Origin of the sequence: Streptomyces sp. NPDC096339 (genome assembly GCF_044762985.1) — a bacterium.
Lineage (GTDB): Bacteria > Actinomycetota > Actinomycetes > Streptomycetales > Streptomycetaceae > Streptomyces.
Map to the genome: position 1 here is coordinate 1 of NZ_JBIWFI010000029.1, position 110,737 is coordinate 110,737.

106 protein-coding genes (1 of these 106 cut by a window edge) are annotated in these 110,737 nt (G+C 72.3%); 66 read left to right on the plus strand and 40 right to left on the minus strand.

What is annotated here, in order from left to right:
- Positions 1–244 precede the first annotated feature (244 nt).
- From ACIQ5Y_RS28835 to ACIQ5Y_RS28870, 8 genes are all read left to right on the plus strand, one after another.
- Positions 245–898 carry an HAD family hydrolase gene (locus ACIQ5Y_RS28835; RefSeq protein WP_403886636.1) on the plus strand — a complete coding sequence of 218 codons (654 nt, stop codon included), beginning with the start codon at positions 245–247 and terminating at the stop codon, positions 896–898.
- 43 nt (positions 899–941) lie between these two features.
- Positions 942–2,177: an MFS transporter gene (locus tag ACIQ5Y_RS28840; RefSeq protein WP_403886639.1), complete on the plus strand. Its 1,236-nt coding sequence runs from the start codon at positions 942–944 to the stop codon at positions 2,175–2,177.
- Positions 2,149–3,297, plus strand: coding sequence for an acetoin utilization protein AcuC (locus ACIQ5Y_RS28845; protein ID WP_403886910.1), 1,149 nt, complete (start codon positions 2,149–2,151; stop codon positions 3,295–3,297). The genes ACIQ5Y_RS28840 and ACIQ5Y_RS28845 overlap by 29 nt, the downstream gene beginning before the upstream one ends.
- Before the next feature lie 97 nt (positions 3,298–3,394).
- Positions 3,395–4,225: a phosphatase gene (locus tag ACIQ5Y_RS28850; protein ID WP_403886642.1), complete on the plus strand. Its 831-nt coding sequence runs from the start codon at positions 3,395–3,397 to the stop codon at positions 4,223–4,225.
- A gap of 114 nt (positions 4,226–4,339) precedes the next feature.
- On the plus strand, positions 4,340–4,549 hold the full coding sequence (locus tag ACIQ5Y_RS28855) for a helix-turn-helix domain-containing protein (RefSeq protein ID WP_008738568.1): 210 nt from the start codon (positions 4,340–4,342) through the stop codon (positions 4,547–4,549).
- A gap of 143 nt (positions 4,550–4,692) precedes the next feature.
- Positions 4,693–4,791 (plus strand): 30S ribosomal protein bS22, encoded by a 99-nt coding sequence (locus ACIQ5Y_RS28860; RefSeq protein WP_003948845.1) that lies wholly within the window; start codon positions 4,693–4,695, stop codon positions 4,789–4,791.
- A gap of 101 nt (positions 4,792–4,892) precedes the next feature.
- On the plus strand, positions 4,893–5,954 hold the full coding sequence (locus ACIQ5Y_RS28865) for an NAD-dependent epimerase/dehydratase family protein (protein ID WP_403886645.1): 1,062 nt from the start codon (positions 4,893–4,895) through the stop codon (positions 5,952–5,954).
- Positions 5,954–6,943: a lysophospholipid acyltransferase family protein gene (locus ACIQ5Y_RS28870; RefSeq protein ID WP_403886648.1), complete on the plus strand. Its 990-nt coding sequence runs from the start codon at positions 5,954–5,956 to the stop codon at positions 6,941–6,943. Before ACIQ5Y_RS28865 ends, ACIQ5Y_RS28870 begins: the two co-directional genes overlap by 1 nt.
- A 96-nt stretch (positions 6,944–7,039) precedes the next feature.
- On the opposite strand, the gene ACIQ5Y_RS28875 is transcribed toward ACIQ5Y_RS28870, so the two are convergent.
- The 3 genes from ACIQ5Y_RS28875 to ACIQ5Y_RS28885 form a co-directional block, all read right to left on the minus strand.
- On the minus strand, positions 7,040–8,236 hold the full coding sequence (locus tag ACIQ5Y_RS28875) for a DUF5667 domain-containing protein (protein WP_403886651.1): 1,197 nt from the start codon (positions 8,234–8,236) through the stop codon (positions 7,040–7,042).
- A gap of 228 nt (positions 8,237–8,464) precedes the next feature.
- Positions 8,465–9,286: an ECF subfamily RNA polymerase sigma factor, BldN family gene (locus ACIQ5Y_RS28880; RefSeq protein WP_403886653.1), complete on the minus strand. Its 822-nt coding sequence runs from the start codon at positions 9,284–9,286 to the stop codon at positions 8,465–8,467.
- 416 nt (positions 9,287–9,702) lie between these two features.
- The gene (locus ACIQ5Y_RS28885; RefSeq protein ID WP_403886656.1) at positions 9,703–10,674 is read right to left on the minus strand and encodes an HAD family hydrolase; all 972 of its coding nucleotides are present in this window, start codon (positions 10,672–10,674) and stop codon (positions 9,703–9,705) included.
- Positions 10,675–10,777: 103 nt separating this feature from the next.
- Here ACIQ5Y_RS28885 and ACIQ5Y_RS28890 point away from each other — a divergent pair, with 103 nt between their 5' ends.
- The 7 genes from ACIQ5Y_RS28890 to ACIQ5Y_RS28920 all read left to right on the plus strand — a co-directional run bounded on the left by ACIQ5Y_RS28890 (position 10,778) and on the right by ACIQ5Y_RS28920 (position 19,066).
- Entirely contained in the window at positions 10,778–11,056 is a 279-nt protein-coding gene (locus ACIQ5Y_RS28890; RefSeq protein WP_385395983.1) for a glutaredoxin family protein, read from the plus strand.
- Between the two features lie 272 nt (positions 11,057–11,328).
- Positions 11,329–12,153, plus strand: a complete 825-nt coding sequence (locus ACIQ5Y_RS28895; protein ID WP_403886660.1) for a redox-sensing transcriptional repressor Rex — start codon at positions 11,329–11,331, stop codon at positions 12,151–12,153.
- Positions 12,150–13,970 carry a glutamyl-tRNA reductase gene (locus tag ACIQ5Y_RS28900; RefSeq protein WP_403886663.1) on the plus strand — a complete coding sequence of 607 codons (1,821 nt, stop codon included), beginning with the start codon at positions 12,150–12,152 and terminating at the stop codon, positions 13,968–13,970. The genes ACIQ5Y_RS28895 and ACIQ5Y_RS28900 overlap by 4 nt, the downstream gene beginning before the upstream one ends.
- Entirely contained in the window at positions 13,967–14,932 is a 966-nt protein-coding gene (gene hemC, locus ACIQ5Y_RS28905) for a hydroxymethylbilane synthase (protein WP_403886666.1), read from the plus strand. Before ACIQ5Y_RS28900 ends, hemC begins: the two co-directional genes overlap by 4 nt.
- Complete coding sequence (locus ACIQ5Y_RS28910) at positions 14,929–16,596, plus strand: uroporphyrinogen-III synthase (RefSeq protein WP_403886669.1); 1,668 nt, start codon at positions 14,929–14,931, stop codon at positions 16,594–16,596. The genes hemC and ACIQ5Y_RS28910 overlap by 4 nt, the downstream gene beginning before the upstream one ends.
- Positions 16,597–16,747: 151 nt before the next feature.
- Positions 16,748–18,061, plus strand: coding sequence for an ankyrin repeat domain-containing protein (locus tag ACIQ5Y_RS28915; protein ID WP_403886672.1), 1,314 nt, complete (start codon positions 16,748–16,750; stop codon positions 18,059–18,061).
- A 60-nt stretch (positions 18,062–18,121) separates the two neighbouring features.
- Positions 18,122–19,066 (plus strand): alpha/beta fold hydrolase, encoded by a 945-nt coding sequence (locus ACIQ5Y_RS28920; RefSeq protein ID WP_403886675.1) that lies wholly within the window; start codon positions 18,122–18,124, stop codon positions 19,064–19,066.
- A 1-nt stretch (position 19,067) separates the two neighbouring features.
- Here the strand turns inward: ACIQ5Y_RS28920 and ACIQ5Y_RS28925 are convergent, their stop codons facing one another.
- On the minus strand, positions 19,068–19,598 hold the full coding sequence (locus ACIQ5Y_RS28925; protein WP_403886677.1) for a hypothetical protein: 531 nt from the start codon (positions 19,596–19,598) through the stop codon (positions 19,068–19,070).
- A 108-nt stretch (positions 19,599–19,706) separates the two neighbouring features.
- Between ACIQ5Y_RS28925 and ACIQ5Y_RS28930 the strand changes: the two genes are divergently transcribed.
- Positions 19,707–20,072, plus strand: a complete 366-nt coding sequence (locus tag ACIQ5Y_RS28930; protein ID WP_403886680.1) for a hypothetical protein — start codon at positions 19,707–19,709, stop codon at positions 20,070–20,072.
- Between the two features lie 10 nt (positions 20,073–20,082).
- Here the strand turns inward: ACIQ5Y_RS28930 and ACIQ5Y_RS28935 are convergent, their stop codons facing one another.
- Genes ACIQ5Y_RS28935 through ACIQ5Y_RS28945 form a run of 3 tightly spaced genes read right to left on the minus strand, consistent with a single transcriptional unit; the run spans position 20,083 to position 21,658 of the window.
- Positions 20,083–20,592, minus strand: a complete 510-nt coding sequence (locus ACIQ5Y_RS28935) for an SMI1/KNR4 family protein (protein WP_403886683.1) — start codon at positions 20,590–20,592, stop codon at positions 20,083–20,085.
- Positions 20,593–20,594: 2 nt separating this feature from the next.
- A complete protein-coding gene (locus ACIQ5Y_RS28940; RefSeq protein ID WP_403886685.1) occupies positions 20,595–20,837 on the minus strand; it encodes a DUF397 domain-containing protein in 243 nt (80 codons plus the stop codon).
- Positions 20,834–21,658 carry a Scr1 family TA system antitoxin-like transcriptional regulator gene (locus tag ACIQ5Y_RS28945; protein WP_403886688.1) on the minus strand — a complete coding sequence of 275 codons (825 nt, stop codon included), beginning with the start codon at positions 21,656–21,658 and terminating at the stop codon, positions 20,834–20,836. Before ACIQ5Y_RS28945 ends, ACIQ5Y_RS28940 begins: the two co-directional genes overlap by 4 nt.
- A gap of 23 nt (positions 21,659–21,681) precedes the next feature.
- On the opposite strand from ACIQ5Y_RS28945, the gene ACIQ5Y_RS28950 reads away from it, so the two are divergent.
- Positions 21,682–22,191 carry an ATP-binding protein gene (locus ACIQ5Y_RS28950; RefSeq protein WP_403886690.1) on the plus strand — a complete coding sequence of 170 codons (510 nt, stop codon included), beginning with the start codon at positions 21,682–21,684 and terminating at the stop codon, positions 22,189–22,191.
- Positions 22,192–22,233: 42 nt separating this feature from the next.
- Positions 22,234–23,235 (plus strand): porphobilinogen synthase, encoded by a 1,002-nt coding sequence (gene hemB, locus ACIQ5Y_RS28955; protein ID WP_384750706.1) that lies wholly within the window; start codon positions 22,234–22,236, stop codon positions 23,233–23,235.
- A 31-nt stretch (positions 23,236–23,266) separates the two neighbouring features.
- On the opposite strand, the gene ACIQ5Y_RS28960 is transcribed toward hemB, so the two are convergent.
- The gene (locus ACIQ5Y_RS28960; RefSeq protein WP_403886693.1) at positions 23,267–24,097 is read right to left on the minus strand and encodes a sporulation protein; all 831 of its coding nucleotides are present in this window, start codon (positions 24,095–24,097) and stop codon (positions 23,267–23,269) included.
- Between the two features lie 99 nt (positions 24,098–24,196).
- On the opposite strand from ACIQ5Y_RS28960, the gene ACIQ5Y_RS28965 reads away from it, so the two are divergent.
- Complete coding sequence (locus tag ACIQ5Y_RS28965; RefSeq protein ID WP_403886696.1) at positions 24,197–25,033, plus strand: sporulation protein; 837 nt, start codon at positions 24,197–24,199, stop codon at positions 25,031–25,033.
- Positions 25,034–25,083: 50 nt separating this feature from the next.
- Here ACIQ5Y_RS28965 and ACIQ5Y_RS28970 read toward each other — a convergent pair whose 3' ends face one another.
- From ACIQ5Y_RS28970 to ACIQ5Y_RS28980, 3 genes are all read right to left on the minus strand, one after another.
- Positions 25,084–25,734 carry a hypothetical protein gene (locus ACIQ5Y_RS28970; protein WP_403886698.1) on the minus strand — a complete coding sequence of 217 codons (651 nt, stop codon included), beginning with the start codon at positions 25,732–25,734 and terminating at the stop codon, positions 25,084–25,086.
- 58 nt (positions 25,735–25,792) lie between these two features.
- Positions 25,793–25,960, minus strand: coding sequence for a hypothetical protein (locus ACIQ5Y_RS28975; RefSeq protein WP_403886701.1), 168 nt, complete (start codon positions 25,958–25,960; stop codon positions 25,793–25,795).
- 212 nt (positions 25,961–26,172) lie between these two features.
- Entirely contained in the window at positions 26,173–27,840 is a 1,668-nt protein-coding gene (locus ACIQ5Y_RS28980) for an alpha/beta fold hydrolase (RefSeq protein WP_403886704.1), read from the minus strand.
- 318 nt (positions 27,841–28,158) lie between these two features.
- Here ACIQ5Y_RS28980 and ACIQ5Y_RS28985 point away from each other — a divergent pair, with 318 nt between their 5' ends.
- The 7 genes from ACIQ5Y_RS28985 to ACIQ5Y_RS29015 all read left to right on the plus strand — a co-directional run bounded on the left by ACIQ5Y_RS28985 (position 28,159) and on the right by ACIQ5Y_RS29015 (position 37,479).
- Positions 28,159–28,959 (plus strand): TIGR03084 family metal-binding protein, encoded by an 801-nt coding sequence (locus ACIQ5Y_RS28985; protein ID WP_403886707.1) that lies wholly within the window; start codon positions 28,159–28,161, stop codon positions 28,957–28,959.
- A 101-nt stretch (positions 28,960–29,060) separates the two neighbouring features.
- A complete protein-coding gene (locus ACIQ5Y_RS28990) occupies positions 29,061–30,956 on the plus strand; it encodes an acyclic terpene utilization AtuA family protein (protein ID WP_403886912.1) in 1,896 nt (631 codons plus the stop codon).
- Positions 30,953–32,551: an acyl-CoA carboxylase subunit beta gene (locus ACIQ5Y_RS28995; RefSeq protein WP_403886710.1), complete on the plus strand. Its 1,599-nt coding sequence runs from the start codon at positions 30,953–30,955 to the stop codon at positions 32,549–32,551. The genes ACIQ5Y_RS28990 and ACIQ5Y_RS28995 overlap by 4 nt, the downstream gene beginning before the upstream one ends.
- An 8-nt stretch (positions 32,552–32,559) precedes the next feature.
- Positions 32,560–34,506: a biotin carboxylase N-terminal domain-containing protein gene (locus tag ACIQ5Y_RS29000; protein WP_403886713.1), complete on the plus strand. Its 1,947-nt coding sequence runs from the start codon at positions 32,560–32,562 to the stop codon at positions 34,504–34,506.
- Entirely contained in the window at positions 34,503–35,663 is a 1,161-nt protein-coding gene (locus ACIQ5Y_RS29005) for an acyl-CoA dehydrogenase family protein (RefSeq protein WP_403886716.1), read from the plus strand. Before ACIQ5Y_RS29000 ends, ACIQ5Y_RS29005 begins: the two co-directional genes overlap by 4 nt.
- A gap of 461 nt (positions 35,664–36,124) precedes the next feature.
- Positions 36,125–36,862 carry an enoyl-CoA hydratase family protein gene (locus ACIQ5Y_RS29010; RefSeq protein ID WP_403886719.1) on the plus strand — a complete coding sequence of 246 codons (738 nt, stop codon included), beginning with the start codon at positions 36,125–36,127 and terminating at the stop codon, positions 36,860–36,862.
- Positions 36,850–37,479, plus strand: coding sequence for a TetR/AcrR family transcriptional regulator (locus tag ACIQ5Y_RS29015; protein WP_403886722.1), 630 nt, complete (start codon positions 36,850–36,852; stop codon positions 37,477–37,479). Before ACIQ5Y_RS29010 ends, ACIQ5Y_RS29015 begins: the two co-directional genes overlap by 13 nt.
- Positions 37,480–37,545: 66 nt before the next feature.
- Here the strand turns inward: ACIQ5Y_RS29015 and ACIQ5Y_RS29020 are convergent, their stop codons facing one another.
- A complete protein-coding gene (locus ACIQ5Y_RS29020; RefSeq protein ID WP_376660498.1) occupies positions 37,546–38,652 on the minus strand; it encodes a citrate synthase 2 in 1,107 nt (368 codons plus the stop codon).
- Between the two features lie 237 nt (positions 38,653–38,889).
- On the opposite strand from ACIQ5Y_RS29020, the gene pdxH reads away from it, so the two are divergent.
- Positions 38,890–39,513, plus strand: a complete 624-nt coding sequence (gene pdxH / locus ACIQ5Y_RS29025; RefSeq protein ID WP_403886915.1) for a pyridoxamine 5'-phosphate oxidase — start codon at positions 38,890–38,892, stop codon at positions 39,511–39,513.
- A gap of 967 nt (positions 39,514–40,480) precedes the next feature.
- On the plus strand, positions 40,481–41,797 hold the full coding sequence (locus ACIQ5Y_RS29030) for a PAS domain-containing protein (protein WP_403886725.1): 1,317 nt from the start codon (positions 40,481–40,483) through the stop codon (positions 41,795–41,797).
- A 245-nt stretch (positions 41,798–42,042) separates the two neighbouring features.
- Here ACIQ5Y_RS29030 and ACIQ5Y_RS29035 read toward each other — a convergent pair whose 3' ends face one another.
- Positions 42,043–42,798, minus strand: a complete 756-nt coding sequence (locus tag ACIQ5Y_RS29035) for an SIS domain-containing protein (RefSeq protein WP_403886728.1) — start codon at positions 42,796–42,798, stop codon at positions 42,043–42,045.
- Positions 42,799–43,018: 220 nt separating this feature from the next.
- Here ACIQ5Y_RS29035 and ACIQ5Y_RS29040 point away from each other — a divergent pair, with 220 nt between their 5' ends.
- The gene (locus tag ACIQ5Y_RS29040; protein WP_385128706.1) at positions 43,019–43,711 is read left to right on the plus strand and encodes a metal-dependent transcriptional regulator; all 693 of its coding nucleotides are present in this window, start codon (positions 43,019–43,021) and stop codon (positions 43,709–43,711) included.
- Between the two features lie 328 nt (positions 43,712–44,039).
- The gene (locus ACIQ5Y_RS29045) at positions 44,040–44,900 is read left to right on the plus strand and encodes an alpha/beta fold hydrolase (protein ID WP_403886732.1); all 861 of its coding nucleotides are present in this window, start codon (positions 44,040–44,042) and stop codon (positions 44,898–44,900) included.
- Between the two features lie 157 nt (positions 44,901–45,057).
- Here ACIQ5Y_RS29045 and ACIQ5Y_RS29050 read toward each other — a convergent pair whose 3' ends face one another.
- Positions 45,058–46,053: a LuxR C-terminal-related transcriptional regulator gene (locus ACIQ5Y_RS29050; RefSeq protein ID WP_403886735.1), complete on the minus strand. Its 996-nt coding sequence runs from the start codon at positions 46,051–46,053 to the stop codon at positions 45,058–45,060.
- 160 nt (positions 46,054–46,213) lie between these two features.
- On the opposite strand from ACIQ5Y_RS29050, the gene ACIQ5Y_RS29055 reads away from it, so the two are divergent.
- The 5 genes from ACIQ5Y_RS29055 (at position 46,214) to ACIQ5Y_RS29075 (ending at position 50,437) form a co-directional block, all read left to right on the plus strand.
- Positions 46,214–46,621, plus strand: coding sequence for a hypothetical protein (locus ACIQ5Y_RS29055; protein ID WP_403886738.1), 408 nt, complete (start codon positions 46,214–46,216; stop codon positions 46,619–46,621).
- A gap of 125 nt (positions 46,622–46,746) precedes the next feature.
- Positions 46,747–46,962, plus strand: a complete 216-nt coding sequence (locus tag ACIQ5Y_RS29060) for a hypothetical protein (RefSeq protein ID WP_403886741.1) — start codon at positions 46,747–46,749, stop codon at positions 46,960–46,962.
- A 234-nt stretch (positions 46,963–47,196) separates the two neighbouring features.
- A complete protein-coding gene (locus ACIQ5Y_RS29065) occupies positions 47,197–48,822 on the plus strand; it encodes a CHAP domain-containing protein (protein ID WP_403886744.1) in 1,626 nt (541 codons plus the stop codon).
- A 188-nt stretch (positions 48,823–49,010) separates the two neighbouring features.
- Positions 49,011–50,267 carry a transglycosylase family protein gene (locus ACIQ5Y_RS29070; protein WP_403886747.1) on the plus strand — a complete coding sequence of 419 codons (1,257 nt, stop codon included), beginning with the start codon at positions 49,011–49,013 and terminating at the stop codon, positions 50,265–50,267.
- Between the two features lie 26 nt (positions 50,268–50,293).
- On the plus strand, positions 50,294–50,437 hold the full coding sequence (locus ACIQ5Y_RS29075) for a hypothetical protein (protein WP_403886750.1): 144 nt from the start codon (positions 50,294–50,296) through the stop codon (positions 50,435–50,437).
- Between the two features lie 155 nt (positions 50,438–50,592).
- On the opposite strand, the gene ACIQ5Y_RS29080 is transcribed toward ACIQ5Y_RS29075, so the two are convergent.
- The 3 genes from ACIQ5Y_RS29080 to ACIQ5Y_RS29090 form a co-directional block, all read right to left on the minus strand.
- Positions 50,593–52,260, minus strand: coding sequence for a transporter (locus ACIQ5Y_RS29080; RefSeq protein ID WP_403886753.1), 1,668 nt, complete (start codon positions 52,258–52,260; stop codon positions 50,593–50,595).
- Positions 52,257–53,171, minus strand: coding sequence for an ABC transporter ATP-binding protein (locus tag ACIQ5Y_RS29085; RefSeq protein ID WP_403886756.1), 915 nt, complete (start codon positions 53,169–53,171; stop codon positions 52,257–52,259). Before ACIQ5Y_RS29085 ends, ACIQ5Y_RS29080 begins: the two co-directional genes overlap by 4 nt.
- A 152-nt stretch (positions 53,172–53,323) precedes the next feature.
- Entirely contained in the window at positions 53,324–54,010 is a 687-nt protein-coding gene (locus tag ACIQ5Y_RS29090; protein WP_403886758.1) for a bifunctional DNA primase/polymerase, read from the minus strand.
- Positions 54,011–54,224: 214 nt separating this feature from the next.
- Here ACIQ5Y_RS29090 and ACIQ5Y_RS29095 point away from each other — a divergent pair, with 214 nt between their 5' ends.
- Together ACIQ5Y_RS29095 and ACIQ5Y_RS29100 are read left to right on the plus strand one after the other, a co-directional pair.
- On the plus strand, positions 54,225–55,613 hold the full coding sequence (locus ACIQ5Y_RS29095; protein ID WP_403886761.1) for a transcriptional regulator: 1,389 nt from the start codon (positions 54,225–54,227) through the stop codon (positions 55,611–55,613).
- 213 nt (positions 55,614–55,826) lie between these two features.
- A complete protein-coding gene (locus ACIQ5Y_RS29100; RefSeq protein WP_403886764.1) occupies positions 55,827–56,363 on the plus strand; it encodes an NUDIX hydrolase family protein in 537 nt (178 codons plus the stop codon).
- 55 nt (positions 56,364–56,418) lie between these two features.
- Here the strand turns inward: ACIQ5Y_RS29100 and ACIQ5Y_RS29105 are convergent, their stop codons facing one another.
- Positions 56,419–57,477, minus strand: a complete 1,059-nt coding sequence (locus tag ACIQ5Y_RS29105; RefSeq protein WP_403886767.1) for a Kelch repeat-containing protein — start codon at positions 57,475–57,477, stop codon at positions 56,419–56,421.
- A 377-nt stretch (positions 57,478–57,854) separates the two neighbouring features.
- Between ACIQ5Y_RS29105 and ACIQ5Y_RS29110 the strand changes: the two genes are divergently transcribed.
- A complete protein-coding gene (locus ACIQ5Y_RS29110) occupies positions 57,855–59,354 on the plus strand; it encodes a hypothetical protein (protein WP_403886770.1) in 1,500 nt (499 codons plus the stop codon).
- 27 nt (positions 59,355–59,381) lie between these two features.
- Here the strand turns inward: ACIQ5Y_RS29110 and ACIQ5Y_RS29115 are convergent, their stop codons facing one another.
- Positions 59,382–60,677: an ABC transporter substrate-binding protein gene (locus tag ACIQ5Y_RS29115; RefSeq protein WP_403886773.1), complete on the minus strand. Its 1,296-nt coding sequence runs from the start codon at positions 60,675–60,677 to the stop codon at positions 59,382–59,384.
- 196 nt (positions 60,678–60,873) lie between these two features.
- Here ACIQ5Y_RS29115 and ACIQ5Y_RS29120 point away from each other — a divergent pair, with 196 nt between their 5' ends.
- Both ACIQ5Y_RS29120 and purU read left to right on the plus strand, forming a co-directional pair.
- Positions 60,874–61,320, plus strand: coding sequence for a hypothetical protein (locus ACIQ5Y_RS29120; RefSeq protein WP_403886918.1), 447 nt, complete (start codon positions 60,874–60,876; stop codon positions 61,318–61,320).
- Positions 61,321–61,396: 76 nt separating this feature from the next.
- Positions 61,397–62,293, plus strand: coding sequence for a formyltetrahydrofolate deformylase (purU, locus tag ACIQ5Y_RS29125; protein WP_403886776.1), 897 nt, complete (start codon positions 61,397–61,399; stop codon positions 62,291–62,293).
- A 321-nt stretch (positions 62,294–62,614) separates the two neighbouring features.
- Here the strand turns inward: purU and ACIQ5Y_RS29130 are convergent, their stop codons facing one another.
- Positions 62,615–63,133 (minus strand): EF-hand domain-containing protein, encoded by a 519-nt coding sequence (locus tag ACIQ5Y_RS29130; protein WP_403886779.1) that lies wholly within the window; start codon positions 63,131–63,133, stop codon positions 62,615–62,617.
- 387 nt (positions 63,134–63,520) lie between these two features.
- On the opposite strand from ACIQ5Y_RS29130, the gene ACIQ5Y_RS29135 reads away from it, so the two are divergent.
- Together ACIQ5Y_RS29135 and ACIQ5Y_RS29140 are read left to right on the plus strand one after the other, a co-directional pair.
- A complete protein-coding gene (locus tag ACIQ5Y_RS29135; protein ID WP_376662395.1) occupies positions 63,521–64,102 on the plus strand; it encodes a sigma-70 family RNA polymerase sigma factor in 582 nt (193 codons plus the stop codon).
- The gene (locus tag ACIQ5Y_RS29140) at positions 64,099–65,385 is read left to right on the plus strand and encodes a maleylpyruvate isomerase N-terminal domain-containing protein (RefSeq protein ID WP_403886783.1); all 1,287 of its coding nucleotides are present in this window, start codon (positions 64,099–64,101) and stop codon (positions 65,383–65,385) included. The genes ACIQ5Y_RS29135 and ACIQ5Y_RS29140 overlap by 4 nt, the downstream gene beginning before the upstream one ends.
- Before the next feature lie 1,470 nt (positions 65,386–66,855).
- Here ACIQ5Y_RS29140 and ACIQ5Y_RS29145 read toward each other — a convergent pair.
- Positions 66,856–68,520, minus strand: a complete 1,665-nt coding sequence (locus tag ACIQ5Y_RS29145; protein ID WP_403886786.1) for a class I adenylate-forming enzyme family protein — start codon at positions 68,518–68,520, stop codon at positions 66,856–66,858.
- A gap of 148 nt (positions 68,521–68,668) precedes the next feature.
- Here ACIQ5Y_RS29145 and ACIQ5Y_RS29150 point away from each other — a divergent pair, with 148 nt between their 5' ends.
- The 7 genes from ACIQ5Y_RS29150 to ACIQ5Y_RS29180 all read left to right on the plus strand — a co-directional run bounded on the left by ACIQ5Y_RS29150 (position 68,669) and on the right by ACIQ5Y_RS29180 (position 74,311).
- Positions 68,669–69,877, plus strand: coding sequence for an amidohydrolase family protein (locus ACIQ5Y_RS29150; RefSeq protein ID WP_403886789.1), 1,209 nt, complete (start codon positions 68,669–68,671; stop codon positions 69,875–69,877).
- Positions 69,877–71,031, plus strand: a complete 1,155-nt coding sequence (locus tag ACIQ5Y_RS29155; protein WP_403886792.1) for an acyl-CoA dehydrogenase — start codon at positions 69,877–69,879, stop codon at positions 71,029–71,031. The genes ACIQ5Y_RS29150 and ACIQ5Y_RS29155 overlap by 1 nt, the downstream gene beginning before the upstream one ends.
- Before the next feature lie 5 nt (positions 71,032–71,036).
- Positions 71,037–71,951 (plus strand): acyl-CoA dehydrogenase family protein, encoded by a 915-nt coding sequence (locus ACIQ5Y_RS29160; RefSeq protein WP_403886795.1) that lies wholly within the window; start codon positions 71,037–71,039, stop codon positions 71,949–71,951.
- 319 nt (positions 71,952–72,270) lie between these two features.
- On the plus strand, positions 72,271–72,735 hold the full coding sequence (locus ACIQ5Y_RS29165; protein WP_403886798.1) for an ATP-binding protein: 465 nt from the start codon (positions 72,271–72,273) through the stop codon (positions 72,733–72,735).
- 350 nt (positions 72,736–73,085) lie between these two features.
- On the plus strand, positions 73,086–73,493 hold the full coding sequence (locus ACIQ5Y_RS29170) for a VOC family protein (RefSeq protein WP_403886801.1): 408 nt from the start codon (positions 73,086–73,088) through the stop codon (positions 73,491–73,493).
- A 65-nt stretch (positions 73,494–73,558) separates the two neighbouring features.
- Entirely contained in the window at positions 73,559–73,981 is a 423-nt protein-coding gene (locus ACIQ5Y_RS29175) for a hypothetical protein (RefSeq protein WP_403886804.1), read from the plus strand.
- Between the two features lie 15 nt (positions 73,982–73,996).
- Positions 73,997–74,311, plus strand: a complete 315-nt coding sequence (locus tag ACIQ5Y_RS29180) for a hypothetical protein (RefSeq protein ID WP_403886807.1) — start codon at positions 73,997–73,999, stop codon at positions 74,309–74,311.
- A gap of 45 nt (positions 74,312–74,356) precedes the next feature.
- Here the strand turns inward: ACIQ5Y_RS29180 and ACIQ5Y_RS29185 are convergent, their stop codons facing one another.
- Together ACIQ5Y_RS29185 and ACIQ5Y_RS29190 are read right to left on the minus strand one after the other, a co-directional pair.
- On the minus strand, positions 74,357–75,880 hold the full coding sequence (locus tag ACIQ5Y_RS29185) for a S1 RNA-binding domain-containing protein (protein ID WP_403886810.1): 1,524 nt from the start codon (positions 75,878–75,880) through the stop codon (positions 74,357–74,359).
- Between the two features lie 18 nt (positions 75,881–75,898).
- Positions 75,899–76,606: a hypothetical protein gene (locus ACIQ5Y_RS29190; protein ID WP_403886812.1), complete on the minus strand. Its 708-nt coding sequence runs from the start codon at positions 76,604–76,606 to the stop codon at positions 75,899–75,901.
- A gap of 297 nt (positions 76,607–76,903) precedes the next feature.
- On the opposite strand from ACIQ5Y_RS29190, the gene ACIQ5Y_RS29195 reads away from it, so the two are divergent.
- Positions 76,904–77,254, plus strand: coding sequence for a hypothetical protein (locus ACIQ5Y_RS29195; RefSeq protein ID WP_403886815.1), 351 nt, complete (start codon positions 76,904–76,906; stop codon positions 77,252–77,254).
- A gap of 20 nt (positions 77,255–77,274) precedes the next feature.
- Here the strand turns inward: ACIQ5Y_RS29195 and ACIQ5Y_RS29200 are convergent, their stop codons facing one another.
- Positions 77,275–78,201: a cyclase family protein gene (locus tag ACIQ5Y_RS29200; protein WP_403886818.1), complete on the minus strand. Its 927-nt coding sequence runs from the start codon at positions 78,199–78,201 to the stop codon at positions 77,275–77,277.
- A gap of 107 nt (positions 78,202–78,308) precedes the next feature.
- Between ACIQ5Y_RS29200 and ACIQ5Y_RS29205 the strand changes: the two genes are divergently transcribed.
- Genes ACIQ5Y_RS29205 through ACIQ5Y_RS29215 form a run of 3 tightly spaced genes read left to right on the plus strand, consistent with a single transcriptional unit; the run spans position 78,309 to position 81,515 of the window.
- The gene (locus ACIQ5Y_RS29205; protein WP_403886821.1) at positions 78,309–79,220 is read left to right on the plus strand and encodes an SDR family oxidoreductase; all 912 of its coding nucleotides are present in this window, start codon (positions 78,309–78,311) and stop codon (positions 79,218–79,220) included.
- Positions 79,221–79,233: 13 nt separating this feature from the next.
- Positions 79,234–80,451, plus strand: a complete 1,218-nt coding sequence (locus ACIQ5Y_RS29210; RefSeq protein WP_403886824.1) for an acyl-CoA dehydrogenase family protein — start codon at positions 79,234–79,236, stop codon at positions 80,449–80,451.
- Entirely contained in the window at positions 80,448–81,515 is a 1,068-nt protein-coding gene (locus ACIQ5Y_RS29215) for a Zn-dependent alcohol dehydrogenase (protein ID WP_403886827.1), read from the plus strand. The genes ACIQ5Y_RS29210 and ACIQ5Y_RS29215 overlap by 4 nt, the downstream gene beginning before the upstream one ends.
- Before the next feature lie 135 nt (positions 81,516–81,650).
- Here ACIQ5Y_RS29215 and ACIQ5Y_RS29220 read toward each other — a convergent pair whose 3' ends face one another.
- Positions 81,651–82,586 carry a D-alanyl-D-alanine carboxypeptidase family protein gene (locus tag ACIQ5Y_RS29220; protein WP_403886921.1) on the minus strand — a complete coding sequence of 312 codons (936 nt, stop codon included), beginning with the start codon at positions 82,584–82,586 and terminating at the stop codon, positions 81,651–81,653.
- A gap of 123 nt (positions 82,587–82,709) precedes the next feature.
- On the minus strand, positions 82,710–83,336 hold the full coding sequence (locus ACIQ5Y_RS29225) for a flavin reductase family protein (RefSeq protein ID WP_403886830.1): 627 nt from the start codon (positions 83,334–83,336) through the stop codon (positions 82,710–82,712).
- Between the two features lie 196 nt (positions 83,337–83,532).
- Here ACIQ5Y_RS29225 and ACIQ5Y_RS29230 point away from each other — a divergent pair, with 196 nt between their 5' ends.
- From ACIQ5Y_RS29230 to ACIQ5Y_RS29240, 3 genes are all read left to right on the plus strand, one after another.
- Positions 83,533–84,372 (plus strand): hypothetical protein, encoded by an 840-nt coding sequence (locus ACIQ5Y_RS29230; RefSeq protein WP_403886832.1) that lies wholly within the window; start codon positions 83,533–83,535, stop codon positions 84,370–84,372.
- A 46-nt stretch (positions 84,373–84,418) separates the two neighbouring features.
- Positions 84,419–85,186 carry a hypothetical protein gene (locus tag ACIQ5Y_RS29235; protein WP_403886835.1) on the plus strand — a complete coding sequence of 256 codons (768 nt, stop codon included), beginning with the start codon at positions 84,419–84,421 and terminating at the stop codon, positions 85,184–85,186.
- 98 nt (positions 85,187–85,284) lie between these two features.
- Positions 85,285–86,079: a VOC family protein gene (locus ACIQ5Y_RS29240; protein ID WP_403886838.1), complete on the plus strand. Its 795-nt coding sequence runs from the start codon at positions 85,285–85,287 to the stop codon at positions 86,077–86,079.
- Positions 86,080–86,099: 20 nt separating this feature from the next.
- On the opposite strand, the gene ACIQ5Y_RS29245 is transcribed toward ACIQ5Y_RS29240, so the two are convergent.
- The 3 genes from ACIQ5Y_RS29245 to ACIQ5Y_RS29255 all read right to left on the minus strand — a co-directional run bounded on the left by ACIQ5Y_RS29245 (position 86,100) and on the right by ACIQ5Y_RS29255 (position 90,828).
- A complete protein-coding gene (locus ACIQ5Y_RS29245) occupies positions 86,100–86,906 on the minus strand; it encodes an enoyl-CoA hydratase/isomerase family protein (protein ID WP_403886841.1) in 807 nt (268 codons plus the stop codon).
- A 312-nt stretch (positions 86,907–87,218) separates the two neighbouring features.
- Positions 87,219–89,453: an acetate--CoA ligase family protein gene (locus tag ACIQ5Y_RS29250; RefSeq protein ID WP_403886844.1), complete on the minus strand. Its 2,235-nt coding sequence runs from the start codon at positions 89,451–89,453 to the stop codon at positions 87,219–87,221.
- Between the two features lie 190 nt (positions 89,454–89,643).
- Positions 89,644–90,828 (minus strand): flavin-containing monooxygenase, encoded by a 1,185-nt coding sequence (locus tag ACIQ5Y_RS29255; protein ID WP_403886847.1) that lies wholly within the window; start codon positions 90,826–90,828, stop codon positions 89,644–89,646.
- Positions 90,829–91,161: 333 nt separating this feature from the next.
- Here ACIQ5Y_RS29255 and ACIQ5Y_RS29260 point away from each other — a divergent pair, with 333 nt between their 5' ends.
- Both ACIQ5Y_RS29260 and ACIQ5Y_RS29265 read left to right on the plus strand, forming a co-directional pair.
- Positions 91,162–91,614: a DoxX family membrane protein gene (locus ACIQ5Y_RS29260; RefSeq protein ID WP_403886850.1), complete on the plus strand. Its 453-nt coding sequence runs from the start codon at positions 91,162–91,164 to the stop codon at positions 91,612–91,614.
- Complete coding sequence (locus ACIQ5Y_RS29265; protein ID WP_403886853.1) at positions 91,611–92,027, plus strand: Zn-ribbon domain-containing OB-fold protein; 417 nt, start codon at positions 91,611–91,613, stop codon at positions 92,025–92,027. Before ACIQ5Y_RS29260 ends, ACIQ5Y_RS29265 begins: the two co-directional genes overlap by 4 nt.
- Positions 92,028–92,057: 30 nt before the next feature.
- On the opposite strand, the gene ACIQ5Y_RS29270 is transcribed toward ACIQ5Y_RS29265, so the two are convergent.
- The 3 genes from ACIQ5Y_RS29270 to ACIQ5Y_RS29280 all read right to left on the minus strand — a co-directional run bounded on the left by ACIQ5Y_RS29270 (position 92,058) and on the right by ACIQ5Y_RS29280 (position 95,806).
- A complete protein-coding gene (locus ACIQ5Y_RS29270) occupies positions 92,058–92,573 on the minus strand; it encodes a hypothetical protein (RefSeq protein ID WP_403886856.1) in 516 nt (171 codons plus the stop codon).
- Positions 92,574–92,582: 9 nt separating this feature from the next.
- Positions 92,583–93,287, minus strand: coding sequence for a pyridoxal 5'-phosphate synthase (locus ACIQ5Y_RS29275; RefSeq protein WP_403886859.1), 705 nt, complete (start codon positions 93,285–93,287; stop codon positions 92,583–92,585).
- 1,313 nt (positions 93,288–94,600) lie between these two features.
- Positions 94,601–95,806: an acetyl-CoA acetyltransferase gene (locus ACIQ5Y_RS29280; protein WP_403886862.1), complete on the minus strand. Its 1,206-nt coding sequence runs from the start codon at positions 95,804–95,806 to the stop codon at positions 94,601–94,603.
- Positions 95,807–95,968: 162 nt separating this feature from the next.
- On the opposite strand from ACIQ5Y_RS29280, the gene ACIQ5Y_RS29285 reads away from it, so the two are divergent.
- Positions 95,969–97,186, plus strand: a complete 1,218-nt coding sequence (locus ACIQ5Y_RS29285; RefSeq protein ID WP_403886865.1) for an acyl-CoA dehydrogenase family protein — start codon at positions 95,969–95,971, stop codon at positions 97,184–97,186.
- Positions 97,186–97,671, plus strand: a complete 486-nt coding sequence (locus tag ACIQ5Y_RS29290) for a nitroreductase family deazaflavin-dependent oxidoreductase (protein ID WP_403886868.1) — start codon at positions 97,186–97,188, stop codon at positions 97,669–97,671. The genes ACIQ5Y_RS29285 and ACIQ5Y_RS29290 overlap by 1 nt, the downstream gene beginning before the upstream one ends.
- A gap of 63 nt (positions 97,672–97,734) precedes the next feature.
- On the opposite strand, the gene ACIQ5Y_RS29295 is transcribed toward ACIQ5Y_RS29290, so the two are convergent.
- A complete protein-coding gene (locus tag ACIQ5Y_RS29295; RefSeq protein WP_376660656.1) occupies positions 97,735–98,382 on the minus strand; it encodes a TetR family transcriptional regulator in 648 nt (215 codons plus the stop codon).
- A 480-nt stretch (positions 98,383–98,862) separates the two neighbouring features.
- Between ACIQ5Y_RS29295 and ACIQ5Y_RS29300 the strand changes: the two genes are divergently transcribed.
- From ACIQ5Y_RS29300 to ACIQ5Y_RS29310, 3 genes are all read left to right on the plus strand, one after another.
- The gene (locus tag ACIQ5Y_RS29300) at positions 98,863–99,663 is read left to right on the plus strand and encodes a VOC family protein (RefSeq protein WP_403886871.1); all 801 of its coding nucleotides are present in this window, start codon (positions 98,863–98,865) and stop codon (positions 99,661–99,663) included.
- A gap of 180 nt (positions 99,664–99,843) precedes the next feature.
- Positions 99,844–102,285: a PQQ-binding-like beta-propeller repeat protein gene (locus ACIQ5Y_RS29305; RefSeq protein WP_403886874.1), complete on the plus strand. Its 2,442-nt coding sequence runs from the start codon at positions 99,844–99,846 to the stop codon at positions 102,283–102,285.
- Positions 102,286–102,341: 56 nt separating this feature from the next.
- A complete protein-coding gene (locus tag ACIQ5Y_RS29310; protein ID WP_403886877.1) occupies positions 102,342–102,836 on the plus strand; it encodes a peptidylprolyl isomerase in 495 nt (164 codons plus the stop codon).
- Positions 102,837–102,950: 114 nt separating this feature from the next.
- Here ACIQ5Y_RS29310 and ACIQ5Y_RS29315 read toward each other — a convergent pair whose 3' ends face one another.
- Positions 102,951–103,805, minus strand: coding sequence for a helix-turn-helix transcriptional regulator (locus ACIQ5Y_RS29315; protein WP_403886880.1), 855 nt, complete (start codon positions 103,803–103,805; stop codon positions 102,951–102,953).
- A gap of 154 nt (positions 103,806–103,959) precedes the next feature.
- Here ACIQ5Y_RS29315 and ACIQ5Y_RS29320 point away from each other — a divergent pair, with 154 nt between their 5' ends.
- A complete protein-coding gene (locus tag ACIQ5Y_RS29320; RefSeq protein ID WP_403886882.1) occupies positions 103,960–104,751 on the plus strand; it encodes an alpha/beta fold hydrolase in 792 nt (263 codons plus the stop codon).
- Here the strand turns inward: ACIQ5Y_RS29320 and ACIQ5Y_RS29325 are convergent.
- The 3 genes from ACIQ5Y_RS29325 to ACIQ5Y_RS29335 are packed head-to-tail and all read right to left on the minus strand — an operon-like array spanning position 104,741 to position 105,922.
- Positions 104,741–105,007, minus strand: coding sequence for a hypothetical protein (locus tag ACIQ5Y_RS29325; protein WP_403886885.1), 267 nt, complete (start codon positions 105,005–105,007; stop codon positions 104,741–104,743). The genes ACIQ5Y_RS29320 and ACIQ5Y_RS29325 overlap by 11 nt on opposite strands.
- Positions 105,008–105,023: 16 nt before the next feature.
- Complete coding sequence (locus ACIQ5Y_RS29330) at positions 105,024–105,350, minus strand: putative quinol monooxygenase (protein ID WP_403886888.1); 327 nt, start codon at positions 105,348–105,350, stop codon at positions 105,024–105,026.
- A complete protein-coding gene (locus ACIQ5Y_RS29335) occupies positions 105,347–105,922 on the minus strand; it encodes an NADPH-dependent FMN reductase (RefSeq protein WP_403886891.1) in 576 nt (191 codons plus the stop codon). Before ACIQ5Y_RS29335 ends, ACIQ5Y_RS29330 begins: the two co-directional genes overlap by 4 nt.
- Before the next feature lie 165 nt (positions 105,923–106,087).
- On the opposite strand from ACIQ5Y_RS29335, the gene ACIQ5Y_RS29340 reads away from it, so the two are divergent.
- Positions 106,088–106,714, plus strand: a complete 627-nt coding sequence (locus ACIQ5Y_RS29340) for a hypothetical protein (RefSeq protein ID WP_403886894.1) — start codon at positions 106,088–106,090, stop codon at positions 106,712–106,714.
- A 13-nt stretch (positions 106,715–106,727) separates the two neighbouring features.
- Here the strand turns inward: ACIQ5Y_RS29340 and ACIQ5Y_RS29345 are convergent, their stop codons facing one another.
- From ACIQ5Y_RS29345 to ACIQ5Y_RS29355, 3 genes are read right to left on the minus strand one after another with little or no spacing between them, the layout of a single operon-like run.
- The gene (locus ACIQ5Y_RS29345; protein WP_403886897.1) at positions 106,728–107,504 is read right to left on the minus strand and encodes an enoyl-CoA hydratase/isomerase family protein; all 777 of its coding nucleotides are present in this window, start codon (positions 107,502–107,504) and stop codon (positions 106,728–106,730) included.
- Entirely contained in the window at positions 107,501–107,980 is a 480-nt protein-coding gene (locus ACIQ5Y_RS29350) for a Zn-ribbon domain-containing OB-fold protein (protein ID WP_403886899.1), read from the minus strand. The genes ACIQ5Y_RS29345 and ACIQ5Y_RS29350 overlap by 4 nt, the downstream gene beginning before the upstream one ends.
- A 7-nt stretch (positions 107,981–107,987) precedes the next feature.
- Positions 107,988–109,139: a lipid-transfer protein gene (locus ACIQ5Y_RS29355; protein ID WP_403886902.1), complete on the minus strand. Its 1,152-nt coding sequence runs from the start codon at positions 109,137–109,139 to the stop codon at positions 107,988–107,990.
- A gap of 105 nt (positions 109,140–109,244) precedes the next feature.
- Here ACIQ5Y_RS29355 and ACIQ5Y_RS29360 point away from each other — a divergent pair, with 105 nt between their 5' ends.
- Positions 109,245–110,737, plus strand: partial view of a FadD3 family acyl-CoA ligase gene (locus ACIQ5Y_RS29360; protein WP_403886905.1) — the 5' portion only. The gene runs 178 nt beyond the window's last position; only the first 1,493 of its 1,671 coding nucleotides appear in the window; it begins with the start codon at positions 109,245–109,247; its stop codon lies beyond the right edge, outside the window.

The window sequence follows — 110,737 nt, forward strand, 5'->3', positions numbered from 1 at the left end:
GAGTAGGACGCCGCCGAACAATCATTGTGGGAAAGCCCCGCACCAGCCCTTCAGGGTTCGGTGCGGGGCTTTTCTGCGTTTACGGGTCGGATGCCGGGGCCGGCGGACTCCGACGCCAGGGGGGCGGCGTGGGTGTGTTCGATCTGGACCGCTGAACCCGGCGGGCTGAGGATTTTCCGATGTTCGTCCGTTCACCAGCATCCGGTTGCCGTGGAGCCGAGCTGACGGCTCGTAGGGTGGGGGTATGGGCTACGACCTCGTCATCTTCGACAACGACGGCGTGCTGGTGGACAGTGAGCCGCTCGCCAACAGTGTTCTCGCCGAGTACCTCACCGAGCTGGGGCACCCGACCACGTACGAGGACTCGCTCCGCGACTACATGGGCGCCGCCGTGCACCGGATCCACGATCTCGTCCAGGAGCGGACCGGGGAGCGGCTGCCCGAGGACTTCGACCGGACGCTGGCCGCGCGGACCGCGGCCGCCTTCGAGCGGGAGCTGAAGCCGGTCGCCGGCATCGAGGACGTCCTCGGGGCGCTGACCGCGAGCGGGGTCGGGTACTGCCTGGCGTCGTCCGGCAGTCACGACCGGATCCGGGTCGGGCACCTGGCGGCCGGGCTCGACGGGTGGTTCGAAGAAGAGTGGATCTTCAGCTCGGATGACGTGGGACAGGGGAAGCCGTCTCCGGAGCTGTTCCTGCACGCGGCCCGGCAGATGGGGGTGGAGCCCTCTCGGTGCGTGGTCATCGAGGACAGTCCGCGCGGGATCGAGGCCGCCCGCGCGGCGGGGATGGACGTGTACGCGTACACCGCCATGCTCCCCGCCGATCAGCTGCCGGGGGCGACCGGGTACTTCGGGGACATGATGCAGCTCCCGCTGCTCCTCCAACTGCCTGTGTGATCTCTCTACCCACGAGTAGCCGCGGGGCCTACGCTGTGCCGCCATGACGGCAACGGCAGATGTGCGGCTGCGGCGTGGGCGCGGCGCGCTGGGGTTCGGATTCTTCGCGCAGGGGGTCACCTTCGCGCTGCTCGTGACCCGGATCCCGGCCATCCAGGACCAGTACGGGATATCCGACGGGCTGCTGCCCGCGTTCCTGGCCGCCGTGCCGATCCTGGCGGGCGCGGCGAGCGTCGCCACCGAGCACCTCGTGAAGCGGGTCGCGCCCAGTGTGGTGCTGCGGTGGGCGCAGCCGCTGGTGCTGTTGGCGCTGCTGGGGGTCGGGGCCGGCAGCGAGATGTGGCACGTGGCGGTGGCGCTGGGGGTGTTCGGGCTGTCGGTGGGTGCGCTGGACGCCTCCATGAACATGCTCGGCGTGAGCCTCCAGCGGGAGTACAGGCGCAGCATCATGCTCGGCTTCCACGCCGCCTACAGCCTCGGCGGGATCATCGGGGCGTCGGCCGCCTGGGCGGGGGCGCACTGGCACCTGGGGCTGTTCGTCAGCTATCTGCCGGCCGTGGTCGTGCTCGTGCCGCTCACGGTGGTCGGGAGCCGGTTCTACGTCGACCAGAACGGCGACGGGGTGGCGGCCGAGAAGGGGCCGGCCGGCGGCGGGGGGTTCAAGCTGCTGCTGCCGCTGTGCCTGGTGATGGCGTGCGCGTACATCGGGGACTCGACGGTCGCGAACTGGAGTGCCAAGTACCTCCAGGACGTACTGGGGAGCTCGGAGCAGCTGGCCACCGTCCCCTACAACGTCTACATGGTGACCACGCTCCTCGGGCGGGCCGTCGGGGACCTGGGGGTGCGCAGGTTCGGGGCCGTGGCCGTCGTGCGGTGCGGGACGGTGGTGGCAGCCGGCGGGTTCGCGGTCGTGGCGGCCGCGCCGGGGGCGTGGGTGGGGATGCTCGGCTTCACCCTCCTGGGAATCGGGCTGTGCGTGATCGTGCCGCAGACCTTCGCCGCGGCGGGGAGGCTGTTCCCCGGTGCGGCTTCCGACACGGCGATCGCCCGGCTCAACATCTTCAACTACGTGGGTTTCCTGATCGGGTCGCCGCTCGTCGGCGGGATCGGGGACGCCTGGAGCTACCGGGGCGCCATGCTCGTGCCGATGGTGTTGGTCCTGATCACGCTGTTCCAAGCCCGCTCGTTCGGATCGGTGGAGGCCCGATACCGTGTCGGGCATGAGCGGCGAGCCGGTGACTGGGCTGTTGATGTGGGACGAGGCGGTAACGAAGTATGACTTCGGGCCCGGCCATCCGATGGATCCGGTGCGCCTGGCCCTGACCATGGGGCTGGTGCGCGCCTTCGGGCTGGACCGTGCGATGGAGGTACGGGCGGCCCGCGCGGCCGGCGACTCGACGCTGCGGCTGGTCCACCGGGAGGACTACGTCGCCGCCGTGCGCGAGGTGTCCGCGGACCCCGGGGTCGCGGACGGCTCGTACGGGCTGGGGACCATGGACGACCCCGCCTTCCACGGGATGCACGAGGCGTCCGCGCTGATCGCCGGGCAGTCCGTGGCGGGCGCGGAGGCGATCTGGCGGGGCGAGACCGAGCACGCCGTGAACTTCGCGGGCGGGCTGCACCACGCCATGCCGGGCGGCGCGGCCGGTTTCTGCGTCTACAACGACGCGGCGCTGGCCATCGCGCGGCTGCTGGAGCTGGGGGCCGAGCGGGTCGCGTACGTGGACGTCGACGTCCACCACGGGGACGGCGTGCAGGCGGCCTTCTGGGACGACCCGCGCGTGCTGACCATCTCGATGCACGAGCACCCGCGGACCCTGTTCCCGCAGACCGGCTGGCCGGAGGAGACGGGCGGCGACCGGGCGGAGGGGAGCGCGGTGAACATCGCGCTGCCCGCGGGAACCGGCGACGAGGGGTGGCTGCGGGCCTTCCACGCGGTCGTGCCCGAGCTGTTGGCGGACTTCCGGCCCCAGGTGCTCGTGACGCAGCACGGGGCCGATACGCACTTCGAGGACCCGCTCGCGCACCTCGCGGTGTCGCTGGACGCCCAGCGGGCCGTGCAGGAGGCGTGCCACGCTCTGGCGCACGAGTACGCGGACGGGCGGTGGCTGGCCCTGGGCGGCGGCGGGTACGCCGTGGTGGACGTCGTACCGCGGTCGTGGACGCACCTGGTGGGGATCGCCGCGCACCGGCCGGTGGATCCGGAGGCGGCGGTGCCGGCGTTCTGGCGGGACGAGGCGTACGCGCGGACGCGGCAGTTGGCGCCGGCCCGGATGACCGACGGCCGGGTGCCCGAGTGGCGTGAATGGGATGCCGGTTACGACCCGGCGGACCGTACGGATCAGGCCGTTCTCGCCACCCGGCGGGCGGTGTTCCCGCTGCGCGGGATGTTGACCTGAAGGGGGTTGGCGTACAGGTGATGCATCGTTACGCCAACTGTGGGGCCATTGCACGGAATTGATGACCCGGCAGGTGTGCGCGGGGCAGCATCGAAGGGTGTTGAGCACCGGCGCGCTGCGTGCGCATCTGCTGGCCGCCCGGTTGGCCGGGCCCGTCGCCACCTCCCGGGAGGAGAGCCTGCGCAGCTACCGGCTGTTCGCGGCGCGTGATCCGCGGGTGCTGCTGGGGCTGGATCCGGAGTGGGGTTGGGGCGAGGGCGATCTGCTGCGGCTGATGGCGGACAAGTGCGGGGTCTCCGCGGACCCGGCGCACGTCAGCGGCCCGGACGTGATCGATCCGGAGTGCACGCTGGCCGCGCTGGACGCCTTCGCGGAGCGGTTGCGGGCGGTGGCCGGGCCGGGGGCACCCGTGTTGTTCGGGACGGGTCACCCGCACCGCCTCCTGGGGTTCTACGCCTGTTTGGCCGAGGCGATGTCGGCGGCGGGATGCATTGTCCTCACCCCGGCGCAGGGGGCGGATGTCGACGTGAAGTCCCGGTTCGGCGTACGCACGTACCGCCTCGATTACGTACGGGGGGTCGCACTGGTGCGGGAACCCGGCGTGCGGTCGCCGGGGAGTGCGACCGGCGCGCACACGCATTCACCGTTGCCGGTTCGGATCGCGCTGGGGGCCCTGGCGGAGGCCGGCGGGCCGCTGCCGGAGCTGGTGGTCGGTGATCACGGGTGGGTCTGCGGCGCAGGTCAGCTCGGTGTGGAGGCGATCGGGCTGGCGGATACGGATGATCCCGCGTTGTTCGTGGGGGAAGCCGAGGGGCGGGTGTCGGTGGCCGTTCCACTTGATGACGCGGTGCGTGCGGACTACTACCGACCGCTTACTCGCTATGTGCTCAATCGGGCGGGTCTGCCGGTTTGGCAGGAGTGGCCGTAGCTCCTCTTCCCCACTCGTCACGCCCGCCCCTACTCTGGGGAGTGAGCGTGCGACGACGAGGAGTAACCGGAGGGGAAGCCGGTGCCCGTCATGCGCGGAAGGTCAAGGTGTGTCATGGCTGCTGGCGAGAGGCCTCTCAGTGAGGTTCAGTTCCTGACCGTGGCGGAGGTCGCCTCGGTGATGCGAGTGTCGAAGATGACCGTGTACCGGCTGGTGCACAACGGTCATCTGCCCGCGATCCGGGTGGGCCGGTCCTTCCGGGTCCCCGAGAACGCGGTTCACGAGTACCTCCGAGAGTCCTATGTGGGGGTGGAGTCGGCCTGAGACTTAACGCCGCGGATGCCCTCGTAACTCCTGGGATGCACTCGGATTACAGGCTCAGAGCTCGGGCGGGTAGGCTAGGCCGACGTAGGTCGTGTGGGCCCAGACGCCCCGCACCAGTGAAGAAGAAGTGAGCGAGGGTAGTCGTGGGCTCTGTTATCAAGAAGCGGCGCAAGCGGATGGCGAAGAAGAAGCACCGCAAGCTGCTCAAGCGCACCCGCGTCCAGCGCCGTAACAAGAAGTAAACGGCAGCTGTACGTGTTCTCCGCAGCCCCTCCACCATTCTGGTGGGGGGGCTGCGGTGCAGCCGGGGACGGGTGTTCCGATCTAGGGAGGCGCTGAGCTCGTGGGGAAGGTCGTGCTCGTCACCGGGGCTGCCCGGCAGCTGGGGGGCCGCTTCGTGCGCCGCATCCAGCGTGACCCGGAGGTCGAGCGGGTGATCGCCGTGGACGCGGTGGCGCCGCCGCACCGGCTGGGATCGGCCGAGTTCGTCCGTACGGACATCAGACAGTCGGCGATCGCCCGCGTGCTGGCCGAGCACGCCGTGGACACCGTGGTGCACCTCGCGGTCACCGGGGGCGCCGGGGGCAGCGGCGGCGGGCACAGCGCCGTCAAGGAAACGAACGTCATCGGGACGATGCAGCTCCTCGGGGCCTGCCAGAAGTCCCCGACGGTGCGGCGGCTCGTCGTGAAGTCCAGTACGAGCGTCTACGGGGGCACCTCCCGCGATCCGGCCGTCTTCACCGAGACCACGCAGCCCAAGTCGCTGCCGGCGGGCGGTTTCGCCAAGGACGCCACCGAGGTCGAGGGATACGTACGGGGCTTCGCGCGCAGGCGGCCGGACGTCGCGGTGTGCGTGCTGCGGTTCGCGAACATCCTGGGGCCGTTCGCGGACTCGGCGCTCGCCGAATACTTCTCGATGCCGGTGATGCCGACCGTGCTGGGCTACGACCCGCGGCTGCAGTTCGTCCACGAGGACGACGTGCTCGACGTGCTGCGGCTGGCCGCGCAGGAGCCGCGGCGCGGGACGCTGAACAGCGGGACCTTCAACATCGCGGGAGACGGCGTACTGCTGCTGTCGCAGTGCTCGCGGCGGCTGGGGCGGCCGACCGTGCCGCTGCTGCTGCCCGCGGTGACGTGGGCCGGGCAGGCGCTGCGGGCGGTCGGGGTCACCGACTTCTCGCCGGAGCAGATCAGGCTCCTCACCCACGGCCGGGTCGTGGAGACCGCGCAGATGCGGGAGGTGCTCGGCTTCGAGCCGATGTACACGACCGCCGAGACCTTCGCGGACTTCGCGCGCAGCCGGGGCAGGGGGCTGCTGCCGCCGGAGCGGGTCGGCCGCGCCGTGGACCGGGTGGCGGCCATGCTGGATGCAGACCTCGAAGCGGTTGAAGGAGCGAAGCGATAGTGGCTGACGCCAAGGTCATCCCGTTCGACGAGGACCGGCCGCGCCGGCGGGTCCCGGGCCGGCGGGTCCGGGCGGTGCCCGAGCCCGCGCACGAGCCCGAGGCGGTCCCCGTGACCGAGCCCGTCGATTCCGTGCGGGCCCCGGCGGGGGACGGCTGGGACAAGAGGATCGCCGGGGGGCTGGCGTTCCTGCGGCGCCGGATCACCGGGGACTACGAGGTCGACGAGTTCGGCTACGACAAGGAGCTGACGGACCAGGTCCTGATGTCCCTGCTCCGGCCGCTGTACGACAAGTACTTCCGGGTCGAGGTCAAGGGCGTCGAGAACATCCCGAAGGAGGGTGGTGCGCTGATCGTGGCGAACCACTCGGGGACGCTGCCGCTGGACGGGCTGATGATGCAGGTGGCGGTCCACGACCACCACCCGGCGCAGCGGCACCTGCGGCTGCTGGCGGCGGACCTGGTGTTCATGCTGCCGGTCGTGAACGAGCTGGCGCGGAAGGCCGGGCACACCCTGGCGTGCGCGGAGGACGCGCAGCGGCTGCTGGAGGCCGGGGAACTGGTCGGGGTCATGCCGGAGGGCTTCAAGGGGATAGGGAAGCCGTTCGGGGACCGGTACAAGCTCCAGCGGTTCGGGCGCGGCGGGTTCGTGTCGACGGCGCTGCGCGCGGGCACGCCGATCGTGCCGTGCTCGATCGTGGGCGCGGAGGAGATCTACCCGATGGTCGGCAACGCGAAGACGCTGGCGCGGCTGCTGGGGATCCCGTACTTCCCGATCACTCCCACGTTCCCGTGGCTGGGGCCGCTGGGGGCGGTGCCGTTGCCGACGAAGTGGACGATCCAGTTCGGCGAGCCGATCGCCACCGCGGGGTATGCGGCGGAGGCTGCGGATGATCCGATGCTGATGTTCAACCTGACGGATCAGGTGCGGGAGCAGATTCAGCACACGCTGTACAAGCTGCTGGTGCAGCGACGGTCGGTCTTCTTCTGACCGCCCAGTGCCGGGGCTCTGCCCCGGACCCCGCTCCTCAAACGCCGGAGGGGCTGGAAGTGCCTGCGGCACCCCCAGCCCCTGTACGGGTTTCTGCTACCCCGCGTCCTCCCCGCTGATCCCCAGGCCCGGGAGGATGCCCGGGAGGAGGGGCGGGAGGGTGATGTCCGGCTTCGTCTCGGACGGGGCGCCCGAGGCGGGGGGCGTGGACTGCCCCTGCGGCGGGTTCAGCAGGTTGCCCGTACCGCCCAGGAGGCCGCCGGCCGGGGGCGTGGTGCTGCCCGACGGGGACGGCGCGGGGCTGCCCGAGGGCGTGCCCGGTGCGGGGGCGGACTGCTGCTTGCCGCTGGGGGTGCCCGGTTTGGCGGGGGAACCGGACGGACCGGTGCCGCGCGTCTGCTCCGGGGGCTTGGGGAGCAGGCCCTGGAACGGCGCCACGTCTTCGTCTATGGCCTGGAAGACCGACTCGACGTCGCTGCCCACGTCGCCCAGCTGCGGCGGGAGCTTCTCCCGCAGCTTGCCCCACGCGTCGCGGTGGGCACGGGAGAAGGACGACAGCGCCTGGATCGGGCCGAGCGAGCCGTCCCGGTCGTGGGCGGCCTGGAGGAGCCGGTGGCCCTCCTCCGCGTCGTGCTTCATGCCCGCGAGGGCCCGGCGGATCGCGCCCAGGGACTCGTGGTCCAAGGCGCCCGTCCGGCCGCGCTCCATCAGCCTGCGGGCTTCCGACAGGCGGTTCGAGGCCTGGTCGAGATAGAGCTCGCCCCGGTCCGAATCGTCGTCGGCCATCCCCAGCTTCAGGTCCTCCATGCCCCGTTTCACGGGGTACAGGTGGTCACCGGGCAGGGCGTCGGAACTGGCAGCGGCCACTCCGCTGAAGGCCCCCGCGGCCACACCCACGGTGAGGCCGCCCGCTGCGATGCCCTTGGACCAGCGGGAGCGGGGCCGCAATTTCCGGAGCGGGGTCGCCCGGTGGGCGCCGCGGCCGGTCCGCTGTTCGGGCAGTTGAGGGTCGGCGGCACCGCCTCCGGCCCTCTCCTCCAGCACCATGGCCTCCATGGCTGCAATGAGCTGGGCTCGCTGCACCACTTTGACCTCGGGGTCCAGCACCGGGCGCGGCATTCGTTCGCCGAGCACGCTCGCCAGGGCCAACAACCGGTCGTGGTCGGCAGGTTCGGCAGGTGCCTCGGACTGCTCGGCCGCCGGGTCCGGTTCCGAAAGGTCGGACGGGGTCCGCTCCTCAAGGGCCTGGGCGAAGGCGTTCGCCCGCCGGTGCGGAGTGACGTTCGCGATCACTGGCGGCACCTCCTCTCGTCATGACGATCGACTCCCCAAGGTGTCCGGAAGGTTGCCTTCCTTGAGCACATCCACACTTTCGAGTGAGCGGCTTCGGGCAGGGCGTGTCCACAGGGAGCCTGCATTCCGCACAACGAGCGTCGCGGCACTTGGGTTACGGACGAAGGATGATCGGACCACAGCGTCATCGAGGGGTCACCGAATGTGTTGTCAGTAAGAGTGTGAGAGTCAGCGGGCGTCGTCCGGGAGGAGGCGGGCCAGGGTGCGGACCGCCCGGTACTGGAGCGTCTTGATGGCGCCCTCGTTCTTCCCCATCACCCGGGCCGTCTCGGCGACCGAGAGGCCCTGCAGGAAGCGCAGTGTCACGCATTCCTGCTGCTGCGGATTGAGTTTCCGTACGGCCTCCAGCAGGGCCGCGTTGGAGAGGGACTCCAGGACGGAGTCCTCGGGACTGCGCTCGACCTCGTTCGCGTCGAGCATCTCGCCGGTGGTGACCTCCAGCCGGAACCGGCTGGACTTGAAGTGGTCCGCCACCAGGTTGCGCGCGATCGTCACGAGCCACGCACCGAAGTCGCGGCCCTGCCAGGTGAAGGTGGAGATGCGGCGCAGCGCTCGCAGGAAGGTCTCGCTGGTGAGATCCTCCGCGGTCGCCTTGCCGCCGACGCGGTAGTAGATGTAGCGGTACACCGTGTCGCTGTACTGGTCGTACAGGCGGCCGAAGGCCTCGGCCTCGCCCGCCTGGGCGCGCTCGACCAGGTCCATCATGCGGGCCTGGTCGCTGTCCGCGGTGGGGCGGCGGGGTGTGGGGGTGGTCTGGGTGCTCGTACCGGCGGAGCCGCTCGACCCTCCGGCGGCGCGGCCGCGTCTGCCCACCGTCGCTCCGCCGTCGGTCAGGGCGTAGCAAGGTCCGGCCGGGCCGAAGCCGGCAGGGACCGCGGCGGCGAAGGCGGGGACGGCGTACGCGGTGGGGACGAAGCCGCGCAGGTGGTCGAGGACCGTTGCGCGCAGCGTAGCCAGGCCCGAGGCGTCAACCCCGACAGGTGGGTACACGGGACTCCCAGAGGCAGAGCTTCCATCACGTGCAGTGCGGGACCGTTCACCCGTCGTGGCGACAGATGGGCGGTGGCATGCGTTTGAGGAGAATAACGCTTCGTACAGGCAGCGCTACACCCAGTTGCTCAAATCATCGATTCCGACACTTCCGTTGCGTGTCGAGGGCATATTCAGGCGCAGTTGGTGATCGATTCTTGATCACTTGGATGCGCGGAATGGGCGCTTCCAGGGGGTCCGCGACCGAGTCGGGCAGGCCGGAGTGGCCCGCCGGAGCCGGGGGTAGGGCTGGGGGAATGCCCCGGGTCCGCGGGCCCGAAACGCGACGGGAGCCGCCCCGCGGCGGGCGGGACGGCTCCGGTGCTGGTGGCGGCCGGTGTCGGGCCGCCGGGGCGGTGGTGCGGGGGGTGCCGGGGCTACTTGCGGCGGCGGTGCAGGGCGATGGCGGCGGCCGCGCCACCGGCGATCGCACCGACTCCGGCGGCTGCCGGGACGCCGACCTTCACGGCCTTGCGGCCGGTCCGATAGTCGCGCAGTCGCCAGTCGTTGGTCCGGGCATGCTTGCGCAGTTTTGTGTCGGGATTGATCGCGTACGGATGCCCGACCAGTGACAGCATCGGGATGTCGTTGTGCGAATCGCTGTACGCGGCGCAGCGCGCGAGGTCCAGCCCCTCGGCGGCGGCCAGCGCGCGGACCGCCTCCGCCTTGGCGGGGCCGTGCAGGGGTTCGCCGACCAGGCGGCCGGTGTAGACGCCGTCGACGGACTCGGCGACGGTGCCCAGTGCCCCGGTCAGGCCGAGGCGGCGGGCGATGATCGTGGCCGTCTCCACGGGGGCGGCGGTGACCAGCCAGACCTTCTGGCCGGCGTCGAGGTGGGCCTGGGCGAGGGCGCGGGTGCCGGGCCAGATCCGCTCGGCCATGTACTCGTCGTAGATCTCCTCGCCGATGGACATCAGCTCGGAGACCTTGTGGCCCTTGACGATGGACAGGGCGCTGTCGCGGGCGTCCTGCATGTGCTCGGGGTCCTCGACGCCGGCGAGCCGGAACCAGGCCTGCTGCCAGGCGAAGCGGGCGAGCTCGCGGCGGCGGAAGAACTCGCGCTTGTAGAGGCCGCGGCCGAAGTGGAAGATCGCGGCGCCCTGCATGACGGTGTTGTCGAGGTCGAAGAAGGCTGCGGCGAGGTCGTCGCCGGCGACGGGGAACTCCGCCTCTTCCTCTTCTTCCTCAAGGGCTTCGAGGTCGGTGTCGAGATCGAGGTCGGATTCCGTGAGGTGCGGGGATTCGCCGAGTGCGGACTTGCGGGCGGCCTCGGCCGAGGCCTCGCCTGCCAGCACGCTCCGCGCTGTCGCGGAGCGTCTACGGGGTGTGAGCCATCCGAGAGCGGCCATGTGGCGAGCATAGCCACTGTGTTCGGGGGTTCCCGAACCGATGGGAAACGGAGGCGTTAACAGTTCGGTACTCCGCCCCCGCCGCCGACCCCAGAATGGGGGCATGAGCCCTTTGTTGCGACGTAAAGAGAAGAAGCGTCCCGGGGAGCGGATGGTGACGCTCATCGGGAAGCCGGGGTGCCACCTGTGCGACGACGCCGAGGAGGTCGTGGCGAAGGTCTGCGCCGAGACGGGCGCACAGTGGGAGAAGAAGGACATCTCGCAGGACGAGGAGCTCTACCGGCTGCACTGGGAGCAGATTCCGGTGGTGTTGGTGGACGGCGAGCAGCACACCTTCTGGCGGGTGAACCCGGACCGGCTGCGGCGGGCGTTGGAGGGCTGAGCCCTTTCCCGGCTACCATCATGGGCGATTTGTGGTGTCTGGGGGCGTCTGCGTGAGGAGTGTGCACGGCTTTGCCCCCTTTTGGATTTGAACGGGTTCGGCATGCCATTGACGCCGCTTCCGCGCCCCGCGGTTGCGTGACCCCGGTCACTTTGGTCGGACAAAATGGACACAATCTTTGTGCACGCGTTCACAAAGGCATAGCCTGCTGTCGACGGGGCGGTCCTGGGACAAGTGACCGCCTGCAGCCCCGCTCATCCCGCAGGAGCATCGTGGCAACTGGCCGAACTCACCGACCGGCGACCCGCAGCCGAGGTATTCCCGAGGCCACTGTCGCCCGGCTTCCGCTGTACTTGCGTGCCCTCACCGCGCTCTCCGAGCGATCGGTGCCCACGGTGTCCTCCGAAGAGCTTGCGGCAGCGGCCGGAGTCAACTCCGCCAAGCTGCGCAAGGACTTCTCCTACCTGGGTTCCTACGGCACCCGCGGCGTCGGCTACGACGTCGAGTACCTCGTCTACCAGATCTCCCGCGAACTGGGCCTGACCCAGGACTGGCCGGTCGTCATCGTCGGCATCGGCAACCTCGGCGCCGCGCTCGCCAACTACGGCGGTTTCGCGTCGCGCGGGTTCCGCGTGGCCGCGCTCATCGACGCCGACCCGGCGATGGCCGGAAAGCCGGTCGCCGGGATGCCCGTCCAGCACACCGACGACCTCGAGAAGATCATCGAGGAGAACGGCGTCTCGATCGGTGTCATCGCCACGCCGGCCGGTGCCGCCCAGCAGGTCAGCGAGCGGCTCATCGCCGCCGGAGTGACCTCCATCCTGAACTTCGCGCCCACCGTCCTGCAGGTGCCGGACGGTGTGGACGTGCGCAAGGTCGACCTGTCCATCGAGCTCCAGATCCTGGCGTTCCACGAGCAGCGCAAGGCCGGAGAGGAAGCGGCGGCCGCCGCGTCCACCGGCGGCTCCTCCGTGGGCGGCGCCGGTGGAGGCGGCGCGGCCCCCGCCGCGGCCGTGGTGCCGCCGGCCGGCCGGGCCGCCGCCGAGGCGCGCAAGGGCGGACCCGAGGGCGACGTCCCGGCGGTGATGCCGGCATGAGTCTGCTCGTCGTAGGGCTGAGCCACCGCAGCGCGCCCGTGAGCGTGCTGGAACGCGCCTCCCTGTCCGCCGATGCCAAGGTCAAGCTGCTGCACGACACCCTCGCCGCGGAGCCGGCGGCGGAGGCGACGGTGCTCGCCACGTGCAACCGCATCGAGCTGTACGCCGACGTGGACAAGTTCCACGCCGGTGTCGCCGAGCTGTCCACGCTGCTGGCGCAGCACAGCGGTGTCGCGCTGGAGGAGCTCACTCCCTACCTCTACGTGCACTACGAGGACCGGGCCGTCCACCACCTCTTCTCGGTGGCGTGCGGGCTGGACTCGATGGTGGTCGGCGAGGGCCAGATCCTCGGCCAGATCAAGGACGCGCTGGCGCTGGGGCAGGAGCAGCACACCGCCGGGCGGCTGATCAACGACCTCTTCCAGCAGGCGCTGCGGGTCGGCAAGCGGGCGCACTCGGAGACCGGGATCGACCGGGCCGGGCAGTCGCTGGTCACCTTCGGACTGGAGCAGCTCGCGGTGCACGTCCCCGTGGGGGAGTGGGCCGCGGGCAAGCGGGCGCTGGTGATCGGCGCCGGGTCGATGTCCTCGCTGGCGGCGGCGACGCTGGCCCGGGTGGGCATCGCCGAGGTCGTGGTGGCGAACCGGACCGCGGAGCGGGCGGAGCGGCTGGCGGAGATTCTGGTTGCCTCGGGCACCGGGGTCGCTGCGCGGGCCATCCCGATGCGTGCGGTCGCCGATGAGCTGGCGCGGGTCGACGTCGTGGTGTCCTGCACCGGGGCCACGGGTCTCGTGCTGACCGCCGATGACGTGCTGGCCGCCGTGTCCCGTGCGGGGCTGGACGTGGCCGAGGCCGGTGCCGCCGGTCCGGTGCGGGTCACCGAACGGGGCTCCGCCGATGGGCTCGCGCCGGCCGGGGTGGATTCGGCTGACGCCGCCGGTTCGGGGACGGTCACAGAACGGGGCTCCGCCCCGGACCCCGCTCCTCAAACGCCGGAGGGGCTGGAATTGCCCGCCGGTCCGGACCGTGAAGTCGTGGCCAGGCTCGTGGCTGCCGCCGAGGCCGGAGGCCGGATCGCCGATGCGGGGGCCGCGCGGACCATTTCGGCCGCCGCCGCGCCGGAGGGCGACGGGTGTCCCGTCGATCCCGTGCGTACCGCCGGTGGGCGAGTGGCGCTGACCGGGGTCGACGCCAACTCCCTCGAACTGCACGGGACCTGGGCCGATCAGGGTGAGGCCGCCGCGCAGCGGCAGCCGCGCAAGAGCGCGCGGAGCCAGGCCGACGGGGCGGCGGTGCCCGTACGGCTCGCGCTGCTCGACCTCGCCATGCCCCGCGACATCGACGCGGCCGTGCACCGGATCCCCGGCGTGCGCCTCGTCGACATCGAGAGCCTCGCCGAGGCCTCCGCCGACGCGCCCATGGCCGCCGACGTCGACGCCGTGCGCGGCATCGTCGCCGAGGAGGTCGCCGCCTTCGGCGCGGCGCAGCGGGCCGCGCACATCACGCCCACCGTCGTCGCCCTGCGCGCCATGGCGGCCGAGGTCGTGGCCATGGAAGTGGCACGGCTCGACGGGCGGCTCCCCGATCTCGACGAGCGGCAGCGGGCCGAGGTCACCCAGACCGTGCGCCGCGTAGTCGACAAGCTCCTGCACGCGCCGACCGTGCGCGTCAAGCAGCTCGCGAGCGAACCCGGCGGCGCCGGGTACGCCGACGCGCTGCGCGAACTCTTCGACCTCGACCCTCAGACGGTGGCATCCGTCAGCCGGGCGGACGCGGCCGATCCGAAGAACGACGACGACCCAGGACGGGCATCATGAACACAAGTCCCGACCAGCCGCTGCGGCTCGGTACGCGGCGGAGCAAGCTGGCCATGTCGCAGTCGGGCCACGTCGCCGACGCGGTACGGGCGATCACCGGCCGTCCCGTGGAGCTCGTGGAGATCACGACGTACGGTGACGTGTCGCGCGAGCACCTCGCCCAGATCGGCGGGACCGGCGTGTTCGTCACCGCGCTGCGCGACGCGCTGCTGCGCGGCGAGGTCGACTTCGCCGTGCACTCGCTGAAGGACCTGCCGACCGCCCAGCCCGACGACCTCGTGATCGCGGCCATGCCGCCGCGCGAGGACGCGCGGGACGCGCTCGTCGCCCGCGACGGTCTGACCTTCGAGCAGCTGCCCGACGGGGCCCGCATCGGTACCGGTTCGCCGCGCCGCACGGCGCAGCTGAACCACCTGGCGCTGTCCCTGGGCAAGCGGATCGAGACGGTGCCGATCCGCGGCAACGTCGACACCCGCATCGGCTTCGTGCAGGCCGGCGAGCTCGACGCCGTCGTGCTGGCCGCCGCCGGACTGAACCGGATCGGGCGCGGTGACGAGGCGACCGACCTGCTGTCCGTCGACAACATCCTGCCCGCCCCCGGCCAGGGAGCCCTGGCCGTGGAGTGCCCCGCGTCCTCCACGGACCTCATCGCCGCGCTCGGCAAGCTCGACGACCCCCACACCCGGGCCGCCGTCACCGCCGAGCGTTCCCTGCTCGCCGCCCTGGAGGCCGGCTGCAGCGCGCCCGTGGGCGCGTACGCCGATCTGCTGGCCGACGGCCGGAATGTCAATGAAATGCGCCTGCGCGGCGTCGTCGGCACCCTCGACGGCTCGACGCTGGTGCAGCTGTCCACCACCGGTCCCGTGCCCCAGTCGTACGACGAGGCCATGGCGCTCGGCCGCGAACTCGCGGACGAGATGCTGGCCAAGGGCGCGGCCGGTCTGATGGGGGAGCGAGCGTGAGCCCCACAAGTCCGAACACCTCCGCCTATCCGGCCTTCGCCGCACACGGGCACGTCACCTTCCTCGGTGCCGGCCCCGGCGACCCGGGTCTGCTGACGCTGCGCGCCGTGGAGGCGCTCGCGGCAGCCGACGTACTGATCGCGGAACCAGAGGTGCTCGACGTCGTACGGACGCATGCGCGCGCGGGTGTCGACACGCCGCAGCTGACGGTCGCTGACGAGGCGTCAGCAGCCGCCGGGCTCCCGGTGATCCGCGATGCCGCCAATCTTGTCATGGAGGCCGCGCGCTCCGGCAGGCGGGTCGTCCGTGCCGTCACCGGCGACCCCGGGCTCGACGGGAGCGCGGCCGAGGAGATGCTCGTCTGTGCCACCGAGGGCATCCCCTTCGAGGTGGTCCCGGGCGTCGCGACCGCGGTCGGCGTGCCCGCCTACGCGGGTGTGCCGCTGAGCGACAAGCAGGGAGCGGACGTCCGGTTCGTCGACGCCCGCAACGCCTCGGCGCGCTGCTGGAGCGAGGCCGGCGCGAGCGACGGCATCCTCGTCGTCTCCGCGACCCTGGAGACGGTCTCGGCCGCCGCCGCGGAGCTGGTGAGCGCCGGGCGCAAGCCCGACACCCCGCTGACCGTGACCGTCGCCGGTACGACCACGCGCCAGCGCACCTGGCGCGCGACGCTCGGCACGATCGCCCAGGTGTTCAAGCAGGGCAAGATCCTCCCCTCGCCCGAGGGCGCCCGGCCCGTCATAGCCGTGGTCGGTGAGCACGGCGCCGCCGCGCGCCGCGAGGAGCTGGCCTGGTTCGAGTCGAAGCCGCTGTTCGGCTGGCGGGTACTCGTACCGCGTACCAAGGAGCAGGCCGCCTCGCTCTCCGACCAGTTGCGTTCGTACGGCGCGGTGCCGCACGAGGTGCCGACCATCGCCGTGGAGCCGCCGCGCACCCCGCAGCAGATGGAGCGGGCGGTCAAGGGCCTGGTGACGGGCCGCTACGAGTGGATCGCCTTCACCTCGGTCAACGCCGTCAAGGCCGTCCGGGAGAAGTTCGAGGAGTACGGGCTCGACGCGCGTGCCTTCGCGGGCATCAAGGTCGCCGCGGTGGGCGAGCAGACCGCTGCCGCGCTCGTGGAGTTCGGCGTGAAGCCGGACCTGGTGCCGAGCGGCGAGCAGTCCGCGGCCGGGCTGCTGGAGGACTGGCCGCCGTACGACCCGGTCTTCGACCCGATCGACCGTGTCTTCCTGCCGCGCGCCGACATCGCCACGGAGACGCTGGTCGCCGGGCTGATCGAGCTGGGCTGGGAGGTCGACGACGTCACCGCCTACCGGACCGTGCGCGCGTCGCCGCCGCCGGCGGACACGCGCGAGGCGATCAAGGGCGGCGGTTTCGACGCCGTTCTCTTCACGTCGTCCTCGACCGTGCGCAACCTCGTCGGCATCGCCGGCAAGCCGCACAACGTGACCGTGATCGCGTGTATCGGGCCGGCGACGGCCAAGACCGCCGAGGAGCACGGGCTCCGGGTGGACGTGCTGTCGCCGGAGCCGAGCGTGAGCAAGCTCGCCGAGGCCCTCGCCGAGTACGGCGCGGCCCGCCGAGAGGCGGCCAAGGAGGCCGGCGAGACGGTCTTCCGGCCGAGCGAGCGGCGACCGGGCGCGCGGCGTCGTCGTACGACGTGAGTCGGTTAGACGGGGTCCGCCCGTTACGGGACACGGGGAAGGGGCCCGGGTGCACATCGCACCCGGGCCCCTTCCGCGTCCCCGGCCCCCGAATCCGGTTGTCCCGGACGCCCCGACGCGGCGAGGATCACGGCCGGACGAGGGGGAACGGATGACGGAGCCGGAGGCCCGGCTGGTGGGCGCGGTGGCGGCGGGGGACGCGCAGGCGGTCCTGGACCTGCCGGCGGCGGGCGCGGACCCGGACGCGGCCGGCGGGGACGGCCTGCCGGTGCTGTGCGCGGCGGTGGCGGCGTACGCGGCGGAGGCGGCACGGGCGCTGGTCGAGGGCGGCGCCGATCCGGACCGTGTGCTGCCCGACGGGACGACGCCGCTGCTGCGGGCCGTGGAGGGCGGCTCCCCGGCGGTGGTGTCGGCACTGCTCGGCGACGCCCGCCCCCGGCTGCCGGAAGCGGAGCAGGGCCGGCTGCTCGCGGCGGCCCGACAGTGGTACGAGGAGGGTGCGGAGGCGCGGCTGCGGCGGCTGACGGGGGCGGCGGGCCCGGCGGACACCGGGTGGGCGCGGGACGCGGAGTACGAGGGCGTTGCGGAGGTCGCCCTGGCCGGGCGGACCGTACGGGCCGGGCACGGCGCGGTCCTGACCCTGCTGGAGCGGGAGTTCGGTGTCCTGCCCCCGGTGGAGGAACTGGTGGCCCGCGGGGTACGGCACGAAGCCGAGGACCACGTCGACCGGTCGGCGGCCGTGTGGGTCCTTCTGCTGCGGGAGAGCGCCGAGACCTGGCGGCAGGTGGTGGGGTTCCACCGGCACCCCTCGGCCGCGCACCGGGGGTTCGTCGCGGACTTCCTGAGCTGCGGCGCCCGGATGTCGACGGTCCTCGCGTACCCCCGCTGGTACGCGGAGCAGCGGACGGAACTGCTCTCCTCGTGGGCGGACGCCGAACCGGACGCCGGGGTCCTCGCACTCGTGCTCGGGCTGCTCGCCGAAGAGGCCCACCCGCGGGCGCGGGACTTCGGGCTGCGGCACGCCCGGCATCCGGACCCCCGGGTGCGGCGCCGGGTCCCGCCGCTGTTCGACCGGCCGCTGGACGCGGAAACGGCGCGCGCGGTGCGGGAACTGGGCCGGGACGCCGACGCCGGGGTACGGGCCGAGGCGCCGTTGTCGCAGGAGGACCGCGAGGCCCTGATCGTCCTGCTCCGGGACGAGGACCCGGAGGTCCGGGCCAGGGCCGTGTACACCGCCGGCCACGCGGCGGACCGTACGCCGCGGCTCACCGAGGCACTGATGGAGCTCCTCGACTCCGACGAGCAGGAGACCAGGCTCGCCGTCGCCTTCGCCGTGGCCTGCCGGGACGACCCGCGCACGCCGGAGGCGTACGCCCGCGTGGGGCCGCTCGGCCCGGAGCTCGCGGGCGACCACCGGGCGGACGGCCTGTGGCGGTGGAGGCACAGGAACCGCCCCGGGCCTTGAAGAACGTCCACAGCCGGGCAGCGAAGGGGTGTGGACGGAGGTCCGGCGGATACTGGAGCCATGCGCATCGCACGGCGCTCCCGGGCCCGGCGGAGGGCGGCTCTGGCCGCCGCCCTGGCCGTCGTGGCCGTCGGCTGTGCCGCCCCCGGGGCGTCGGCGGACGGCTCCGGGGACATCGACCGTACGGTCACCCTCCCGGGAGGGCGTGGCGTCCACGTGGAATGCCGCGGGACAGGCTCCCCGACGGTGGTGCTGGTGTCCGGCACGGGGGGCGCGGCGGACGAGTGGACGCACGTGGCCGCTCCCGGCGGCCCGGCGGGCGCCCTGGAGCCCAGCGCGTCGGCGGTGCTGCCGAGGCTCGCCTCGTACACGCGGGTCTGCGCCTACGACCGGCCCGGCACCCTTCTGGCCGATGACACGCCGACCACCTCGACCCCGGTGCCGCAGCCGACCTCGGCGCGGGACGGCGCGGACGACCTGCGGGCGGTGATGGCCGCGGCCGGTGAGGAGGGGCCGTACGTACTGGTCGGCGCCTCCTGGGGAGCGATGATCACCGGCCTGTACGCGCGTACCCACCCCGCGCAGGCCGCCGGCCTGGTCACCGTCGACGGCGCTTCGCCGCACCTGCACGACACCCTGACCCCCGAGCAGTGGTCGGACTGGACGCGCGCGGTCCGGGCGATGCCGAAGGCGAAGGGGCGGGAGGTACCCGACTACCCGACGAGCATCGCCGAGCTGCGCGCCGCGCCCGCGCTGCCGCACCCGGTACCGGCGGTGGTGCTGACCTCCGACCACCCGTGGGACCTGAAGGTCGGAACGACCGGCTCGACCTGGCCGGCCTGGCTGGCCGCGCAGCGGCGACTGGCCGACGAACTCCACGCCCGGCACGTCACCCGCACCGACAGCGGGCACGGGATCGCCGTAGAGCAGCCCCGGCTGGTCGCGGACGCGATCCGCGAGGTCGTGGACCGGGCCCGGGCCGAGGCCCAGGCCCATGCCCGATAGCTCACCCGATCACGACGTCGTCGCAGGGCGGGGGCGGGGGTGCGACCGCGCGTCGTGCCTCCCGCCAGTGCGCGGCCTCACCGTCCACGCCGCGCCTGGCGGGTACGACGTACCCGGCCCAGGGGCCCCGGCCGTCGTCGTCCATGGTGGAGATGCCCACCACGTACGCACGGCCCGGTTCGAGCACGGCGTAGAAGGGATCGTCGTCGACGTACCGTCCGGCGGCGGTTCCCCCCTTGGTGACGCCTTGGGTGAGCGTGAGGAGCTCGGGCAGCGTGCCGTGCAGCGTCCTGAGTACGCGCACCCGGCTGGACAGGTACGAGCTGCCGCCCTCGTCGTCCCGGGCGCGGGTGTTCTCCAGGGTCTCGACCACGGCCATGGCCGGGAACCTGTCGGCGACGACGGGATCCTTGCTCAGGTCGGCGCCGCAGACCGCGAGGGTGGTGCTCGCCGGTTCGGCCGCCACGTACCAACCGGCCCCGACCAGCAGCAGGGCGGCGGCGGCCGATAGAGCCGTGAGGGGCTTGTTCACTCCGTTCACGGTAGGGCCCCGCCGGGTGAGGCCAATCGTTTCCGCACTCACGGGAGATGAGTATCCGCGCGGATTCCCCGGTTGGGGTGGGCGGGGTTGAGTGTCCTCATGACCGATCACGACCTCGCCCGCGAACTCGACCTCGACCGGGACCGCCGGGCCTTCATCGCCCCGCTGGTCTCCACCCTGCTGACGCTGCCGCTGGGACTGGTGACGCTGTTCTTCGCGGGCCTCTCGCCGATGGCGTGCGACTCCTGCAACGGGGAGACCGCCCGCGCCTTCGACGCGAGCTTCCGGATCGCCTGGCCGCTGTTCATGGCGGGGCTGGTGGTCGTGGCGGGGCTGCTGGTGTGGTGCTGGGCCCTGCCGTGGCGGAAGGCCAACGCCGACCGGCGCTTCGGCATCGCGATCGCCGCGCCGGCGGTGGTGGTGGCGAACGTGGTGCTGTTCTTCGTGCTGCTGGACACGCCGTAGGGCGCCGGTTTTAGGGCAGGAACTCCCAGTAGGGGCCGTCGGGCGCCCGGTTGCGGGAGCAGAGGGTCACGTCCCGGCCCTTGAGGTAGGCCAGCAGCCAGTCGCCGAACGTCATCTCGTACAGGGTCCAGGCAGGGCTGTCGAACTCCTGCACCAGGACCCGCCAGGGGTCGGCGGGGCCGTCGGGCACGCGGAGGAAGATCGCCTCGCCGGTGGTGGCCGACGCGACGGGGATCAGCTCCCCGGGGTTCGTGCCGGCCGGACTCGGCAGGTACTCCGCCATGTCCTCCTCGCGCCAGAGGTCGAGGTCGAGCTTCAGGTCCTTCCCCAGGTTGTGGAGGAGGTGGGGGGCGGGGTGGTTCAGGTACAGCTGGTTGTTGACCAGGACCGACCCGTAGGCGTCGACGATCTCGCGGAAGTCGGCGGGGAACCCGACGCCGAGTTCTTCCCAGGGGGTCGGGTCCGACCAGTTGAACTCCGGCTCGCCGAGCAGGGCCGTTATCTCCGGGAGCGTCGCCATTGTTACTGGGCGACCCAGGCGGTGAGGCCGGTCCAGGCGGCGGGGGCGAGGGTGAGGGCCGGGCCGTCGGTGACCTTGGAGTCCCGGACGTGGACCTGGTCGGCGGGGCAGGTGGCGACCTCGACGCAGGCGCCGCCTTCGCTGCCGCTGTAGGAGGACTTCCGCCAGGTGAAGGCGGCCTCCAGGCACTGGCCGCCCTCGCTGCCGCTGTAGCTGGACTTGAACCACTTCAGTGGGGTGCTCATGACTCTCCTAGCAGCTGGTTCAACAGGTCCTTCGTCTCTGCGAAGTTGAGGGCCTGTGACCGCAGCATCGCATACTTCTGGGAGAGGATGCTGACCTCGTTCGGGTCCCTGACGAGGAAGCTGCCGCGCTGGGTTTCCGAGTAGGCGAGACGCTGGAATTCCGGTGTTTCCAGGAGGATGAAGGAGCCGTCGAGACCTGCGTGGGAAGTGACGCCGAGGGGCAGAACCTGGAGGGACAGGCCCGGGCGGTCGGCGCAGGCGCGCAGGTGGCGCAGCTGCTCCTGATGGACCTCGTCGCCGCCGATCCGGTCGCGCAGGGCGGGCTCCCAGACGATGAAGCTGAGGGTCGGGGGGACGGCCCGGGTCAGGATGTCCTGGCGCTTCATGCGGTGGGCGGTCTGGAGCTCTATCTTCGCCTCCCCGACGAAGGGGACGCGGCAGCCGAGGACCGCGCGGGCGTAGGCCGGGGTCTGGAGCAGGCCCGGGACGGTGAGCGTGTCGTACCAGGACAGGGCGAGGGCCTCCGCCTCCCGCTCCATGTACTCCTCCGCCCAGGCCGGGATCATGTCGACCTCCGGCATCTTGTTCGCGGCGACCGTCAGGAGTCCCGGGATGTCCAGGGCATGGTCGAGCTTCTCGGCGAGGTGCGGCATGAGGACGCGCCGGCCCTGTTCGATCGAGGCCAGGGTTTCGACGTCCACGTGCAGCTCTTCGGCGAGCCCGCGTTGTGTCAGTCCTTTGGCGACGCGGGCGGCGGCGACCAGGGCGCCGATCATCTTCATCGCCGTCGAGTTGGGCCGAGCCCTTTTGCGTGGTGGCATACGTGTGAACTCCCCGTCGGTGCATGCCGAGATACCCGTGCCAACCCGTACTCATCAAGGAGTACGGGTCGTTCGTCTCCTCCACGCTAGTCACGCACCGCGACGATTTCCTCGTGAACGTGGAAATCCAACCGGCCCTGCTGCGCGAGCGTTTCTACCCCCGCAGCCGCCAAAGCGTCGCCTCTGCCAGGGAGTTCGCGAGCGTGACACTTCACGCGTGGGGTGTCACACCCCGCCGCGACGACCTGTTGCTCTGCGTGAGCGAGCTGGCGACCAACGCCCTGCTGCACGGCGTCCCGCCCGGCCGGGGGTACCGGCTGCGGATGCTGCGGTTCGGCGAGACCGTGCGCGTCGAGGTGCACGACAGCGGGGGCGGGCGGCCCCGGATCGAGGACCGGGACCCGGGGGCCGAGGGCGGGCGGGGGTTGCTGCTGGTCGCGGCGGTCGCGGACCGGTGGGGGGTCGGGCTCCGGGTGCCCGGGAAGGTGGTGTGGTGCGAGTTCGCCGTCACCGCGGACCGGGACGGGCTCTAGGCTTGGTGCGACTGCTGTCCAGGCTCGAAGAGGCGACTGAAGATGAGCGCGTACGGATCCTTCCCCGGCTCGCGGCCCCGCCGGCTGCGTACGACCCCTGCCATGCGGCGCATGGTCGCGGAGTACCGGCTGCACCCCTCCGACCTGATCCTCCCCGCGTTCGTACGGGAGGGCATCAGCGAGCCCCTGCCGATCTCGGCGATGCCGGGCGTCGTCCAGCACACGCGGGACACGCTGCGGAAGGCGGCCGTGGAGGCGGTCGAGGCGGGCGTCGCGGGGATCATGCTCTTCGGTGTCCCGGCGGACGAGAACAAGGACGCGCTCGGCACGGCGGGCACCGAGCCGGACGGGATCCTCCAGGTCGCCATCCGCGATGTGAAGGCCGAGGTGGGCGACGATCTGGTGATCATGTCGGACCTCTGCCTGGACGAGTACACCGACCACGGTCACTGCGGGGTCCTCGACGAGAACGGCCGTGTCGACAACGACGCGACGCTGGAGCGGTACGCGGAGATGGCGCAAGTCCAGGCCGACGCGGGCGTCCACGTGGTGGGTCCGAGCGGAATGATGGACGGCCAGGTCGGCGTGATCCGCGACGCGCTCGACGAGACCGGGCACGAGGACGTCTCGATCCTCGCCTACACGGCGAAGTACTCCTCCGCCTTCTACGGCCCCTTCCGCGAGGCCGTCGCGTCGAGCCTCCAGGGTGACCGCAAGACCTACCAGCAGGACCCGGCGAACGCCCGCGAGTCCCTGCGGGAGCTGGCCCTCGACCTGGAGGAGGGCGCCGACATGGTGATGGTCAAGCCGGCCGGTCCCTACCTCGACATCCTCTACCGGGTCGCGGAATCCGTGGACGTGCCGGTGGCGGCGTACCAGATCAGCGGCGAGTTCGCGATGATCGAGGCGGCAGCGGAGAAGGGCTGGATCGAGCGGGACCGCGCGATCATGGAGACCCTCCTCGGCATCAAGCGGGCCGGCGCGGACACGATCCTCACCTACTGGGCGACCGAGGTCGCCCAGTGGCTGCGCGCGGAGCGCTGACGACGGTCGACGGCCCGAACGCGGGATCCGGTCAGCGCGGGTGGGCCTTCTTGGGGTGGCGGCGGTAGAGGTCCGCCAGCTCATCGAGGGCCTTCGCCGCGCGGGCCGTCACGTCCGCCCGGCCCACCTCGTGGTGGGCGACCGGGAACCAGACCGTGCCGGGCTTGCGCTCCCACTCGAAGACGTGCGGCGCGGCGGTGCGGACGTGACAGATCGTGCCCACCGGGTTGGTGTCGAAGGCGAGTTCGAGCTCGGGGAAGTCCGTCCGGCCGCCGGTCGGGTCGCTGACGAAGATCGGCTGGTACGCCTCCGCGTACGACTCCGAGTGCTTGATCCGGTCCTTGACCAGGTGGGAGTGCCGCTCCAGATAGCCGAGTTCGCCGAAGGCGTCGAGCGCCGCCGCCACGGCGGGCAGCGGGTCGACGTGGAGGAAGTCGGTGTCGGTGAGGACGGTTCCGGCGGCGTCCTTCAGGGCGATGCGCGTGCGCAGCGCGAAGTCCACGCCGAGGGCCCGGCCGTCGAAGTCGGTGAACGGCGAGTACCAGGGGAGCCGCCCGTCGAACGGGATCTGCCGCTCCGTGCCGGCCGGGATCTCGAAGCGGACGCCCCCGGTGTGGAAGAACGCCAGGTGGTCCGTGACGGTCGCGCCGCTCCGCCGGTACATCGGTGCGACCGGCTGGAGGATGATGTCCTCGGTCCGCAGGTCGGCTCCCCCGGCGCGGATCACCAGCCGGCCACTGACCTCCGCGCCGGGGCGGAGCGTGCGGGTACTGATCCTGGTGTCGATCTCGGGCCCGTCGGCGCCCGCCGCGCCCTCTCCGGCCGTTTCCTCGTCCGACTCGAACAGCTTGCGGAACGCCACTGTCCGACCCCCTCCCCGTACGCCTTGGGCACGAGCCTAGCCGGAGGCCGGTTCCGTGCCGCGGGTTAGGCTTTCGGGGGCTCGACGGGGGAGGAAGCGGTGGGGCTGCTCAGGCTGTTGGGGTTCGGGCGTGGGGGCGGGGACGACAGCGGTGCGCGCGGGGCCGCCGCCGCTCAGGACGACGCGCCGCCCGAGATCGACACCGTCATCGGCACCGTCGACGCGCGGCCCGGCGAGTGGCTCAAGGGCGAGGTCGTGTTCCGGGGCGGAGGTACGGGGCTGAAGGTCGACCGCTACGACCTGCGGGTCATGGCCAAGGCCCTGACCACGTACGGTGCCACGCGCGAGATGGAGGTGGCCCGGCTCGAGCCCGCCGGCTGGGAGGACTCCGCCGAGGTGGCGCCCGGCGCGGAGCACCGGATCCGGTTCAGCGGGCGGCTGCCCTGGGAGTGCCCGGTCACCGAGCTCGGAGGCCGGTCCATGGGCATCGACCTGTCGGTGGTCACGACAATCAGAGTCGCCGAGACCGACGTGGTGAAGGACATCGACTTCCTGCACGTGGCGGCGCCGCCGCTGCACGAGGCGGTGATGGACGCGTTCTTCGCCGAGGGGTACAGCCGCGTCGAGGCCCGGCTGACGGACGAGGGCGCCCCGCACGTCGAGCAGCGCAGCTCCTGGCTCCAGAACTACTACCTGGAGGACCCGGGCCGGGGGGCCGACGACTTCGCGGAGATCGAGGTGACCCTCGTCAACAGCCAGGTCGGCGCCCTCGTCTTCGTACGCCGTGCGGACCGGGACAGGATCGGCTGGCAGCAGAAACCGCCCGCGCTGTCGTTCCCCGTCGCACATCACGAGGTCGGCGAGGTCGGCCTCGACGCCCGCGTCCGCGAGGCGCTGGCCGACCTCCCGGGCCTGGACCGCCTCGGGAGGCGGTGAGCCCGCCTCGCGCGGTGGGCGTCAGGGGGCGTCCGGCCACGATCCGCAGGTCACCCCTGGTCGAAGAGGTCGAGTTCGTGGAACTCCAGCCCGTCCGGGCCGAGTCCGGTGTTCTCCGCGTGCTCGGCCATCCGCGCCGCGTACTCGGGATGCGCGGCCAGCGAGGTGTAGGTGTCGAAGTCCAGGTCCAGGACTTCGGCGAGGTCCGCGAGGTACACGTCGAGACCGGGGTACATCACGCCCACGTACGGCAGGTCGTCGATGTCGGTCACCAGCACCGGGTATTCGCCCGTGGAGTCCGGCGAGCCCAGGTAGAGCAGGCGGCGCGAGTCGCAGCCGCCGACGAGCGGCAGGCACACGGCGGGCAGGAGTTCCTCGAAGTCGCCGAGCATCGCGACCAGGCCGTCGCCCGAGCCGTACATCCACTCGGCCGTCGCGCCCAGCCCCCGGTCGCCGAGGACGGGCTCGGCCGGGTCCTCGTACCAGCCGACGCCGGCGAGCCAGGAGCCGTCGAAGGCAAGCCAGCGGCGCAGGCTGGGCGGCAGCGGCCGGTCGCCGGGCAGCCTCAGCCGGTCGAGCACCTCGGGCGCGAGCGGCACCGGTTCGTCGAGGTCGGGGGCGTCGCAGGTGGGCCAGCCCCGCTCCCGGACCCGTTCGATCACCCGGTCGATCAGCGCGGGTCCGTGCATGTCCTCGTTCATGCGGTGCACTGTGCCACGGGCCACCGACAACGCGGGACGACCTCGGGCGCTCCGCGCCTCAGAGCCGTGCCGCCGCGGGGTAGTCCGGCCCCCAGCCCGAGGCGGAGGACTTCGCCGGGGCGGATTCGCCGTCGGGGAAGTCCTGGCCCCAGCCGCTCGCCACGGCGAGGACCGCTGCCAGCGCGAGGGCGCTGAGGGCGGCGAGGAGCATGCTCTTCGTCTTCATGGCGGGGAGCATCTCAGGCTCCTCCCGGCGGACGGAAGGGTTCACGCGCAGCGGGTCGGGTCCGGGGTGGGAACGGGCCGCTCGGCGCGCGATGGAATTCGTGAGTCGATCTTGAAACCGAAGCGACTCCGCAGGCGTCCCTGGATCCGTATGCCCGTCCGGCCGGTTACGGGGGTCCGGCCGGACGGGCGTACACGGTTCTCCTCTCAGCCCTAGCCGAGCGGCAGGTCCAGGTACGACGGGGTCGCCTCGGGTGAGGTGAACGCGAGGGTCGCGCGCGGCAGGTTGGCGTCGCCGTAGAAGCGGTCGCGGGCGTCGATCACCAGCAGCAGGCGGTGGTCGCGCGGTACGTCGTACGCCGTCGCCTGGAGGTCGATGTCCGCGCTGACCAGGCTGTCGGGCGCCGAGCCGAGGTCGGTGTACGGGGCGTGCGTGACGATGTGCGCCGTGCCGTCGGGGGCCGTGTCGAGCAGGTACGCGATGAAGGTGGAGCCCGGGTTCGGGGCGCGGTAGGTCACGCGCAGGCGCGGGGTGCCGCGCAGTCGGGTGGTCTCGCGGGCGGGTTCCGAGGCCCAGACGGCCGCGACGGAACGGTCGATGGTCCCGGTCGGGTAGACCTTCGGGCGCCCCGCGATCTCCGCGTATCCGGACTCGACGACCTTGTCGGCGACGGTGGCGGGGGTGTCGACCCCGCACAGCACGGTCGCCGTCCAGCCGGCCTCCGGCTCCTCGGCGAGTTCCCCGCTGCCCGCCAGGTGCAGCCGGTGTACCCGCTCGGTGAGGGAGTGCCAGGTGGGGCGGGGTTCGAGGGTCTTGCTCCACATCACCTCGCTGATCACCTGGCCCTCGTCGGCGATGCCGTTGTCGATGTCCCTGAGGTGGTGGTCGAACCAGCGGTGGGCGTCCGTCCAGATCCGGTTGGGCAGGCCGAGCATGCCCGTCATCTCGGGCCCGGAATGATCGCCGATGGACAGGACGAGGCGTTTGGGGCCGGTGAGTTCGTTGAACGTCTTCAGCGTCTGGTTGGTGGGGAAGAGCGTCTCGTGCCAGGCGTGCGCGAAGAGGACGGGGACCTGGCGGCGGTTGAGCTCCTTGATGTGGGTGAGGGGTGAGCGCTGCTCGGCCCAGCGCAGGGTGCCCTCGATGTCGCGGTTGGCGAGGACGTTGGCGAAGACGCTCTGCGTCTGCGGGCTCAGCCGTGCCTTCGCGGCCGCGCCGAGCAGGGCCCGTACGGCGGCGACGTGGCGGGTGGAGTTCTCGTAGAACGCCTCGCCGAGATCGCCCCAGGTGCTGAGCGCGACGACGGCGCTGACGCGGGTGTCGTGGGCGGCGACGAGCTGGCTGATGCCGGAGCCGTACGAGTCCCCGAGGAAGCCGATCTTGGCCACGGGGCCGGTGGTGCGCTCGATGAGGTGGTCCAGGGCGCGGCTGGCGTCGGCGACGTCGAGCGGGCCCGCGACCTCGACGCGGCCTTCGGAGGCGGCGAAGCCGCGGGTGGTGTAGGCGAGGACGTTGTAGCCGCGGGTCGCGAAGAGGGTGGCCTGGACGGCGTAGAGGATCCAGCCGTGACTCGTCCAGGGGGACGGCATCACGATCAGGGGGCGCGGCAGGCTGCCGGTGTGCCGCCACAGCCCGGCGTCGAGCAGGTCGCCGTCGGCGCCGGTCACCTTGGTGCGGGTGAAGACGGAGACGGAGCGGGCCTCGGCGACCTCGGCGGCGCGGGCGGGGGGAAGGCCGGTGACGTCGCCGCTCTCCAGGGCGGCGACGAAGGCGCCGAGGGCGGTGGCGTCGAGTTCCGGGTAGAGGGAGCCGGGGGTGTCGGGGAAGCCGAGGGAGCCGGGGGTGTCGGGTAAGTCGGGGGATTGGGCGGGTGGGGTCACGGCGATACGTCCTTCTTCGTCGGAGTGTTCGGCGAGTGAGATGAACGTGGTGCGTGGATCGCCCGGGCCCGGAGCGGAACGTCCAGTATCGACGGGACATCCGGTGACGTTTCGCGAGTTTCCGGATTCCGGCCTGAAGCATCCCCTCGCGTTCCGATGGGCGACTCCTGCGTGCCCGGTGGGGCAACCGGCCCTGCGGTGCGCGGCGTTGGGGCGGCCGGCGGGAAGCCGTCGACTCGTCCGGAAAACATGCAAGCATGCTTGATTGTTTTGGCGAAGGCTGCCAGTCTTCCCCTCACGCCGAGAGGGGAGCACATCGTGCCCGATCCGTCCGTCGCCGCCGTTTACGCCGATCTGCGCGAGGAGGGCCGTGAACTCGACTCTTTGGTAGGCGGGTTGAGTCCGCAGGAGTGGGCCCGGCCCACTCCCGCGCCCGGCTGGAGCATCGGCCACCAGATCGCCCACCTGCACTGGACCGACCGGGCCGCGCTGCTCTCCCTCACCGACGCCACCGCCTTCGCCCGCATGGTCGAGGAGGCCCTGAAGGCCCCCGACTCCTTCGTCGACGAGGGAGCGGAGGAGGGCGCGAAGCTACCGCCCGGCGAGCTGCTCGCCCACTGGCGGGCCACTCGTACGGCCCTCGACGAGGCGCTCGCCGCCGCCTCCCCGGACACCCGTTTCCCCTGGTACGGGCCGCCGATGAAGGCCGCCTCCATGGCGAGCGCGCGGCTGATGGAGACCTGGGCGCACGGCCAGGACGTCGCGGACGCGCTCGGCGTGCGCCGCGCCCCGACCGCGCGGCTGCGGCACGTGGCGCGGATCGGGGTACGGGCCCGCGACTACGCCTACGCCGTACGCGGACTGCCCGCGCCCGCCCAGGAGTTCCGGGTCGAGCTGGAGGCCCCGGACGGATCCGGGGTGTGGTCCTTCGGGCCCGCGGACGCCGAGCAGCGGATCACCGGCCCGGCGCTCGACTTCTGCCTGCTGGTGACCCAGCGGGCGCACCGCGCCGACCTCGCCCTGACGGCGACCGGCCCCGACGCGGACCGCTGGCTGGACATCGCCCAGGCCTTCGCGGGGCCGGCGGGGGCGGGGCGCGAGCCGGGGGCCGCCCGATGACCGGCCGGTCCGGGCCCGGACCGGCCGTGCCTGGGGCTGCCGGGCCCGGGGCTGCCGGGCCTGGGGCTGCCGGGCCTGGGGCTGTCGTGCCCGGGGCTGTAATGCGGCGGCCGCTGCGGATCGGGAACGCCTCCGGTTTCTACGGCGACCGCTTCGACGCGCTGCGCGAGATGCTGACGGGCGGCCCGCTGGACGTACTGACCGGGGACTACCTGGCCGAGCTGACCATGCTGATCCTCGGCCGGGACCGACTGAAGAACCCAGACCACGGCTACGCCAAGACCTTCCTGCGCCAGCTGGAGGAGGGGCTCGGACTCGCGCACGAGCGGGGCGTACGGATCGTCGCGAACGCGGGTGGGCTCAATCCGGCCGGACTCGCTGACGCGGTACGGGCGTTGGCGGCCAAGGTGGGAGTGCCGGTGGCCGTGGCCCACGTGGAGGGCGACGACCTGATGCCGTACGCCGAGGGCGCGCTGACGGCCAACGCCTACCTCGGCGGCGGCGGGATCACGGCCTGCCTGCGGGCCGGCGCGGACGTGGTCGTCACCGGCCGGGTCACGGACGCGGCGCTGGTCAGCGGCCCGGCGGCCTGGTGGTTCGACTGGGCCCCGGACGACTACGACCGGCTGGCGGGGGCGGTGGTCGCGGGCCATGTCCTGGAGTGCGGGACGCAGGCCACCGGCGGCAACTACTCCTTCTTCACCGCGCACGACGTCCGCCGCCCCGGGTTCCCGCTGGCGGAGATCGCCGAGGACGGTTCGTCGGTGATCACCAAGCACCCGGGCACGGGCGGGGTCGTCTCGGTCGGGACGGTCACGGCGCAACTCCTCTACGAGACCCAGGGCGTGCGGTACCTGGGCCCGGACGTCACGGCCCGCCTGGACACGGTCCGGCTGGGCGGGGACGGCGACGACCGGGTGCGGATCTCGGGGGTGCGGGGGGAGGCGCCACCGGACTCGCTGAAGGTGGGCGTGACCCGGATCGGGGGCTGGCGCAACGAGGTGGTCTTCGTACTGACCGGCCTGGACATCGAGGCGAAGGCGGCGCTGGTACGGGCGCAGCTGTCCGAGGCGCTGGACGGGGTGGCCGAGGTGGCCTGGACCCTGTCCCGCACGGACCACGAGGACGCGGGGACGGAGGAGACCGCGAGCGCGTTGCTGAGGCTGGTGGTGCGGGATCCTTCGGCGGACCGGGTGGGGCGGGCGTTGACCTCGGCGGCGGTGGAGCTGGCGCTCGGCAGCTACCCCGGGTTCCATGTCACGGCTCCGCCGGGGGCTGCGCAGCCGTACGGGGTGTTCGCCTCGTCGCTGGTCGCGGCCGCCGGGGTGCCGCACGTGGCGGCGCTGGCGGACGGCACGCGGGTGGCGGTGCCGGTGCCGGTGCCGGGTGCGGGGGCCGCTGCGCGGGGCCTTTCCCCCACCCCGCGCCTTCCCGAAACCGGGGTTTGCGACCCCGGTCGCCGCTCCCGGGGCTCCGCCCCGGACCCGGCGGGGGCTCCGCCCCCGGACCCCCGCTCCTCAAACGCCGGAGGGGCTGAAGGGACAGCCCCGCCGGCGTTTGAGGCGCCGGGTCTGGGGCGGAGCCCCGGTTCGGGAAGGGGCGGGGTGGGGGAGAGCCCCGCAGGGACAGGCGCCCCGGCAGGGGCGACCGCCCGCGCCCCCCTGGGGACCGTGGCCGGGGCCCGGAGCGGGGACAAGGGTGGGGACGCCAATGTCGGGGTGTGGGTCGAGACCGACGCCGCCTGGGAGTGGCTCGAGCGGACCCTCACCGTCGAGCTGTTCCAGGAGCTGCTCCCCGAAGCCCGGGAGCTGCCCGTCATCCGGCACGCCCTCCCGAACCTGCGCGCGCTGAACTTCGAAATCCCCCGCATCCTCGGCGACGGCGTCGCCGCCGGGCACCGTTTCGACCCCCAGGCCAAGGCCCTCGGCGAATGGCTCAGGGCCCGGCACCTCGACATCCCGAACCACCTGCTGACCCCGGAGGGGACCGGCTCATGACCCGTCTCGGCACCACCGTCGACCCCCACGCCCCCGAGCACGCGCAGGCCCGTACCGCCGCCCTCGAACGGCTGGCCGCGCTCGACGCCGAGCACGCCAAGGCGCTCGCCGGCGGCGGCGAGAAGTACACCGCCCGCCACAAGGACCGCGGCAAGCTGCTCGCGCGCGAGCGCATCGAGCTGCTCCTCGACCCGGACACGCCGTTCCTGGAGCTGAGCCCGCTCGCCGCGTGGGGCAGCGACTACCCCGTCGGCGCCTCCATGGTGACCGGCATCGGCACGGTCGAGGGCGTCGAATGCCTGGTCACGGCCAACGACCCGACCGTCCGCGGCGGGGCCAGCAACCCCTGGACGCTGAAGAAGGCGCTGCGGGCCAACGAGATCGCCCTGCAGAACCGGCTGCCCGTCATCAGCCTCGTCGAGTCAGGCGGCGCCGATCTCCCCTCCCAGAAGGAGATCTTCATCCCGGGCGGCGCGATCTTCCGCGACCTGACCCGGCTCTCGGCCGCCGGGATCCCCACCGTCGCCGTGGTGTTCGGGAATTCGACCGCCGGAGGCGCGTACATCCCCGGCATGTCCGACCACACCGTCATGATCAAGGACCGCTCGAAGGTGTTCCTCGGCGGGCCGCCGCTGGTGAAGATGGCCACCGGCGAGGAGAGCGACGACGAGTCGCTCGGCGGCGCCGACATGCACGCGCGCACCTCCGGCCTCGCCGACTACTACGCCCTCGACGAGCAGGACGCGATCCGCCAGGCCCGCCGTGTCGTCGCCCGGCTCAACCACCGCAAGGCACACCCCGAGCCGGCCCCGGCGGCCGAGCCGCTGTACGACCCGGAGGAGCTCCTCGGGATCGTCCCGGCGGACCTCAAGACGCCCTTCGATCCGCGCGAGGTCATCGCGCGCATCGTCGACGGCTCCGACTTCGACGAGTTCAAGCCGCTGTACGGGCCGAGCCTGGTCACCGGCTGGGCCACCCTGCACGGCTATCCGGTCGGCGTCCTCGCCAACGCGCAAGGGGTGCTGTTCAGCGCCGAGTCCCAGAAGGCCGCCCAGTTCATCCAGCTGGCCAACCAGCGCGACATCCCCCTGCTCTTCCTCCACAACACCACCGGCTACATGGTCGGCAAGGAGTACGAGCAGGGCGGCATCATCAAGCACGGCTCGATGATGATCAACGCGGTGTCCAACTCCCGTGTGCCGCACCTGTCCGTGCTCGTGGGAGCTTCCTACGGCGCCGGGCACTACGGCATGTGCGGGCGGGCCTACGAGCCCCGTTTCCTCTTCGCCTGGCCGAGCGCCAAGTCCGCCGTCATGGGGCCCCAGCAGCTCGCCGGCGTGCTGTCCATCGTGTCCCGGCAGTCCGCCGCCGCGAAGGGCCTGCCCTACGACGAGGAGGCGGACGCGGGGATGCGCTCCTTCGTGGAGGCGCAGATCGAGTCCGAGTCCCTTCCGATGTTCCTGTCCGGGCGGCTGTACGACGACGGGGTCATCGACCCGCGCGACACCCGTACCGTCCTCGGCCTGTGCCTGTCCGCCGTGCACAACGCCCCCGTCGAGGGCGCCCGCGGCGGCTTCGGCGTCTTCCGGATGTGAGCCCGCAGATGACCAACGCCAACGCCACCACTCCCAACGCCACCACGCCCATCACCTCCCTCCTGGTCGCCAACCGGGGGGAGATCGCCGTACGGATCTTCCGCACCGCCCGTGCCCTGGGCCTGGAGACCGTCGCCGTCCACTCCGACCCGGACGCCGACGCCCTGCACGTACGCGGCGCCGACAGCGCCGTACGCCTGCCGGGCGCGGCCCCCGCCGACACCTACCTGCGCGGCGACCTCGTCATCAAGGCCGCTCTCGCCGCAGGCGCCGATGCCGTCCACCCCGGCTACGGCTTCCTCTCCGAGAACGCCGATTTCGCCCGCGAGGTCCAGGCCGCCGGTCTCCTCTGGATCGGCCCGCCCCCCGAGGCCATCGAGGCCATGGCCTCCAAGACCCGGGCCAAGGAACTCATGCGAGCCGCCGGGGTCCCGCTCCTCGACCCCGTCGATCCGGCCGCCGCCACCCACGCCGACCTGCCGCTGCTGCTCAAGGCCGCGGCGGGCGGCGGCGGGCGCGGGATGCGCCTGGTCCGGGACCTGGACCAGCTCAAGGCCGAGCTGGACGCGGCGTCCGCCGAGGCCCGTTCCGCCTTCGGGGACGGCGAGGTCTTCGCCGAGCCGTACGTGGAGCGCGGCCGCCACGTGGAGGTACAGATCCTCGCCGACGCCCACGGCACCGTCTGGCCGCTCGGCACCCGCGACTGCTCCCTCCAGCGGCGCCACCAGAAGGTCATCGAGGAGGCCCCCGCGCCCGGCCTGCCCGAAGCGCTGCGGGCCGGCCTCCACCAGGCCGCCGTGGCCGCCGCCCGAGCCGTCTCCTACCGGGGGGCCGGCACGGTCGAGTTCCTGGTCACGGCCGACGGCCGCCCGTACTTCCTGGAGATGAACACCCGCCTCCAGGTGGAACACCCCGTCACCGAAGCCGTGTTCGGCATCGATCTGGTGGCGCTGCAACTGCGCGTCGCGGAAGGGGCGGCCCTGCCGCTGAAACCCCCGGAGGCCGCCGGGCACGCCGTCGAGGCCCGCCTGTACGCGGAGGACCCCGCCCGGGACTGGCGCCCGCAGACCGGCGTCCTGCACACCCTCGCCGTGCCGGGGGAGGTCCGCGTGGACACCGGATTCGCCGACGGGGACACGGTCGGCATCCACTACGACCCCATGCTCGCCAAGGTCGTCGCCCACGCTCCCACCCGAGCCGAGGCGGTCCGCGTCCTCGCCCACTCCCTGTCCCGGGCCCGGATCCACGGGCTCACCACCAACCGGGAGCTCCTCGTACGGTCCCTGCGCCACCCGGAGTTCACCGCCGGACGGCTCGACACCGGCTTCTACGACCGCAACCTCGCCGCCCTCACCGAAGGCGCCCCCGACGCCACCCTGGCCGCCCTCGCCGCCGCCCTCGCCGAGGCGGCCCCCGCCCCGGGCGCCTCCCTCGCCGCGCGCCTGGGCGGCTGGCGCAACGTCCGCTCGCAGCCGGCGACCCGCCGCTACACCGCGGCCGGCGCCGAGTACGAGGTCGCCCACCACCCGGTGGACCACCCCGGGGTGCGGGTCCTGTCCGCCACCCCGGAGCTCGTCACGCTCGAAGTCGACGGGATCCGCCGCCTGTTCCACGTGAAACAAAATTCGAACAAGCCCGAGGTCTACGTCGATTCGGCCCTCACCGGCGCCCACACCCTGACCCCCGTCCCCCGGTTCGCCGATCCCCAGGACCGCACCGAGCCGGGCTCCCTGCTCGCCCCCATGCCCGGCACCGTCGTCCGCGTCGCCGAGGGCCTGGCCCCCGGCCGGGCCGTCACCGCCGGGCAGCCCCTGCTCTGGCTGGAGGCCATGAAGATGGAACACCGCATCCTCGCCCCCGCCTCCGGCACGCTCACCGCGCTCCACGCCGCCACCGGCCAACAGGTCGAGTTCGGCGCCCTGCTCGCCGTAGTCCAGGAGGAACCGCAGTCATGAGCCACACCATCGAGTCCGAGGAGCACAAGGCCCTGCGCACGGCGGTCGCCGCGCTGGGGCAGAAGTACGGGCGCGAGTACCTGGCCCGCGTCGCCCGCGAAGGCGGCCACCCCGACGAGCTGTGGGCCGACGCCGCCAAGCTCGGCTACCTCGGGGTGAACCTCCCCGAGGCGTACGGCGGCGGAGGGGGCGGCATCGCCGAGCTCTCCATCGTCCTCGAAGAACTCGGGGCCGCCGGCTGTCCGCTGCTGATGATGGTCGTCTCGCCCGCCATCTGCGGCACGGTCATCTCCCGCTTCGGCACCGAGGAGCAGAAGCGGGCCTGGCTCCCGGGTCTCGCCGACGGCAGCCGCACCATGGCCTTCGGCATCACCGAACCGGACGCCGGCTCCAACTCCCACCGCATCACCACCACGGCTCGGCGCGACGGCGACGACTGGATCCTCACCGGACGCAAGGTCTTCATCTCCGGCGTGGACATCGCCGACGCCACGCTCATCGTCGGCCGCACCGAGGACGCCCGGACCGGGCGGCTCAAGCCCTGCCTGTTCATCGTGCCCCGCGACGCCCCCGGCTTCTCCCGCTCCGTCATCGAGATGGAACTGCAGGCGGCGGAGAAGCAGTTCGAGCTCGTCCTGGACGAGGTGCGCCTGCCGTCCTCCGCGCTGGTCGGAGACGAGGACGCGGGCCTCCTCCAGCTCTTCGCCGGGCTCAACCCGGAGCGCATCATGACGGCTGCCTTCGCGATCGGCATGGGGCGTTACGCGCTGGCCAAGGCCCTGGAATACGCGAAGACCCGCCAGGTGTGGAAGGAGCCGATCGGCGCCCACCAGGCCGTGTCCCACCCGCTGGCGGCGGCCCACATCGAGCTGGAACTGGCCCGCCTGATGATGCAGAAGGCCGCTGCGCTGTACGACGCGGGGGACGACATGGGGGCGGGGGAGGCGGCGAACATGGCGAAGTACGCCGCCGGCGAGGCGTGTGTCCGCGCCGTGGACCAGGCGGTCCACACCCTCGGGGGCAACGGCCTCACCCGTGAGTACGGGCTGGCGTCGCTGGTCACGGCGGCGCGGGTGGCGCGGATCGCGCCGGTCAGCCGCGAGATGATCCTGAACTTCGTCTCCCACCAGACCCTTGGCCTGCCGAAGTCGTACTAGCCGGGGTGCGGGTGCGGGTGCGGGTCCGGGTGCCGCTGCGCGGAGCCTCTCCCCGCCCCGCCCTTCCACCGTTCCCCGGGCTCTGCCCGGACCCGGTCCTCAAACGCCGGACGGGCTGAAAGACCCGGCTCTGCCCGGACCCGGTCCTCAAACGCCGGACGGGCTGAGGAGACCCGGGGCTCGAACGCCGGTGGGGCTGGATGGTGACCGGTCGGGACTGCCAGGTCGGGGACGGGGTGGGGTGTTGTCCGGGACGTATAACGTGATTTGTGGCGCGACCGCTGCTCGTACAGGCTTGTGCCGCCAGGGCGCCATAAATCATGAGTCCCGGACAACACCCCACCCCGGCACCGGCCCCCACACAGCCCCGCCAGGGGAACACCGCCCAGCCCCCCCCGCAGGGGACACCGCCCCGGCGCAGCCGGCCGCCGCCCCCCGTAACCCACCACTCCGGAGGAGACATGCCACCCGTTCACGCCGCGCGAGCGACCGGCGTTGCCACGCTCACCCTCGACTCCCCGGCCAACCGCAACGCGCTCTCCGCCGACCTCGTCGCCGCCCTCCGCGCCGCGCTCGCCGACGCCGGAGGCGACCCCGCGGTACGGGCCGTCGTGCTGACGCACACCGGGACCACCTTCTGCGCCGGCGCCGACCTCAAGTCGCCCTGCGACCCCGCCGACTTCCTCGCCCTGCTCCGCGAGATCGCCGAACTCCCCAAGCCCGTCGTCGCCCGCGTCACCGGACACGTCCGCGCCGGAGGCCTCGGGCTGCTCGGGGTCTGCGACATCGCCGCCGCCGGGCCGCAGTCCTCGTACGCCTTCACCGAGACCCACCTCGGCCTCGCCCCCGCCGTGATCTCCATCCCGCTGCTGCCGCGCCTCGACCCCCGCGCCGCCGCCCGCTACTTCCTCACCGCCGAGGCCTTCGACGCCGCCGAGGCGACCAGGATCGGGTTGCTGACACTTCACTCCGAGGGGGATGTCGACGACGTGCTCGCACCGGTCCTCGCAGGCCTGCGCAAGGCCTCCCCGCAGGGCCTGGCCGCCACCAAGTCGCTGACCGCCGCCGCCGTGCGCGAGGCCGTCGCCCGTGACGGCGCCCGCCTGACCGAGCTGTCCGCCGGACTCTTCGCCTCCGACGAGGCCCGCGAAGGCATCACCGCCCGCTTCGAACGCCGGAACCCGTCGTGGGCCCTGTGACCGACACCCGGATCCCGCAGGACGCCCGACAGGGCCCCAAGCAGGCCCGCAGCCGCGTCACCCGCCGCCACCTCCTGGAGGCGGCCGTCTCGTGCCTCGCGGAACACGGCTGGGCCGGCTCCACCGTCGCCGTCGTCGCCGAGCGCGCCGGGGTCTCGCGGGGCGCCGCCCAGCACCACTTCCCGACCCGCGAGGACCTGTTCACCGCCGCGGTCGAGTACGTCGCCGAGGAACGCTCCACCGCCCTGCGCGAGCTCTTCCAGACCGGCCCCGTCGTCCGCCCGGCGGCCGTCGAAGCCATCGTGGACCTGTACACCGGCACGCTCTTCCGGGCCGCCCTCCAGCTGTGGGTCGCCGCCTCCAACGAGGAGCAGCTGCGTCCCCGGGTCACCGAGCTGGAGGCCCGCGTGGGCCGCGAGACCCACCGCATCGCGGTCGGGCTGCTCGGCGCCGACGAGTCCGTCCCCGGCGTACGGGAGACCGTGCAGGGCCTCCTCGACATGGCCCGCGGCCTCGGCCTGGCCAACGTACTCACCGACGACACGGCCCGCCGCGCCCGGGTGGTGGCCCAGTGGTCCCGCATCATCGAGGCCGCGCTGATGACGGAAGCGGGATGAGAAGCGTCAGGGCGCCGCACCCCGTTGCGGGGGGTGCGGCGCCCTGACGGCGACGGGGTGGGTGGGTCAGGCCGTCTCGGCCATGTCCGCGTACCCCGAGATCTCGCGCGGGTCGCGCCGGCTCGGGCCCGTGTAGCGGGCCGACGGGCGGACCAGGCGGCCCGTGCGCTTCTGCTCCAGGATGTGCGCCGACCAGCCGGCGGTACGGGCGCACGTGAACATCGAGGTGAACATGTGCGCCGGGACCTCCGCGAAGTCCAGCATGATCGCGGCCCAGAACTCCACGTTGGTGGCGAGCACCCGGTCGGGACGGCGCGCGTGCAGCTCCTCCAGCGCGGCCTTCTCCAGCGCGGCGGCGATCTCGTAGCGCGGGGCGTCCAGCTCCTTGGCCGTACGGCGCAGCACGCGGGCGCGCGGGTCCTCGGCGCGGTAGACGCGGTGCCCGAAGCCCATCAGGCGCTCGCCCTTGTCCAGGGCCTTCTTCACGTACGCCACGGCGTCGCCGGTGCGCTCGATCTCCTCGATCATGCCGAGGACGCGGGACGGCGCACCGCCGTGCAGCGGCCCGGACATGGCGCCGACGGCACCCGACAGGGCGGCGGCGACGTCGGCACCGGTCGAGGCGATCACGCGGGCGGTGAACGTGGAGGCGTTCATGCCGTGCTCGGCGGCGGAGGTCCAGTACGCGTCGACGGCCTTGACGTGCTTCGGGTCGGGCTCGCCCCGCCAGCGGATCATGAACCGCTCGACGACGGACTCGGCCTTGTCGATCTCCTTCTGCGGCACCATCGGCAGGCCCTGACCGCGTGCCGACTGGGCGACGTACGACAGGGCCATGACGGCGGCGCGCGCGAGGTCGTCGCGGGCGGTCTGCTCGTCGATGTCCAGCAGCGGTTTCAGACCCCACACCGGGGCGAGCATGGCGAGCGCGGACTGCACGTCGACCCGGATGTCACCGGAGTGGACCGGGATGGGGAAGGGCTCGGCGGCGGGCAGTCCGGGGTTGAACGCACCGTCGACCAGCAGGCCCCAGACGTTCCCGAAGGAAACGTGGCCCACGAGGTCTTCGATGTCGACACCGCGGTAACGGAGCGCACCGCCCTCCTTGTCGGGTTCGGCGATCTCCGTTTCGAACGCGATGACTCCCTCGAGACCGGGTACGAAGTCGGACATCAGGCGGCTCCTCAGATAGTGCGAACACGCGCGGCTCCCGGCGTGATTCGCGGTCCGGCGCGGTCATCCCCGTTGATGCCCGGGTCGGCCGATGGTCACCCGTGTGGGACCGTCGGACCGGCCCCAAGATTTTGTCGGCTCTCGATGCGGTGCGGAAGCGTGACATACGGCACACCGGTGACGGTCGTACTGCGGCAGGATGGCCGGGTGACCGACCAGGACCTTGATCCCGCCACCATGCGCAAGCAGTACCGCTCGGAGATCGTCGAGGAGGAGAGCCTCGCCGAGGACCCGATGCGGCAGTTCGCCCGGTGGTTCCAGCAGGCCGCCGACGCCCACGTCTTCGAACCGAACGCGATGATCGTTTCGACGGCGACGGCCGACGGCCGCCCCAGCTCCCGCACGGTGCTGCTGAAGCAGTTCGACGACCGGGGCTTCGTCTTCTTCACCAATTACGACTCCCGCAAGGGCCGGGAGATCGCCGAGAACCCACGCGTGGCGCTGCTCTTCCCCTGGCACCCCATCGCCCGCCAGGTCGTCGTCACCGGCACGGCGGCCCGTATCGGCCGCGACGAGACGGCGGCGTACTTCCGCTCGCGCCCGCACGGCTCGCAGCTGGGCGCCTGGGCGAGCGAGCAGTCCAGCGTGATCGGCTCCCGCGCGGAACTGGACCGCCGCTACGCGGAGCTCGCCGACCGCTACCCGGAGGGCGAGCAGGTCCCGGTCCCGCCGCAGTGGGGCGGCATCCGGGTGGTCCCGGACGAGGTGGAGTTCTGGCAGGGCCACGAGAACCGCCTGCACGACCGGCTGCGGTACGTCCTGGACGCGGAGAAGTGGCGCGTGGAGCGGCTCTGTCCCTAGGGGCCCCCGGAGGCCCGTGGGGCGCCGAAAAAACAGGCGACCCGCGGGCTCGGGTCTCTCCCCTGCAGTGGGAGAAGCCGGCCGGACGTACCGGCGAGCCCGCGGGTCGGGTGACTGCTGTGGATTGGCGCTCGGCGATCCCGCCGGGCACCGCACTGGGTGCGTGCGACGACGGGCGCTTAGCCCGCAGCCACCTCACGCGTCCGGATTTCATACATTTCCGGGATCACCTCCTTTCAGCGTGCGACCACTCTAGGCAGGTCCGAGCTCCCGGCTCAATCGAATTTCGTCTGTGATTCCGTAGGCATAACCATCGGCCCTCTGGAGTAGCCGCAAATTCCGGTGGGAGACGTCAAACCGGCTGGTCAGCGTCGCGATCCGATGCTGACCACTGCTCCGGACCGCGATGCGTCCCACCCAGCGGCCGACCCACTTCCCATGGGGGACGACGGCCGAGACCAGGTCCCCGGTTGTGTGGCCGTGGTGGAGCTTGCCACGAGGCCGCTGCAAGCGGGGGAAACCGAAGCGGTCCGGGGTGGTCCTGGCATACGAACCGCGACCCGTTGACGTCACCACGAGGATCTGGGCCGGAACGCGGACGACGGCATCGCCTTGTTCATGGTGGATGATCCCGGAGGCCAGGGCATCGAGTGTGTGGCTCTTCGGTAACCCCATCGCGCATCGGTTCCAGAGGGTGCGACCGCCCGACCACGTGAGCACGGGAACACCCAGGGTTCTCATGACGCTACGCACCGTGGATCACGAGGTGCGGACAGATCGAGAGAGGTCACTCGAACGTGTGGTCGCCCTCGGTGTGGGCGGCACGCCGCGCTGTTCGCCTCGGCCGGCCCTGGAAGCCCTGACCGGGTTTCCCGTACCCAATCCGCGGAAAGCAGTGTGTGCTGCGTCACGTTCGCGTTCAATGATCTGACGTGCCGCACACGCGAACACCTGCAGGGGGTGCCAGGTGAGTGCTTCCGGGCGTAACGAGACCGCCGACGATCTGCTCGCAGCGCTGCTCGACGGGATGGACGCCGCCTTGTGCGCGTTCGACTCCGACGGCGTGATCACCCACTGGAACCGCGAGGCCGAGCGGATCCTGGGCTGGTCGGCGGCCGAGGCCGTGGGGCGCAAGGGGTTCGAGGGGTGGGCGGTACGGCCCGCCGACGCCCAGGACGTACACGACAGACTCATGGCCGCCCAGGACACGCCCGGGCGGCAGGTCCACGAGTTCGCCCTGCTGACCAAGGACGGCGGGCGGGTCCTCGTACGGACCCAGTCCGCCGGGGTGCCGGGCGCGGACGGGAAGCCCGCCGGGGTGTACTGCGCGTTCAGCGAGGTGCACGCGCAGATCGACCTGGAGCGGTCCATCGCGCTCAGCGAGGCCCTGATGGAGGACGCCTCCTGGGGCGTCGTCCTCGTCGACGTCGACCTGCGGCCCGCCGTGGTCAACGCGCACGCCGCGCGCGCCTTCGGCACCGGCCGCACCGTGCTGCTCGGCAGGCCCCTCGGGGAGCTGCTGACCCAGGGCGTGGAGGAGCTGGAGGGCGCCCTCCAGCACGTGCTCGCCGAGGGGGCGCCGCCGGCCCCCGTGGAGCTGTGGGTCTCGCTGCGCACGCCCGAGGGGGTGCGGCGGCGGTGCTGGCGGTGCGGGTTCCTGCGGCTGGCCTCGCCGCTCGCCGAGGAGCCGGTGCCGCTGGGGGTCGGCTGGCTGTTCCAGGACGTCACCGAGGCCCGGCAGGCGCAGCTGGACACCGCGCAGCTGCGCTTCCGCGCCCACCAGCTGCACCGGGCGGGGCGGGCCGCAGCCGAGTGCGAGGACCCGGCGGAGGCGGCGGCCGTACGTCTGGACTTCGCCCTCGCGGGCTTCGCCGAGCACGCGCTGCTGGACGTACTGGACCCTTCGGCCGGCCTGGAACGGCGAAGGCTCGTACGGTCGGCGGCCTCGCCGCCCGAGCTGCCGGGGCCCGGATCGATCCCCGTACGGTACGAGGCCGGTCACCCGGCGTTGCAGGCGCTGGACCGGATCGGTTCGGTGCGCGCCGGCTCCCCCCGCGGGGAGGCGGACCCGGAGTGGGCGCGGGCCCGCCAGTGGCCGCAGGGCGCGGCGCACGGGCTGTGCACGGTGCTGCGCAGCCGGGGGCGGACCCTGGGGGTGCTGACCTTCCTGCGCGGGCCCTCGCGGCCGGCGTTCGAGCGCGAGGACGCGTCGTACGCGGAGGAGGTGGCGGCCCGGGTCGCGGCGGACCTGGACCTGGCGAACCCCAGCCTCGCCGGCGCTTGAGGCGCGGGGTCCGGGGCGGAGCCCCGGGAAGCCGGACCGCAGTCGAGGACCCGGGCCGCACCCCTTGCCGACCGCCGGAGGCCAGCCCGTCTCTTTCGGATCTTGCCTGACCCGCGCCGCCTGGCACCGCACCTCGCTGCGTTGTCGGGGCGCCCAAGTCCGTCCAGTACTCGGGCGCCCCTCCGCCTTGCGATGCACGGTGCCAGACGACGCGGGCTTAACCGGCAAGATCCGAAAGAGACGGCCTAGTGCCGGAAGAAGATCCGGTCCCCGTACTCCTGCATGACGCGGCCGTTCCATTCGTGGCCGCCGTCCACGTTGCCCGAGCGCAGCAGCGGCGGTTCCATGCCGCGGGCGACGAGCTCGCCGGCCGCGGCGGCCATGACCGCCTGCATGATCGCGCTGGTGACGACCGTGGAGGCGGGGGCGAAGGGGGCGTCGATGCCGTCGAGGCTCAGCTCGGCGTCGCCGACCGCGATCTTGCTGTCGAGGACGACGTCGCAGTGGTCCTTCAGGAAGGTGCCGGAGACGTGCCGCGACTTGGTCCCCGTCGCGTACGCCACCGAGGTCACGCCGACGACCTTGAGGCCGAGGGCGCGGGCGTTCATGGCCATCTCGACGGGCAGGGCGTTGCGGCCGGAGAGGGAGATGATCACGAGGACGTCGCCCTCGGAGGCGGGGCTGCTGTCCAGGACGGCGCCGGCCAGGCCGTCGACACGCTCCAGGGCGCTGCCGAGCGTGGCGGGCATGACGTCGACGCCCGCCGTGCCCGGGACGGCGAGGAAGTTCATCAGGGCCAGGCCGCCGGCCCGGTAGACCACGTCCTGGGCGGGCAGGGAGGAGTGCCCGGCGCCGAAGGCGAAGAGCCGGTTGCCGGCGGCGACGGCGTCGGCGACGAGTGCGCCGGCCTCGGCGATGCGCGCTCCCTCCTCGTCCCGCACCCGCTCCAGCAGGCCGATGGCGGCGTCGAAGAACTGACCGGCCAGCTTGCTCTCGCTCATACGCCGATGGCCCTTCCGAAAGGTGGGGGGTGGGGTGCGTGCGTGTTCGCCGCTCACCGTGCGGTCTGGACCAAGGGCGTGTCAATACGAACGTCAATCCCGTGGCTCGACATGTCGGGGACATGTCCGAGACCGGCCTTGACGCTCGACACGGGACGGTTGTCGGCCCGATGCGTCAGAATTGGGGGCAGGGCCAGCGCACGCAATCCGAGGGGCACGAATGTCCGGACTGATCGACACCACGGAGATGTATCTCCGCACCATCCTTGAGCTGGAAGAGGAAGGTGTGGTCCCCATGCGCGCCCGGATCGCCGAGCGGCTCGACCAGAGCGGCCCGACGGTCAGCCAGACGGTGGCGCGCATGGAGCGCGACGGCCTGGTGGCCGTGGCCAGCGACCGGCACCTGGAGCTGACCGACGAGGGTCGGCGGCTGGCGACGCGCGTGATGCGCAAGCACCGGCTCGCCGAGTGCCTGCTCGTCGACGTCATCGGCCTGGAGTGGGAGCAGGTGCACGCCGAGGCCTGCCGCTGGGAGCACGTGATGAGCGAGGCGGTGGAGCGGCGGGTGCTGGAGCTGCTGCGCCACCCGACCGAGTCGCCGTACGGGAACCCGATCCCGGGGCTGGAGGAGCTCGGGGAGAAGGCCGAGGCGGACCCGTTCCTGGAGGACGGCATGGTCAGCCTGTCGGAGCTCGACCCGGGCGCCGAGGGCAAGACCGTGGTCGTGCGCCGGATCGGGGAGCCGATCCAGACGGACGCCCAGTTGATGTACACGCTGCGGCGGGCGGGCGTGCAGCCCGGCTCGGTGGTCAGCGTGACGGAGTCCCCGGGCGGGGTGCTGGTCGGCAGCGGAGGCGAGGCCGCGGAGCTGGAGGCGGACGTCGCCTCGCACGTGTTCGTGGCGAAGCGCTGACCCGAGCCGGTGCACTGACGCCGAACCGCTGACGCCGGAGGCTCCGGCATGGTGTGGTGTTGTTCTGGGTCGTGGTGTGTGGACGGTCCCGGCGCCTCGCGGCGCCGGGACCGATCCTCCCCTGGTGACCTGGAGCCCCGAGCTCTCAAGGTCTTCCCCTTCGGACCGTCTTCCCCGAGCGGCCCGCCTCCCTGTTGAAAGGATCTCCATCGGCAGCGGCGGCCAATCCTTGAGCAAGGTCACTCGAAAGAGCGGTGTTGTCGGCGAGAAGTCCGTTTTCGAATGCGGGTTCGATAGTCTGGCCGGGAGCGAAGGGGGTGCATCTGCGGTGGTACAGCGCATCGATGTGACAGGGGCCGATGGTGTGCGCCTGGCCGCCTGGGAGTTCCGCGAACCGGCCGCCGAGGCGGACCCCCGGCCGGGCGTGCTGTTACTGCACGGCCTGATGGGCCGCGCCTTCCACTGGTCCTCCACCGCCCGCTGGCTCGGCGAGCACCGCCGCGTCGTGGCCCTGGACCAGCGGGGGCACGGCCAGAGCGACCGCCCGCGCAGCGGCCCGTACACGCGCGAGGCCTTCGTGGCCGACGCCGAGGCCGCCGTCGAGCAGCTCGGCCTCGCCCCCGTCACCCTGATCGGCCACTCCATGGGCGCCCTCACCGCCTGGCAGCTCGCCGCCCGCCGCCCGGACCTGGTCGAAGCCCTGGTCATCTGCGACATGCGCGCCTCGGCCCTCGGCGAAGCATCCCAGCGGGAGTGGGAGGACTGGTTCACCCGCTGGCCCCTGCCCTTCCCCACGCAGGACGCGGCCCGCCGCTGGTTCGGCGAGGACGACCCCCGCGTGGAACGCCCCGACCCCGGCCGAGGAGCCTTCTTCGCCGAGGTGATGCACGAGGCCCCGGACGGCTGGCGCCCCCTGTTCTCCCGCCGGCAGATGCTGACGGCCCGTGAGACCTGGGTCCACGACGCGCACTGGGAGGAGCTCGCCCAGGTCGGCTGCCCGACCCTGGTGGTCCGCGGCCTCGACGGCGAGCTCGGCCGCGCCGAGGCCCAGGAGATGGTCCGCGTCCTCCCGGCCGGCCAGTACGCGGAAATCCCCGATGCGGGCCACTACCTCCACTACGACCAACCGGGCGCCTGGCGCGCGGCCTTGGAGCCCTTCCTGGAGGGCATCAGGGCCGACGCCCCCTGACGGCGCCGAGGACGGGCGTGAGGGGCGGTACGGAGGCGGGTGCCCTGGGCGAGCCACCGGTGGATGGCCTGCTCATGGCGGGTGACGACCTCCTGGGCGGCGCGTTGGACGGCTTCCTCCCAGCGGCCCTCGTGCGGCCCGAGCCCCACCAGGGCTGCTACATCGAGTGCGGGAGCCAGCCGCGCTGCACCGAGCGGACGCCGAACTCGAAGCGGCTCGCCGCGCCGAGGCGTTCCATCAGGCCGTTGGCCAGGCGGCGGGCCGTGCGGGGCGAGACCGCCAGCCGCTTGGCGATCGCCTCGTCGGTCAGGCCCTGCGCCAACAGCCGGATCACCGTGGTCTCCTGCGGGCTGAGCCCGCCTTCGGTCTTTTCCTCCGAGGTGCCCAGCGGCTGCGCGGAGGACCAGACGTTCTCGAAGAGGGCGCACAGCGCCGTCAGGGTGCCCTGGCCGGTGAGGAGCACGGCGCCCGCGGAGCTGTCGTCGCTGCTGACCGGGATCACGGCGGTGGACCGGTCGAAGATCATGAGCCGGGTCGGCAGGTCCGGAGCGGTCCGCACCTCTCCGCCGAGCTCGCTCAGCCATAACGCGTAGGCCACGGTGGTCTGGCTGTTGCGCACGCTGTCCTGGAACAGCGAACGCATCCGTACGCCGCGGTTCAACAACACCAAGTCGCTGGTCTTCGCGGCTTCCACGCTGTCCGCGCGGTGGCCCCCGCCGGGCGCGAACGTCATGAGGTCGGTCCGTGCCCCGTGCGCCAGGCCGGTGATCCGGGCGCGGATCTCGTCGAGGCCGACCAACTGCTCGACCCCCGGGCTGGGCGCGGCCGGGCTCAGGTCGGCGAACTCCGCGATGAGCTGGGCGGCGGCCGCGCGCGAGGCTTCGATGCGCAGCTGCTGGGCTGCGAGCTCCGCCTGCTGACGAGCCATCAGGATTTCCATGCCGACCTCGGGCGGCACGGCCCGCAGCTCGCCCGCGCGCTCGTAGGACGGACGGATCAGGGCCAGCTCGCTGAGCAGGTCAAGGCTCTGCCGGACGTCGGCCTCACCGATCCCGAGCCGGTCGGCAAGGGCGAGCACTCCGTCGCTTGGGTGCGCCAGCATGGCGCGGTATACGGCCTCTGCGGTCGCGTCGAGGCCAAGTGTTGCCAGCACAGCGGTTCCCCCCGTGTACACCTCGTCTATCAAGGTGTTCAGATCATCGCACGTCATGATTCCGCGGGAGCCATAGGAAACGTGGACGGTTCCGGCCAAGGCCCCTATCGTCCAGCTTCGGTTCTTTTGTCCGAAGGGAAGGTTGGGGAGGGTTGTGGGCATGTACCTCGTCCACGTCGCATTCCTCGCCCCTGCCGAAGGTGTCCAACTCCCGTCGCACATAGGTGAGCTCGTCCTTCGGGTCGCCGACGCCGCCGGCGCCGATGGCCCCGACGGCACCAGCGGCCCGGTGGAGCACGTTTCCGTGCATCCGCACGCGCTCCCGGGCCCGGTCCTCGGCGTCTACCTGATCGCGGACAGCCTCGGTGAGGCGGAACGGCGTACCGAGGAGCTATGCCGCCGCGCCCTCGACGATGTGCCGGCGCTGAGCGGCTGGACGCTCGGGCGGGTCGGCGTACCTCTCGTCACGCCGTACTACGAGCAGTTGCTGAAGGCCGCCTCCGGCCGGCCTGGACGGAACGGTCCAGGTCCGTTTCCGTCCAGCCGGAATCACTTCCACCGGGCCTGAGCTGCGACGAAAGTAGTGATCGCCGGAAGGGAACACCGCCCCGAAGGCACACCGGACGAAGCGTCACCGCGGGACGCGAGACCGGATCAGTCACTCGATTCCAGCTCTGCAAAGGACCGACTCCCATGTCTCGCTCCCGTATCGCCAAGGCCGCCGCGGTCGCTTTCCTCGCCTTCTCCCTCACCGCGATCGTCCCGGCCCTCGCCGACCAGGCCTCCGGCCACGGCAACGCCGACACCCACGTCACCGCCACCACCATCTGGCAGACGACGCCGGTCGGCAAGGACACCACCATCTGGGAGACGGCGCCGGTCGGCAAGGACACCACCATCTGGGAGTAGTCGCCTCCGCCACCTCCGCAGTGGCCCCGGAACTTCCGCAACACCGCAACACCGCAACACGCGTCACCGCGAAACCGCATCACCGCGCGCCATGTCCGCCGGCCTGACAGCTGCTCCTGCAGGGCAGCCGTCCACCCGCCACGACGCGCCCACGAACTTCGGCCTTCGAAAGGCCCGCCTGCGCAGCCCGCAGTGCCACCACACACCTCACTTCATGCCATCAGGAGCTTCGCCATGTCCCGAAACATCAAGACCGTCGCCATCCGCCTCACCTCCGCGTCGGCCCTGACCGTCTCCGTGCTTGCCACGGCCCTCGTCAACCCGGCCAGCGCCTCGCCGCTCACCGACGGGATCTCGGCCACGGCCCGCGCCGAAAACGGCAACGGGGCCTGCGCCCACGGTGGTTACGTCGGCGGCCCCAATCAGAACAACAGCTGTAGCGGCGGAGTCACGGACCACGCCTGGTGTGCGGACTTCGCCGGCTGGGTCTGGGCACGCAACGGAGTCACGGGCCTGGCCACCCTGGACGACCGAGCGGCCAGCTTCATGGACTACGGCAAGAAGTACGGGACGCTGTCCAGCACGCCGCACGTCGGTGACGCGGTCGTCTACAACTACAACGGCGGCAGCTACGCCGACCACGTGGCCCTCGTGACCGGGATATCCGGGAACACGGTCACCATCACCGGCGGCAACCAGGGTGGTCGCCCGGGCCACGTCAGCACCTACTCCACCACCAGCTGGCACGTCGGCGACAGCCCCTGGGGCCAGAGGATCAGCGGTTACATCTCGCCCAACGGCTCCCAGGCCCCGTCGTACCCGAACCCCGCCTCGCTGGCCAACGGCACACTGGTGAAGTCGCCGAACGGTCCCGCGGTGAAGGTGATGATCGCCGGAGCCGGCATCCCGGTGGCGGCCTCCGACGTCACCCCGGACCACTACGACCTCAGCAAGATCGTGCTCATCGACGACTCCGCCTTCCGGTCCCTGGGAAGTGCCCCGGGGTCCGGCACCGTGGTCCATGACCAGGCCGGCGGTGCCGAGCGCTACGTGGTCGTCGACGGCGCCGCGCTGAAGATCGGCGCCGCGGACTGGACCGCCGCCGGCTACAACACCCTCCCGGACTACGGCGTTCCGTCCGCCTGGCTGAAGGACGCCATCCAGCGCAACGTGTCGGCCGGCATCGTCGTGATGGACCAGACCGGCAAGGACCCGAACCGCTACGAGATGGTGAACGGTACGGCGCTGCACATCTCGGCCTCCGAGTGGGTCGACGACGAGTTCAACCAGCGGATGCTGATGGGCGTTCCGGCCGAGTGGCTGAAGAGCGCCGTGGCCAAGCCCCTGCAGACGGGCACGGTCATCATGGACGGGGCGGGCACCGACCCGAACCGCTACGTCATGGTGGAGGGCGCCGCGGTGCACATCTCGGCCGCCGAGTGGACCGCCACGTACGGGTCCCAGGTCCTGATGGGCGTTCCGGGTGAGTGGCTCTCCACCGTCGTGGGCAAGCAGATCGGCAACGGCGCGATCGTCAAGGGCGCGACGAGCGGCGACCCGACGGTGTACGTGATGGCGGGTGGCGTCGCCGCTCCGCTGACGTACGACGAGTTCATCGCCTTCGGCTACGACAAGCGCCCGCTGATCGGTACGCCGGACGAGTACCTGAAGGCTGCTGCCGCGAAGGCCGCGCCGGTCGACGGCACGATGCTGGTGGCGCCGGAGAGCCCGACCGTGTGGCAGGTCGTGGGTGGCAAGAAGCGGGCGATGACCGCCGACGAGTTCGGCGACGGGAAGCTCAGCTGGGACGCCGTGATCCGGGTCCCGAACGCCCTGGTGGCCAAGCTGCCGACCGTCTGAGCACTACCCGCCGCCTGAGCCGCCCGGCCTTCACAAGCCGGGCGGCTCAGGCCGGCCCGGGGCTTCGCCCCGCCGCTCTCGCCCCGCCGCTCTCGCCCCGCCGCTCTCGCCCCGCCGCTCTCGCCCCGCCGCTCTCGCTCCGCAGCGCTGTCGCCCCGCCTGCGCCCTGAACCCCGAGGAACCCTCCCATGCGCTTCGCCGCCCGCAAGCAGTCCGCCGTCGCCGTTACCGCCACCGCCCTGATCGCCCTCGCCGTCCCGCTCCTGGCGACCACCGGAGCGTCCGCCGCTTCCATATCGACCTGGGACAAGGTCGCCCAGTGCGAGGCAAGCGGCAACTGGTCGATCAACACCGGCAACGGCTACTACGGCGGCCTCCAGATCTCGATGTCGACCTGGCGCGCCTACGGCGGAACGCAGTACGCGGCCCGCCCCGACCAGGCCACGAAGCAGCAGCAGATCCTGACCGGCGAGAAGATCCTCGCGGGGCAGGGCCAGGGCGCCTGGCCGAGCTGCGGCCCGGCCGCTGGCCTGGGCGCCGACCACGCGGACCCGTACCCGACGGCCCCCACCTACCCGAACCCGGCCTCGCTGGCCAACGGCACGCTGGTGAAGTCGCCGAACGGTCCCGCGGTGAAGGTGATGATCGCCGGGGCGGGTGTCGCGGTAGCCGCTTCCGATGTCACCCCGGACCACTACGACCTCAGCAAGATCGTGCTCATCGGCGACTCCGCGTTCAACGGTCTGCCGGGCGCCCCGGGGGCCGGCACCGTGGTCCACGACCAGGCCGGTGGCGCCGAGCGCTACGTGGTCGTCGACGGCGCCGCGCTGAAGATCTCTGCGGCGGACTGGACGAAGGACGGCTACAACACCCTTCCGGACTACGGCGTTCCGTCCGCCTGGCTGAAGGACGCCGCACAGCGCGACCTGCCGAGCGGCCGCGTGGTGATGGATCAGACCGGCAACGACCCGGCCCGCTACGTGATGGTGAACGGTACGGCGCTGCACATCTCGGCCTCCGAGTGGACCGCCGACGGGTACAACAACGAGATCCTGATGGGCGTTCCGACCGACTGGCTGGCCTCCGCGGTGGCAAAGCAGCTGGCCAACGGCACGATCGTCAAGGCCTCCTCGGGTGCCGACCCGACGGTGTACGTGATGGCGGGTGGCGTCGCCGCTCCGCTGACGTACGACGAGTTCATCGCCTTCGGCTACGACAAGCGCCCGCTGATGGGCGCCCCCGGGGAGTACCTGAAGGCTGCCGCCGCGAAGGCGGCTCCGGCAGACGGCACGATGCTGGTGGCGCCGGAGGGCCCGACCGTGTGGCAGGTCGTGGGTGGGAAGAAGCGGGCGATGACCGCCGACGAGTTCGGTGCCGGGAAGCTCAGCTGGGACGCCGTGATCCGCGTCCCGAACGCCCTGGTGGCCAAGCTGCCGACCGTCTGAGGACAGCCCGCCGCACCGCCCGGCCGTTGACTCCGATCACCGTAACCACCGACAACCGGATCCCGCACGCGATCCGTCACCTCAACGGAGCCTGGCAGGGTGCGGTGGCGATGGACCTGACCGGTATCAACGGCAGACACCACACCGCCGGCATCACCGGCACCCACTGATCCCCTCTCGTTCGACCCGACGCCGACGGCCTCCGCTCCCCACCGGGAACGGAGGCCGTCGGCCTTGTAGACGCCGAGTTCGAGCAGGTCACCGTCCTGCTGAGCGGCGGGCGTGGCCACGCGAGCTGTCTGGCCCTGCCGGCCACGCCCGCCGCTCAGCCCTTGCTGACCGCCAGCAGGATCTCCGGCAGCTTCCGCGCCACCGTCGGGGCCGCCAGGCGCAGGCCCGCCCACGTGGCGAGGGCGCCCCAGGCGACTCCCACGGGGAGCAGGAGCCAGCCGAGGGACTGCCGGTCCGTCACGACGGCCCAGATCGTCAGGGCGATCACCGGGGAGCTGATCAGCGCCGAGGCGACCAGTCCGCCGAAGATGCCGCTCCAGGCGAGTCCCGCCTGCCCCGGGGCGACGTTCTTGAAGGCGCCGTCCGAGGGGATGGAGTACGGGAACCGGGCCGAGGCCAGGGCGCCCGTGCAGATCATCGAGCCCAGCAGGCCGAGGGCCAGGCCCAGGGCGGCCGGGAAGCCGGCCCAGTCGCCGACCAGAGCGGCCGTGATCGCCGTGACCAGCACCGTGTACGGGACGGTGACGAGCGCCAGCGCACCGGCGCGGGCGCGCAGCTCCACGTACGCGTCGCGCGGGGTGGAGATGGTCTGGGCGACCATCCAGAAGGCGGAGGTGTCCTGCCCGAACTGGTTGTACATCTGCACGCCCAGCATGCCCGCGCCGAAGCAGGACAGGTAGACGGAGCCGGTGCCCTGGAGGGCGTTGAAGACCGGGATGATCAGGCCGATCGCCAGCGCCGTCACCCACGCCGACTTCGTCTTCGGGTCGCGCACGACGTAACGCAGCGTGCGCTGCATGGCCGCGCCGGTGCGTCCGCCGGGGAGGAGGGACCAGAACCCGCCGCCCGTGCCTCGGTCCTTCTCGGGCTTGGCGGCCGCGATGGTCGAGCCGTCCGGGGTGACCATCAGCTTGGTCAGGCTGCGCTCCCAGAACCACAGCAGCCCGGCGAGCGCAGCCAGGGTCAGGACGAGCTGGGCGGCGGCGACCCCGTACGAGCCCTCGCTCGCGGAGTCCACCATGCCGATGGCCGTCGCGGGAGGCAGCCACCGCACGACCGCCTCCGCCGGCTCCAGCTGGACCAGCCCGCCCGACTGGAACAGGCGCTGGCTCGCGAAGTTGACCAGTTGCCCGCCCAGTGCGATCAGCAGACCGCTCAGCAGCGCCAGGTCGCGTCCCTTGCGGCTGGTCAGCAGCCGCACGTTGGCCGTGGCCACGGCGCGGGCCAGGGCCACGCAGCCGAGGATCAGGAGGGGGACGGCGAGAACGGCGGCGGCGATGCCCGCGCCGCCCCGCGCGACCGCCACGACCGAGCCGATGGCCAGGCACAGCGTGAACAGGGGCCCGATGCCGACCAGGGAGGAGGCGAGGAGGGCCCGTACGAGCGGCCGCGGGCGCAGCGGCAGCATGACCAGCCGGCTCGGGTCGAGGGTCTCGTCGCCGGTCGGGAAGAACAGCGGCATGAAGGCCCAGGACAGCGCGATGATCGCGGCCAGCAGGACGACGACCGTGCCCGCGTGGGCGTTGCCGCGGAGCAGGGCCAGGCCGAGCGTGACGAAGAAGCCGACGACGAGGGTGAAGGCGAGGGTGCCGAACCAGGCCGCCTTGCGCTTCGAGTTGCCCTTCAGCCCGTTGCGCAGCAGCGACAGCTTGATCCGGATGAAGATCGGCGTCAGCGGTACCGGGGCGGTGGGGGAGGGGTGCGTGCCGGGAGCGGCGGACGGCACGGATGCGGCGGATGCGGCGGATGCGGCGGCGGTCATCGCGCGGCCGTCCCCGAGCCGGAGCCCGAGCCGGAAGCCGAGCCGGAAGCTGAGCCGGAGCCCGAGCCGGAGCCCGTGGCGGTGCCCGCGCCGCCGCCGAGCCAGTCCAGCGAATCCCCGGCCGCGTCGCGCCCGTGAGCGCCGACCAGTTCGAGGAACGCGGCCTGCAGCGAGGGCGCGGAGCCCCGTACGTCGGCCAGCGGGCCCGCGGCGCGGATCCGGCCGGCGGCCATCACGGCCACCCAGTCGCACAGCGACTCGACGAGCTCCATCACGTGTGAGGAGAAGACGACCGTGGCGCCGGACGAGGTGTAACGTTCCAGCACCCCGCGGATGGTTTGCGCGGACACCGGGTCCACGCCCTCGAACGGCTCGTCCAGGAAAAGCACTTCGGGGTTGTGCAGGAGCGCGGCCGCCAAGCCGATCTTCTTCCGCATGCCCGTCGAGTAGTCCACGACCAGCTTGTGCTGCGAGCCCGCGAGGTCGAGGACCTCCAGCAGCTGCGTCGCCCGCTTGTCGGTCTCCTCGCCCGTCAGTCCCCGCAACCGGCCCATGTAGCCGAGCAGTTCGCGCCCCGACAGCCGCTCGAAGAGGCGCAGCCCCTCCGGCAGGACGCCGATCCGCGACTTCACCTCGGCCGGGTCGGCCCACACGTCGTGGCCGGCGACGAACACCCGCCCCATGTCCGGGCGCAGCAGGCCCGTCACCATCGACAGCGTCGTCGTCTTGCCGGCGCCGTTGGGGCCGACGAGACCGATGAACTTGCCCGCCGGCAGCTCCAGGTCGATGCCGGAGACGGCCACCTGGTCCCCGAACCGCTTCCACAGACCTTCCACTCGCACGGCGGACGGCGCGGATCGCGCACCGTCCGTCCCGTACGTCCCGCCCGTCGCATGTGCCTGGTTCGGCATGTGCGCCTGCCTCTCTCCACGTCCCCGTTTGGTCTTACTGGTCGTACGTTCCTCACCATAGGAGGAGGGGGAGGGGGTCGAGCAGTTACTTATGTCATGAGTTCCCGGGGCGAAATCGCAGGTGCGCGCCGCCCTGGCGGCGCGGCCGGCCGTCAGCCCTGGCGGCGCTTGCGTTCCGCCGCCGCCTCGCTGCCGCAGGCGTACGCCAGCGCGTCGATCAGCTCCTCGGTGTCCGGCAGCCACCGGTTCGCCGGAGTGGGCCGCCGCGCCCACTGGACCGAGCCCCGGCCGCCGAAGCGGGTCGGCGGCGCGGCCACGTACTCGCCCTCGCCGCGCGCCACCAGGTCCAGCCCGGACGGCGACCAGCCCGACTTGCGGACCAGGTCGGCGACCTTCGCCCCGGCCCCCGGCAGTACGAAGAACAGCATCCGGTGGTCGGGCGTCAGGGTGACCGGCCCGATGGTGCGCTGCATCCGCTCCAGCCGCGCCAGCGCCAGGAACCCGGCCGAGTCCGGGACGTCCAGCGCGTCGAAGGTACGGCCCGTCGGCATCAGGATCGAGGCCTCCGGCTGCCGCGCCCAGATCCGCCGGACCTGCACCGCGCTGCCGGTGGCGTGCGCCGCCCAGTCCTTCACCGCGGGGTGCGCGCCGGGCGCCTCGCAGTCCGCCGCCCCGCAGGAGCACAACTCCCGGCCGTCCGCGGGCTCCAGCCAGGTGCCGGCGAAGACGTCCCAGTGCCGTTCTTCCGCGTACCGCACGGCATGGTCCAGCAGCAGTTCGCCCCGCTGCTTGGGGATGGGCGCGGTCTCCGTGACTCCGATGGTCTCTTCCACGCCCATCACAACTGCCCGGGTCACCCGGGGTTACGGGCGTAAACCGGCCGGTGGGCGGAGCATCGATCCTGCATACGGGGCGCACCGATGCACACGTGGGGGCGCGTGGGAGCCCGGGGCGCCGGAGTTGGGTAGCGACACGACGCAGAGCGGATGATTCTCCGCACATAAGGCGGGAAGTGATCATTCCAACGATCACCCGCGGCCACTGGGGGTTTTCATGGCAGCCAGGCCTCTCGTCGCGCGCCAGCCGAATGAACGGCTTCAGGCGCTCATCCAGGAAGCCGGGTGCTCCAATGCCGGGCTCGCCCGGCGCGTCAACATGTGCGGGGCCGAACACGGCCTCGACCTCCGCTACGACAAGACCTCCGTGGCACGTTGGCTGCGCGGCCAGCAGCCGCGCGGCCGGGCACCCGGGATCATCGCGGAGGCCCTCGGACGCAAACTCGGCCGTACCGTCACCATCGACGAGATCGGCATGGCCAACGGCAAGAACCTCGCCTCGGGCGTCGGCCTGCAGTTCTCCCCGACCGTCATCGGCGCGATCGAGCAGGTCTGCGAGCTGTGGCGCAGCGACGTCGGCCGCCGCGACTTCCTGGCCGGATCGTCGGTGGCCGCCTCCGCGCTGGTCGAGCCGAGCCGCGACTGGCTGATCACCGGCGCCGATTCGCAGGTGGCCCGCAGCGGCGGCTCGCGCGTCGGGATGTCCGACGTCGAGGCCGTACGGGCGACCACCGAGGCCCTCAAGGACCTCGACCACCGCTTCGGCAGCGGGCACGTGCGGCCGGTGGTGGTGCACTACCTGAACTCCGTGGTGTCCGGGCTGATCGGCGGCTCGTACCGGGAGCCGGTGGGTCGGGCGCTGTTCGCGGCGGTGGCCCGGCTGACGGAGCTGGCCGGCTACATGGCGGTCGACACCGGCCAGGCCGGGCTCGCGCAGCGCTACTACATCCAGGCGCTGCGGCTCGCCCAGGCGGCCGGCGACCGCGCGTACGGGGGCTACGTACTGGCCGCCTCGATGAGTCACCTCGCCGCCGAACTCGGCAATCCGAGGGAGATCGCGCAGCTCGCGCGGGCCGCCCAGGAGGGGACGCGTGGGCAGGTCACCCCGCGGGTGGAGGCCATGTTCTACGCCGCCGAGGCGCGCGGACACGCGCTGCTGGGGGACTCCCGGGCGACGGCGGTGCTGTCCTCGCGGGCGGTGAACGCGCTGGAGCGGGCCGAACCGGAGTCGGGCGACGACCCGGTGTGGATCGGCCACTTCGACCAGGCGTACCTCGCGGACGAGCTGGCGCACTGCCACCGGGACCTGGGGCAGGGGGACGCGGCGGCCAAGCGGGCCGAGGAGGCGCTGAGGGGGCTGCCGGCGGGGAAGGCGCGGCGGCGGGCCATCGGGATGCTGCTGCTGGCGGCGGCGCGGGTGCAGCAGCGGGAGGTGGAACAGGCCTGCCAGAGCGCCGCGCAGGCGGCGGAACTGCTGGCGGGGCTCCGGTCGAACCGGGGCGCGGAGTACCTGGAGGACTTCCGGATGCGGCTGGATCCCTACCGGGACGAGGCGGCGGTACGGGAATTCACGGCGCGGCTGGACTCCTCGGTGAGGGTCGCGTAGCCGGGCGGGTCGCCCGGCGGCGGGCCGGGCCGGGCCGGGCGGGGCCGGGCGGGTGGCGGTGGCGGTGGTGGGTTCGGGGCGGACCCCCGCGCCTCAAACGCCGGCGGGGCCGGCTTCGCCCGGTGGGGGCCGGAACCGCGCTCGGTGGGGTCGGGATCGATTGTGTCGGCGGAGTTGGGGGTGTGAGGGGCCCCGGGAAATTATGATCAAGCAATGTCTGACATGACCGAAACCGCGTCCGGCTGGCTGTCCGCGGACGAGCTGGAGACAGCCAGGGCCCGGATGCCGATCCTGTACGTCGAGGCCGTACCCGTGCGCGTGGACGCCAGCGGCGAAGTCACCGATATCGGGCTGTTGCTGCGCATCGGTCCGGACGGAACGGTCAGCCGGACCCTCGTGTCCGGCCGTGTCCTGCACCACGAGCGGGTGCGCGACGCGCTGCTGCGCAACCTGGAGAAGGACCTCGGCCCGGTGGCCCTGCCGCGCGTGCCGGCCTCCCTCCAGCCCTTCACGGTCGCCGAGTACTTCCCCACGGCGGGCATCACCCCCTACCACGACCCGCGCCAGCACGCGGTGTCCCTGGCCTACGTCGTGCCGGTGACCGGCGACTGCCGGCCCCGGCAGGACGCGCTGGACCTGGTCTGGGTCAGCCCGCAGGAGGCCGGCTCCGCGGCCCTGCAGGGCGAGATGCCGGGCGGCCACGGGATCCTGCTCAAGCAGGCGCTCGCACACGTGGGGCACGTGTACTGAGGTCAGGCCGCCGCGGGCCCCTGCCCGGAGGCCCGCGGCGCCGACGACGGTCCGGTCAGCGACGGCCCGGTGCCCGGTCGGCGGCGGGCCCATCCATCGGCGGGTCCAGGGCGTCGACCGTGCTCTGGAGGCCGGTGGGCGAGCTGCCGCCCGTGGCGTACACGCACATGGCGCCCTGCCCGGCCGGGCACTGCATGGTCGCGGCCGCCAGGTGCGACCGGGCCGTCGGAAGGGTGGGCAGCGTCGTCCAGGTGTTGTAGGCGGCGTTGTACGACTCCACCGTGCCCGTGACGTTGAAGCCGGTGCCGCTGCGGCCGCCGACCGTGTAGACGCACGTGCCGGTCTGTCCCGGCGGGCAGGGGGCTGCCGCCGCCGCGAGCAGGTAGCGGCCGGTGGGCAGGGGGTCCACCGGGCTCCACGCGTTGGTGGCCGGGTTGTAGGAGCGGACGCTCGCCTGGATGGTGTTGGTGCCGTCGACGCCGCCCATGGCGTACACGCAGGTGCCGGTCTGCCCCGGCGGGCACGTGGCGGCCGCCGCGGCGAGGCCGAACCGGGGGGTGGGCAGCGCGGTCGGCTGGCTCCAGGCGTTGGTGGCCGGGTTGTACGAGTGGACCTGGCCCAGCGCGGTGCCGGTGCCGTCGGCGCCGCCCACGGCGTACACGCAGGTGCCGGTCTGCCCCGGCGGGCAGGGCGCGGCCGCCGCCGCGAGCAAGCCGCGCGCCGCCGGAAGCGCGGCGACCGTGCTCCAGGCGTTGGTGACGGGGTTGTACGACTCCACCGTGGCGACGGGAGTGTCGTTACCGGTGAGTGCGAAGGCCGTGAAACCGCCGATGGTGTAGACGCAGGTGCCGGTCTGGCCCGGTGGGCAGGGGGCGCTCGCCGTCCCGAAGCCCCAGCGGGGCGTGGGCATCGGGTGGAGGGTCGACCAGGCGTTGGTGAGGCGGTTGTACGACTCCGCCCTGCCCGAGACCGAGCTGGGGGTCGTGGCGTTGCCGAGGGCGTCGCGGCCGCCCATGGCGTAGACGCAGGTGCCGGTCTGGCCCGGCGGGCAGGGCGCGGCCGCCGCCCCCAGGAAGTCCCGGGCGGCGGGCAGCGGGGCCAAGGTCGTCCACACCGTCCCGGTGGTGGCCGTCGCCGGAAGTACGCAGGTCAGCACGGCAGCGACGGCGGGCAGGAGCGTCCATCGCAGCCGGCGCCACGGACTCCGCGGCTGCCTGCGGCCTCTCGTGCGCAGCGGTCTTTCATCGGCTCGTGGTCGTGACAACGCGGTCCTCCTCGTCGGGCGGGTACGGGCGATGTCTGCCCGGACCGCCGCGGACCGCACGGGGAATGGGCCGGACGGCCTCGGTCTTCGACCGCGCAGGATGACCGGCCGCCCCCCGGCCGGCCCGTCGGGGAGGTGTTGCCGGACGGGGCTGCCGGGGGTGCGGGGGGACCGGGTAGCGTGGGCCGCCGGTTGATTGGGTCGGGCGAGTCGGAGAAGGAGTCCCCGTGACGCAGAACGGACAGGGGGGTGCCCCCCAGCCGGGTGCCCCGTGGGGTCCGGACCCGGCGTCCGGATATCCGGCGTACCCGCCGCAGGAGCCGGGCGGGCCCGCCTACGGCTATCCGCAGGCGTACCCCGACCCGCAGGCCGGGGCGCCGGGGCACGTCGTCGGCCCCGGGTACGAGGGGCCGGGCGATCCGCACGGCTACGGCTATCCGCCGCTCCCGGAGGCCGCCACCCAGTACATCCCGCCCGTACCGGCGGCGCCCGGGCCCGACGGGGCGGCGACGCAGTACATCCCGCCCGTACCGGCTGCGCCCGCGACCCCGCCGGGCCCCCCGGCCGCGCCCTCGCACCACGAGGCGGCCACGCAGTACATGGCCCCCGTGCCGGGCGGCCCCGGCCCCGGGCCCGACGGGACGGCCGCGCCCTCGCACCACGAGGCGGCCACGCAGTACATGGCCCCCGTGCCGGGCGGCACCGGCCCCGGGCCCGGGCCCGACGGGATGGCCGCGCCGTACGCGCCGCCCGCGCCGGCGGCCCAGGCCACGCCGCCCTCGCACCACGAGGCGGCCACGCAGTACATGGCCCCGGTGCCGGGCGGCCCGGTGGCGCCCGCGCACGACGAGGCCGCGACGCAGTACATCCCGCCCGTGCCGGCGGGCCCGGCCGACGGGTTCGACGGGCTGTTCCGCGCCGAGGAGGCGGGGCACACCCAGCAGCTGCCGCCCATCCAGGAGCCGGTGCTGCGCCGGCCGCCGCGGCCCCAGCCGCCGCGCGCGCAGGGCCCCGTACCGCCGCACGCACAGCAGCAGTACCAGTACCAGCAGCCTCAGCCGCAGCAGCAGTACGCCCCGGCGCCCCCGCCGCAGGACGAGGCCCGCAGGATCTCGCCCGGGATCATCGCCGCCGTGGTCATAGGCCTGGTCGTGGTCGGTCTCGGTGTCGGCTCGCTGCTCGGCGAAGGCAAGCCGAACAACGACCCCGGCGCGACCGCTCCGGCGTCCGCCGCCTCCGGCAGCACGGCGGCGGGCGGTGAGGCCCCCGTCGACGCGGGCCGCCCGCAGGCCGTCCAGCTCGACAAGCTCCTCGCGGACAGCAACGACAGCAGGGCCTCGGTGATCAAGGCCGTGGACGACATCAAGGGCTGCAAGAACCTCGACCAGGCCGCCTCCGACCTGCGTGACGCGGCCCGCCAGCGCGAGGAACTGATCACCCGCCTGGAGGAGCTGAAGGTGGACCAGCTCCCGGACCACGCCCGCCTGACCGCCGCCCTCACCAAGGCCTGGCAGGCCTCCGCCGACGCCGACAACAGCTATGCCGCCTGGGCGGACGACGTCGACGACGACAAGTGCAAGGACGGCAAGGCGAAGAACTCGTCCAACGCCTCCGACGGCAACAAGTCGAGCGGCGAGGCGACGAAGGCCAAGGAGCAGGCCGCGACCCTGTGGAACACGATCGCGGCCAGGTACGGACTCACCAAGCGGGACAAGTCCCAGCTGTGAGCCGGATATCGCCGTGGAGGTCCGGGACTAGGCCGTCCGGGGTGCCTGTTCCAGGGTCGGGGTCATGTCCAGGAACTGCTCGCCCGGCTGTGCCACGAGGCGGCCGGACTGCACGATCTGGAAGGTGACCCGGCCGTTGACGATGCGGGGGAAGCCGGCGACGGCGCGCATGTCCTGGTAGCGCCAGCTCAGGTCGGGGGTGAGACCGCCGGTCTTGACGGACTGCGCCTGGTTCAGGGCGCGGGCGACCTTGCGGGCGTTGATGTCCTCGTCCTCCTTGAAGCCCCTGATGATCTGGTCCAGGACCGTGTACGCGATCCAGGTCGTCTGCGTGCCGCTGTCGTCGGCGTCGACGGTGTCGTCGCCGAAGGCGAAGTCGGCGATGACCTTCTTCATCGGCTGCCAGAGCGGATCGGTGGCCACCGGGTACCAGCTGGTGACGTACGCGCCCTCGAAGGGGCTGTCCTTGCCGCCGGTGCGGTCGACCAGGGACTGGCTGACACTGCCCAGGACCGAGGCGATCTGCGGCTTCTTGCGCTGGGGGTCGGTACGGCGGAAGGCGTCGAAGAAGGTCTCGGTGCGCTCGCCGAGGACCGCCGTCACACAGCCGTTGTTCTTGTCCTTGTCCTTGGATCCGCCGCCCCCGCTGGTTTGGGTGAGGGCCTCGCGGGCTTGCGGCTTGAAGTCGGCGGAGTCCTCGGCGGCCCGGATGTCGGAGGCGTCGGGCATCTGGTTGGCCCGCAGACCGGCGTTGAGCAGCACCGGCAGGGTGTCGCCGACGAGGGTGTCGGGCCGGACCAGGGCGACCTTCTCGCATGCGCGGCCGAGCTGGTGGCCGGCCCCGGCGATGAGGACGGGCTGACCGCCGTTGACGGGGTAGGAGAGGGTGGACTGGAACTCCTCGGAGGAGACCCCGTATCCGCCGATGAAGGGGATGCCCTCCACCTCCAGCGGGGCCATGAAGGCGCGTCCGTGCTGGCTGTAGGAGCCGACGACCGCGACGGCCTTCTCCGAGATCGCCTTGCGGGCGCAGTCGGCGGCGCCGTTGGCGGTGTTCTTCTCGTTGCAGGTCAGGACGCGGAGCTTGCGGCCGTTGATGCCGCCCTTGGAATTCACCCAGCGTTCGTACGCCTTTGCCATGCCGGTCATTCCGGGCATGTTGGTTGCCTTGGTGCCCTCCGGCGCGAAGGTCATGACGGTGAGGGTGTCCCCGGAGCCCCCCGAGCCCCCGGAGAGCGCCCCGCATCCCGCGAGGAGACACGCACCCATCGCCGTGGCCACCAAGGTGCGGGAGAGGGATGCGGTGCGTCGAGAAATGGTCATGTCCATGCACCATTCCGCCCCGGAGGTAACTCGCGAGTGAGATGGACACAACATCGGGTGACGCCAAGGTGAATTACAGGGGTGTGGTCCCCCACGGGTGCTTCAAGATCGTGTCCAACAGGAACGTACGATCGAAAGCGTGACATTCGCCCAAGGACCGAAGAACCCTTCCCGCCGGGGCAGCCGCTCCTCCACCATGGGCGGCATGCCCCTCAACGACATGCCGTGGTGGCGCTGGCGCGGCAACGTGCGCTCGGCGCTGCACATGCTCTCCGATCCGGCCTTCCACGAGGACACCTGGCTGGTCGGCGCCGAAGGGTACGGGGACGTCACCGACGCCGTGTACCGGCTCGTCGAGGACACCTGGCTCGACAGCTGGTCCGCCGAGAAGTACGTCGGCACGATCTTCCGCGACTCGCAGGAGGCGACCCTCGTCGACCTCGCGGTGCTGCGCGTGCTCCGGATCATGCACCAGGTCGGCCCCGACGCCCCCGTCTCCGCCTACCTGGAGCACCACGCCTGGCCCGAGGCGGTACGCGCCGCGCGCGAGGCCCACGTACGCATGGCCACGGCGGACGGGGACGACCCGGACGTGCGGCCGACATCGCTGGAAGTGCTGAGGATCCTCACGCGCGCGGTGTGACCCGCGCGATGTGACCGCGCGATGTGACTGGTGTGACTGCACGGTGTGATGGCGCGGTGTGAAAGGCTGTGCGGTCATGAGCGACCCGCACAACGAGGCCCAGGCCCAGGTTCAGCCCCAGCCCCTGCCCCAGTACGTTCTGACCGTGTCCTGCCCCGACAAGCAGGGCATCGTGCACGCCGTGTCGAGCTACCTGTTCATGACCGGCTGCAACATCATCGACAGCCAGCAGTTCGGAGACCGGGAGACCGGGCTCTTCTTCATGCGGGTGCACTTCGAGGCCGAGCCCGAGGTGACGGTCGAGAAGCTGCGCGCGAGCTTCGCCGCGATCGGCGACTCGTTCAAGATGGACTGGCAGATCCACCGCGCCGACGAGCGCATGCGGATCATCCTGATGGTTTCGAAGTTCGGGCACTGCCTCAACGACCTGCTGTTCCGCGCGCGGATCGGGGCGCTGCCGGTCGACATCGCGGCCGTGGTCTCCAACCACACGGACTTCGCCGAGCTGGTGGGCTCGTACGACGTGCCGTTCGTGCACATCCCGGTGACGAAGGACACGAAGGCGGCGGCCGAGGCGGAGCTGCTGGAACTCGTCCGCGCCGAGAACGTGCAGCTGGTGGTGCTGGCGCGGTACATGCAGGTGCTGTCGGACACCCTGTGCAAGGAGCTGAGCGGGCGGATCATCAACATCCACCACTCGTTCCTGCCGAGCTTCAAGGGCGCGAAGCCGTACCACCAGGCGCACGCGCGGGGCGTGAAGCTGATCGGCGCGACCGCGCACTACGTGACGGCCGACCTCGACGAGGGGCCGATCATCGAGCAGGAGGTCGAGCGGGTGGGCCACGAGGTGACCCCGGACCAGCTGGTGGCGGTCGGCCGGGACGTGGAATGCCAGGCGCTCGCACGCGCGGTGAAGTGGCACAGCGAACACCGCGTCCTGCTGAACGGCTCCCGCACGGTGGTCTTCGCGTAGGCAGCGGTCGCCCGCGGCCGGAGCCGGGGCCCGTCGGGTGCGGCGCCGCTGCCGGGGCGCCGCCCCGGACCCCGCTCCTCAAGCGCCGCAGGGGCCGGATCGCCCGGCTGACATCGCCCGCCGGGCGACTCGGCCGCGCCTGGCGGGAGGCAGCAGCCGAATCCAGCCCCTCCCGCGCTCGAGGGGCGGGTCCGGGCGGAGCCCGGGGTCCCGGGCCGCGCCGCCTTCAGCCCCTCCCGCGTTCGAGGAGCGGGTCCGGGCGGAGCCCCCGGGCCGTTGCCGGACGGGGCGCGCGGTCAACCCCCGGCCCGCCGCGAGGCGTCAGGCGTCCGGCGCCTCCACACCGCAGTACCCGGCGAACGCCGCGAGCACGTCGTCCTCCGCGAGGCGCCCGTCGCCGTCCGGGTCCAGGGCGGCAGCCACCTGGGCGGCCAGGTCGGGCGCGGTGCCCAGCACGCGCAGCACTCGGGCGGCCGTGGCCGGCGTGGCGCCGGCGCCGTCCTCGTCCGCCACCGCGATCACCGCACGCAGGAACGGCCGCGCGATCTCCGCGAACCGCTGCGGGTTGTCCCGCAGCCGCTTCGCCGCGCCGGTGATGAACTCCTCGCGGGACACCCGCTGGTCCCCGTCGACGTCGGCGATCCCGGCCATTCCCTGCCAGAACGCCTCGGCGCCCGCGAAGACGGCCTGGCCCTTGTCCGACCGGGCGGTGGTACCGAATTCGGCCAGGACGGCCTTCGCGGCGGTGCTGAAGTCCTCCCGGTCGATATAGCCGGACCCATCCTGGTCGAAGGTGGCGAATCGGGCGGCGATCTTGCGCTCGTATTCTGCGCTGTCCATATTCGGCGTTCCGCCTTCACGTGTGCGGTGGGGTACAGATCAAGACAGGACAGGAGCGTAAGGCCTATGTGGCCTGCGCGTTAAGCGAAGCGGTCAAGCAGGTGGCCGCATCGAACCCGCGCACGGGGAGCGCGGTGGGGCGCGTACATCTGTGCCATGTGCCGCCGTCCGCGACGTCGTCCGCGACGCCGTCCGAGATGTCGGCGGCAACACCGTTCGCACCACTTCTCACACGCGTGCACACGGGTTTCCCCCACGATCACAACCGGCCACGGCCGTATCACGGAGGGCATCCTTCCAGGGCGGGCTTCTCCCAAAACGGGCGCGGGACGCTCCGTGCCCACTACATTCGATGAGTCGACACACGGCCCACGGCTGGGGGCACTTATGGCGAAGGACGTACCACCGCGCTGGGACCGCCGCATGCAGCAACGCCTCGCACGCGGCGAGGCGGCCGCGCTCGGTGAGCTCTACGACCGTTTCGCCTCCCTCGTGCACAGCCTCGCCCACCGGGTGCTGGGCGACGAGAAGGCGGCGGACCGGATCACCCGCGAGGTGTTCGGCTACATCTGGGAGAACCCGGACGCCTACGACCCCAAACAGGGCTCCATGCGTTCCTGGGTCGCCCGGATCACCCAGGGGCAGGCCGTGGCCCGGCTGCGCCAGGCCGAACTGGGCCGGGGATCGCGCGAGGAGCTGGAGCAGAAGGTGCGCAGCGCCAACGCCGCCGCCCGCGCGGACTACATCGTGACCTCCATGCCCGCACCGCTGCGCGCCGCGCTCGAACTCGCCTACTTCAAGCGGCGCGACTACCGGCAGGCCGCCGCCGACCTCCAGATCAGCGAGGACGAGGCACGCCGCCGGCTGCGGCTCGGCCTCCAGTTGCTGTCGACCGCCAACGCCCTCCCGCAGGAGGACACGGCCCGGCCGCCCGGATACGGCCCGAGCGAATATGGAACGTCCCGATGAACGGCCCCGCCGAATCGCCCGACGACGGATACGAGGGATACGACGGCCATGACGGCCGTGGTGGTGGCGACGGCCACGGCTCAGCCCCCGGATCCCGGCCCCGCCCCGGCGGCGGTTCGCGCATACCGGGTCCCCGTGGAGCCGCCGACGACCTCGACCCGCGACACGCCCCCGAGCCCCTGCCGCAGCCGCCGCCCTCGCACGCCGTCCTGAAGTCCCTGCTCGGCGCCTGGGCGCTGGCCGCGTGCTCCTCCGAGGAGACCCAGGCCGTCGAGGACCACCTCACCGAGTGCGCGGACGAGGCGCTGCGGCTGCGCGACGCCGTCGGGCTGCTGCACCCGGAGGAGAGCCTCGACCTCAAGCCGCTGCTGCGTTCGCGGGTGTTGGAGGACTGCCTGGGCAAGCGGCCGGCCCGCATCCCGGTGCCGGTGTGGGCGAGCCCGTACGACACCGAGACCGCGCGGCTCGACGCACTGCTCCAGGACTTCGGGGACTCGGAATGGCACACCCCGGTACGCCTGAAGTGGTTCGAGGAAGAGCGCCGGCGCACGCGCCGCACCACGGTCGCCGGAGTCATCGGACACCTGCTGACGGACGACGGCCTGGTGGCCGGTGCCCTCGGCCTGGACGATCCGCTCGGCCCCGACGCACCGAAGGGCGACCCGGCAGCCCGCACGGAGCACTTCTGGAACGCGTCGTCGTACCCGACGACGCGGCAGGTCCGCGAGCCGTGGCGGGACCAGGGGCACACGCTGGTGCGCACCGTGTCCTTCGCCGGGAGGGGCGTGGCGGAACTGTCCGTGGACTACGGCCCCTTCGCGCTGCCCCTCGGGGACGCGTTCCTGGAGCGGGCCTTCGAGTGCTGGGTGCACGCGTGGGACATCGCGGAGGCGGTGGACTACCCGTACGAGCCGCCGTCCGGCCCCCACCTGCACCGCATGATCGACCTGGCGGCGCGCCTGCTCCCGGCCGCCCTGGCCCAGCGCCGCCGCGCGGGCCTGGCCGCTCCGGCACGGAGCCTCGTCGCGGCGGGCGCGCCGGGCCGGACGCTCCACCTGGAGATCGAGGGCGCGGGCGGAGGCGGCTGGGACATCGCCCTGGACTCACCGGGCGCGAAGCCGTCGGCGGAGCGCACGGTGGCGGAGATCGCCCTGGACGGCATGGAGTTCTGCCAGCTGGCCGCGGGCCACATCTCCCCGGAGGAGGCGGCGGTGGGCCAGCACGGCGACCGCGAGGCCATCAGGGACGTCCTCTTCGCGGCGGCGTCGCTCAGCCGGCTGTAGGGGGTACGGGTTCACGCGCGGGCGGGACTTCTCCCCCCTCGCGCCGCCCCTGCGGGTCGGCGGCTGCCCACCCGCCTCCGGGTGCGGGTGGGTGTGGGTGCAGTGCCTCGCTGTTCCGGGGCCTGAACGGTTCGGGGTGCTGGGGCGGGGAGCCCCGGAGGGGCGGAGGATGAACAGCCGGTCGGGACCTCGGTTTGGCGGTGCCCCGGTCGGTCGGAGGTGGAAAGGATTGGGGGTTTCCCGTCAGTCCCATCGTCCTTCCGCGTCGGGCCGGCCTGTCAAGGGCGCTCCTCCTTCGTCGTCGCGTCGCTGCGCGACGGCCTTCGGCCGCCCTTGACAGACCGTCCCGCCACGGAAAGACAAGGACTGCCGGGAACCCCCCAAAGGAACGGGCCGGGCCAGAGATTCCAAGACGGGCCCACCGGAATGCCCGACCCAGTCGAGGACTCACCCCTCCTCGGCCCCTCCAGACCACCGGCCAGGCCGGGCAGACGGCCACACCCCCCGAAACCCCCACCACAAGCCCCTCGGCGGCAGGAAGGGCGCGTCAAATCGCTACGCGCTCTCTCCGACGGCGTCTGCGACCTGTCTGGGGCTGGTCACGCCCCAGATCGCTACGCGCTCCTCACGTCTCGGCGTCCAACGGCCGCCTTGGGCTGGACATAAGCCGCCCAAGCCCTCGAATCCTCTTCCATGACGGCGTCCGGCGGCTGTGTTCGGGTCACAGCGAGTATCAGCCCCGGACGGGGGGCCAGTCGCGGTCGTCGAGAAGCGCGTAGCGATCGTTGGCGGCTTATGACCAGCCCGAAGAGACCGTGGGCGCCGTCGGGGAGGAGCGCGTAGCGATCTGGGGCGTGACCAGCCGCAGGCGGTGGTCAGACGCCGAGACGTGAGGAGCGCGTAGCGATTTGTGGCGCCCTTCCTGCCGCTCAGGCTCTTGTGGTGGGGGTTTCGGGGAGGGTGGCCGCCTGCGCGGCCCGGAGGGCGAGGTGGGCGGCCCGAGGTGAGGCCTGCTGTCCCGGAGCCTGGTCGGGCATTGCTGTGGGCCCGTGTTGGAATCTCTGGCCCGGCCCGTTCCTTTGGGGGTTTCCCGGCAGTCCTTGTCTTTCCGTGGCGGGACGGTCTGTCAAGGGCGGCCGAAGGCCGTCGCGCAGCGACGCGACCGGAGGGAGCGCCCTTGACAGGCCGGCCCGACGCGGAAGGACGATGGGACTGACGGGAAACCCCCAATCCTTTCCACCTCCGACCAACCGGGGCACCGCCAAACCCAGGTCCCGACCCGCTGTTCATCCTCCGCGCCTCCGGGGCTCCCCGCCCCCGCACCCCGCACGGTCCAGGCCCCGCGCCGCGAGGTGCCGCACCCTCACCGGCCCGCACCCGGAGGCGGGTGGGCAGCCGCCGACCCGCAGGGGCGGCCCGAGGGGGGAGAAGTCCCGCCCGCGCGTGAACCCGTACCCCCACCCCCCGCCCTCAGGCGTACCGCTCCCGGAGTTGGTACTTCAGGACCTTGCGCAAGGCGTCGTTGCGGGGGAGGGAGTCCAGGAGTTCCAGTTGTTCGGGGAGTTTGTGTGGGGACAGGCCCTGGGCGCGGAGGTAGGACGTGAGCTGGGGGAGGGTCAGGGGGGTGGCGCCCGGGGGTTGTTCGACGACCGCGCAGACGCGTTCGCCGCGGGTGGGGTCGGGGAGGCCGATGACCGCTACGTCCGCCACCGCCGGGAGCTGGTGGAGGAGGTCCTCGATCTCCTTCGCCGAGATGTTCTCGCCCTTGCGGATGATGACGTCCTTGCTGCGGCCCGTGAGGACCAGGTAGCCGTCCGGGGTGAGGTGGCCGAGGTCGCCCGTGATCAGGTAGCCGTCCCGGTCGAAGACCTCCGCTGACTGGTCGGTGTTCAGGTAGCCCTGGCAGACCGCTTCGCCGCGCAGGCGGACCTCCCCGTCCGTGTTCGGGGGGAGCGGGGTGCCGTCGGGGGTGGTGATGCGGATCGACATGCCCTCCGGGGGGCGGCCCTCGGTGGTGGCGAGGTTTTCGGGGGTGTCGTCCGGGGCGCCCATGGTGATCATCGGGACTTCGGTCATGCCGTAGCCGTGGGTGAGTTGGCAGCCGAGCTCGCGTACGACGGCGTGGTAGATCTCCGGCGGTTTGGGGGCGCCGCCGCCCGCGAGGAGGCGGAGGGTGGGGATGAGCGGGGTGGTGGGGTCCTTGCGCTGCTCGGTGAGGAACATCGAGTAGAAGGCGGTGGAGCCGCCGGCGACGGTGACGCCGTGGCGGCGGTAGCCGTCCAGGGCGTCCGGCATCGCGAACTTCTCGAAGAGGACTGCCGGGAAGCCGTAGAGGAGGAGCATCACGGTGTAGTCGGGTCCGGCTATGTGCGCGAAGGGGAAGGCCATCGAGCCCACGTCCGACGGGGTCAGGTGCAGGGCGTGCGCGAGGCAGGAGCCGCCGGCGATCAGGGAGCGGTCGGTGTGCAGCACGCCCTTGGGGTCGGAGGTGGTGCCGGAGGTCCAGTAGATCCACCGGACGTCGGTGCCGGAGACGGGCGGCGGGGGGAGCAGGTCCGGGTCGCCGTCCGGGAGGGTCTCGTACGCCTCGAAGACGCCGCGCGCGCCGAGCCGGGAGGCCATCGCGGTGTGGTCGTACCCCCGCCAGGTGCCGGGGACGGCGAAGTACTCGGCCTTGGACTCGCGCAGCGCGAAGCCGACCTCCCGGTCGCGGTAGAAGGGGATGACGGGGGACTGGACGGCGCCGATGCGGGCGAGGGCGATCGAGAGGAGCACCGTCTCGATACGGGTGGGCAGCTGCCAGGCGACGACGGTGCCCCGGCGTACGCCCATGTCGTAGAGGCCGGCGGCGACGCGTTCGGCGCGGTCGCGGAGCTCGCCGAAGGTCAGCGTGCGGTCGGCGGCGGGGTCCTCGGCGGCCTCGATGAGGGCGGTGGTGCGGGGGCTGAGCGCTGCCCGGCGGGCGACGAGCTCCCAGAGGGTGGCGCTGCGGCTCAGTTCCGTCGCGGTGGCCGTGTCCCCCGTGCTTCCGGTGTCGGCGGCTGTCCCCGTCGTCCCCGTCGTCCCCGTCGTCCCTGTCGTCCCTGTCGTCCCTCTCGTCCCTGTCCTCCCCGTCGTCTCCGTCGTCTCCGGCATCCCAGACCTCCCCATAGCTGACGGATAGTCAGATCAAGCGCAGAGCGTAGAGCGCTGACGCTTGTCGGTCCAGGGGTGGCGGGGCTAGCTTGTTTCTGACGATCCATCAGATTGATGGGATGCGTGTACGGGAATGGGGAGACGGCCAATGGGACTGGAACTGCCTCGGATCATCAGCGTCGACGACCACGTGATCGAACCCGCCCACCTCTTCGACGTCTGGCTGCCGGCCAAGTACCGCGACCGAGGCCCCAAGGCACTCACCGCCGGCATCGGCGAGCTGGAGTACACCGGCGGCAAGTACGTGATCACCATGGACCCCGACGGCCCGCCGACCGACTGGTGGATCTACGAGGACCTGAAGTTCCCGTACAAGCGCAACATCGCCGCCGTCGGCTTCGACCGCGACGACATGACGCTGGAGGGCATCACCCGCGAGGAGATGCGGCGCGGCTGCTGGGACCCCAAGGCCCGGCTCGCCGACATGGACCTCAACCACGTGGAGGCCTCCCTGTGCTTCCCGACCTTCCCGCGCTTCTGCGGGCAGACCTTCGCGGAGGCGCAGGACAAAGAGGTGGCACTCGCGTGTGTCCGCGCGTACAACGACTGGATGGTCGAGGAGTGGTGCGGTGACAGCGGCGGCCGGCTGATCCCGCTCTGCATCATCCCGCTCTGGGACATCGACCTCGCGGTCGCGGAGATCCGGCGCAACGCAGCCCGCGGCGTGCGAGCGGTGACCTTCTCCGAGATCCCGACGTACCTCGGACTGCCGTCCATCCACTCCGGCTACTGGGACCCCTTCTTCGCCGTCTGCCAGGAGACCGGCACGGTGATCAACATGCACATCGGGTCCAGCTCCCAGATGCCCGCCGCCTCCCCGGACGCGCCGCCCGCCGTGCAGGCCTCGCTCAGCTTCAACAACGCCATGGCCTCGATGATGGACTTCCTCTTCAGCGGGGTGCTGGTGAAGTTCCCGACGCTGAAGCTGGCGTACAGCGAGGGCCAGATGGGCTGGATCCCGTACGCCCTGGAGCGCGCGGACGACGTCTGGCAGGAGCACCGGGCGTGGGGCGGGGTGCGCGACCTCATCCCCGAGCCGCCGTCCACGTACTACTACCGGCAGATGTTCTGCTGCTTCTTCCGCGACAAGCACGGCATCGCCTCGCTGGACGTGGTGGGCCGCGACAACGCCACCTTCGAGACCGACTACCCGCACGTGGACTCGACCTTCCCGCACACCAAGGACGTCGCCCTCGACCACGTGAAGGGGCTGGACGACGAGACGGTCTACAAGCTGATGCGCGGCAACGCCATCCGCATGCTCGGCCTCGACCTCGACCGCGACAGGGTCCGTTGATGGACCTGACCTACACGGAGGAGGAGCGGGAGTTCCGGGCGCGGCTGCGCGAGTGGCTCGCCAAGGTGCTGCCCGAGCTGCCCGCCAAGCCGTCCCCCGACGACTGGCCGGGCCGGCGGGCGTACGACATGGGCTGGCAGCGCAGGCTGTACGAGGCCGGGTACGCGGGACTGCACTGGCCGGTGGACGCGGGCGGCCGCGGGGCCACCCCGACGCAGCACCTGATCTACCTGGAGGAGACCGAGCGTGCGGGAGCCCCCTACGTCGGCGCGAACTTCGTCGGGTTGCTGCACGCCGGCCCGACCATCGCCGCCGAGGGCACGGCGGAGCAGCGGGCGCGCTGGCTGCCGCCCGTGCTGCGCGGCGACGAGGTGTGGTGCCAGGGCTTCAGCGAGCCGGAGGCGGGCTCCGACCTGGCCTCGCTGCGCACGCGCGCGGTCCGCGACGGCGACGAGTACGTGATCACCGGGTCGAAGATCTGGACCTCGCACGCGGAGGTCGCCGACTGGTGCGAGCTGCTGGTGCGGACCGATCCGGCGGCGCCCAAGCACCGGGGGATCTCCTGGCTCGCCATGCCGATGGACGCGCCGGGGGTGACGGTGCGGCCGCTGCGCACGCTCGCCGGGTCGACGGAGTTCGCGGAGGTGTTCCTCGACGAGGTACGGGTCCCGGTCGCGAACCGCGTCGGCGCGGAGAACGACGGCTGGCGGGTCACGATGGTGACGCTGTCCTTCGAGCGGGGCACGGCTTTCGTGGGCGAGGTCGTCGCCTGCCGCCGGACGCTCGGTGAGCTGGCCCGCACGGCAAGGGCGAACGGCCGCTGGGACGATCCGGTGCTGCGGCGCAGGCTGGGGCGGCTGTACGGGGAGTTCGGCGCGCTGTGGCGGCTCACGCAGTGGAACGTGAGCGAGGCGCAGCGGGCCGGCGGGGTCCCCGGGATCGGCGGCTCGGTCTTCAAGCTGGCCTACTCGCACGCGCGGCAGGAGCTGTACGAGGTGGCGGCGGAGGTGCTGGGGGCGTCGTCCCTGGTGCTGGAGGAGGAATGGACCCTGGACCGGCTCTCCTCCCTCTCCTACACGATCGCGGCCGGCACCTCGCAGATCCAGCAGAACATCGTCGCCGAGCGGATCCTCGGCCTCCCGAAGGGCCGGTGAGGGGCATGGACTTCCAGCCGACGGAGGAGCAGGAGGACCTGCGGGCGGGTGTACGCGACCTGCTGGAGGGCCGGTACGGGCGCGAGGCGCTGCGGGCGTCGGTCGATTCGGGCGCCCCTGTCATCGACCGTGCCCTGTGGCGGGAGCTGGGCGAGGCGGGCTTCTTCGCGTTGCGCCTGCCGGAGTCCGAGGGGGGTGTCGGCCTCGGGCTCGCGGAGGCGGTGCTGGTCTTCGAGGAGGCCGGGCGGGTCCTGCTGCCGGGGCCGCTGGTGGCCACGCACCTGGCCGCCGGGGTGGTCCCGGGGGCGGCCGAGGGGACGGCGGTGGTGACGGCCTGCGACCTGGGCGGGGGGCTGGTGGCGTACGCGGGGGAGGCGGATGCGGTGCTGGGGGCGCCGGGGTTGCCCGGTGGCTCCCCCGTCCGCTCGGCGGACCCGCTGACACCGCTGCACCGGGTCCCCTCGTACGAGGACGCGGACGTGGACGTGTCGTCGTACCGCTCCGAGGGGGCGCTGCTCACGGCGGCGCTCCAGGTCGGCAGCGCGCTGCGGACGGTGGAGCTGGCGGTGCGGTACGCGGGGGAGCGCGAGCAGTTCGGGCAGCCGATCGGGGCGTTCCAGGCGGTGAAGCACCTGTGCGCGCAGATGCTGGTACGGGCGGAGGTGGCCCGTACGGCGGTCTACGCGGCGGCGGTGACGGCCGACGACGGTGAGATCGCGGCGGCGAAGCTGCTGGCGGACGAGGCGGCGGTGCGGGGCGCCCGGGACTGCCTTCAGGTGCACGGCGGCATGGGCTTCACGTGGGAGGCGGACGTGCACCTGCACCTGAAGCGGGCGTGGGTGCGGGCGGAGCAGTGGCGGACGGCGGGGGAGGCGGAGGAGCTGCTGGCGGCAGAACTGCTGGTGTCCGCTTCTTCGTAGCGCGCTGTCACGGAAGGCACGGGTGGGACGGCGGGGGACGCATGTCCGATTACAGAGAGTTGATATCGGTTTGTGTCCTTCGCCCGCCCGCTAACAGCCCGGAGTCACGGGCCCGCCACGGTACGCTCCCACGATGCGAGCGGTTGAGCGGCGCGGGCGCCGCACAGTATGCACCACACCCACTCCATCGCGGGGGAATATGCCCGAAGCGCTTGTTGTGGTGACTGTATGTCAACCATGCTGCTCGGCAAGGGGATCACGCTGGGTGATCCCGTCCTGTCGCGAGGCGAAGTGTCCGCCGGTTCGGATGGTGTGAGCGGTGCAGGTGCTTCAGGTTCAGCTGGAGGTAGGACCGGACCCCGCCGAGGTCGGCCGGGCCCGCCGGTGGGCGCGCTCGCGACTGGCGGGTTCGGGCATAGGGGACGACGAGCCGCTCGCCGAGACGCTGATCCTGCTGATCTCCGAGCTGGTCACGAACGCCGTGGTGCACACGGGCTGTCCGGCCGTGCTGCGGATGCTGTTCCGGGGGCCGGGCGTACGGGTCGAGGTCGCGGACGCGAGCGACCGCGCGCCGGACCGCCGGCAGGCCGCGGGGGACGACACCAACGGCCGGGGCCTGGAGCTGGTGGACGGCCTGGCGGACCGTTGGGGCTGGCAGCGCGAGGGTGCGGGCAAGCGGATCTGGTGCGAGGTCGACCGGGCGGAGAAGGCGGCTTCGGACGGGGCCACGATCAGCCCGTCGAAAATTCACCCCTCCGGTCGGGAACCGCACGTGTACCTCTAACGAGATATTGACGATCCGTCACATCTTGATCACCCTGGTGTGGAGCGATTCGACGCGAGGGGACGCCAAGGGCCTGCCTTGACGAGTGCGGGTCGCGGGGTGGCGGCCGCGGTGCCGCGCTCGGGGCGTCATGCGCGCCGCCGCCACCCGCAGTGGCTCCACGCCGACTCCTGCCTGCCGGTACCAGTCGCCGTCGCCCCCCGGTGAGGCGAAGGCCGACGCGGACTCGCCCGATGACACACGCCAAGTAGGACAGCTCCTGGCCTAGTCGGTGGCTAGAGTCGGGCTCGGCCGTGGTGAGGGTGCGCGGCGGGGATCCGGGTGTCGTGGCGGCGAAGGAGTGGGCGGAAATGTTGCGAGGGCTTACCACGGTCAGTTTCTGGGCCGACGATCTGGACGCGGCGAAGCGCTGGTACTCCGAACTGCTCGGCGCCGAGCCCTACTTCGAGCGGCCCGGGTACGCCGAGTTCCGGCTGGGGGACTACCAGCACGAGCTGGGGCTGATCGACCGGCGGTACGCGCCCCAGGGTGCGGCGGGCGGGGTCGGTGGGGCCGTCGTGTACTGGCACGTGGACGAGGTGGGGGCCGTCTTCGAGAGGCTGTTGGCGATGGGGGCGAAGGAGTACGAGGGGCCTGTGGAGCGCGGGCCGGGTTTCGTCACGGCCTCCGTGGTCGATCCCTTTGGGAACGTGCTCGGGATCATGTACAACGCGCACTACCTGGAAGTGCTCGGTGAGACGGGGGCGGCGGACGCGTGAGGGGCCCCGTGGGCGATCAGGAGGATGGCTTCCGGCTTGAGAAGGGGGCGACGGGGTTCTGGCACGTGGGCGAAGCCCCGCTCGCCGTGATCGAGGTCGGGCGGTGCCGGGCCGCCTGGTACGCGGCTGCTCTCGCCGCGAACGGGCAGCCCGGGGATTTCGCGGAGCAGGCGTACCCGTACAACTTCCACAGCGCCGTGATCGTCGATGGGGACGGCCGGCAGCAGGTGGTGCTCTTCCATGCCCATCAGCCGCTGGTCGCCTTCGTCGCGGAACGGCGGTACGGCTACACCGACGAGTTCCTGGAGCCGCCGGGCTGGGGGGTGGCCGCGCTCGGGGACGCCGGGTTCGCGGTGCCGAGCACGGCGCAGCTGCTGTCGGCGGTCGGGGAGTGGGACACCTCCGTGCTGTCGCCCTCCGAGGTGAAGCAGATCGCGTACTGGGAGCCTCCGACCCTGGGCGCCTTGCTCTTCAACGCCTGGGACTGACCGAGAATGGCGCGCATGGAGCTCTTCGAGGACGCCGTGGCCGTTCTGGCTGCCGAGTATCCGGGTGACGAGCGGGGACGCATGCTGCGCTCGCTCGGGGTGAAGACCGGCGGGAAGTTCTACGCCTTCGCCACCGAAGTGGACGTCGTGGTGAAGCTGTCCGCCGGGCGGGTCGCCGAGCTCGTGGCGGCGGGGGTCGGTGTGCCGTGCGAGACGCGGCCCGGGCATCCGATGAGGGAGTGGGTCCGGCTCGTACCGGCCGATGTGGACGAGTGTCTGGACCATCTGCGGGAGGCCCGGGCGTTCGTGGCGGAGTCGGCCGCGTCGTGACCCCGGCCGCCGCCGGCCGCGATCAGCCGCGGCGGGCGGCGGGCCTCAGTCGGCGGCGGGGGTGGGGGCGGGCGCCAGGCTGATGCGGCGGCGTTCCCGGTCGATGTCGACGAGCGCGACGGTGATTTCGTCCCCGATCCGTGGCGCCGGGGGGTCCGGGTCGGGGGCGGCGGTCGCGGCCGGGGTGTGGATCAGGCCCTCCACGCCCGGTGCCAGGCGGACGAACAGGCCGAAGGGCGCGGACCTGGTGACGGTGCCCGGGAGGGTGTCGCCGTCCCGGTGGGTTTCCGTGAACGCCTGCCAGGGGTCGGGCCGGAGAGCCTTGAGGGAGAGGGACACCCGCTCCGAGGCGAAGTCGACGTGGAGGACCTGGGCCCGGATCTCCCGGCCTATCGGGACGACCTCGTCCACCGACTCGAAGTACTCCCAGGACATCTCGGGAACGCGCAGGAATCCGAGCGCCCAGCCCTCGGGGTGGTCGAGGTCCACGTGTACTCCGACATCGTCCAGGCCGCTCGCCACCACGCCGGTGACCACGTCCCCGACGCGCAGCGAGGCCAGCAGGGCCCGCCGTTCGTCGCCCGGGGTGGGGTTGGTGCGCCGGCGGGCCCGTACGACGCCGTCCGCGTCCGGCAGCACTCCGGCGAGCAGCGGGGGGTGGTCGGCCGACCGGAGGGGGACGAGCCCGGCGCGCCGTCCGGGGGCGTCGATGATGGTCGGGTAGGTGGTGTCGGTGCGGCCCATCCAGGGTTCGGCGATGCGTGCGGGGCGGATGGACCCGTCGGGCTCCTGCTGGACGAGCAGTACGAGGTGCTCGGTGTTGCGCAGGGTGGTGCGGACGGCGTCGATGTCCTCGGTGAGGTCCGGCCAGACCGCGACATGGGCTCGGGGGGCCAGTCGGGTGCGCACCGCGGTGATGTGGGAGGTCTCGGTCAGGCGGTGCCAGCGGCGGGCGTTGGCCACGTGCTGTTCTTCCAGCAGGACTCCGCCGCGCTCGGCGACCAGTGCGTACAGACGGGTCCAGAAGGTGGCGTCGGCGGGTGGCGCGGGCTGTGCGTCGGACTCGTCGAGGGCCGGATCGTAGGGGGAGTGGTCCACCTGTACGACGGTCAGGCCGAGCCGGCGGGCCCGGGCGGCGGCCTCCTCCTGGGGGTGGCTGCCGCCGATGTGGATGTCGTCGTGCCGGCCGACGTGGAGGAAGAACCCGTCCTCGGTGTGCAGCCGGCACCAGGCGCCCTCGCGCAGCACCATGGCCCGCAGCAGTCCCAGTCCGGTGGCCAGGGGGACGCGCGCACCGTCGTGGTAGCCGGACAGGTCCGGCGGGAAGAGCCCGGTCAGGCCGTGGCCCTGCCACCCTCGTCTGTCGGAGTGGGAGAAGAAGCCCTCCGACATGGGGTTGTCGATCAGGAGGCGGTCGGCGCCGGCGGCCAGGGCGAAGCCGGTCGCCGCCCCGACGCACGCGGCCGCCACCTGTTCCCGCGAGGCGTAGGGGATGCTCGTGCCGCCGTACGGCCCCGCCACGTGTGCGGCGGGGTCGTACGGGGTGACGCGGTGGACGAAGGGCGTCATGGCGGTGGGCGGGATGGCCTAGCCCTCCGCGCAGATCACGTCGTACGGGCGGCCGACCGCCATCGTGAGCTGCATGGGTTCGGTGGTGCCCGACGGGCATTCGCTCTTCGTCTTGACGAGGCCGAGGACCTTGTACGTGCCCTTGGGGGATCCCGCGCACGGGACTTCCTGGGCCTGGTCGGTCACGCAGTCGCCCTTCACCAGCTGGCCGCCTCCGGCGCCCGCGTCGCCCGGGTGGTCGCCGGAGAGGTTGCGGCCGCAGACGGTGTTGGTCGGGATGCCGCCGCTCTTGCCGCCGTTGTAGGAGATGCTCACCTCGATCATCAGGTCGGTGCCGGCCGGGCACTGGATCGCGCCGGGGAGGATGCTGGCTTCCTTGATGTCGATGGCCTTGAAGGTGGCGCCTGAGGCACTGCACTTCTGGGGCCGGTAGCCGTCGGGCTTGTTGGCCGGGTCCGGGCCGCCGCAGTCGCCGACCTTCCAGGAGCTGGAGGTGTCGGAGGAGGACTCCGGGTTGCCGGGGTCGGAGGTCTTGGTGGAGGGGGAGCCCGGGGTGGAGGCCGACGACGAGGGCTTGTTGTCGTTCTTGGTGTCGTCCGCGAGCAGCACTCGGGAGGCGCCGTAGATGGCGGCGATGACCACGAAGACGATCACGAGGATGGTGGCCGTGTTGTTCGAGCGGCGTGGCGGGGGCGGGGGCGGGGGTACCTGATACGGGTTTGCCATGGCTCCTCCTGGGGACGGCGGTGGGGTCCGGGGGCGTGACGCGCGACCGGTGACGCGTCATGGACACCTCATGGTTCCAGGGGGGTGTGCCCGTCTGGTCGTTGGCTCCTGAACGCAGTGCGCGCCGGCCCGGGCGCATCGGGCGGATGCACCCGGAATCGGTCCTACTCCCGCTGGTTCCGGCCGCTTCCGTGCGCCGGTTCTGGTCGCCGCGCCGGCCGCGTGGATACGTTCGGCAGCCTGCCGCCACACCGTGGGCGCACGGCCCGTAGGGACTAGCGGCAGTAGAGGTGGACGTTGTTCGAGCGGATCGCGATCAAGGCCGTGACAGCGGGAACGGCGGCCGTACTGGCACTGGTGGCCGCCGGGTGCGGGTCGGCGCAGGATGTGGGCGGGGTGGGGGAAGGGGGCGCGCCGCAGACCCCGGCGGCCGCGACCCCGGCGGCCGCGACCCCGGCCGCCGGCGCGTCGGAGGCCGCGCCGGCCCCCGTCGCCGGCGGGCCGGACACCGAGTCGGTCACCTGTTACAAGGCCGACGGTTCGGCGGCCGGCGTCGCCAAGTTGGACCGGGCGCAGCCCGGTGTCCGGCTCACCGACGCCGAGAAGCAGTCGCTGTGCGCGCGCAACGGGTGGAGCGCCACCCGCTGATCCTCGGAGGGCGGAAGGGGTCAGAGGATCGCCACCGGGGCGACCGGGGTTCCGACCGCGCCGACGAAGGGTTCCGGCATCGCCGAGAGGAGGAACGCGTACCGGCTTTCTTCTGCACAGGCTGTGGACAACTTTTCGAGGTTCCAGTTCTGGCCCTGGTGCATGCCCATCTCCACGAGGTCGAGGGCGTGCACCGGGAGCCAGAGGTTCTCGATCTCCGGCGGGAAGATCTCGAAGGTGAGGGTGTCGTTGGCGACCGCCGCGACGTCCCGGGCGTGGAACCACTCCGGGGTGCGTACGGACAGGCCGGGTGACGGGAAGCCGTACCCGTGCTTGTCGCCCGCCAGGTAGACCTGGATCTGGCCGGTGCGGACCAGGACGATGTCGCCCGCGCGGACCGTGACCCCGCCGAACTCCTCCGCCTCGGCCAGGTCTTCGGGGGTGATGGCGTGCCCGCCCGGGAGGCGGTCGAGGCCCTTCGCTCGGGCCACGTCGAGCAGGACCCCGCGCGAGACGATGTGGCCGGCCTTGTCGATGCCGCTGAACTCGGCGCGGCCGTGCGCCGTGATCGTGGACGCCGGGCGGCCGTTGTAGATCCGGCCCGAGTGGGAGACGTGGGTCAGGGCGTCCCAGTGGGTGGCCGACTGGAGGCCCATGGTCACGGCGTCGTCGCTGCACGCGACCGTGCCCGGGCCGAAGAGCTCCTGGTTGATCTGCACCATCGTGTGCAGCGGGTTGACCCGGCCGGGGATCATGCCGGCCTGGACCCCGTCCTCCTTGAGGGGCAGGGCGAGCGGTATGCGGCGGCCGCTGCGGATCTCCGCCGCGGCGGCGCGGACCACCTCGTCGGTGATGAGGTTGAGGGTGCCGATCTCGTCTTCGGCCCCCCAGCGGCCCCAGTTGTTGACGCGCTTGGCGATGTCGTGGAACTCGGCGGGCAGGGTCATGGGCGTCGACGGCTCCTTGCGTGAGAAGGCGACTGGGGCTTGTGCTCCGGCGTCGGCGTGCCCATAGAATCTAACGGTCCGTCAGAAAACGTGGGAAGGGGCCGGACGTGGGGAACTTCTTGGCAGGCAAAGTCGTCGCCGTCACCGGCGCCGGCCGGGGCATCGGGCGGGCCGTGGCACTCGCCGCGGCCGCCGAGGGGGCCAAGGTCGTCGTCAACGACTACGGCGTGGGGATCGAGGGCGGCGAGCCGACGAGCGAGATCGCCGAAGGCGTGGTGAAGGAGATCCTCGCCGCGGGCGGCGAGGCCGTCGCCGTCGCGGACGACATCTCCACCATGGCGGGCGGCCAGCGCATCGTCGACACCGCGCTCGCGCAGTACGGACGCATCGACGGGGTCGTGTGCGTCGCCGGCATCCTGCGCGAGCGGATGCTCTTCAACATGTCCGAGGAGGAGTGGGACCCGGTGGTCGCCACCCACCTCAAGGGCACCTTCACCGTGTTCCGCGCCGCCTCCGCCGTGATGCGCAAGCAGGGCACCGGCACGCTCATCGGCTTCACCAGCGGCAACCACCAGGGCTCCGTCGCCCAGGCCAACTACAGCGCCGCCAAGGGCGGGATCATCTCGCTCGTACGCAGCGCCGCCCTCGGACTCGCCAAGTACGGGGTCACCGCCAACGCCGTCGCGCCCGTCGCCCGCACCCGCATGTCGGCCAACGTCCCCATGGAGCTCAAGGAGATCGGCGAGCCCGAGGACGTGGCCGCGCTCGTCACCTACCTGCTCAGCGACCGCGCCAAGGCCGAGGACATCACCGGGCAGGTCTACACGATCGCCGGCCCCAAGATCGCCGTCTGGGCGCAGCCGCGCGAACTGCGCGCCGGGTACGCCGAGGGCACCTGGACCCCGGAGAAGATCGCCGACTTCCTCCCCGGGACCGTCGGCAAGGACCCGATGCCGATGCTGGCCCAGCTGGAGGCCATGGCCAAGGCGGCGGCCGCCAAGGACCGCCCCAACGCCTGACGGGGGGAGCGCCGTGGATTTCGGCTTCGGGGCGAAGGACGAGGAACTGCGAGGCCACGCCCGGGCGTGGCTGACGGAGCACCTCGTCGGCCCGTACGCGCAGGCGGTCGGCCTCGGCGGACCGGGCAGCGAGCACGAGGAGGTCGGCGCCCGGCGCGCGTGGGAGCGCGAGCTGGGCCGCGGGGGCTGGATCGGGCAGGGCTGGGACGCGCCGGAGGGGGCGTACGGGCAGCGGCGGCTCTCGCTGACCGGGCAGGTGGTGTGGGCCGAGGAGTACGCGGCACTGCGCGCGCCCGGCCGGGTCGGCCACATCGGGGAGAACCTCCTCGCGCCGACGCTCATCGCCTACGGCTCCCAGGAGCAGCAGGGCCGCTTCCTCCCCGGCATCGCGGCGGGCGAGGAGCTGTGGTGCCAGGGCTACAGCGAGCCCGGCGCCGGGTCCGACCTCGCCGCGATCCGCACGGCGGCGGTCCGGGACCCGGCCGACGGGCTGTACCGGGTCACCGGCCAGAAGATCTGGACCTCGCTCGCGCAGGACGCCGACTGGTGCTTCGTCCTGGCCCGCACCGAGCCGGGCTCGCGCCGCCACCGGGGGCTGTCGTTCCTCCTCGTACGGATGGACCAGCCGGGGCGGGTCGAGGTGCGGCCCATCCGCCAGATGTCGGGGACCTCGGAGTTCAACGAGGTCTTCTTCGACGGGGCGGTCGCGGCCGAGGTCGTCGGCGCGGAGGGCGAGGGCTGGGGCGTGGCCATGGGGCTGCTCGCGCTGGAGCGCGGGGTCTCGACGCTGGTCCAGCAGATCGGTTTCGCGGCCGAGCTGGAGCGCGTACTGGCCTCGTACGCGGCGTCCGGCGCGGCGTCCGGCGCGGGCGATCCCGTGCTGCGGGACCGGCTCGTGCGCCAGTGGGCGGAGCTGCGCACCATGCGGTGGAACGCCCTGCGGACGCTGGGCGCCGAAGGGGATCCGGGGGCCCCGAGCGTGGCCAAGCTGCTGTGGGGCGGCTGGCACAAACGGCTCGGCGAGCTCGCGGTCGAGGTGCGCGGCGCGGCGGCGACGGCCGGGCCGACCGCGACGCCGTGGGAGCCCGGGCTCCCGTACGAGCTCGGGCTCGACGAGGAGCAGCGGCTGTTCCTGTTCACCCGTGCCGACACGATCTACGGCGGTTCGGACGAGATCCAGCGGAACATCATCGCCGAGCGCGTGCTCGGCCTGCCTAAGGAGTCGCGGTGAGAGGCGTCGTATTCGACGGCAAGCAGGCGCAGGTGGTCGATGACCTGGAGATCCGGGACCCGGGGCCGGGGGAGGTGCTGGTCGCGATATCGGCGGCCGGGCTGTGCCACAGCGACCTCTCGGTGATTGACGGGACGATCCCCTTCCCGCCGCCGGTCGTCCTCGGCCACGAGGGCGCGGGGGTGGTGGAGGCGGTCGGCTCCGGGGTCACGCACGTGGCGCCGGGGGACCACGTGGCGCTGTCCACGCTGGCCAACTGCGGGGCGTGCGCGGACTGCGACCGGGGGCGGCCCACGATGTGCCGCAAGGCGATCGGGATGCCGGGGCAGCCCTTCTCGCGGGGCGGGAAGCCGCTGTTCCAGTTCGCGTCCAACTCGGCCTTCGCGGAACGCACGATCGTCAAGGCCGTGCAGGCCGTGAAGATCCCGGCGGACATCCCGGCGACCTCGGCGGCGCTGATCGGCTGCGGGGTGCTGACGGGTGTGGGCGCGGTCCTGAACCGGGCCCGCGTGGACCGGGGCGAGTCGGTGGTCGTCATCGGCACCGGCGGGATCGGGCTGAACGTGCTCCAGGGCGCGCGGATCGCGGGGGCGACCACCATCGTGGCGGTCGACGCGAACCCGGCGAAGGAGGCGGTGGCCCGGCAGTTCGGGGCCACGCACTTCATCGACGCGTCGGCGGTGGCGGACTCCTCGGCCGCGGTGAAGGAGATCCTCCCGACCGGGGCGGACCACGCCTTCGAGTGCGTGGGCAACGTCAAGCTGATCCGCCAGGCCGTCGACCTCCTGGACCGGCACGGGCAGGCGATCCTGCTCGGCGTGCCCGGCTTCAAGGAGGAGGCGTCCTTCCAGGTCTCCTCGATGTACCTCGACAAGACCATCATGGGCTGCCGGTACGGCTCCTCGCGCCCGCAGCGCGACATCGCGCTCTACGCGGAGCTCTACCGGCAGGGCAGGCTGCTGCTGGACGAGCTGGTCACGGAGGTCTACCCGGTCGAGGACTTCGCGAAGGCCGTCGACGACGCCCACCACGGGCGGGTGGCGCGGGGCGTGCTGACCTTCTGAGGGGCCGGGCCCGGCCCGGAAACGACGAAGCTCCCCCGCCGGCGGGTGGTCGTTCCCGCCGGCGGAGGAGCTGTCGACCGCATCGACGTCAACCGAAAGTCAACGTCGGTGTCGGTGTCGGTGTCGACGTCAGCGTCAGTCGAGGACGTCGGGGATCGGCTCGGTGTTGCTGCGCTGCAGCGCAGCCCCGGAGCCGGTGCTCGCGCCGAGCGCCCAGTCCATGAGCGCCATCGCGTCCGCGTAGCGCTCCTCGTCGTTCAGCACGACGCCGATGACGGTCTTGCCGTTGCGGGTCGCGGCGAAGACGAGGCACTTGCCCGCCGTGCTGCCGGTGCCGGTCTTGACGCCGATCGCACCCGGGTACGCGTAGCCGGTGGGACGCTCGCGGATGAGCAGGTTGGTGTTGTACCAGGTGGCGTCGGTGGAGGTGCCGCCACTGCTGTACGACGTGGCCTTCACGATCGCCTGGAACGTGGTGCTCCGCATCGTGTTCTTCGTCAGCTTCGCGAGGTCGAGCGGGGTCGTGAGGTTGTTGCCGGTCGGCGAGATGCCATCGAAGGAGTCGTAGGTGGTCCCGGTCATGCCCAGGGCCTTCGCCTTCGTGTTCATCTGCGCGATGAAGTCCTTGGTGCGCTCCGCCGTGGTCGCGCCCTTGCCGAAGGTGTCGGCGAGCGCGTAGGCCGCGTCGCAGCCCGACGGCAGCATCAGGCCGTAGAGGAGCTGACGGACGGTCGGCGTGGCGCCGGCCTTCAGGTGGGCGGTGCTCGCGCCTTCCCGGACGACGTAGTCCAGGTATTCCTGCTGGATGGTGACCTTCTTGTTGAGGTCCACACCGGGCGTTCCGATGATCACGGCGGCCGTCATGATCTTCGTGGTGCTCGCGCCCTGCCGCTTGACGTCGCCGTACTTGCTGCTGAGCGTGGCCCCGGTGGTGCCGTCGATCAGGATCGCACCGGCGGCGGTGTTCGGAGGCGCGGCGACCGGCGCGGCCGACGCGGCCGGTACGGCGGCGACGAGCAGGGCCCCCGTGGCGACGCCGACGGCGACTGCGCCACGCGCGCGGCGCATCATGTTCACAATCAAGCCAAATCCCCCTGGAGTAGTGGAAATCGAGAGGCCGGGACGACAGGTGGGTCCCTCGGCCCCCGGGGGGAGCTTACGCATCGGTAGCCTGGTTTGCAGGAAGGCGGGTGCTCAGGCGCTGAACCGCCCGAACCTGCCCTTGTGGAACAGCAGCGGGCCGTCCTCGCCGGCCGCGCCCATGGCCTCGACCCGGCCCACGACGATGAGGTGGTCGCCGCCGGTGTGGACGGCGTGGATCCGGCAGTCGATCCAGGCGGGCACGTCGTCGAGCTGCGGCGACCCGGTGGCGGGGGCGGGGCTGTGGCCCACCCCGGCGAACTTGTCGGCGCCGCTGACGGCGAAGGCCCGGCACAGCTCACCCTGTTCCGCGCCGAGGATGTTCACGCAGAAGACCCCGGCGCGGGCGATGCGGGGCCAGGTGGTCGACGTACGGGCCACCATGAAGGTGACCAGTGGCGGGTCGAGGGAGAGCGAGGCGAAGGACTGGCAGGCGAAGCCGGCCGGCCCGTCCTCCCCCTCGCCCGGCGGGGCCGTGATGACGGTGACCCCGCTGGCGAAGTTCCCGAGCACGGCCCGGAACTCGGCGGGGCTCACCGGGGCGCGTTCGTCCTCCCCGACGGCCCGCAGGTCGGGGCGCGGCAGAACGTCCACGGACTCCGCTTCCGCCGCGGTGGAGGTGGGGGAGCCTACTGACCTGAGGTATCGGACGACGGTGGCCGCCATCCCTGCGTGTCCCATCACATCGAAGATTGAACCTGACGGAGCGTCAGATGGGAAGGTGTGGGACCACCGCGGCCGCCACGTCGCCGCGCCGCCCTGAACTCCCGTGTGACGAACGGGACATGGGGAGCGAACTCCTCGCCTCCGGCGGCGACGCGTCGGTACAGTCGGCGCCGACGGCAGTGTGGCCGCCCCGAGGGAGGCTGGGATGGGGATGGGCAGCGATCTTCGCCGGCGGGCCGAGCGGACGGGGCTGGCCGTGATGGCGGCCGCGGGCATCGTGGTCTCGATCGCCGACACCCTCGGGTGGCTCGACAAAGTGGCCCCCGGAGGCGTCACCAAGCTCACCCTGCTGATCCTGAGCGTGGTCACCGGGACGGTGCTGCTGGAGATAGGACGCCTGGAGTTACTGGACAACGTCCACTCCCAGCTGTCCAGGCTCGACATCGAGGCCATCGCGAAGCGCCAGAGGAGCGAGCACTACAGCGGGGTGGTCCGGGTCCACGGCCGCTTTCCCGTGGAGCTCTTCACCGGGTACGTGGAGACGGCCGCGCGGGAGGTCGTCATCCTGCAGACCTGGATCCCCAACCTGCACGAGTTCAAGCACGTGCTGAAGCAGGCCCTCGTCGACCGGCAGGTACAGGTACGCATCCTGCTGCTGCTCCCTTCCTCCCAGGTGGCCGGATTCCGCGACGAGGCACTGGCCGCCGCGGAGGGCCGCCCGCCGGAGGCCGACGTGAACCTGGACGTCCGGCACTGCCTGAGCAGCCTGGCCGCACTCCACGGATCCCTCCGGCCCGAGCACCGGGAGCGGCTGCGGGTGAAGGTGTACAACTCCCTCCCCTCGATTGCCGTGTACAAGGCCGACGAGCACTACCTCGTCAGCTCCTTCCTGCACGGTCGGCTCGCCATCCAGTGCACCCAGACCGAGATCGACGGGGACGACACGGTGATGGGCGCAGAGGTCCGGCAGGAGCTGGCGACGCTGTGGCGCATCGGCCTCGAAGTGGATCTCGGCGACTTGCAGGGGTGGCTCGGCAGCAACGGCATGTGACGTGGTGAGCGGGTAGGCGGCGAGAACGAAAGGCGAGGCAGGCACCATGCGAGAACTGGACCGTTTCGAGGACGAACTGATCGAACGCTTCAAAGGGCACCCGGTACTGGCGAACATCGGGCGGCTCTCGGACGAGGACTTCGGCGAGGTCCTGCTCCAGCGGCGGTTCCTCTCGATCGCCTTCACCCCGGCCTACGACCTGGCCATCGACCTGCTGCGCGACGAGGTCGGCCTGCGGATCGCACGGGTCATCCTGCGCGAGGAGTATCCGGACGGCCAGGGATACACGCCCTCGCACCGCGAGGACATGAAGCAGGACATCCTCAGGCTCGGCGTCTCCCGGGACGCCCTCGTCCGGACGCGGCCCACCGCCGAGACCAGGCAGGCCATCGACGCGACCTTCGACCTCATCGCCGACGCGGGTGCCCAGGACGACGCCGACCTGCGACTGCTGACGATCCTGCGGTTCTGGGGCGAGGTCCTGGTCTCCGTCGAGTACGGCCGGCTGTGGGAGCGGATGGAACCGCGCATGGGGCGCGAGGGCGCGAACCGGTCCCGCTTTTACTACCCGCACCACCTCCACGACGCCAAGCGGAACTCGCTGGAGACGGTCTCCCTGCTGTCCACGACCCATCCCGACCGGTTGGCGAGGCGGCTCGGCGAACTGCTCGCGGGCGGGGCGGCGGACGACTGCTTCAGGGAAGCCGAGGAACGTTCCCTGCAGCTGAAGGCGGCCTTCTACGACCAGTTCCGGGGCCTGCCCTCCCTCCAGGGCGCCCCCGCCACGGCCGGGTCGGTACCTCCACTCGGGTGAAGCCCCCGTCCGGCGGGCGGCGGGTACGTACTCCCGTGCGCGGTGTTCGGCATCGTGTCGGGCGCACCCGAATCCTCACCACCCTGGGAGACCCGCCCATGCTCGGCACCGACTTCCGCACCGGATCACCCAACTGGCTCGACCTCGGCAGCCCCGACGTCGACGCCTCCGCCGCGTTCTACCGGTCCGTCTTCGGCTGGGACTTCGTATCCGCCGGGCCCGACGCCGGCGGGTACGGGTTCTTCCAGGTGGCGGGGAAGACCGTGGCAGCGGTCGGACCCCTCACCGAGGGCGGCGCGGCTTCCGCTTGGATGCCGTACTTCCAACCCGAGAACATCCGCGTCACGGCTCGGGCCGTCGGGGACGTGGGCGGTACGGTGCGCGCGCAGCCCATGGACGTGATGGGCGAGGGCTGGATGGCCCAGTTCACCGACCCGCAGGGCGCGCAGTTCGCGTGCTGGCAGCCGGGGAAGACGGCCGGGCTGGAGCTGACGTCCGCGGTGAACAGCCTGGTGTGGGTGGAACTGCACGTCCCCGACCCGGCTTCGGCCATCGCCTTCTACTACGGGCTCTTCGGCTGGCGGCACGAGGAGATGCAGACACCCGGCATGACGTACCGGGTGCTGAGCACCGCCGAGGGGGACAAGCAGCAGACGTCCTTCGGGGGGATCGCACCCCTTGGCGAGGGTGCGGGCGGGGCGTCGAACATGCTGCCGCGCTGGGTGCCGTACTTCAACGCGGCCGATGTGGACGCCGCCGCCGTGGCGATCGAGGGCAACGGCGGTGAGGTGCTGATGCCCGCGGTGGACGTGCCCGGCGTCGGCCGCATCGCGTGGGGCTCGGACCCGGCGGGAGCGGTGTTCGCGCTGCTGAAGCCGGACCCGCAGATGTAGGGGCCCTGCCCGTTCCCGGCTCAGCGCCCGAGGTACTTGGGTGTGCGGCGTTCCACGAAGCTCGCCACGCCCTCGTTCGCGTCGGCGGTGGCCATGTTGATCTCCTGAGCGGTGGCCTCGGCGGCCAGTGCGGTCGCCCGGTCACCGTCCAGTGAGGCGTTCACGAGCTGCTTCGTCATGGCGATGGCCCGGGTCGGACCCTGGGCGAGACGCTCGGCCCACTCGCGGGCGACGGCCTCCAGGTCCTGGGACGGGACCACCTTGTTGACCAGGCCGAGGCCGGCGGCTTCGGCGGCGGGGAGGGCGTCGCCGAAGAACATCAGCTCCTTGGCCTTCTGCGGGCCGACGAGTCGGGGGAGGAGGTACGCGCCGCCGCCGTCGGGAACGAGGCCGCGGCGGACGAACACCTCGATGAAGCGGGCGGTGTCGGCGGCGATGACGAGGTCACAGGCGAGGGCGAGGTGGGCGCCGATGCCGGCGGCCGTGCCGTTGACGGCGGCGATGACCGGCTTCTCGCAGTCGAGGACCGCGGTGATCAGGCGCTGCGCACCGAGGCGGATCATGCGGGCGACGTCCCCCGCCACGCGGTCGGTGCCGCCCGAGGCCGGGGCTCCGCGGAGGTCGGCGCCGGCGCAGAAGCCCTTGCCGGTGGCCGTGATGACCACGGCGCGGACGGCGGGGTCGGCGGAGGCGTCTGCGAGCAGGGTGATCACGCGTTCGCGTTGGTCCCAGGTGAGGGCGTTCATGGCGTCGGGGCGGTTGAGGGTGATCCAGGAGACGTTGTTGTCCGTGCGGTGGAGGATGGTCGCGTCCTGGGCCTCGGTCATCTTTTGAACTCCCGTTCGGGGGTGGGTGGATGGTCGGCGGATCGGCGGATCGGCGGTCGAGTGGTGGGGCCGCGGTGGGGCGCTGCGCGGAGCTGGTCCCCTCCCCGCCCTTTCTCCGTTTCCCGGGCTCCGCCCGGACCCGTTCCGGGGGCTCCGGCCCCAGACCCCCGCGCCTCAAACGCCGGCGGGGCCTGGTTTTCCCCGGCGGGGCTGGTTGGCGGACGGCAGCAGCCCAATCCAGCCCCGCCGGCGTTTTGAGGCGCGGGGCCCGGGCGGAGCCCCGGTGCCGCGGAGCGGCATTTCGGCGCCCGGCTAACGACAGATGGCAAGGGCGTCCAGCGCCACCGCCCCCTGGCCCCGGGGGAGGACCATCAGGGGGTTGATGTCCAGCTCGGAGAGCTCGTCGCCCAGTTCCAGGGCCATCCGCTGGATGCGGAGGACGACCTCCACCAGTGCGTCCACATCCGCCGGCGGCGCCCCCCGCACCCCCTCCAGCAGCGCGTGCCCGCGCAGTTCGCCGAGCATCGCCCGCGCCTGGTCCTCGCCGAACGGCGGCACGCGGACCGCCGCGTCCCGCAGGACCTCGACGAGTACCCCGCCGAGCCCGACGGTGACGGTCGGGCCGAAGAGTTCGTCCTGGGTGACGCCCACGACCATCTCCACGCCCCGCTCCACCATCTGGCAGACCAGGATGCCGTCCAGCGGGACGTTCTCGTAACGCGCGATGTCCGTGAGCTCGCGGTACGCGTCGCGGATCTGGCTCGCCGAGGTGAGGCCGATCTTGACCAGTCCCAGTTCCGTCTTGTGGGCAAGCTGCGGCCCCGAGGCCTTCATGACCACGGGATAGCCGACCAGGCCCGCCGCCCTGACCGCCGCCGCCGCGCTCGTCACGAGCTGCTCGCGCGGGACCCGTATCCCGTACGCCCGCAGCAGCTGCTTCGCCGCGTGCTCGCTGAGCTGCTGGCCCGGGCGCATGAGGGCCTGCGCCTTGCGGTAGGAGGGGGACGGGGTCCGCGGGGCGTCCTCGAAGGGGGAGCGGTACCCGGCGGTGAAGCGGTGGTGGCCGAGGTAGGCCCGTACGGCGGTGATGCAGTTGCCGAACGTACGGAAGGTGGCCACGCGGGAGGAGCCCAGGAGGGTGGTGCGGTAGGCCTCCTCGGTGCCGACGGGGGAGCCCCAGATCACGCAGATCAGCTTGTCCGTGGCCTCGGCGGCGTCCACCAGGTCCTGGGCGAGCCTGTCGCTCATCGGGGGGAAGGGGCCGGTGATCGGGCAGATCAGGACGCCGACGGAGGGGTCGGCCAGGATCGCATCGATGATCTTGCGGCCGCGCCAGTCGCCGACCGGGTGGCCGCCGTTGTCGACGGGGTTGGCGACGTTCAGGTACTCCGGGATCCACTGGTGGAGCTCGTCCTGCTTGGCCTGGGAGAGGGTGGGGAGCGAGAGGCCCGCCTCCGTGGCCAGGTCCGAGAAGTGGGCTCCGGTGCCGCCGGAGATGGAGTACACGACGACGCCGTCGGCCTTCGGCTTCCGGGCCCGGGCGAGGAGGGCGGCCGTGTCCTGGAGCTCGTCCAGGCCGTCCACCCGGATGACGCCGAACTGGCGCATGGCGGCGTCCACGACGGTGTCCGCGCCGGTCAGCTTCCCGGTGTGGGAGGCGGCCATACGGGCGCCGGTCTCGGTGCGGCCGACCTTGACGGCGACGACGGGGACCCCGTTGCGCGCGGCCCGGTCGGCGGCCAGGAGGAAGGAGCGGCCGTCCTTGAGCCCCTCGACGTAACAGGCGATGGCGCCGACCTCGGGCTGCTCGGCGAAGTACGAGATGAAGTCGGCGGTTTCGAGGTCCGCCTCGTTGCCCGTCGGCGCCCAGTGGGAGAGGCGGATGCCGAGCTCCTGGAGGGTGTAGACGGGCCGGCCCTGGTGGCCGGACTGGGTGATCAGCGCGATCGCCGGTCCGTCGAGGTCGTCGCGGAACCTCTCGAAGGCGTTGAGGTTGGTGTTGGGGCCGAGGAGGCGCAGGCCCGAGCGCTGGACGGCGGCGGCCAGGCGGTCCTGGGCGGCCGCGCCCGCGTCGCCGGTCTCGGCGAAGCCGGAGGCGAAGGCGACGGCGAACTTGACCTTCGTCTCGGCGAGTTCCTCGATGACGGGGAGGGGGTCGCCGACCAGGAGGACGGCGAGGTCCACCTGTTCGGGCAGGTCGGCCACGGAGGCGTGGCAGGGCAGTCCGAAGACGGTGGTGCGGGTCGGGTGCACGGGATGGATCCGGGCGCCCACGCGCTCCGCCCACGCGATCAGCTGGCGGGTGATACCGGTGTTCGGTTTGCCCTCGGCGTCGGAGGCGCCGACGACGGCCACGGACTCGGGCCGGAAGAACCGGTCCAGGTCGGGCACGTCGGCGTGCAGCGGCCGTCCGCTGACGTCCACCGCGGCCGTGTCCTCGGCGGACGGCGCGGCCGTCGAGTGGACGGCCGTTCTGGGGGACTCCCCGCAGGCCTCGACACGTGCGCGGAAGTCGGTGGTGAGGGTGCCGTGAGTAGATCCAAGCATCGTTCCGCCCGCTCCTGCTCGATGAACATCGATGGAACCTCAAATAACTGACGCGTAGTCAGATTACTGAACTGACGCGCCGTCAGGAACAGGGCTGCGCAGGAAAGGTGGTGGAGGTGATGTGTGGAACGGTCGCAGACCGCTTCGGGGAAGGTCCAGACCCCTTTTCGGTCTCCGCCGGACGGCCGGCCTAGGAACCGAGGAGGCGCTGCACCGCCTTCGCGATCCGCTCCGCGTCCAGGGCCATCTCCCGGAACATCCCGCTGATGGGGTTGGAGAAGCCCGTGAAGTACAGGCCCGGCACCTGCGCCGGCGTGCGGGCGCCGTGCGCGAGGGGGCGTCCGCGCTCGTCCAGGACGTCGAGGTGCCCGACCAGGCCCTCCAGGGCGCGCCGGTACCCGGTGGCCGCGATCACCGCGTCCGGGCCGATCCGCGTGCCGTCCGCCAGGACCACGCCGTCGCCGTCGAAGGAGTCGACGGCGGCCACCGGCTCGACCCGGCCGCCCCGGACGGCGTCGATCAGGCCGACGTCCTGGACCGGGATCGCCCCCTCCTTGACCCTGCTGTACAGGCCGGTGTCGGGGCGCGGAAGTCCGTACGCCGACAGGTCGGGGACGGACGCCTTGGCGGTGAGCCGGCCCAGCCGGTCCACGAGCCGCACCGGCAGCCGTCGTACGAGGATCCCCGTGCGCTGGGCCGGCCAGCCGGCGGTGGAGCGGCGCACGATGTGCGGGACGGTGCGCACGGCGAGCCGCACCCGCCCGGCCCCGCCCTCGACGAGGTCCACGGCTATCTCGGCGCCGGTGTTGCCCACGCCGACGACCAGCACGTCCCGGCCCGCGTACGGCACGGCGTTGCGGTAGTCGGCGGCGTGCAGCAGCTCGCCGGTGTACGAGTCCCGGCCCGGCCAGTCGGGGAGCGCGGGCGTGTGGTTGTACCCGGTGGCGACGACCACGGCCGAGGCCGCCAGCACCCGGCCGCCGGTGGCGTGCAGGGTGAAGCCGTCGTCGTTGCCGTCCGGGTCGGCCGCCCGCTCGATGCGGGTCACCTCGACACCGGTGACGATCTCCAACTCGTGGAACTCGGCGTACTTCTCCAGGTAGCGCACCACGTTGTCGCGGGAGACCCAGCGTCCGAAGCGGCGCGGCATGGCCAGGCCGGGGAGGGCGGAGAGCCGGCGCGTGGTGTGCAGGTGGAGCCGCTCGTAGTGGCGGCGCCACGAGGCGCCGACCTCGTCGGACTTCTCGACGACCACGGCGCGCACCCCGCGGGCCCGCAGCGCGGCGGCGGCGGCGAGCCCGCCGGGACCGCCCCCGATGACGTACACGGGGCGGGGCTGGGTGGTCATGTCGGGTGCTGTGGGGACTGCGGGCATGAGGTGTGAGCGTATCGCCACGCAGCGTTGATGGGTCGCGGACAGGGAGGGAATCGATTGCGGATCGGTTACGGGCCGTTTGACGCGGCGACGCGCCCCGGCCGGTTCGGGGCGGTAGGGGGGCGGTACGGGGGCGGTGTGGGGGGTGACCCCAGGCCGGGCCCGGTACGGCCTTGGCGCCGCCTCGCCCGGGTTCCGGTGCGGCCTCGGTGCGGCCTCGTCCGGGTTCCGGTGCGGCCTCGGCGCGCCTTCGACCCGGCCGGGCCCTTGCGTGATCGCTCCGGATCCGCTGAACTGACGTACCGTCAGATCAATCGAGGGGTGGGAGCTGCGATGCAGACCATCTGGCTCAGCGGCGCCGAATGGCTCGCCGTGCTCCGGATAGGCCTCGGCCTGTGGTGGCTGGAGAGCTGGCGGCACAAGGACAAGAAGGGCTGGTTCGAACGCGGCACCGGCATCGCCTGGGCCGCCGACGTCGCGGGCAAGCACCGCTGGGCCTTCGTGAAGGGCGGCTTCGAGTCGGTCGTCGCGCCGCGCCCCAAGCTGATGGCGTACATCGTCGTCTACGCGGAGCTGGCCCTCGGGCTCGGTCTCGTACTCGGCTTCCTCACGCCGATCGCGCTGGTCGGCGGGCTGCTGCTCAACCTGCTCTACCTGGTGCTGATGATCCACGACTGGGCCGAGCAGGGGCAGAACGCGATGATGGCGCTCATCTCGCTCGTCGCCCTCTTCGCCATGGCCTGGCAGACATGGTCCCTCGACGCGGCGATCGGACTCTTCGTATGAACACCGTGCGGTACGACCTCCCCGAGGCGGACGACTTCACCCGGCCCTACTGGGACGCGGCCGCGGAAGGCCGCCTCCTGCTGCGGCGCTGCGCCGACTGCGGGCGGGCGCACCACTACCCGCGCGAGTTCTGCCCGTTCTGCTGGGCCGGCGAGGACCGCGTCTCCTGGGAGGCGGCGAGCGGCGGCGCGACCCTCTACACCTGGTCGGTGATCCACCGCAACGACCTGCCGCCCTTCGGTACCCGCGTCCCGTACACGGCGGCGGTGGTCGACCTGGCGGAGGGCCCCCGGATGATGACCGAGGTGGTGGACTGCGAGGCGGCGGACCTGCGCATCGGGATGCCTCTGACCGTCACCTTCCGCGAGGCGGCGGAGGGCCTGGCGGTACCGGTGTTCCGCCCGTCGGCCTGACGGGGGCGCGGCTCCGGTCCGTCGCCGCACTCACTCCACGCCGAGGTCCTCGCGCATGGCGTGCCGCATGGCGCGGAGGTGGTCCCACACCCGGTGCTGGTCCCGGGCCGCGCTCTCCATCGACTCGCCCGGCCCGGGCTCGCCGCGTTCGAGGCGCTTGACCTGGCCGTAGAGCCGGCTGAGGGCCTGGTTGGCCTCGCTCGCCGGGGCGAGCACCGTGTCGGGGGCGATCATCTGCGCCTCGGAGTACCGGTCACGCTGGGCGTCGCGGGCCTCGTCGAGTGCCACGCGGTCGGCGTCCTCCACGGTGCGCTCCCGCATGACGTGCAGGTGCTTGTTGAGCGCGGTGGTGAACTGGCGGGCGTCCCGGTTGAGTTCCACGTAACAGGTGCGCCGCAGTACGAGCTGCTCGCGCATCTCCTCGTGGCCGCGCAGGAGTTCTATTTCCCGGCGTTTGACACGCTCGGAGCCGCGCTGGGTGAGGATCGCGCCCCCCAGGGTCCCCGCTACGCCCACCACCGCAATGACCACCGAACCGATTTCCACGAAATCACCCTACGGCCAGAGCAGTTCGCGCTCCCAGAGACCCGCGACCGTACGCCGATACCGCAGCCGGACGTGCCTGCGCGCGGCGTCGCCCTGGAAGAACTCCACCTCGGCCGGGTCGAGTACGTACCGCGTCCACGTCGGAGCCGGCGCGTCCGGCTCGGCCCCGGCCCGCTCCCACGCGGCCTGCGCCACCCGCGCCAGCTCCTCCACGGAACCGAGCACCTCGCTCTGCCGCCCCGTGAGCGCGGCGGCGAGGGCCCCGCGCGAGCGCACCGACAGGTCCGCCCGACTCTCCTGCGGCCCGCACGCCGTCACCCGGCCCCGGATCCGCACCTGCCGCGCCACGGCCGGCCAGTAGAACCCGAGCGCCGCCTCCGGCTGCCCGGCCAGCTGCCGCCCCTTGGCACTGGTGGCGTGCGAGGCGAAGTGCCAGCCCCGCGCGTCGGCGTCGTGCAGCATCAGCGTCCGTACGTCGGGCCGCCCCTGCGCGTCCACGGTGGCCAGGCTCATGGTGTGCGGCTCGGGCTGGCCCGCCTTGGCGGCCGCCACGAACCACTCCCGGAACAACGGCAGCGGCTCGTCGGGCGCGGCGGAGGTGTCGAACCCGGGGAGCGGGGAGTCCCACACGCGCAGGGAGTGCAGCGTCTCGCGGAACTCGTCGGCGGTCGTCGTTCCGCTGGTCTCGCTCGTCCCGCTGCTCTCGCTCGTCATACGGCCAGGCTACGTGGGCCCGCTCGCGATCCAGATCGATTTGCGGGGGCGGGGAGCCTGGGCGGGGCGGAGGGGAACAGTCGGCCGGGACGTGTGGTGGCGGTGCCCCGGCCGGTCGGGAGTCAGTGAGGGTTGGGGGTTTCCCGTCAGTCCCATCGTCCTTCCGCGTCGGGCCGGCCTGTCAAGGGCGCTCCTCCTTCGTCGTCGCGTCGCTGCGCGATCGCCTTCGGCGACCCTTGACAGACCGTCCCGCCACGGAAAGACAAGGACTGCCGGGAACCCCCCAAAGGAACGGGCCGGGCCAGAGATCCCAAGACGGGCCGACAGAAATGCCCGACCCGGTCGAGGACTCACCCCTCCTCGGCCCCTCCAGAGCACCGGCCGGGCCGGGCAGGCGGCCACACCCCCCGAAACCCCCACCACAAGAGCCTGAGCGGGAGGAAGGGCGCCACAAATCGCTACGCGCTCCTCGACGACGGCGTCTGACGACCGTCTGGGGCTGGTCACGCCCCAGATCGCTACGCGCTCCTCTTTGACGGCGTCCGACGGCTGCCGTGGGCTGGACATAAGCCGCCTACACCCTTGAATCGTCCTCCATGACGGCGTCCGACGGCTGTCGAGAGGAGAGCAGGAGCCGGACGGCGGCCATTTCGGGCTGCCTTCGGGTCACAGCGAGTATCAGCCCCGGACGGGGGTCAGTCGCGGTCGTCGAGAAGCGCGTAGCGATCGTGGGCGGCTTATGACCAGCCCGAAGAGGCCGTGGGCGCCGTCAGGGAGGAGCGCGTAGCGATCTGGTGCGTGACCAGCCCCTGGCGGGTCGCAGACGCCGAGACGTGAGGAGCGCGTAGCGATTTGATGCGCCCTTCCTCCCGCTCAGGCTCTTGTGGTCGACCTTTGGAGGGGTGTGGCCGCCTGTGCGGCCCGGAGGGCGGGGTGGGGGGCCCGAGGTGGGGCCCGCTGGGCGGGAGCCTGGTCGGGCGTTGCTGTGGGCCCGTTTTGGAATCTCTGGCCCGGCCCGTTCCTTTGGGGGGTTCCCGGCAGTCCTTGTCTTTCCGTGGCGGGACGGTCTGTCAAGGGCGGCCGAAGGCCGTCGCGCAGCGACGCGACGACGAAGGAGGAGCGCCCTTGACAGGCCGGCCCGAAGCGGAAGGACGATGGGACTGACGGGAAACCCCCAACCCTCACTGACTCCCGACCGACCGGGGCACCGCCAAACCCAGGTCCCGACCCGCTGTTCATCCTCCACGCCTCCGGGGCTCCCCGCCCCGCACCCCGCACGGTCCAGGCCCCGGAACAGTGAGGCACCCCCCACCTCACCCCCGCCCCAGCACCACCGTCCCCGACGAGCAGAACCAGCCGCCCGTTCCGGAGGCGACCGCCACCTCCGGGAGGTGGCCGCCGCGCTTGGTGACCTGGCCCGCGCCCGCTTCGCCGCGGAGTTGGCGGACCGCTTCGACCAGCAGGAAGAGGCCGCGCATGCCCGGGTGGCAGGCGGAGAGGCCGCCGCCGTCCGTGTTGACCGGGAGTTCCCCGTCCCGCAGCAGGCGGCCCTTCTCCACGAAGGCGCCGCCTTCGCCCTTGGCGCAGAAGCCGAGGTCCTCCAGGGTCACCAGCGTCATGTAGGTGAAGGCGTCGTAGATCTCCGCGAGGTCCACGTCGGCCGGAGTGAGGCCCGCCCGCTCGAAGGCGAGGCGGCCGGAGACGGCCGCCGGGGAGACCGTGAAGTCCTCCCACTCCGACATGGTGGTGTGGGAGACGGAGGTGCCGGAGCCCAGGATCCAGACGGGGGTCTTGGCGGTGTCCGGAACGTAGTCCTCGGCGGCCAGGAGCACCGCGCAGCCGCCGTCCGAGCGGATGCAGCAGTTCAGCTTCGTGAAGGGGTCCGCGATCATCTCGGAGGACAGGACCTCGTCGACGGTCAGCGGCTCGCGGAACATCGCGTCCGGGTTGGTGGCCGCGTTCGCCCGGGCCTGCACCGCCACCGAGGCGAGTTGTTCGAGCGTGGTCCCGTACTCGTGCATGTGGCGGCGGGCGGCCATGGCGTACTTGGAGATCAGCGTGTGGCCGTACGGGACCTCGAACTGCAGCGGTCCCCGCGCCCCGAAGGAGAGGTTCGAGGTCCGGCGGCGCGCCTTGATGTCGGCCCGGGCCGTGGATCCGTAGACCAGCAGCACGGCGTTGGCGTGTCCCGCGGCGATCGCGTCCGCCGCGTGGGCCGCCATGACCTCCCAGGTGGAGCCGCCCACGGAGGTGGAGTCGACCCAGGTGGGGCGCAGGCCCAGGTACTCGGCGACCTCCACCGGGGCGAGCGTGCCGAGGCCGGCCGAGGCGAAGCCGTCGATGACGGAGCGGTCGAGCCCCGAGTCGGCCAGGGCGCGGCGGGCCGCCTGCGCGTGGAGGGCGTACGGGGTCGGGCCGTCCACCCGGCCGCAGTCCGAGAGGGCGACGCCGACCACGGCGACCCTGCGGCGGGGGCGGGATCCGGGACGGGATTCGGGTCCAGGTGTGAGTCCAGGCATGAAGGGAAGGTACATCTGACGTAGTGTCAGTTTCTAGAGCTGCCGCCGGCCCAACACGCGGCTCCCGCCCCCTGTGCATCCGTCGTCGCCCGTCCTAATATGACGGCCCGTCAGATACGCCCCCAGCGGCCGCTGGGAGGTGCCCCCGGGAGGAGCCCGACGATGGATGCCGCCTTCACCGCGGAGCAGGACGAGATACGCCGTACCCTGCGCGAGATCCTGGGCAAACGCTGCGGCCCCGACGAGGTCAAGGCCGCCGTCCGCACCGCCGAGGGGTACGACCGTGAGCTGTGGCAGCAGCTCGCCCAGCAGCTCGGGCTGCCCGGCATCGCCGTCGCCGAGGAGTACGGCGGGGTCGGCTGCACCCCCGCCGACCTGGCCCTGGCCTGCGAAGAGACGGGGCGGGCCCTGCTGCCCTCCCCGCTGCTGGCCACGGCCGCGCTGTGCACGCCGCTGATCGCCACCCTCGGTACGCCCGCCCAGCGCTCGGCGCTGCTGCCGCCGCTGGCGGCCGGCACCCTCACCGCCGCCCTCGCCGTCCCCGGCCCGGCCCTGGCCACCGCGCTCGCGCTGACCGGCGACAACGCGGCCGGGCCGTGGTCCGGCGGCGGCCGTGCGGGTGGGGTCCAGGCCCGCGCCGCGGAGGACGGAGCCGGCTGGCGGCTCTACGGGGAGGTGCCCCAGGTGCTCGACGGGCACAGTGCGGGCCTGCTGCTGGTCGCCGCGCACGCCGGAGGGTTCGCGCGCAGCCGCACGCTGCTGTTTCTCGTACGGCAGGACGCGCCCGGCCTCGTACGGTCGCGGCAGACCACCCTGGACGAGACCCGCCCGCAGGCCAGGATCCAACTGCGCGAGGTGTCGGCCGAGTTGCTCGGCGACTTCGGTGAACCCGGCGACCTCGGCGGCGGCGACGGATCCGAGGTGCTCGCCGCCCTCGCCGCCACGGGCCGTACCGCCTCCGCCGTGCTCGCCGCCGAGGCGGTCGGCGCGGCGGGGCAGGCGCTCGCCCGCACCGTGGACTACGTGCGGCAGCGCGAGCAGTTCGGCCGGGCCGTCGGATCCTTCCAGGCGGTCAAGCACCGGCTCGCCGACCTCTACGTACGCGTGCAGGCGGCCCGCTCGGCGGCCTACTACGCGGCCTGGGACCCGGAACAGGGCGCCCTCGCCCTCGCCCAGGCGCTGGAGACCCTGCGGGTGACCGCCGGCGAGGCCATCCAGCTCCACGGCGGCATCGGCTTCACCTGGGAGCACGACGCGCACCTGTACTTCAAGCGGGCGGCGGCCGACGAGCTGCTGTTCGGCCCCGTCCACAGGCTGCGGGCGTACGCCGCGGACCGTGCGGAGCTGTTCACCCCCCACCCCGGAAAGGTGGCCGTCTGATGGCTACGGCTATGGCTCTCGGCGTCAAGGTGATGCAGAAGGTCTCCTCGACCATGCTGTTCGCCAAGATCGCACCGCACTTCATCCCGGCCATGGACAAGGCCGTGCACAAGCTCACCCGCGGCAAGGTGATGCTCAGCGCCCAGATGCTGCCGGGCGTGATCCTCACCGCCAAGGGCGCCAAGACCGGCGAACCCCGCACGACCCCCCTCGCCTGCATGCCGGAAGCCGACGGGGTCAGCTGGGTGCTGATCGGGTCCAACTTCGGCCGGCCCGGCCACCCGGCGTGGACCGGGAACCTGATCAAGCACCCGGACGCGGACGTGAGCTGGCGCGGCCAGGACATCGCCGTACGGGCCCGGCTGCTGGAGGGGGAGGAGCGCGCGGCGGCGTGGCAGGCGGTGTTGAAGTTCTGGCCGCCGTACGCGACGTACCAGGCGCGCATCGAGCGCGAGATCCGGCTGTTCCGCCTGGAGCGTCGCTGATCTCAGGCGGGCGGCACGGTCAGAGCGCGGCCGGGGCGGCGGACCCTCTCGCAGGGCCCGCCGTCACTTGGTCGGCTTCTTGCCGGTGATGCCGAGGTGGACCAGCAGGGCCAGGTTCGGCTTGAGTTCGGCCTGCTTGACGCCCCAGGTCTGGAAGCCCTTCTGGTGCGAGGCGACCGCGGCCAGCATCGCGACCAGGGAACCGGCCATCGCGGCGGGGCTGACGTCCTTGTCGACCTTGCCCTTGGCCTGGAGCTCCTTGACCGACTCCGTCAGGGAGTTGGTGACGGAGTTGAGGATCTTCATGCGGATCTTGTAGAAGCGCTTGTCGCCCTCGGCCGCGCCGAGGTCGACGACCCGCAGGATCGCGTCGTTGCGCCGCCAGAAGTCCAGGAAGCCCTCGACGAGCTCCTCGGCGGCAGCCCAACCGGATTTGCCGACCCAGGTGCGGCCCTCGACCAGTGAGGTCAACTGCGCGCCTTCGGTCGCCATTTGCTCGGCGATCTCCAGGACGGCGCCTTCGACGTCCGGGAAGTACTGGTAGAAGGTCGCGGGGGAGGTACCGGCCTTGCGGGCGACATCGATCACTTTGACGTCGCGGTACGGCGAGGAGCTGAGCATCTCGCTGAGGCAGTCGAGCAGCTTCTGCCGCGTCGCTTGGCCGCGCCGGCCGGCGACACGCCCGTCGACGGTGCGTACTTGTCCTGTCATGCCGTCAGCTTACCGAGGGGTGATCGGCGCGCTATTCGGCCGCCTGCAAATGGGGTTATGGGGTCCCTGGCCTGGCCGGAAAGCGGATTTGAGAGGCTTTGGCGGTGGATTCCCGCCGGGGATGAATTCCGGTGGGCCCCCGGGCGGGTCTCCTGACGGGTTCCCTGACGGGTTCCCGGGCGAGTTCCCGGGTGGGTTCCCGGGCCGGCCTCCGGCAGCTGCTCCGGCCGGTGCTCCGGCAGGCCTTGCGGCAGCGCCTCCGGCTGGTGCTCCGGCAGGCCTTGCGGCAGCGCCTCCGGCAGGTCGTCGGCAGGTTCCGGTGAGTCATCCGGTGGGTCGCCCGGTTGCTCTGTGTTTCCCCCGAATAGTCTTATCAACAGGCTGTGGACAAGTTTTCGGGCGGATCATGGCCTTGAGAAGTGGGACAGGTGGGAGAGGTGGGACCGAACGCACCCCCGCACAACGGAAGGAACCGGGCTCATGGCCGCATTCGCGGAAGGCGCACCCTGCTGGGTCGACGCCTCGCTTCCGGACGTCGAGGCGGGCAAGCGCTTCTACGGTGAGCTCTTCGGGTGGACTTTCGGCGACAGCGCGGGAGCCGAGTACGGCCACTACACCCAGGCCTACAGCCGCGGCCGCAACGTCGCCGCACTCGCCCCCAAGCCCGACGGCCGGATGCCCACCGTATGGGGGATCTACCTCTACACCACCGACGCCTACGCCTGCGCCCAGCGCATCCGGGCCGCCGGCGGCCACATGGTCATGGACCCGATGCCCGTGGGCCCGTACGGGACCGCCGCGATGGCCGCCGACCCCGGCGGGGCCGTCTTCGGCCTCTGGCAGCCCGGCACCCACCACGGCTTCGAGGCCCAGAACGAGCCGTACACGTATTGCTGGAGCGAGGTCTACACCCGGGCCCGCGACGCCGTCGACGTCTTCTACGCCAAGGTCTTCGGCTACGTCCCGGAGGACCAGAACGACGACGAGGCCGGCATCGAGTACCGCGTCTGGTCCCCGCCCGGCAAGGCGCCCGGCAGCGACACCGCCGTGCTGGGCCGCAGCCTGATCACCGACGCGTTCCCGGACATCATGCCCGCGCACTTCCTCGCGTACTTCGCCGTCCCCGACTGCGACCAGTCCGTCGCGACCGTCCAGCGCCTCGGCGGCCGGATCACCGCCGATCCCGTCGACACCCCGTACGGCCGCATCGCCGTCGTCGCCGACAATCAGGGGGCGGTCTTCGGGCTCCTCTCGGAACCCCGGACGCGACTGGGTTCGTGACGAGTGGGCCATCCCACCCCGCCCGGCACGCCGTGCAGGGGCCGGACCAGGCGCGGGCCTGACAGAATCGGGGTTGCGCGACCCGGGCGGCGCCCGGAGTGAGACGCTGCACGGGGCACGGCCCCGTACCGGTGGAAGCGGGCCCGGAGCGTGGGTCCGTACGGGGATGTGAAGGGGCGAGTGGTGGAGCAGCTGACGCAGCACGACCCGAGACGGATCGGCCCCTTCGAGGTGCTGGGACGGCTCGGCGCCGGCGGCATGGGGCTGGTCTATCTCGCACGGTCGGCGTCCGGACGGCGCGTCGCGATCAAGACGGTGCGCACCGAGCTGGCAGAGGACCAGCTCTTCCGCGTGCGGTTCACCCGCGAGGTCGAGGCGGCGCGCGCCGTGTCCGGTTTCTACACCGCGGCCGTGGTCGACGCCGACCCGCGGGCCGCCGTGCCGTGGCTGGCCACCGCGTACGTGCCGGCGCCCTCCCTGGAGGAGATCGTCAACGAGTGCGGGCCCATGCCCGCCCAGGCCGTACGGTGGCTCGCGGCCGGCATCGCCGAGGCGCTGCAGTCCATCCACGGGGCCGGCCTGGTCCACCGCGACCTGAAGCCGTCCAACGTGCTCGTCGTCGAGGACGGCCCGCGCGTGATCGACTTCGGGATCGCCAGCGGGGTCTCCAACACCCGCCTGACCATGACGAACGTCGCCGTCGGCACCCCCGCCTACATGTCGCCGGAGCAGGCGAAGGACTCGCGCAGCGTCAAGGGCGCCAGCGACGTCTTCTCCCTCGGCTCCACCCTCGTCTTCGCCGCCACCGGGCACCCGCCCTACCACGGGGCGAACCCGGTGGAGACGGTGTTCATGCTGCTGCGCGAGGGCCCGAACCTGGAGGGCCTCCCCGACGAGCTGCGGCCGCTGATCGACTCCTGCATGCAGATGGACGCCACGCAGCGCCCGACCCCCGCCGACCTGCAGGCGCAGCTCGCCCCGCACCTCTTCGAGGGCGACGACGAGAGCGGCACCGCCTCGGCGTGGCTGCCCGGGCGCGCGGTCGCGATGATCGAGGCCCGGCGGGCGGGGAACCGTACGGCTCCGACCACCTCCCTGAACCCGCCGCGCCCCGCACCGGACCGCCGGCCCGGTGCGGACCCGCGGCCGGGTGGGGACCCGCGCCCCGGTGCCGGTTCCGGCGCGCGTTCCGACGAAGCCACGCACCGCCGCCCGCGCGGCGCCGACTCGTGGGTGGACCCGCGCACCGGGCAGGCCCTGCCGCAGCGCCCGGACCGCCCGCCGATGAACCCGGTGTCCTCGGGCGAGCCCGTCCGTCTCGGCGGCTCCCCGGTGCCGATCGGGCCCGGGCCGCGGGCGACCGCCTCGGCCCCGGCCACGCACGCCTCGGCCGCGGACTCCGCGACCGGCTGGGTCCGCCCGCCGGGCGGTTCGGCGGCGGCCGCGCCCTCGGGCGTCGTCGTACCGACCCCGAGCGCGGCCCCGGACAGCGGGCGCTGGCGGCCGTGGCGCTTCCGCATGTCGAACGAGGTCTGGGGCACCCCGACCGTCGCGGGCGACCTGCTCTACGTCACCTCCTTCGAGGTGCACGCCCTGGACGTTGCGAGCGGCCGGCGCCAGTTCAAGACCCGGGACGTGGCCTGGGCCATGGCCGTCGACGGTGGCCGCATCCACGCCTCCGACGGGCCCTCGCTCTACGCGCTCGACGCCAAGGACGGCTCGGAGCGGTGGCGGCTGTCCACCGAGGCCTGGGCGTACGCCGTGCGCGCCGAGCGGGGCACGGTCGTCACCGCCACGCGCGGTGGCGGCGTACAGGGCTGGGAGGCCTCCAGCGGGCAGCAGCTGTGGCAGCTGAGCGGCGCCCAGACCGACTTCGAGACCCCGGAGGCGGCGCCCGTCCTGCACGACGGCACCGTGTACGTGTGGCAGGACGCCCGGCTGCGGGCGCTGGACGCCCGCAGCGGCCGCGAGTCCTGGTCGTACCCGGTGGGCGACGCCGGCTCCTGCGGCAACGTCCCGGTGCGGGTCACGCCCGGCCCCGACGGCAACGTCTACGTGGCGGCCGGCACCCGCGTGCTGTCCGTGGACCGGGCCTCGGGCCGGGTCCGCTGGCACTTCGAGGCCCCCGCGGTCTTCCTGGCGCCTCCGGCGTTCGCGCCGGGCGCGGCGGTCACGGGCGGCGGGGTGTACCTCGTCGACTACCTCGGCACGGTGTACGCCCTGGACGCGGTGACCGGTCAGGACCGCTGGCGCATCGCGACGGAGGCGCGCTCGTCCACCGATCCGGTCGTGGTCGAGGCCGGGAACATCCACCTGGGTGCGGGCAGCGCGCTGTACACGCTCGACGCGGTCACCGGCACCCCGAAGTGGCGGTTCGCGGCGGGCGGCGAGATCACGGGCATGCCGGCGGTCGCCGACGGCCGGGTGCACTTCGGTTCGGCCGACCACTGCCTGTACACCCTGGACGCGGCGGGCGGCCAGCTCCGCTGGAAGCTGGCCACGGGAGGCGAGATCACGGGCGCCCCGGTGGCCGAGGCGGGCGTGGTCTACGCGTGCAGCAAGGACCGCTGCGTGTACGCCCTGGACGCGGCGAAGGGGACGGGTACGCGTACGTCCGCATGACGGGCTTCCGGCCCCGCCGGGTAGCGCACGGCACCGGGAGTGACAGGATGGACCCCATGAGCAACGTTTACTTCGACATCAGCATCGACGGCGCCCCCGCCGGCCGCATCGTCTTCAACCTCTTCGACGAGGTCGTCCCGAAGACGGCCCGCAACTTCCGCGAGCTGGCCACCGGCCAGAACGGCTTCGGCTACGCGGGCTCCGGCTTCCACCGCGTCATCCCGCAGTTCATGCTGCAGGGTGGTGACTTCACCAACCACAACGGCACCGGTGGCAAGTCCATCTACGGCGAGAAGTTCGCCGACGAGAACTTCGACCTGAAGCACGACCGCAAGTACCTGCTGTCGATGGCGAACGCCGGCCGCAACACCAACGGCTCGCAGTTCTTCATCACCACGGTCCTGACCCCGTGGCTGGACGGCAAGCACGTCGTCTTCGGCGAGGTCGTCGAGGGCTCGGAGATCGTGGACCAGATCGAGAAGCTGGGCTCCCCCTCCGGCGCCACCCGCGCCAAGATCGAGATCGCGGCTTCGGGCGTCGTCGAGGCCTGATCCACACCCGGCCAGACCGGCCTGCCGGCCCCTGCCCCCTCACCGGGGGCCGGGGCCGCAGCCGTTTCCGGAGCCGTTTCCGGGGGCGTTTCCGGGGGCGCCGACCGTGTGCCGTCAGCCCGCCGGGGTGAACTGGCCGGTGCCGACCACCTTGAGGAGCGCCAGGCGCTCGGCGGTGTCGCTGCCCACGGGCGGGGTGTACAGGACCACGCGCTGGTCGCCCTCCGGCGCGAGCAGGACCTGGCAGTCCAGCTCGACCGGCCCGATCAGCGGGTGCAGCACCCGCATGCGGGACGCCCTGCGCACGGAGACCTCGTGCAGCTCCCACAGGGCGGTGAACTCCTCGCCGGTCCCCTTCAGCCGCTCCACCAGGCGCGCCGCGGCCGGGTCGCCCGCGCGCCGGCCCACGGCCGCCCGCAGGTCGGCCACGTGCAGCCGGCTGTAGTACTCGTGCTCCTCCGGCGGGTACGCGGCGCGCTGGGCGGCCGGGTCGGCGAACCAGCGCCAGGCCACGTTGCGGCCGTGCTCGGACACCGTGCACACCCCGCCCAGCAGTGCCTCGGCCATCGGGTTCTGGGCCAGGACGTCACCGAGGTCGCCGAGCACCTGCACGGGCGTGCCCGGGAGCTGGTCCAGCAGGTGCATCAGTCCCGGGCCGACGTGGTCGCCCGAGGTCCGGGCGGCGGGCGGGCGGCGGCCGGCGAGGAGGTGGAGGTGGTCGCGTTCGTCGTCGGACAGGCGCAGGGCCCGCGCCAGCGCGGCGAGCATCTCCGGCGAGGGCTGCGGGCCGCGGGCCTGTTCGAGGCGGATGTAGTAGTCGGCCGACATGCCCGCCAACTGGGCGACCTCCTCGCGGCGCAGGCCCGGCGTGCGCCGTCGGGGGCCGACCGGCAGCCCGGCGTCCTGGGGCCTTACCCGCTCGCGGGAGCGGCGCAGGAAATCGGCGAGTGCCTCACGGTCGATCTTCATACGGTCATCCTGCCGGACGGTCAGGTGCCCAACCAGGGACTGCCGATCCCAGGGTAAGGAGGGCTCTCCCGGCCCCTTCCGGGCGGCGGCACCGTTGGTCGGGCCGGAGCGAGAACGCCCCGGCCGACACCACCGCAGACACCGGGAGCACTCCATGGCCATCGTCGACGTCAACGGCGCGCAGGTCCACTACGAGAAGACCGGCTCGGGCCCCGCCCTGGTCCTGGTCCACGGCACCGGATCGGCCGGCGCGGCCCTCAACTGGGGTCAGACCGCGCCCCGGTTCGCCCCGCACCACACCGTGATCACCCCCGACCTGTCCGGCACCGAGGCGACCGTGGACGACGGCGCCCCGCTCACCGCCGAGGGCCTCGCCGCCCAGGTCATCGCCGTCATCGAGGACGCGGTGGACGCGGCGGACGGGCCGGTCGACCTGCTGGGCTTCTCCATGGGCTCCACCGTTGCCGCCACCGTCGCCGCCCTGCGCCCCGACCTCGTACGACGGCTGATCCTGGTCGCCGGCTGGGCCCACACCGACAGCGACGAGTACCTGCGCAGCCTCTTCACCCTCTGGCAGGACCTGGGCACCTCCGACCCCGCCTCCTTCGGCCGCGCCGTGGCGATGACGGGCTTCAGCCGAGGCTTCCTGAACGCCATCGGCCGCGAGGCGTTCGAGGCCCTCATCCCCAACATGCAGCCCACCCCGGGCACCCTTCGCCACATCACCTACGACCTGCGCGTGGACATCCGGCCGCTGCTGCCCCGCATCGAGGCCCCCACCCTGGTGATCGGCGGCACCCAGGACATCACGGTCCCGGTCCAGCACAGCCGCGCCCTGCACGCCGCCATCGCGAACAGCTCGTACGCCGAGATCGACGCGGGCCACGTCATGCTCTTCGAGCAGGAGGACACCTTCGTCAAGCTCGTGAGCGACTTCATCGTGTGAACCGCGTGAACCGCGTGAACCGCGTGAACCGCGTGAACCGCGTGAAGTCCGCGACGCAGGCGTCGTACGCCCCGGCGGCGCGCCCGACACAGGCCCCCGGCCCGGCCGCGAGGGTGAGGGAGGCGGTCGTGGTGGGCGGGGGCGGTACGGACAGCCGCAGTTCGGCCCCCTCCACCCGGACCCCCACCGCGGCGAGGGCCTGCGTGATCCGGGCGGTGAGCGGTCCGCCCGCCGCATCCAGGGAGCCGGCGGTCACGGGCGCGGCGTCCCGTTCAGCCAGTGAACACCCGCACCACCGGCGGCTCCGCCAGGAGCGCCGCCGTGCGGGCCAGGGCGTCGGCCAGGTGGGGGGAGGCGAGGTGGGCCTGCCAGGAGGCGTCGTCCGCCCATTCCTCCACGATCGCCCAGGCGCCGGGTGCGGCCGGGTCCTCGTACGGGCGGTAGGAGAGGTTGCCGGGCTCGGCCCGGGTGGGGGCGACGAGGGCGAGGGCCTGGGCGCGGACCTCCGCCTCCCGGCCCGGGAGGGCCTGGAGGCGGGCCACCGCCGTGACGGGGGAGACCGCCGTGACCGGGGTCGGGGTCTGCCGGGGTGAGGTCATCGCGCCGACGCCGCCTCGGCCTTGGCCTTGAGGGCGCCGAGCAGGTCCCGGACCAGGGAGATGGTGGTCTCGTCGGTCAGGTTGCCGTCCTCGTCGAAGCGCTCGTGCGAGCGGAACACCTGAACCTCGGGCTTGACGACGACGTCGCTGTCCGTCCACACGAACACCTGCCGCAGCGCCAGCTGTGCGCGCACCGTACCGAAGTTGGTGGGCGCGGCGCCGAGGATGGCGACCGGCTTGCGCAGCAGGGGCAGGCCCTCCTGCTTCGTCCAGTCGGTGCTGACCCAGTCGATCGCGTTCTTCAGGGTGCCCGGGATCGAGTAGTTGAACTCCGGGGTGGCGATCAGCAGCCCGTCCGCCTCGTCGATCCGCCGGCGCAGCTCGGCGACGGCGGCCGGGCGGTCCTGCGGGTTGTCGAGGTCCTGGTCGTACGGGGGGATCTCGCGCAGGCCGTCGTAGATCTCGATGTCCAGGCCGCCGGGCTGGTGCTTGCGCGCGGCGCGCAGCAGGGCGGTGTTGTGCGAGTCGGCGCGCAGGCTGCCGGAGATGGCAAGGATCTTGAACTCGGACATGACGGTCGTCCCCCTCGTTGAGCGGCGTGGTCGTGGTGACCTCGACAACGCAAAGACTAAACAGAACGGTTCAGTTTGGCAACTGGACTGTTCTGTTCATGGGACGGATGTGCGAATGCTGGTACCGTGGCGCGCCGACAACAGGGGGAAGAGGTCGGGCCGGTGGTGGCAGGACGTCGCATCAGATTCACCGCGGTGCTGGTGGGGGTGGTGCTCGCGCTGACCGGCTTCTCCTCGAACGGCGGCAGCGGCAGCGGCAGCGGTGGCGGCACCGGCAAGAGCAAGAGCAAGAGCGGTGGCGGCGGAGGCTGTTCCAGCTCGAAGAGCGGCAAGACGAAGTCGTACGACGGAGGCGGCGTCAGCGTCGCGACCACCGCGGCGACCGCATCCCCCAGTGCGAGCATCGCCCCGGCCACCGCCGAGGTGGTCACCTGCGTCGGCGCCGCCTCGCCGGTCACGACGATCAGGTTCACCTCGACGCTCAACCTCGGGGCGACCTTCTCGGTGAACCTCTACCGCGAGAACGCGACCGGTGCGGTCATCGAACAGAGCGTCGTCAAGGTGACCCTGGAGGCTCACGAGACCCGCACCGTCGACGTCGCCCTCGAGGACGCCTCGCGCGCCGCCCACGTCGTGAAGTGTCGGCTCGACGCCCCCGTCAGGGGAGCGGGCACCACCGGAGGGGCCGGCGTGATGCCCGCGGCCACGGCCACGCCCACGGGCAAGGCCGCGCCGAAGGTGTCGCCCAAGGCCACGGCCAAGGCCGTGCCCAAGGCGACCGCGTCCCGCTGACCGGTGCGCCCGCTCAGCGCAGCCGGAACTCCGTCCCCGGGCGCCGGGAGCCGAAGAGTTCCGCCTGCCGTTCCGGCGTCAGGTTGCCCAGCGAGATCAGCGCCGGCGCCTGGGCCAGGGCCTGCTGGAGGGCGGCCTGCTTCGCCGACCACAGCGCCCGGACGGTGCCCTGCACGGCCTCCGTCGGGTAGCCGGCCAGGGTCTGCGCCGCGCGCAGGGCCGCCGGGAGGAGTTCCCCGGGCTCGGCCAGTTCCGACACGAGCCCGATCTCGTACGCACGCCGCGCCGAGAGCCTTTCGGCCGTACCCATCAGGGACATCCGGGCCGCCTCGCCGAAGGGCATGCGCTGCGCCATGTACACGGCCTCGTAGGCGCTGACCATCCCGTAGGTGGTGTGCGGGTCGAAGAAACTCGCCGAGGAGGACGCGATGAGGAACTCCGACTCGCCCAGCAGGTAGAACGCCCCACCGCAGGCCATGCCGTTGACGGCGGCGACCACCGGCTTCCACAGGTCGCCCGCCTTCGGGCCGATACCGGCCAGCGGATCGTCGACCGAGTACGGGGAACCGGGCTGCGGCACCTCCACGCCCCGGTCGATGCCCGTGCAGAAGGCGGCCGTCCCCGCGCCCGTCAGCACGACCGCCCGCACGTCCTCGGCGAAGCGGAACTCCCGCCACACCTCGGTCAGTTCGGCGGCCGTCTCCAGGTCGATCGCGTTGTGCCTGCGCTCCCGGTCCAGGGTGACGACCGCGACCCCGGTCGCCTTGTCCCGCTCCACCCGCAGCGTCAAGACTTCTCCAGGATCCAGCGCGGCACGGCCATCCCGTCGATGGTCGTGAAGGTGACCTGTACCCGCGCGCCGATGCGCAGCCTGGCCGGGTCCATCGAGTCGAGCGGCGCGTCGGCGGCGGTCACCAGGTTCCCGGCGAGCCGGATGCGGGGCGCGTCGGCGAGCTCCACGAGGACCACGTTGTACGGGGCCTGCGCCGCGTACGCGGGCAGCAGCGGCGGGTGCGGCAGTACGTAGGACCAGATCCGGCCCCGGCCGCTCATCAGGCGCCACTCGCTGTCGAAGGACCGGCAGTGCGGGCAGCAGGGGCGGGGCGGGAAGCGCAGCTCGCCGCAGGCCGTGCAGGCCTGGACGCGGAGCTCGCCCCGGGCGGCGTACTCCCAGAAGGGCGCGCCGTCCTCGTCGGGGACGGGGAGCAGCAGGCCCTCGGCGGAGGGAGGGGACGCGGGTGCGGTCGTGGGTATGGATGCGGTCATGGCCGGCTCAGCTCCTCAGCAGGATCGCGGACGTCGGGACACCCTCGCCCGCCGTCACCAGGCAGGTCGCGGCGTCCGGCACCTGGGCGGTGGAGATGCCGCGTAGTTGCTTGACGCCCTCGTTGATCAGGTTGAAGCCGTGTACGTAGGCCTCGGACAGGCCGCCGCCCCCGGTGTTGATGGGAAGCCTGCCGCCGATCTCCAGTGCCCCGCCCTCGGTGAAGGCGGCGCCCTCGCCGCGCCCGCAGAAGCCGTAGCCCTCCAGGGAGAGCGGGATCAGCGGGGTGAAGGCGTCGTAGATCTGGGCGACGTCCACGTCCTGGGGCCCGAAGTCGGCCTGCTTCCACAGGTGGCGGGCGGCCGTCCAGGCGGGGCCGCTCAGCGGGTCCTCGTTCCAGTAGTTGACCATGCCGTGGTGCTGCGAGGGCAGGCCCTGGGCGGCGGAGTGCACGTAGACGGGCTTTTGGCGGCAGTCCCGGGCGCGTTCGGCGGAGACGATCACGCAGGCGAGAGCGCCGTCGGTCTCCAGGCAGTTGTCGAAGAGGCAGAGCGGGTCGCTGATCATGCGGGAGGTCATGTACATCTCGCGGGTCAGCGGGCGCTCGTACATCATCGCGGCCGGGTTCTCGTTGGCCCGGTTGCGGCAGGCCATGGCCACGTTGAGGAGGTGGTCGCGGGTGGCGCCGTACTCGTGCATGTAGCGGCGGGCCAGCATGCCGATCTCGTCGGCCGGGCGCAGCAGCCCGAAGGGGCGGGTCCACTGGCCGGGGGTGGGTAGCTGGACGGCGGTGTTCTTCCAGGGCCGGGGGCCCGAGCCGCGCTTGCGGGAGCGCCAGGCGACGCCGACGGTGGCCTGTCCGGTGGCGACGGCCGCGGCGAGGTGTCCGACGGTGGCGCAGGAACCGCCGCCGCCGTAGCCGATCTTGGAGAAGAAGGTGACGTCGCCGGCGCCGATGGCCTTGGCGACCTCGACCTCGTCGGTCTCCTCCATGGTGTACGAGGAGAAGGCGTCCACCTCGGACGGGTCGATGCCCGCGTCGTCGAGGGCCGCCAGGATGGCCCGGCAGGCCAGTTCCTTCTCGGACTGCGGCAGTCGTTTGGCAAAGGGCGTCTGGCCGATGCCGACTATCGCCGTAGCGTCCTTGAGCGTTGCCGCCATCGCCACCTCCGTGGGTGAGGGGTGCACCGGTACTGCTGACAGCCGCGAAGGCTACAGCTAATCTGACGGATAGTCAGCTACTGGGTTCGGGGAGGGGTGGCACGGATGGGCGACGAGGGGCGCGAAGACGGGCGCGGCGACCTGCGCGGCGACCGGCGCGAGGACGTGAGCGCAGACCTGCGCCGGCGCAGCATCGCCGGGCTCGTCCGGGCGGCAGCCGTACGGTACGCCCACCGCGAGGCCGTCGTCGACGGCCGCGTCAGGATCGACTACGCGCAGCTCGGCGAGCGCGTCGAGCGCGCCGCGGCCGCCTGCGTGGCCGCCGGGGTCGAACCCGGCGACCGGGTCGCCGTCTGGGCCCCCAACACCCTCGACTGGATCGTCTCCGCACTCGGCGCCGTCTCGGCCGGCGCCGTGCTCGTCCCGCTCAACACCCGTTTCAAGGGCGCGGAAGCGGCGTACGTCCTGCGGCGCAGCCGCGCGAAGCTGCTGTTCATCACCGGGACCTTCCTCGGCACCTCGTACGTCGCCTCGCTGCGCCGCGCCGCCGCCGAGGGCCCCGGCGGCGGCCCGCTGCCCGGGCTTCCGCACCTGGAGCAGGTCGTCGTCCTCGCCGAGGACGCGCCGGAGTCCTTCCGCACCTGGAAGGACTTCCTCGCCGGCGGGGACTCCGTCCCGGCCGCGGTGGTCCGCGAGCGCGCGGAATCGATTCGCCCCGACGCGCCCTCCGACATCATCTTCACCTCCGGCACCACCGGCAGCCCCAAGGGCGCCGTCATCACCCACGGCCAGTCCCTGCGCTGCTACGAGGTGTGGAGCGAGCTCGCCGGACTGCGCGAGGGCGACCGCTACCTGATCGTGAACCCGTTCTTCCACACCTTCGGCTACAAGGCGGGGATCATCGCCTGCCTGATGCGCGGCGCCACGATGGTCCCGCAGCCCGTCTTCAACGTGGACACCGTCCTCGCCAACGTCGCCGCCGAGCGGATCTCCGTGCTCCCCGGGCCGCCCACCCTGCACCAGTCGCTCCTCGACCACCCCCAGCGCGACCACCACGACCTCTCCGCCCTGCGCCTGGTCGTCACCGGCGCGGCCGTGGTCCCGCTCCAGCTCGTCGAACGGCTCCGCAGCGAACTGCGCATCGCCACCGTCCTGACCGCGTACGGGCTCTCCGAGGCCAGCGGCATCGTCACGATGTGCCGGCAGGGGGACCCGGCGCAGGTCATAGCCGAGACCTCGGGACGGGCCATCCCCGACACCGAGGTGATGATCGCGGGCCCCGACGGGCAGCCGCAGCCGGCCGGCCGGGTCGGCGAGATCCTCGTACGCGGGTACAACGTCATGCAGGGGTACTTCGAGGATCCCGAGGAGACGGCGAGGACGATCGACGCGGAGGGCTGGCTGCACACCGGCGACGTCGGCTTCAAGGACGCGCACGGCAACCTGCGCATCACCGACCGGATCAAGGACATGTTCATCGTCGGCGGCTTCAACGCCTACCCCGCCGAGATCGAGCAACTCCTCGGCCTGCACCCCGACATCGCGGACGTCGCCGTCGTCGGGATCCCCGACCCGCGCCTCGGCGAGGTCGGCAAGGC

Excerpts from the sequence above, each read along its gene's own strand:
- ACIQ5Y_RS29350 (WP_403886899.1), bottom strand. The coding sequence starts at position 107,980 with ATGACCGCATCCATACCCACGACCGCACCCGCGTCCCCTCCCTCCGCC.
- purU (WP_403886776.1), top strand. The coding sequence starts at position 61,397 with ATGAGCGACCCGCACAACGAGGCCCAGGCCCAGGTTCAGCCCCAGCCC.
- ACIQ5Y_RS29130 (WP_403886779.1), bottom strand. The coding sequence starts at position 63,133 with ATGGACAGCGCAGAATACGAGCGCAAGATCGCCGCCCGATTCGCCACC.
- ACIQ5Y_RS28930 (WP_403886680.1), top strand. The coding sequence starts at position 19,707 with ATGACCGATCACGACCTCGCCCGCGAACTCGACCTCGACCGGGACCGC.
- ACIQ5Y_RS28855 (WP_008738568.1), top strand. The coding sequence starts at position 4,340 with ATGGCTGCTGGCGAGAGGCCTCTCAGTGAGGTTCAGTTCCTGACCGTG.
- ACIQ5Y_RS29060 (WP_403886741.1), top strand. The coding sequence starts at position 46,747 with ATGTCTCGCTCCCGTATCGCCAAGGCCGCCGCGGTCGCTTTCCTCGCC.
- ACIQ5Y_RS29290 (WP_403886868.1), top strand. The coding sequence starts at position 97,186 with ATGGCTACGGCTATGGCTCTCGGCGTCAAGGTGATGCAGAAGGTCTCC.
- ACIQ5Y_RS29250 (WP_403886844.1), bottom strand. The coding sequence starts at position 89,453 with ATGCTTGGATCTACTCACGGCACCCTCACCACCGACTTCCGCGCACGT.
- ACIQ5Y_RS29310 (WP_403886877.1), top strand. The coding sequence starts at position 102,342 with ATGAGCAACGTTTACTTCGACATCAGCATCGACGGCGCCCCCGCCGGC.
- ACIQ5Y_RS28835 (WP_403886636.1), top strand. The coding sequence starts at position 245 with ATGGGCTACGACCTCGTCATCTTCGACAACGACGGCGTGCTGGTGGAC.
- ACIQ5Y_RS29255 (WP_403886847.1), bottom strand. The coding sequence starts at position 90,828 with ATGCCCGCAGTCCCCACAGCACCCGACATGACCACCCAGCCCCGCCCC.
- ACIQ5Y_RS29245 (WP_403886841.1), bottom strand. The coding sequence starts at position 86,906 with ATGACCGAGGCCCAGGACGCGACCATCCTCCACCGCACGGACAACAAC.
- pdxH (WP_403886915.1), top strand. The coding sequence starts at position 38,890 with ATGCGCAAGCAGTACCGCTCGGAGATCGTCGAGGAGGAGAGCCTCGCC.
- ACIQ5Y_RS28975 (WP_403886701.1), bottom strand. The coding sequence starts at position 25,960 with ATGAAGACGAAGAGCATGCTCCTCGCCGCCCTCAGCGCCCTCGCGCTG.
- ACIQ5Y_RS29080 (WP_403886753.1), bottom strand. The coding sequence starts at position 52,260 with ATGACCGCCGCCGCATCCGCCGCATCCGCCGCATCCGTGCCGTCCGCC.
- ACIQ5Y_RS29035 (WP_403886728.1), bottom strand. The coding sequence starts at position 42,798 with ATGAGCGAGAGCAAGCTGGCCGGTCAGTTCTTCGACGCCGCCATCGGC.
- ACIQ5Y_RS29330 (WP_403886888.1), bottom strand. The coding sequence starts at position 105,350 with ATGACCTCACCCCGGCAGACCCCGACCCCGGTCACGGCGGTCTCCCCC.
- ACIQ5Y_RS29170 (WP_403886801.1), top strand. The coding sequence starts at position 73,086 with ATGTTGCGAGGGCTTACCACGGTCAGTTTCTGGGCCGACGATCTGGAC.
- ACIQ5Y_RS28995 (WP_403886710.1), top strand. The coding sequence starts at position 30,953 with ATGACCCGTCTCGGCACCACCGTCGACCCCCACGCCCCCGAGCACGCG.
- ACIQ5Y_RS29275 (WP_403886859.1), bottom strand. The coding sequence starts at position 93,287 with ATGACGAGCGAGAGCAGCGGGACGAGCGAGACCAGCGGAACGACGACC.
- ACIQ5Y_RS28890 (WP_385395983.1), top strand. The coding sequence starts at position 10,778 with ATGAGCCCTTTGTTGCGACGTAAAGAGAAGAAGCGTCCCGGGGAGCGG.
- ACIQ5Y_RS28970 (WP_403886698.1), bottom strand. The coding sequence starts at position 25,734 with ATGAACGAGGACATGCACGGACCCGCGCTGATCGACCGGGTGATCGAA.
- ACIQ5Y_RS29005 (WP_403886716.1), top strand. The coding sequence starts at position 34,503 with ATGAGCCACACCATCGAGTCCGAGGAGCACAAGGCCCTGCGCACGGCG.
- ACIQ5Y_RS29225 (WP_403886830.1), bottom strand. The coding sequence starts at position 83,336 with ATGGGACACGCAGGGATGGCGGCCACCGTCGTCCGATACCTCAGGTCA.
- ACIQ5Y_RS29180 (WP_403886807.1), top strand. The coding sequence starts at position 73,997 with ATGGAGCTCTTCGAGGACGCCGTGGCCGTTCTGGCTGCCGAGTATCCG.
- ACIQ5Y_RS28885 (WP_403886656.1), bottom strand. The coding sequence starts at position 10,674 with ATGGCCGCTCTCGGATGGCTCACACCCCGTAGACGCTCCGCGACAGCG.
- ACIQ5Y_RS29140 (WP_403886783.1), top strand. The coding sequence starts at position 64,099 with ATGAACGGCCCCGCCGAATCGCCCGACGACGGATACGAGGGATACGAC.
- ACIQ5Y_RS29220 (WP_403886921.1), bottom strand. The coding sequence starts at position 82,586 with ATGATGCGCCGCGCGCGTGGCGCAGTCGCCGTCGGCGTCGCCACGGGG.
- ACIQ5Y_RS29095 (WP_403886761.1), top strand. The coding sequence starts at position 54,225 with ATGGCAGCCAGGCCTCTCGTCGCGCGCCAGCCGAATGAACGGCTTCAG.
- ACIQ5Y_RS29010 (WP_403886719.1), top strand. The coding sequence starts at position 36,125 with ATGCCACCCGTTCACGCCGCGCGAGCGACCGGCGTTGCCACGCTCACC.
- ACIQ5Y_RS29145 (WP_403886786.1), bottom strand. The coding sequence starts at position 68,520 with ATGCCGGAGACGACGGAGACGACGGGGAGGACAGGGACGAGAGGGACG.
- hemB (WP_384750706.1), top strand. The coding sequence starts at position 22,234 with ATGAGCGCGTACGGATCCTTCCCCGGCTCGCGGCCCCGCCGGCTGCGT.
- ACIQ5Y_RS29265 (WP_403886853.1), top strand. The coding sequence starts at position 91,611 with ATGAACACCGTGCGGTACGACCTCCCCGAGGCGGACGACTTCACCCGG.
- ACIQ5Y_RS29065 (WP_403886744.1), top strand. The coding sequence starts at position 47,197 with ATGTCCCGAAACATCAAGACCGTCGCCATCCGCCTCACCTCCGCGTCG.
- ACIQ5Y_RS29230 (WP_403886832.1), top strand. The coding sequence starts at position 83,533 with ATGGGCAGCGATCTTCGCCGGCGGGCCGAGCGGACGGGGCTGGCCGTG.
- ACIQ5Y_RS29285 (WP_403886865.1), top strand. The coding sequence starts at position 95,969 with ATGGATGCCGCCTTCACCGCGGAGCAGGACGAGATACGCCGTACCCTG.
- ACIQ5Y_RS29185 (WP_403886810.1), bottom strand. The coding sequence starts at position 75,880 with ATGACGCCCTTCGTCCACCGCGTCACCCCGTACGACCCCGCCGCACAC.
- ACIQ5Y_RS29320 (WP_403886882.1), top strand. The coding sequence starts at position 103,960 with ATGGCCATCGTCGACGTCAACGGCGCGCAGGTCCACTACGAGAAGACC.
- ACIQ5Y_RS29190 (WP_403886812.1), bottom strand. The coding sequence starts at position 76,606 with ATGGCAAACCCGTATCAGGTACCCCCGCCCCCGCCCCCGCCACGCCGC.
- ACIQ5Y_RS29070 (WP_403886747.1), top strand. The coding sequence starts at position 49,011 with ATGCGCTTCGCCGCCCGCAAGCAGTCCGCCGTCGCCGTTACCGCCACC.
- ACIQ5Y_RS29000 (WP_403886713.1), top strand. The coding sequence starts at position 32,560 with ATGACCAACGCCAACGCCACCACTCCCAACGCCACCACGCCCATCACC.
- ACIQ5Y_RS29100 (WP_403886764.1), top strand. The coding sequence starts at position 55,827 with ATGTCTGACATGACCGAAACCGCGTCCGGCTGGCTGTCCGCGGACGAG.
- ACIQ5Y_RS29055 (WP_403886738.1), top strand. The coding sequence starts at position 46,214 with ATGTACCTCGTCCACGTCGCATTCCTCGCCCCTGCCGAAGGTGTCCAA.
- ACIQ5Y_RS29260 (WP_403886850.1), top strand. The coding sequence starts at position 91,162 with ATGCAGACCATCTGGCTCAGCGGCGCCGAATGGCTCGCCGTGCTCCGG.
- ACIQ5Y_RS28990 (WP_403886912.1), top strand. The coding sequence starts at position 29,061 with ATGCGGCGGCCGCTGCGGATCGGGAACGCCTCCGGTTTCTACGGCGAC.
- ACIQ5Y_RS29135 (WP_376662395.1), top strand. The coding sequence starts at position 63,521 with ATGGCGAAGGACGTACCACCGCGCTGGGACCGCCGCATGCAGCAACGC.
- ACIQ5Y_RS29295 (WP_376660656.1), bottom strand. The coding sequence starts at position 98,382 with ATGACAGGACAAGTACGCACCGTCGACGGGCGTGTCGCCGGCCGGCGC.
- ACIQ5Y_RS29315 (WP_403886880.1), bottom strand. The coding sequence starts at position 103,805 with ATGAAGATCGACCGTGAGGCACTCGCCGATTTCCTGCGCCGCTCCCGC.
- ACIQ5Y_RS28845 (WP_403886910.1), top strand. The coding sequence starts at position 2,149 with ATGTGGGACGAGGCGGTAACGAAGTATGACTTCGGGCCCGGCCATCCG.
- ACIQ5Y_RS29200 (WP_403886818.1), bottom strand. The coding sequence starts at position 78,201 with ATGACCCTGCCCGCCGAGTTCCACGACATCGCCAAGCGCGTCAACAAC.
- ACIQ5Y_RS28920 (WP_403886675.1), top strand. The coding sequence starts at position 18,122 with ATGCGCATCGCACGGCGCTCCCGGGCCCGGCGGAGGGCGGCTCTGGCC.
- ACIQ5Y_RS29235 (WP_403886835.1), top strand. The coding sequence starts at position 84,419 with ATGCGAGAACTGGACCGTTTCGAGGACGAACTGATCGAACGCTTCAAA.
- ACIQ5Y_RS29280 (WP_403886862.1), bottom strand. The coding sequence starts at position 95,806 with ATGCCTGGACTCACACCTGGACCCGAATCCCGTCCCGGATCCCGCCCC.
- ACIQ5Y_RS28940 (WP_403886685.1), bottom strand. The coding sequence starts at position 20,837 with ATGAGCACCCCACTGAAGTGGTTCAAGTCCAGCTACAGCGGCAGCGAG.
- ACIQ5Y_RS29090 (WP_403886758.1), bottom strand. The coding sequence starts at position 54,010 with ATGGGCGTGGAAGAGACCATCGGAGTCACGGAGACCGCGCCCATCCCC.
- ACIQ5Y_RS29335 (WP_403886891.1), bottom strand. The coding sequence starts at position 105,922 with ATGTCCGAGTTCAAGATCCTTGCCATCTCCGGCAGCCTGCGCGCCGAC.
- ACIQ5Y_RS28840 (WP_403886639.1), top strand. The coding sequence starts at position 942 with ATGACGGCAACGGCAGATGTGCGGCTGCGGCGTGGGCGCGGCGCGCTG.
- hemC (WP_403886666.1), top strand. The coding sequence starts at position 13,967 with ATGAACACAAGTCCCGACCAGCCGCTGCGGCTCGGTACGCGGCGGAGC.
- ACIQ5Y_RS29085 (WP_403886756.1), bottom strand. The coding sequence starts at position 53,171 with ATGCCGAACCAGGCACATGCGACGGGCGGGACGTACGGGACGGACGGT.
- ACIQ5Y_RS29300 (WP_403886871.1), top strand. The coding sequence starts at position 98,863 with ATGGCCGCATTCGCGGAAGGCGCACCCTGCTGGGTCGACGCCTCGCTT.
- ACIQ5Y_RS28950 (WP_403886690.1), top strand. The coding sequence starts at position 21,682 with ATGCCGAGATACCCGTGCCAACCCGTACTCATCAAGGAGTACGGGTCG.
- ACIQ5Y_RS29040 (WP_385128706.1), top strand. The coding sequence starts at position 43,019 with ATGTCCGGACTGATCGACACCACGGAGATGTATCTCCGCACCATCCTT.
- ACIQ5Y_RS28935 (WP_403886683.1), bottom strand. The coding sequence starts at position 20,592 with ATGGCGACGCTCCCGGAGATAACGGCCCTGCTCGGCGAGCCGGAGTTC.
- ACIQ5Y_RS29115 (WP_403886773.1), bottom strand. The coding sequence starts at position 60,677 with ATGACCATTTCTCGACGCACCGCATCCCTCTCCCGCACCTTGGTGGCC.
- ACIQ5Y_RS29120 (WP_403886918.1), top strand. The coding sequence starts at position 60,874 with ATGGGCGGCATGCCCCTCAACGACATGCCGTGGTGGCGCTGGCGCGGC.
- ACIQ5Y_RS29240 (WP_403886838.1), top strand. The coding sequence starts at position 85,285 with ATGCTCGGCACCGACTTCCGCACCGGATCACCCAACTGGCTCGACCTC.
- ACIQ5Y_RS29020 (WP_376660498.1), bottom strand. The coding sequence starts at position 38,652 with ATGTCCGACTTCGTACCCGGTCTCGAGGGAGTCATCGCGTTCGAAACG.
- ACIQ5Y_RS29355 (WP_403886902.1), bottom strand. The coding sequence starts at position 109,139 with ATGGCGGCAACGCTCAAGGACGCTACGGCGATAGTCGGCATCGGCCAG.
- ACIQ5Y_RS29160 (WP_403886795.1), top strand. The coding sequence starts at position 71,037 with ATGGACTTCCAGCCGACGGAGGAGCAGGAGGACCTGCGGGCGGGTGTA.
- ACIQ5Y_RS29150 (WP_403886789.1), top strand. The coding sequence starts at position 68,669 with ATGGGACTGGAACTGCCTCGGATCATCAGCGTCGACGACCACGTGATC.
- ACIQ5Y_RS28900 (WP_403886663.1), top strand. The coding sequence starts at position 12,150 with ATGAGTCTGCTCGTCGTAGGGCTGAGCCACCGCAGCGCGCCCGTGAGC.
- ACIQ5Y_RS28945 (WP_403886688.1), bottom strand. The coding sequence starts at position 21,658 with ATGCCACCACGCAAAAGGGCTCGGCCCAACTCGACGGCGATGAAGATG.
- ACIQ5Y_RS28915 (WP_403886672.1), top strand. The coding sequence starts at position 16,748 with ATGACGGAGCCGGAGGCCCGGCTGGTGGGCGCGGTGGCGGCGGGGGAC.
- ACIQ5Y_RS29155 (WP_403886792.1), top strand. The coding sequence starts at position 69,877 with ATGGACCTGACCTACACGGAGGAGGAGCGGGAGTTCCGGGCGCGGCTG.